This is a genomic window from Pseudomonas sp. RA_35y_Pfl2_P32 (assembly GCF_963970735.1).
Classification (GTDB): Bacteria; Pseudomonadota; Gammaproteobacteria; order Pseudomonadales; family Pseudomonadaceae; genus Aquipseudomonas.
The window spans coordinates 1-113,542 of the sequence record NZ_CAXAQF010000017.1 but is presented as its reverse complement, the minus strand read 5'-3'; the positions used below and the strand labels follow the sequence as shown (position 1 = coordinate 113,542).

Annotated in this window: 107 protein-coding genes, 1 tRNA gene and 8 pseudogenes (1 of these 116 cut by a window edge); 45 read left to right on the top strand and 71 right to left on the bottom strand. The window is 58.3% G+C overall.

All coding sequences use genetic code 11. The annotated features are described in order from the left end of the window. Together AACY45_RS18290 and AACY45_RS18285 are read right to left on the bottom strand one after the other, a co-directional pair. Window positions 1–432 carry the beginning of a branched-chain amino acid ABC transporter permease gene (locus AACY45_RS18290; RefSeq protein ID WP_339546747.1) on the bottom strand. Its footprint begins 510 nt before the window's first position, so 432 of the gene's 942 nt are visible here — the first part of the coding sequence; it begins with the start codon at window positions 430–432; the stop codon falls past the left edge of the window. Between the two features lie 59 nt (window positions 433–491). After that, complete coding sequence (locus tag AACY45_RS18285; RefSeq protein ID WP_339546746.1) at window positions 492–1,733, bottom strand: branched-chain amino acid ABC transporter substrate-binding protein; 1,242 nt, start codon at window positions 1,731–1,733, stop codon at window positions 492–494. 285 nt (window positions 1,734–2,018) lie between these two features. Here AACY45_RS18285 and AACY45_RS18280 point away from each other — a divergent pair, with 285 nt between their 5' ends. From AACY45_RS18280 to AACY45_RS18270, 3 genes are all read left to right on the top strand, one after another. Continuing rightward, window positions 2,019–2,732: a FadR/GntR family transcriptional regulator gene (locus AACY45_RS18280; protein WP_095170122.1), complete on the top strand. Its 714-nt coding sequence runs from the start codon at window positions 2,019–2,021 to the stop codon at window positions 2,730–2,732. Between the two features lie 266 nt (window positions 2,733–2,998). Then, entirely contained in the window at window positions 2,999–3,829 is an 831-nt protein-coding gene (locus AACY45_RS18275; RefSeq protein ID WP_339546745.1) for a shikimate dehydrogenase family protein, read from the top strand. Between the two features lie 29 nt (window positions 3,830–3,858). After that, entirely contained in the window at window positions 3,859–4,599 is a 741-nt protein-coding gene (locus AACY45_RS18270) for an SDR family NAD(P)-dependent oxidoreductase (protein ID WP_339546744.1), read from the top strand. Window positions 4,600–4,756: 157 nt separating this feature from the next. Here AACY45_RS18270 and AACY45_RS18265 read toward each other — a convergent pair whose 3' ends face one another. Both AACY45_RS18265 and AACY45_RS18260 read right to left on the bottom strand, forming a co-directional pair. Then, on the bottom strand, window positions 4,757–5,437 hold the full coding sequence (locus AACY45_RS18265) for a hypothetical protein (protein ID WP_339546743.1): 681 nt from the start codon (window positions 5,435–5,437) through the stop codon (window positions 4,757–4,759). Between the two features lie 152 nt (window positions 5,438–5,589). Beyond that, window positions 5,590–7,872, bottom strand: a complete 2,283-nt coding sequence (locus AACY45_RS18260) for a heavy metal translocating P-type ATPase (protein WP_339546742.1) — start codon at window positions 7,870–7,872, stop codon at window positions 5,590–5,592. 425 nt (window positions 7,873–8,297) lie between these two features. Between AACY45_RS18260 and AACY45_RS18255 the strand changes: the two genes are divergently transcribed. Further along, the gene (locus AACY45_RS18255; RefSeq protein WP_339546741.1) at window positions 8,298–8,840 is read left to right on the top strand and encodes an Hsp20/alpha crystallin family protein; all 543 of its coding nucleotides are present in this window, start codon (window positions 8,298–8,300) and stop codon (window positions 8,838–8,840) included. Between the two features lie 186 nt (window positions 8,841–9,026). On the opposite strand, the gene AACY45_RS18250 is transcribed toward AACY45_RS18255, so the two are convergent. Further along, the gene (locus tag AACY45_RS18250; protein ID WP_445261198.1) at window positions 9,027–9,317 is read right to left on the bottom strand and encodes an Lpp/OprI family alanine-zipper lipoprotein; all 291 of its coding nucleotides are present in this window, start codon (window positions 9,315–9,317) and stop codon (window positions 9,027–9,029) included. A gap of 128 nt (window positions 9,318–9,445) precedes the next feature. Between AACY45_RS18250 and AACY45_RS18245 the strand changes: the two genes are divergently transcribed. Continuing rightward, entirely contained in the window at window positions 9,446–10,093 is a 648-nt protein-coding gene (locus AACY45_RS18245; RefSeq protein WP_339546740.1) for a BON domain-containing protein, read from the top strand. Window positions 10,094–10,179: 86 nt separating this feature from the next. After that, window positions 10,180–10,347: a hypothetical protein gene (locus AACY45_RS18240; RefSeq protein WP_339546798.1), complete on the top strand. Its 168-nt coding sequence runs from the start codon at window positions 10,180–10,182 to the stop codon at window positions 10,345–10,347. 64 nt (window positions 10,348–10,411) lie between these two features. Here the strand turns inward: AACY45_RS18240 and AACY45_RS18235 are convergent, their stop codons facing one another. Beyond that, on the bottom strand, window positions 10,412–12,784 hold the full coding sequence (locus AACY45_RS18235; RefSeq protein WP_339546739.1) for a phosphoketolase family protein: 2,373 nt from the start codon (window positions 12,782–12,784) through the stop codon (window positions 10,412–10,414). A gap of 224 nt (window positions 12,785–13,008) precedes the next feature. Here AACY45_RS18235 and fnr point away from each other — a divergent pair, with 224 nt between their 5' ends. The 3 genes and pseudogenes from fnr to AACY45_RS18220 all read left to right on the top strand — a co-directional run. Further along, the gene (fnr, locus tag AACY45_RS18230) at window positions 13,009–13,755 is read left to right on the top strand and encodes a fumarate/nitrate reduction transcriptional regulator Fnr (protein WP_339546793.1); all 747 of its coding nucleotides are present in this window, start codon (window positions 13,009–13,011) and stop codon (window positions 13,753–13,755) included. 22 nt (window positions 13,756–13,777) lie between these two features. Then, window positions 13,778–14,761 (top strand): zinc-dependent alcohol dehydrogenase family protein, encoded by a 984-nt coding sequence (locus tag AACY45_RS18225; protein ID WP_339546738.1) that lies wholly within the window; start codon window positions 13,778–13,780, stop codon window positions 14,759–14,761. A 167-nt stretch (window positions 14,762–14,928) separates the two neighbouring features. Next, window positions 14,929–15,066: pseudogene (locus AACY45_RS18220) on the top strand (erythromycin esterase family protein); the annotation flags it as partial. Here AACY45_RS18220 and AACY45_RS18215 read toward each other — a convergent pair. The 3 genes from AACY45_RS18215 to AACY45_RS18205 are packed head-to-tail and all read right to left on the bottom strand — an operon-like array spanning window position 15,063 to window position 17,392. Continuing rightward, on the bottom strand, window positions 15,063–15,749 hold the full coding sequence (locus tag AACY45_RS18215; protein ID WP_339546737.1) for a dienelactone hydrolase family protein: 687 nt from the start codon (window positions 15,747–15,749) through the stop codon (window positions 15,063–15,065). The pseudogene AACY45_RS18220 and the gene AACY45_RS18215 overlap by 4 nt on opposite strands. Beyond that, the gene (locus tag AACY45_RS18210) at window positions 15,742–16,446 is read right to left on the bottom strand and encodes a phosphoribosyltransferase (protein ID WP_339546736.1); all 705 of its coding nucleotides are present in this window, start codon (window positions 16,444–16,446) and stop codon (window positions 15,742–15,744) included. Before AACY45_RS18210 ends, AACY45_RS18215 begins: the two co-directional genes overlap by 8 nt. 55 nt (window positions 16,447–16,501) lie before the next feature. After that, window positions 16,502–17,392 (bottom strand): universal stress protein, encoded by an 891-nt coding sequence (locus AACY45_RS18205; protein WP_339546735.1) that lies wholly within the window; start codon window positions 17,390–17,392, stop codon window positions 16,502–16,504. 296 nt (window positions 17,393–17,688) lie between these two features. Here AACY45_RS18205 and AACY45_RS18200 point away from each other — a divergent pair, with 296 nt between their 5' ends. Continuing rightward, complete coding sequence (locus AACY45_RS18200) at window positions 17,689–18,255, top strand: phosphoribosyltransferase family protein (protein ID WP_339546734.1); 567 nt, start codon at window positions 17,689–17,691, stop codon at window positions 18,253–18,255. A gap of 41 nt (window positions 18,256–18,296) precedes the next feature. Further along, a complete protein-coding gene (locus tag AACY45_RS18195; protein ID WP_339546733.1) occupies window positions 18,297–19,262 on the top strand; it encodes a ribose-phosphate diphosphokinase in 966 nt (321 codons plus the stop codon). 40 nt (window positions 19,263–19,302) lie between these two features. On the opposite strand, the gene AACY45_RS18190 is transcribed toward AACY45_RS18195, so the two are convergent. From AACY45_RS18190 to AACY45_RS18180, 3 genes are all read right to left on the bottom strand, one after another. After that, entirely contained in the window at window positions 19,303–19,761 is a 459-nt protein-coding gene (locus tag AACY45_RS18190) for a hypothetical protein (RefSeq protein ID WP_339546732.1), read from the bottom strand. 45 nt (window positions 19,762–19,806) lie between these two features. Beyond that, window positions 19,807–21,195 carry an MBL fold metallo-hydrolase gene (locus tag AACY45_RS18185; protein ID WP_339546731.1) on the bottom strand — a complete coding sequence of 463 codons (1,389 nt, stop codon included), beginning with the start codon at window positions 21,193–21,195 and terminating at the stop codon, window positions 19,807–19,809. A gap of 98 nt (window positions 21,196–21,293) precedes the next feature. Continuing rightward, window positions 21,294–22,214 carry a universal stress protein gene (locus AACY45_RS18180; protein ID WP_339546730.1) on the bottom strand — a complete coding sequence of 307 codons (921 nt, stop codon included), beginning with the start codon at window positions 22,212–22,214 and terminating at the stop codon, window positions 21,294–21,296. Between the two features lie 242 nt (window positions 22,215–22,456). Here AACY45_RS18180 and AACY45_RS18175 point away from each other — a divergent pair, with 242 nt between their 5' ends. Then, the gene (locus tag AACY45_RS18175) at window positions 22,457–22,882 is read left to right on the top strand and encodes a potassium channel family protein (protein WP_339546729.1); all 426 of its coding nucleotides are present in this window, start codon (window positions 22,457–22,459) and stop codon (window positions 22,880–22,882) included. Between the two features lie 124 nt (window positions 22,883–23,006). Here the strand turns inward: AACY45_RS18175 and AACY45_RS18170 are convergent, their stop codons facing one another. Beyond that, window positions 23,007–23,912, bottom strand: coding sequence for a universal stress protein (locus AACY45_RS18170; protein WP_339546728.1), 906 nt, complete (start codon window positions 23,910–23,912; stop codon window positions 23,007–23,009). A 215-nt stretch (window positions 23,913–24,127) separates the two neighbouring features. On the opposite strand from AACY45_RS18170, the gene AACY45_RS18165 reads away from it, so the two are divergent. Beyond that, entirely contained in the window at window positions 24,128–24,691 is a 564-nt protein-coding gene (locus tag AACY45_RS18165; RefSeq protein ID WP_339546727.1) for a GNAT family N-acetyltransferase, read from the top strand. Between the two features lie 53 nt (window positions 24,692–24,744). Here AACY45_RS18165 and AACY45_RS18160 read toward each other — a convergent pair whose 3' ends face one another. The 3 genes from AACY45_RS18160 to AACY45_RS18150 all read right to left on the bottom strand — a co-directional run bounded on the left by AACY45_RS18160 (window position 24,745) and on the right by AACY45_RS18150 (window position 28,412). Continuing rightward, complete coding sequence (locus AACY45_RS18160; RefSeq protein ID WP_339546726.1) at window positions 24,745–25,668, bottom strand: universal stress protein; 924 nt, start codon at window positions 25,666–25,668, stop codon at window positions 24,745–24,747. Between the two features lie 104 nt (window positions 25,669–25,772). Continuing rightward, the gene (locus AACY45_RS18155) at window positions 25,773–27,011 is read right to left on the bottom strand and encodes an MgtC/SapB family protein (RefSeq protein WP_339546725.1); all 1,239 of its coding nucleotides are present in this window, start codon (window positions 27,009–27,011) and stop codon (window positions 25,773–25,775) included. A 327-nt stretch (window positions 27,012–27,338) separates the two neighbouring features. Beyond that, window positions 27,339–28,412 (bottom strand): NAD(P)-dependent alcohol dehydrogenase, encoded by a 1,074-nt coding sequence (locus AACY45_RS18150; protein ID WP_182344225.1) that lies wholly within the window; start codon window positions 28,410–28,412, stop codon window positions 27,339–27,341. A 273-nt stretch (window positions 28,413–28,685) separates the two neighbouring features. On the opposite strand from AACY45_RS18150, the gene AACY45_RS18145 reads away from it, so the two are divergent. The 4 genes from AACY45_RS18145 (at window position 28,686) to AACY45_RS18130 (ending at window position 31,278) form a co-directional block, all read left to right on the top strand. Next, a complete protein-coding gene (locus AACY45_RS18145; protein WP_339546724.1) occupies window positions 28,686–29,606 on the top strand; it encodes a universal stress protein in 921 nt (306 codons plus the stop codon). A 156-nt stretch (window positions 29,607–29,762) separates the two neighbouring features. Next, entirely contained in the window at window positions 29,763–30,197 is a 435-nt protein-coding gene (locus AACY45_RS18140) for a YeeE/YedE family protein (RefSeq protein ID WP_339546723.1), read from the top strand. Window positions 30,198–30,199: 2 nt separating this feature from the next. Further along, window positions 30,200–30,619, top strand: coding sequence for a DUF6691 family protein (locus AACY45_RS18135; RefSeq protein ID WP_339546722.1), 420 nt, complete (start codon window positions 30,200–30,202; stop codon window positions 30,617–30,619). A gap of 191 nt (window positions 30,620–30,810) precedes the next feature. Beyond that, a complete protein-coding gene (locus tag AACY45_RS18130; protein ID WP_339546721.1) occupies window positions 30,811–31,278 on the top strand; it encodes a hypothetical protein in 468 nt (155 codons plus the stop codon). Between the two features lie 133 nt (window positions 31,279–31,411). Here the strand turns inward: AACY45_RS18130 and AACY45_RS18125 are convergent, their stop codons facing one another. From AACY45_RS18125 to AACY45_RS18075, 11 genes are all read right to left on the bottom strand, one after another. Beyond that, entirely contained in the window at window positions 31,412–32,434 is a 1,023-nt protein-coding gene (locus AACY45_RS18125) for an ABC transporter permease (protein ID WP_008063531.1), read from the bottom strand. Between the two features lie 54 nt (window positions 32,435–32,488). Next, window positions 32,489–34,054 carry a sugar ABC transporter ATP-binding protein gene (locus AACY45_RS18120; RefSeq protein WP_339546720.1) on the bottom strand — a complete coding sequence of 522 codons (1,566 nt, stop codon included), beginning with the start codon at window positions 34,052–34,054 and terminating at the stop codon, window positions 32,489–32,491. A 70-nt stretch (window positions 34,055–34,124) separates the two neighbouring features. Continuing rightward, entirely contained in the window at window positions 34,125–35,051 is a 927-nt protein-coding gene (locus AACY45_RS18115) for a sugar ABC transporter substrate-binding protein (protein WP_339546719.1), read from the bottom strand. Window positions 35,052–35,207: 156 nt separating this feature from the next. Next, the gene (locus AACY45_RS18110; RefSeq protein WP_339546718.1) at window positions 35,208–36,260 is read right to left on the bottom strand and encodes a Gfo/Idh/MocA family protein; all 1,053 of its coding nucleotides are present in this window, start codon (window positions 36,258–36,260) and stop codon (window positions 35,208–35,210) included. A 71-nt stretch (window positions 36,261–36,331) separates the two neighbouring features. After that, window positions 36,332–37,357 (bottom strand): Gfo/Idh/MocA family protein, encoded by a 1,026-nt coding sequence (locus AACY45_RS18105; RefSeq protein ID WP_339546717.1) that lies wholly within the window; start codon window positions 37,355–37,357, stop codon window positions 36,332–36,334. Window positions 37,358–37,399: 42 nt separating this feature from the next. Then, window positions 37,400–39,331, bottom strand: a complete 1,932-nt coding sequence (gene iolD / locus AACY45_RS18100; RefSeq protein ID WP_339546716.1) for a 3D-(3,5/4)-trihydroxycyclohexane-1,2-dione acylhydrolase (decyclizing) — start codon at window positions 39,329–39,331, stop codon at window positions 37,400–37,402. Between the two features lie 77 nt (window positions 39,332–39,408). Continuing rightward, window positions 39,409–40,230, bottom strand: a complete 822-nt coding sequence (locus AACY45_RS18095) for a TIM barrel protein (RefSeq protein WP_339546715.1) — start codon at window positions 40,228–40,230, stop codon at window positions 39,409–39,411. Window positions 40,231–40,255: 25 nt separating this feature from the next. Continuing rightward, window positions 40,256–41,758, bottom strand: a complete 1,503-nt coding sequence (locus AACY45_RS18090) for a CoA-acylating methylmalonate-semialdehyde dehydrogenase (protein WP_339546714.1) — start codon at window positions 41,756–41,758, stop codon at window positions 40,256–40,258. Window positions 41,759–41,788: 30 nt separating this feature from the next. Continuing rightward, on the bottom strand, window positions 41,789–42,598 hold the full coding sequence (gene iolB / locus AACY45_RS18085) for a 5-deoxy-glucuronate isomerase (protein ID WP_339546713.1): 810 nt from the start codon (window positions 42,596–42,598) through the stop codon (window positions 41,789–41,791). After that, complete coding sequence (gene iolE, locus AACY45_RS18080) at window positions 42,595–43,488, bottom strand: myo-inosose-2 dehydratase (protein ID WP_339546712.1); 894 nt, start codon at window positions 43,486–43,488, stop codon at window positions 42,595–42,597. Before iolE ends, iolB begins: the two co-directional genes overlap by 4 nt. 96 nt (window positions 43,489–43,584) lie before the next feature. Next, the gene (locus AACY45_RS18075) at window positions 43,585–45,522 is read right to left on the bottom strand and encodes a bifunctional 5-dehydro-2-deoxygluconokinase/5-dehydro-2-deoxyphosphogluconate aldolase (RefSeq protein WP_339546711.1); all 1,938 of its coding nucleotides are present in this window, start codon (window positions 45,520–45,522) and stop codon (window positions 43,585–43,587) included. Window positions 45,523–45,835: 313 nt separating this feature from the next. Between AACY45_RS18075 and AACY45_RS18070 the strand changes: the two genes are divergently transcribed. The 3 genes from AACY45_RS18070 (at window position 45,836) to AACY45_RS18060 (ending at window position 49,316) form a co-directional block, all read left to right on the top strand. Then, window positions 45,836–46,756, top strand: a complete 921-nt coding sequence (locus AACY45_RS18070; protein ID WP_339546710.1) for a MurR/RpiR family transcriptional regulator — start codon at window positions 45,836–45,838, stop codon at window positions 46,754–46,756. 150 nt (window positions 46,757–46,906) lie between these two features. After that, on the top strand, window positions 46,907–48,022 hold the full coding sequence (locus AACY45_RS18065) for a Gfo/Idh/MocA family protein (protein ID WP_339546709.1): 1,116 nt from the start codon (window positions 46,907–46,909) through the stop codon (window positions 48,020–48,022). A gap of 229 nt (window positions 48,023–48,251) precedes the next feature. Continuing rightward, window positions 48,252–49,316 carry an ArsO family NAD(P)H-dependent flavin-containing monooxygenase gene (locus AACY45_RS18060; RefSeq protein WP_339546708.1) on the top strand — a complete coding sequence of 355 codons (1,065 nt, stop codon included), beginning with the start codon at window positions 48,252–48,254 and terminating at the stop codon, window positions 49,314–49,316. Window positions 49,317–49,380: 64 nt separating this feature from the next. On the opposite strand, the gene arsJ is transcribed toward AACY45_RS18060, so the two are convergent. The 7 genes and pseudogenes from arsJ to AACY45_RS18025 form a co-directional block, all read right to left on the bottom strand. Further along, window positions 49,381–50,601 carry an organoarsenical effux MFS transporter ArsJ gene (gene arsJ, locus AACY45_RS18055; protein ID WP_339546707.1) on the bottom strand — a complete coding sequence of 407 codons (1,221 nt, stop codon included), beginning with the start codon at window positions 50,599–50,601 and terminating at the stop codon, window positions 49,381–49,383. 9 nt (window positions 50,602–50,610) lie between these two features. Further along, window positions 50,611–51,615, bottom strand: coding sequence for an ArsJ-associated glyceraldehyde-3-phosphate dehydrogenase (locus AACY45_RS18050; RefSeq protein ID WP_339546706.1), 1,005 nt, complete (start codon window positions 51,613–51,615; stop codon window positions 50,611–50,613). Window positions 51,616–51,690: 75 nt separating this feature from the next. Further along, complete coding sequence (arsH, locus tag AACY45_RS18045; protein ID WP_339546705.1) at window positions 51,691–52,407, bottom strand: arsenical resistance protein ArsH; 717 nt, start codon at window positions 52,405–52,407, stop codon at window positions 51,691–51,693. Next, complete coding sequence (arsB, locus tag AACY45_RS18040) at window positions 52,400–53,473, bottom strand: ACR3 family arsenite efflux transporter (RefSeq protein WP_339546704.1); 1,074 nt, start codon at window positions 53,471–53,473, stop codon at window positions 52,400–52,402. Before arsB ends, arsH begins: the two co-directional genes overlap by 8 nt. A 17-nt stretch (window positions 53,474–53,490) precedes the next feature. Further along, window positions 53,491–53,961, bottom strand: a complete 471-nt coding sequence (locus AACY45_RS18035) for an arsenate reductase ArsC (protein WP_339546703.1) — start codon at window positions 53,959–53,961, stop codon at window positions 53,491–53,493. Window positions 53,962–53,988: 27 nt separating this feature from the next. Continuing rightward, window positions 53,989–54,360 carry a metalloregulator ArsR/SmtB family transcription factor gene (locus AACY45_RS18030; RefSeq protein ID WP_339546702.1) on the bottom strand — a complete coding sequence of 124 codons (372 nt, stop codon included), beginning with the start codon at window positions 54,358–54,360 and terminating at the stop codon, window positions 53,989–53,991. Between the two features lie 9 nt (window positions 54,361–54,369). Continuing rightward, window positions 54,370–54,447 (bottom strand): annotated as a pseudogene (locus tag AACY45_RS18025) (arsenate reductase ArsC); the annotation flags it as partial. A gap of 186 nt (window positions 54,448–54,633) precedes the next feature. On the opposite strand from AACY45_RS18025, the pseudogene AACY45_RS29300 reads away from it, so the two are divergent. From AACY45_RS29300 to dctM, 4 genes and pseudogenes are all read left to right on the top strand, one after another. Further along, window positions 54,634–54,759, top strand: a pseudogene (locus tag AACY45_RS29300) (SulP family inorganic anion transporter); the annotation flags it as partial. Window positions 54,760–55,005: 246 nt separating this feature from the next. Beyond that, window positions 55,006–56,001, top strand: coding sequence for a TRAP transporter substrate-binding protein (locus tag AACY45_RS18015; RefSeq protein WP_445261197.1), 996 nt, complete (start codon window positions 55,006–55,008; stop codon window positions 55,999–56,001). A 66-nt stretch (window positions 56,002–56,067) separates the two neighbouring features. Further along, a complete protein-coding gene (locus AACY45_RS18010) occupies window positions 56,068–56,700 on the top strand; it encodes a TRAP transporter small permease (protein ID WP_339546700.1) in 633 nt (210 codons plus the stop codon). Then, window positions 56,697–57,980, top strand: coding sequence for a C4-dicarboxylate TRAP transporter large permease protein DctM (dctM, locus tag AACY45_RS18005; protein ID WP_339546699.1), 1,284 nt, complete (start codon window positions 56,697–56,699; stop codon window positions 57,978–57,980). Before AACY45_RS18010 ends, dctM begins: the two co-directional genes overlap by 4 nt. 67 nt (window positions 57,981–58,047) lie before the next feature. Here dctM and AACY45_RS18000 read toward each other — a convergent pair whose 3' ends face one another. The 4 genes from AACY45_RS18000 to nhaA form a co-directional block, all read right to left on the bottom strand. Continuing rightward, the gene (locus AACY45_RS18000; RefSeq protein WP_339546698.1) at window positions 58,048–58,446 is read right to left on the bottom strand and encodes a DUF1850 domain-containing protein; all 399 of its coding nucleotides are present in this window, start codon (window positions 58,444–58,446) and stop codon (window positions 58,048–58,050) included. After that, window positions 58,443–60,470, bottom strand: a complete 2,028-nt coding sequence (locus AACY45_RS17995; RefSeq protein WP_339546697.1) for a TRAP transporter permease — start codon at window positions 60,468–60,470, stop codon at window positions 58,443–58,445. The genes AACY45_RS18000 and AACY45_RS17995 overlap by 4 nt, the downstream gene beginning before the upstream one ends. An 82-nt stretch (window positions 60,471–60,552) precedes the next feature. Further along, a complete protein-coding gene (locus AACY45_RS17990) occupies window positions 60,553–61,506 on the bottom strand; it encodes a TAXI family TRAP transporter solute-binding subunit (protein ID WP_339546696.1) in 954 nt (317 codons plus the stop codon). A gap of 293 nt (window positions 61,507–61,799) precedes the next feature. Continuing rightward, window positions 61,800–62,996, bottom strand: a complete 1,197-nt coding sequence (gene nhaA, locus AACY45_RS17985; protein ID WP_339546694.1) for a Na+/H+ antiporter NhaA — start codon at window positions 62,994–62,996, stop codon at window positions 61,800–61,802. A gap of 792 nt (window positions 62,997–63,788) precedes the next feature. On the opposite strand from nhaA, the gene AACY45_RS17980 reads away from it, so the two are divergent. Beyond that, window positions 63,789–66,521, top strand: a complete 2,733-nt coding sequence (locus tag AACY45_RS17980; protein WP_339546693.1) for a cation-transporting P-type ATPase — start codon at window positions 63,789–63,791, stop codon at window positions 66,519–66,521. A gap of 67 nt (window positions 66,522–66,588) precedes the next feature. Further along, the gene (locus AACY45_RS17975; protein WP_339546691.1) at window positions 66,589–67,023 is read left to right on the top strand and encodes a universal stress protein; all 435 of its coding nucleotides are present in this window, start codon (window positions 66,589–66,591) and stop codon (window positions 67,021–67,023) included. A 212-nt stretch (window positions 67,024–67,235) separates the two neighbouring features. Here AACY45_RS17975 and AACY45_RS17970 read toward each other — a convergent pair whose 3' ends face one another. From AACY45_RS17970 to AACY45_RS17960, 3 genes are all read right to left on the bottom strand, one after another. Further along, a complete protein-coding gene (locus AACY45_RS17970) occupies window positions 67,236–68,294 on the bottom strand; it encodes a flavin-containing monooxygenase (RefSeq protein WP_339546690.1) in 1,059 nt (352 codons plus the stop codon). Window positions 68,295–68,330: 36 nt separating this feature from the next. Beyond that, a complete protein-coding gene (locus AACY45_RS17965) occupies window positions 68,331–68,681 on the bottom strand; it encodes an ArsR/SmtB family transcription factor (protein ID WP_339546689.1) in 351 nt (116 codons plus the stop codon). 197 nt (window positions 68,682–68,878) lie between these two features. After that, window positions 68,879–70,267, bottom strand: coding sequence for an aminotransferase-like domain-containing protein (locus AACY45_RS17960; protein ID WP_339546688.1), 1,389 nt, complete (start codon window positions 70,265–70,267; stop codon window positions 68,879–68,881). A gap of 349 nt (window positions 70,268–70,616) precedes the next feature. Between AACY45_RS17960 and AACY45_RS17955 the strand changes: the two genes are divergently transcribed. The 3 genes and pseudogenes from AACY45_RS17955 (at window position 70,617) to glyA (ending at window position 73,541) form a co-directional block, all read left to right on the top strand. Next, window positions 70,617–71,822, top strand: coding sequence for a benzoate/H(+) symporter BenE family transporter (locus tag AACY45_RS17955; protein ID WP_339546687.1), 1,206 nt, complete (start codon window positions 70,617–70,619; stop codon window positions 71,820–71,822). Between the two features lie 89 nt (window positions 71,823–71,911). Then, window positions 71,912–72,291 (top strand): annotated as a pseudogene (locus AACY45_RS17950) (threonine synthase); the annotation flags it as partial. A gap of 11 nt (window positions 72,292–72,302) precedes the next feature. Further along, window positions 72,303–73,541 (top strand): serine hydroxymethyltransferase, encoded by a 1,239-nt coding sequence (glyA, locus tag AACY45_RS17945; RefSeq protein ID WP_339546686.1) that lies wholly within the window; start codon window positions 72,303–72,305, stop codon window positions 73,539–73,541. A gap of 93 nt (window positions 73,542–73,634) precedes the next feature. On the opposite strand, the pseudogene AACY45_RS17940 reads toward glyA, so the two are convergent. Then, window positions 73,635–73,810 (bottom strand): annotated as a pseudogene (locus AACY45_RS17940) (DNA adenine methylase); the annotation flags it as partial. Window positions 73,811–73,821: 11 nt separating this feature from the next. Continuing rightward, window positions 73,822–74,062, bottom strand: a pseudogene (locus AACY45_RS17935) (putative metallopeptidase); the annotation flags it as partial. A 74-nt stretch (window positions 74,063–74,136) separates the two neighbouring features. Here AACY45_RS17935 and AACY45_RS17930 point away from each other — a divergent pair. Both AACY45_RS17930 and AACY45_RS17925 read left to right on the top strand, forming a co-directional pair. After that, window positions 74,137–74,658 carry a GNAT family N-acetyltransferase gene (locus AACY45_RS17930; RefSeq protein WP_339546685.1) on the top strand — a complete coding sequence of 174 codons (522 nt, stop codon included), beginning with the start codon at window positions 74,137–74,139 and terminating at the stop codon, window positions 74,656–74,658. A 730-nt stretch (window positions 74,659–75,388) separates the two neighbouring features. Further along, a pseudogene (locus tag AACY45_RS17925) lies at window positions 75,389–76,057 on the top strand (tyrosine-type recombinase/integrase); the annotation flags it as partial. Between the two features lie 82 nt (window positions 76,058–76,139). Here AACY45_RS17925 and AACY45_RS17920 read toward each other — a convergent pair. From AACY45_RS17920 to thrS, 9 genes are all read right to left on the bottom strand, one after another. Further along, window positions 76,140–76,216, bottom strand: a tRNA-Pro gene (locus AACY45_RS17920). A gap of 88 nt (window positions 76,217–76,304) precedes the next feature. Then, complete coding sequence (locus tag AACY45_RS17915; RefSeq protein ID WP_027620568.1) at window positions 76,305–76,661, bottom strand: MerR family transcriptional regulator; 357 nt, start codon at window positions 76,659–76,661, stop codon at window positions 76,305–76,307. After that, window positions 76,642–76,944: an integration host factor subunit alpha gene (ihfA, locus tag AACY45_RS17910; RefSeq protein WP_002553164.1), complete on the bottom strand. Its 303-nt coding sequence runs from the start codon at window positions 76,942–76,944 to the stop codon at window positions 76,642–76,644. The genes AACY45_RS17915 and ihfA overlap by 20 nt, the downstream gene beginning before the upstream one ends. Before the next feature lie 3 nt (window positions 76,945–76,947). Next, window positions 76,948–79,326 carry a phenylalanine--tRNA ligase subunit beta gene (gene pheT, locus AACY45_RS17905; RefSeq protein ID WP_339546684.1) on the bottom strand — a complete coding sequence of 793 codons (2,379 nt, stop codon included), beginning with the start codon at window positions 79,324–79,326 and terminating at the stop codon, window positions 76,948–76,950. A gap of 26 nt (window positions 79,327–79,352) precedes the next feature. Next, on the bottom strand, window positions 79,353–80,369 hold the full coding sequence (gene pheS, locus AACY45_RS17900; protein ID WP_095143262.1) for a phenylalanine--tRNA ligase subunit alpha: 1,017 nt from the start codon (window positions 80,367–80,369) through the stop codon (window positions 79,353–79,355). Window positions 80,370–80,478: 109 nt separating this feature from the next. After that, a complete protein-coding gene (rplT, locus tag AACY45_RS17895; RefSeq protein WP_007905879.1) occupies window positions 80,479–80,835 on the bottom strand; it encodes a 50S ribosomal protein L20 in 357 nt (118 codons plus the stop codon). 28 nt (window positions 80,836–80,863) lie between these two features. After that, window positions 80,864–81,058 (bottom strand): 50S ribosomal protein L35, encoded by a 195-nt coding sequence (rpmI, locus tag AACY45_RS17890; RefSeq protein WP_002553160.1) that lies wholly within the window; start codon window positions 81,056–81,058, stop codon window positions 80,864–80,866. A 60-nt stretch (window positions 81,059–81,118) separates the two neighbouring features. Next, entirely contained in the window at window positions 81,119–81,670 is a 552-nt protein-coding gene (gene infC, locus AACY45_RS17885; protein WP_172435341.1) for a translation initiation factor IF-3, read from the bottom strand. After that, window positions 81,670–83,592: a threonine--tRNA ligase gene (thrS, locus tag AACY45_RS17880; RefSeq protein WP_339546683.1), complete on the bottom strand. Its 1,923-nt coding sequence runs from the start codon at window positions 83,590–83,592 to the stop codon at window positions 81,670–81,672. Before thrS ends, infC begins: the two co-directional genes overlap by 1 nt. Before the next feature lie 385 nt (window positions 83,593–83,977). Here thrS and AACY45_RS17875 point away from each other — a divergent pair, with 385 nt between their 5' ends. Both AACY45_RS17875 and AACY45_RS17870 read left to right on the top strand, forming a co-directional pair. Continuing rightward, a complete protein-coding gene (locus tag AACY45_RS17875; protein WP_339546682.1) occupies window positions 83,978–84,274 on the top strand; it encodes a hypothetical protein in 297 nt (98 codons plus the stop codon). A gap of 296 nt (window positions 84,275–84,570) precedes the next feature. Further along, window positions 84,571–84,783, top strand: coding sequence for a cold-shock protein (locus AACY45_RS17870; protein WP_003179963.1), 213 nt, complete (start codon window positions 84,571–84,573; stop codon window positions 84,781–84,783). A 73-nt stretch (window positions 84,784–84,856) separates the two neighbouring features. On the opposite strand, the gene AACY45_RS17865 is transcribed toward AACY45_RS17870, so the two are convergent. After that, window positions 84,857–85,171: an I78 family peptidase inhibitor gene (locus AACY45_RS17865; protein WP_339546681.1), complete on the bottom strand. Its 315-nt coding sequence runs from the start codon at window positions 85,169–85,171 to the stop codon at window positions 84,857–84,859. A gap of 170 nt (window positions 85,172–85,341) precedes the next feature. Next, window positions 85,342–85,647 (bottom strand): hypothetical protein, encoded by a 306-nt coding sequence (locus AACY45_RS17860; protein ID WP_166590579.1) that lies wholly within the window; start codon window positions 85,645–85,647, stop codon window positions 85,342–85,344. A 132-nt stretch (window positions 85,648–85,779) separates the two neighbouring features. On the opposite strand from AACY45_RS17860, the gene AACY45_RS17855 reads away from it, so the two are divergent. Beyond that, a complete protein-coding gene (locus tag AACY45_RS17855; RefSeq protein ID WP_095169248.1) occupies window positions 85,780–85,992 on the top strand; it encodes a hypothetical protein in 213 nt (70 codons plus the stop codon). A 36-nt stretch (window positions 85,993–86,028) separates the two neighbouring features. On the opposite strand, the gene AACY45_RS17850 is transcribed toward AACY45_RS17855, so the two are convergent. The 8 genes from AACY45_RS17850 to AACY45_RS17815 form a co-directional block, all read right to left on the bottom strand. Beyond that, window positions 86,029–87,057, bottom strand: a complete 1,029-nt coding sequence (locus AACY45_RS17850) for a nucleoside hydrolase (protein WP_339546680.1) — start codon at window positions 87,055–87,057, stop codon at window positions 86,029–86,031. 36 nt (window positions 87,058–87,093) lie between these two features. Continuing rightward, entirely contained in the window at window positions 87,094–87,498 is a 405-nt protein-coding gene (gene rbsD, locus AACY45_RS17845; protein WP_339546679.1) for a D-ribose pyranase, read from the bottom strand. Continuing rightward, a complete protein-coding gene (gene rbsK / locus AACY45_RS17840; RefSeq protein WP_339546678.1) occupies window positions 87,495–88,412 on the bottom strand; it encodes a ribokinase in 918 nt (305 codons plus the stop codon). The genes rbsD and rbsK overlap by 4 nt, the downstream gene beginning before the upstream one ends. Before the next feature lie 23 nt (window positions 88,413–88,435). Beyond that, window positions 88,436–89,455: a LacI family DNA-binding transcriptional regulator gene (locus tag AACY45_RS17835; RefSeq protein ID WP_339546677.1), complete on the bottom strand. Its 1,020-nt coding sequence runs from the start codon at window positions 89,453–89,455 to the stop codon at window positions 88,436–88,438. 2 nt (window positions 89,456–89,457) lie between these two features. After that, on the bottom strand, window positions 89,458–90,435 hold the full coding sequence (locus AACY45_RS17830) for an ABC transporter permease (protein WP_339546676.1): 978 nt from the start codon (window positions 90,433–90,435) through the stop codon (window positions 89,458–89,460). Next, window positions 90,432–91,985, bottom strand: coding sequence for a sugar ABC transporter ATP-binding protein (locus AACY45_RS17825; protein ID WP_339546675.1), 1,554 nt, complete (start codon window positions 91,983–91,985; stop codon window positions 90,432–90,434). The genes AACY45_RS17830 and AACY45_RS17825 overlap by 4 nt, the downstream gene beginning before the upstream one ends. 57 nt (window positions 91,986–92,042) lie before the next feature. Further along, the gene (locus tag AACY45_RS17820) at window positions 92,043–92,999 is read right to left on the bottom strand and encodes a sugar ABC transporter substrate-binding protein (RefSeq protein WP_339546674.1); all 957 of its coding nucleotides are present in this window, start codon (window positions 92,997–92,999) and stop codon (window positions 92,043–92,045) included. A 161-nt stretch (window positions 93,000–93,160) separates the two neighbouring features. Next, window positions 93,161–93,610: a hypothetical protein gene (locus tag AACY45_RS17815; protein ID WP_339546673.1), complete on the bottom strand. Its 450-nt coding sequence runs from the start codon at window positions 93,608–93,610 to the stop codon at window positions 93,161–93,163. Between the two features lie 343 nt (window positions 93,611–93,953). Here AACY45_RS17815 and AACY45_RS17810 point away from each other — a divergent pair, with 343 nt between their 5' ends. The 3 genes from AACY45_RS17810 (at window position 93,954) to AACY45_RS17800 (ending at window position 96,203) form a co-directional block, all read left to right on the top strand. Then, window positions 93,954–95,042: an asparaginase gene (locus AACY45_RS17810; protein WP_166590569.1), complete on the top strand. Its 1,089-nt coding sequence runs from the start codon at window positions 93,954–93,956 to the stop codon at window positions 95,040–95,042. A 188-nt stretch (window positions 95,043–95,230) separates the two neighbouring features. Next, window positions 95,231–95,509: a DUF1654 domain-containing protein gene (locus tag AACY45_RS17805; protein ID WP_339546792.1), complete on the top strand. Its 279-nt coding sequence runs from the start codon at window positions 95,231–95,233 to the stop codon at window positions 95,507–95,509. 4 nt (window positions 95,510–95,513) lie between these two features. Next, the gene (locus tag AACY45_RS17800; protein WP_339546672.1) at window positions 95,514–96,203 is read left to right on the top strand and encodes an endonuclease I family protein; all 690 of its coding nucleotides are present in this window, start codon (window positions 95,514–95,516) and stop codon (window positions 96,201–96,203) included. Between the two features lie 39 nt (window positions 96,204–96,242). Here the strand turns inward: AACY45_RS17800 and AACY45_RS17795 are convergent, their stop codons facing one another. Both AACY45_RS17795 and AACY45_RS17790 read right to left on the bottom strand, forming a co-directional pair. Further along, window positions 96,243–97,154, bottom strand: a complete 912-nt coding sequence (locus tag AACY45_RS17795) for a siderophore-interacting protein (RefSeq protein ID WP_339546671.1) — start codon at window positions 97,152–97,154, stop codon at window positions 96,243–96,245. A 72-nt stretch (window positions 97,155–97,226) separates the two neighbouring features. Further along, window positions 97,227–97,592, bottom strand: coding sequence for an SPOR domain-containing protein (locus AACY45_RS17790; protein WP_339546669.1), 366 nt, complete (start codon window positions 97,590–97,592; stop codon window positions 97,227–97,229). 247 nt (window positions 97,593–97,839) lie between these two features. On the opposite strand from AACY45_RS17790, the gene csrA reads away from it, so the two are divergent. Further along, window positions 97,840–98,031, top strand: a complete 192-nt coding sequence (csrA, locus tag AACY45_RS17785) for a carbon storage regulator CsrA (RefSeq protein ID WP_008057174.1) — start codon at window positions 97,840–97,842, stop codon at window positions 98,029–98,031. Window positions 98,032–98,225: 194 nt separating this feature from the next. On the opposite strand, the gene AACY45_RS17780 is transcribed toward csrA, so the two are convergent. Next, entirely contained in the window at window positions 98,226–98,681 is a 456-nt protein-coding gene (locus AACY45_RS17780) for a DUF2214 family protein (RefSeq protein WP_339546668.1), read from the bottom strand. 445 nt (window positions 98,682–99,126) lie between these two features. Here AACY45_RS17780 and AACY45_RS17775 point away from each other — a divergent pair, with 445 nt between their 5' ends. Then, window positions 99,127–99,366, top strand: a complete 240-nt coding sequence (locus tag AACY45_RS17775; RefSeq protein ID WP_339546667.1) for a hypothetical protein — start codon at window positions 99,127–99,129, stop codon at window positions 99,364–99,366. 12 nt (window positions 99,367–99,378) lie between these two features. Here the strand turns inward: AACY45_RS17775 and AACY45_RS17770 are convergent, their stop codons facing one another. Beyond that, the gene (locus AACY45_RS17770) at window positions 99,379–100,023 is read right to left on the bottom strand and encodes an FMN-dependent NADH-azoreductase (protein WP_339546791.1); all 645 of its coding nucleotides are present in this window, start codon (window positions 100,021–100,023) and stop codon (window positions 99,379–99,381) included. Window positions 100,024–100,120: 97 nt separating this feature from the next. Here AACY45_RS17770 and AACY45_RS17765 point away from each other — a divergent pair, with 97 nt between their 5' ends. After that, on the top strand, window positions 100,121–100,981 hold the full coding sequence (locus AACY45_RS17765; protein WP_339546666.1) for a LysR substrate-binding domain-containing protein: 861 nt from the start codon (window positions 100,121–100,123) through the stop codon (window positions 100,979–100,981). 15 nt (window positions 100,982–100,996) lie between these two features. Here AACY45_RS17765 and AACY45_RS17760 read toward each other — a convergent pair whose 3' ends face one another. Continuing rightward, on the bottom strand, window positions 100,997–101,401 hold the full coding sequence (locus tag AACY45_RS17760) for a hypothetical protein (RefSeq protein ID WP_339546665.1): 405 nt from the start codon (window positions 101,399–101,401) through the stop codon (window positions 100,997–100,999). 506 nt (window positions 101,402–101,907) lie between these two features. Here AACY45_RS17760 and AACY45_RS17755 point away from each other — a divergent pair. Continuing rightward, window positions 101,908–103,962 carry an acyltransferase family protein gene (locus tag AACY45_RS17755; protein WP_339546664.1) on the top strand — a complete coding sequence of 685 codons (2,055 nt, stop codon included), beginning with the start codon at window positions 101,908–101,910 and terminating at the stop codon, window positions 103,960–103,962. Between the two features lie 320 nt (window positions 103,963–104,282). Here the strand turns inward: AACY45_RS17755 and AACY45_RS17750 are convergent, their stop codons facing one another. Beyond that, window positions 104,283–104,738, bottom strand: coding sequence for a methyltransferase family protein (locus tag AACY45_RS17750; RefSeq protein WP_339546663.1), 456 nt, complete (start codon window positions 104,736–104,738; stop codon window positions 104,283–104,285). 229 nt (window positions 104,739–104,967) lie between these two features. On the opposite strand from AACY45_RS17750, the gene AACY45_RS17745 reads away from it, so the two are divergent. Beyond that, on the top strand, window positions 104,968–106,194 hold the full coding sequence (locus AACY45_RS17745; protein ID WP_339546662.1) for an MFS transporter: 1,227 nt from the start codon (window positions 104,968–104,970) through the stop codon (window positions 106,192–106,194). A 111-nt stretch (window positions 106,195–106,305) separates the two neighbouring features. Here AACY45_RS17745 and AACY45_RS17740 read toward each other — a convergent pair whose 3' ends face one another. Continuing rightward, on the bottom strand, window positions 106,306–107,280 hold the full coding sequence (locus AACY45_RS17740) for a TerC family protein (RefSeq protein ID WP_339546661.1): 975 nt from the start codon (window positions 107,278–107,280) through the stop codon (window positions 106,306–106,308). A 346-nt stretch (window positions 107,281–107,626) separates the two neighbouring features. On the opposite strand from AACY45_RS17740, the gene AACY45_RS17735 reads away from it, so the two are divergent. Then, a complete protein-coding gene (locus tag AACY45_RS17735) occupies window positions 107,627–108,529 on the top strand; it encodes a universal stress protein (protein WP_339546660.1) in 903 nt (300 codons plus the stop codon). A 427-nt stretch (window positions 108,530–108,956) separates the two neighbouring features. Here the strand turns inward: AACY45_RS17735 and AACY45_RS17730 are convergent, their stop codons facing one another. Both AACY45_RS17730 and AACY45_RS17725 read right to left on the bottom strand, forming a co-directional pair. Further along, window positions 108,957–110,411: a TrkH family potassium uptake protein gene (locus AACY45_RS17730; protein WP_339546790.1), complete on the bottom strand. Its 1,455-nt coding sequence runs from the start codon at window positions 110,409–110,411 to the stop codon at window positions 108,957–108,959. 138 nt (window positions 110,412–110,549) lie between these two features. Beyond that, a pseudogene (locus tag AACY45_RS17725) lies at window positions 110,550–111,012 on the bottom strand (DNA adenine methylase); the annotation flags it as partial. A gap of 391 nt (window positions 111,013–111,403) precedes the next feature. Between AACY45_RS17725 and AACY45_RS17720 the strand changes: the two are divergent. Both AACY45_RS17720 and AACY45_RS17715 read left to right on the top strand, forming a co-directional pair. Beyond that, complete coding sequence (locus AACY45_RS17720) at window positions 111,404–112,360, top strand: tyrosine-type recombinase/integrase (protein ID WP_339546659.1); 957 nt, start codon at window positions 111,404–111,406, stop codon at window positions 112,358–112,360. A 567-nt stretch (window positions 112,361–112,927) separates the two neighbouring features. After that, on the top strand, window positions 112,928–113,419 hold the full coding sequence (locus AACY45_RS17715; RefSeq protein WP_339546658.1) for a hypothetical protein: 492 nt from the start codon (window positions 112,928–112,930) through the stop codon (window positions 113,417–113,419). Window positions 113,420–113,542: the final 123 nt, after the last annotated feature.

The following is a 113,542-nucleotide window of genomic DNA, read 5'->3' as shown; positions in this document are numbered from 1 at the left end:
CATCAACAAGCGATAGAACGGATAATCCGTACTGAACACCTGGAAGGCGGCAAAGTTGAGGAACTCCGGCACCCGGTACTCGACGGAAAAGTTGCCGTAGAACAGCTTGATCAGCTCGGCAATGATGAACGTCAGGCCGAAGGTCAGCAGCAGCTCGTGAGCGTGACCGTGCTGGTGTACCCGGCGCAGGAAAAACCGCTCGACGATCACCCCGAGCAGGCCCACCAGCACGGTCGAGAGCAGCACCGCACTGGCAAAGCCGACAAACTTCTGCAGGGTGTAGGCCAGGTAGGCGCCCACCATATAGAAGGAGGCATGGGCAAAGTTGAGCACCCCCATCATGCCGAAGATCAAGGTCAGGCCGGCCGAGACCATGAACAGCAGCAGGCCGTAGATCACGCCGTTAAGCAGTGAAACTGTAAGAAATTCCATAGGCGACTCCAGCGTTCGCGATGGACAGGAAGGCGTGCCGGGCTGGCACGCCACGCAGGTCATTCGGGCCGTTGCATCCGGCAGGCTTGCTGGACAGGCGCAGCGGCCTGATCGGCACTGAACGACTTGATCGGCACAAAGCCCATGTCGGTGCCGTCTACGGTGTAGAGGGCCTCTTTCGACACCACCGACACCACGAACGGCATCAGCAACTGGTGATCCTCGGCGCGCATGCGCACATCACCCAGCGGGTTGCTGTCGCTGGCTTTTTCCAGGGCCAGGGCGAAGCTGCGGGTATTGAGGCGCCCGTCTTCGGCCGGTAGTTTTTTCAGCACATTGCCGACCATCTGCAGGGCGAATACGGTTTGTGGCTCGATATAGGCAGGCAGGTGACCGGTCTTGGCCTGGTACTCGCTGGCAAAGGTTTTGCCCGATTCGCCCGCGGCCTCGATGTTGAAGGGATGGGAAACGTAGTGACCCAGCGCGACATCGCCGGCGTTGGCCAGGTTGCCCGGTTGATCGAGAAAAGCGGTACCGAAGCGTAGTTTCAGGCCCGCGGCGCGACTGGCCTTCATCAGCAGCAACAGGTCGTTGCCCCAGTTGCCCGTCAGCACGGTTTCAGCGCCAGAGGCCTGGATGCGTGCGATGTAGGGAGAGAAGTCCTGCACCTTCTGGGTGTCGTGCAGGCTCTTGCCCACCAGTTGATAACCGCCAGCGGCGGCGTTTTCAGTGATGGCTTGCTCCATGTCCAGGCCCCAGCTGTAGTTCTGGTTCATGGAATAGACTTTGCTGCCCAGGGTGCCCGCCTCTTTCATCGCCGCGACCAGGGTCTTGACCCGGATCGGCGCGTTACCGTTGAAGCGGAAGTGATAGAAGTGGCATTTGCTGCCGGTCAGTTCAAGCGCTTCACCGCCGACATTGAGGAACACCACCTCCTTGCCCTTATTGCGCAGGTTGTACTTGCGCACGTCTTCGGTGATCTGCCCGGCGGCCACTGACGATGCACCTTGAACGATCATTTGGGCGCCGCTGCCAATGGCGGCCTTGAGTTTCTCGGAGGCGCCCGCCGGGGTGCCCTGGCTGTCGAATTCGAGGAGCTGGATGGGTTCGCCGTTCCAGCCGCCCTCGGCATTCAGCCGTTCGATCTGAAAACGCGTGGCGGCGCGGAACATTTGCCCGGTGGCGGCCGACGGCCCCGACAGGGTCTCCACCAACGCCACTTTCAAAGGATCGGCGCAGGCGATACCGGCGAACAGGGTCGTGCCGAGGGTGAGCAGACGCAGCGTGGTCTTGGTGTGCATGGAAACCTCGTTTTTTATTGTTATTTACAATCTGGTAGAACATTAGCCATAGCTTGTCTGACCAGTTGGCAAAAACTACGTCAAGCCTGACCCGAAGTCAAAGCACCCGAGCCAGGAATTAGCATTTTATTTTTTATCGATTGACTCGCAGGCCTTGAAAATAGCCGGTTCTACACAAGATTATTTTTTTCAAACACTTGTAAGACCACAACTCAATCCTTCACTATCAGCAGCTCATCACTTCGATACCCGTACGCGTGCTGCCTCCCGGCAGAGGACTGAACAATGAAAAGCGATAACGTGCCCCCCTACCAGCCCCTGCCCATGGAGATCGTTCACTGGCTCAGTGGCGAAATCCAGTCCGGACGGCTGGCTACCGGCGACCAACTGCCCAGCGAACGGCAACTGTGCGAACAGTTTTCGGTCAGCCGTGCGGTGGTGCGTGAAGCCTTGTCGCAGCTCAAGTTCGAGGAATTGATCACGACTCAGCAAGGCAAGGGCGCGTTCGTCGCCAAGCGCGGCGAGCGCCATGCGTTTCGTTTGAAAGAGGTTTCGCTGGGCGAAGAGGATGCATTGCTGCATATCCTCGAATTCCTGATCACCATTGAAGTAGGCGCCACGCGCCTGGCAGCCTTGCGTCATACCCCCGAAGACTTGAAGAAGATCCGCCAGGCCCTGGTGGGCATGGAGTACGCCATGGTCAATGACCAACTCGGCGACGAAGAGGACTACGCCTTCCACCAGGCGATTGTCGCGGCGACGCACAACCCGCATTTCAAGTCGCTCAACGAGTACCTCGACCACAGTGTCCGCCGGCTGATTCGCGAGGCTCGCAGCAACACCGCGGAAATCTACAACGAGCTGATCCAGGACGTGCAGGACGAACACCAGGCCATCTTCCAGGCCATCCAGGCGCGCGATCCGGTGCTGGCCGGTGAAGCTGCCGAGCGTCATCTGCGCAATGCCGCCAAGCGCATGAACATGTACCTGCAGGCCTGATCCCCCTGCAGCACCTTGACACCGAAAAGCCAAGCCTTCTACCATCCTGTCAGACAACAACAAAATATGTCAGACAGGCCAATAATCATGACCGCCATCAGAGCGCTGTTGCAAGGACTGGCTTCACGGGTCCGCCTCGCTTCCAACAGACCCAATGCACCTGCCCAGCCGCCACCCTTGCTGCTTGCGCTTGATGCCTTTTTCGGCCCCGCCCCGCTTGAACGCGACGGCAGCGCTCGTGCCCAATCCTACCGTTGAGATTTCCTATGCACATCAGTGGCCAGACGCAACTGATCGGCATCGTTGCCGATCCGATCGCCCATGTAAAAACCCCGCAAGTGATCAACCACAGCGCCGCCAACCAGGGCCTGGACCTGGCTTGCGTGCCCCTGCATGTACGCGGCACGAACCTGCACAAAGTGCTGCTCGGGGTGTCCGGCATCGCCAATCTGCGAGGCCTGGTGGTGACCATCCCGTACAAGGAAAGCATCGTTGAATACTGCGACGAACTGACCGACACCGCGCGCCAGGTCGGCTCGGTCAACGCGGTACGGATCGACTCCGAGAGCGGTCGCCTGATCGGCGGTAACTTCGATGGCGAGGGCATGCTCGCCGGCCTACATCAGCAGGGCCACCGGTTGGAAGGCAAGCGGGTGCTGCTGGTGGGTGCCGGCGGGGCCGGCAAGTCGATTGCCTGGGCGATTGCCCAACAGCAACCGGCCCGACTGGCGATCTACAACCGCTCCCCGGCACGCGCCGAAGCCTTGCTCGAACGCCTCAGGGCGCAGTTCCCCCAGGTCGACCTGAGCAGCAGTGACGGCAATGCGCAGGACTTCGACGTGATCATCAACGCGACCGCCCTGGGCCTCAAGGATGACGACGCCCTGCCCCTGGATCCCGCCACCCTACGAGCCGATGCCCTGGTCTGCGAAGCCGTGATGCGCGCTGGCGATACCGCCCTGCTGGCAGCGGCCCGCGAGCGCGGCTGCCGCGTGCACCACGGGCAACACATGATTTACGGCCAGATCGTACAAATCTGCCGCTTTCTCGGTGTTGACCTGCAACACGAGCACCTGGCCCGCATTCTCGGCCCATGAACCCTGACATTCTTTCGGAGACCCCGACCATGTACGACTTTACTCACCGCGTCCTCCTGCTGACAGGCGCCAACGGTGGCATTGGCCGTGAAGTGGCGAAACTGTTCTATCAGTACGGTGCCTCGATGGTGCTCACCGACCTGGACGGCGATGGGCTGGCGGCTTTCGCCCAGCAACTTGATCCCAGCGGCGAGCGCGTCGCCACCTTGCGGATGAACGCGGCCGACCCCGATGACTCGAGCAAGGCCGTGCAACTGGCCGTCGAGCGCTTCGGTGGCATTGACTTCCTGGTGCCGTCGGCCGGCCTGTACCAGTCACAGCCGATTCGCGAAATGACCGATGAACAATGGCGCCAGACTTTGAGCATCAACCTCGACGGGGTGTTTTACCTGTGTCGCCGGGCGATCCCGGCATTGCGCAGCAACAGCGCAATCGTCAACCTGACCTCGGTGGCCGCACACCGTGGCGCGTTTGCCAACGCCCACTACGGCACCTCCAAGGGCGGCCTGCTGAGCCTGACCCGTGCCCTGGCTCGCGAGCTGGGTCCGGACACCCGGGTCAACGCCGTGTCCCCCGGCATCATCGAAACCCCAATGACCCAGGAGCTGATCGCGGCCCGCGGCAGCGACTCGGTGGAACAGACCCCCCTCAGACGCCTGGGTCAACCCAGCGAGATCGCCTCGGTGATCGCCTTTCTGTGCAGCAGCGGGTCAAGCTTCATGACGGGTGAGGTGCTGCATGTGAATGGGGGTTTGTATATTGCGGGGTGAGGTTTGCCGTCATAGCCCAGGTTTACTGCCCGTCAGTAAAACTGGGGTTTCGTTGCGCAGGATTGTTAGGGGGCCACGATTACGATGGGCATTGGCAAGATGAATGACCAGACCATGCCGTAAAGTGGCCTGCCTTTTCCTCACCTGTGCCAAGCCTTCAACAAGCCCGTGTCTGCTCAGGTAATGGGCTTTTTTGAACGCCAGCCCTCGCACTATCCTGCACCGTCTCGGACGCAGGCCTTTCAGGTTCGGCCTGAGCCAAAGCATCATGACAATCCTCGACGGGCGGCATTTTGAGTAAGCGATTAGCTGTATTCATCCCGAACGCTGCCCACGTTGAGAGCGACAAACCTAATACCGCGCCAAGTAGCAGATAGATCGCCTCAAACCGTTGCTGATCTACAAGGTAGAAAAAACTCACCATTAGCCCGGTGTAAAGAAGCAAACCAGACAACGCAACGTAGATCGGCCAATGACCGTAGTTTTTTTCACTACTGCCACGCCCCGACCGCTGGAATCGCCGCCCATCTTCGGAAACGAACACAAAGTTTCGAGCCCGCAGATAGTGCCTCAACGCTTCAAAAGCGTGATCCTGGTAGTTCAGAACAAGGCGCAGTGCACGCGGATCAAGATTGATCCGCTGATTGAAGGCTTCACGTACATCCATCACCAGCACCATTGGGTGGACGGTGCGCCACTCACCGGAACGGACCAGATCGCGCAACCGCTGCGTCCTCTGATGAGAGATGCTGGCAGTGTTGTGCCGCCAGTTAACGAACAGCGTCAGCAACGCAATGACAAGCGGCACGACGATAGCCTGCCATACCTGAAACTCCATTTGAGGCTCCTTGATCAGTTTCGGCGATGAAGTATCAATAACCTTCTCACACCGAATGCGCTTAATCAGCAACCTCAAAGAATTTGCTGCACCCGGTTCAAGGACGGCCGCAGCACAAGTGGTGACTAACCCGTGAGGGATCGGAACATACACTAGCGCCCATCCAGATAACGAAACAGTTCCTCCTCCTGCTCAAAATGCAATTGCACGAGGGTGTCGAGCCGAATCAACTGGTGTTGGACCTCATCAGCCGGCGTCGTTGTGGGGTCGGAACAAAAGTCACGGCTCATGCGCGCCAGCAGATGGATAAGGCGAAAAATCTCCCGGTGAGCGTGGCTCATGGCCGCCATCGGGTCCTCGCCCGGCATGCTTCGCGTCAGCAGCGGGTACAGTGCGTTTTCATCTTCGTGTTCATGCGGCGCCAATGATGTCTGCAGCGTGTCGACCAGTTCCTGCAGGTCGGTCTGTGCTTGCGCAAGCGGACGCTTGGCAAAGTCGCTGGCCAACTGGTGCAGATCGCTTAGCACCGTGGAGAGTTGTTGGTGTTCGTCTTGCAGGCGATCGATGTGCGCTGCGGTCAGCTTTCGTTTCCTGAGCCCCCACGAAGGTCCCAGTGCCCGCAAGGCGTTAAGGATGATCACCACGTCGATGCCCTCCTGCACCACGGCGCCGATCAAGGGCGGCAGGTAACCGAAGGCCGCCACCACCATGGCCAGCAACGACATGCCCATCCCGGCCCGCCCCCCCTGGCGGGCGATGTGGCGAGTGCGTCGGGCAATGTCCAGCGCCTCGACCAGACGATCGAGGCGATCCACCAGCAGGACGACACCCGCGGCTTGTGCCGAAGCCGTGGCGCCCGCGGCCCCCATGGCCACACCGACGTTGGCCGCCGCCAGCGCGGGGGCGTCGTTGATGCCATCGCCGACCATCAGGGTGCTGCTGCGCAGGCAACCTTGCTGCACAGCGCGCACTTTTTCCTCGGGGGTCAACCCGGCACGCAGCTCGTCAATCCCGGCAGACAGCGCAATCATCTGTGCGGTTTCCAGGCGATCCCCGGTGAGCATGACGATCCTTTCGATGCCTCTGTTGCGCAGTCGCCGCAGGGTCTGCGGGGTTTCGCGCCGAACGTTGTCGGAGAACACCAGCAGGCCAGCGAGCGCCCCGTCGACGTCGATGAAGCTGCCACTGCACGCCAGGTAATCCATGTGGCGCAGCATGGCTGAGGCCCACTCGGTCGCAGGGGGTTGCGCATGAGCAAAAGACAACGTACCAAAACGCACCCGCACGCCATCGACCCGCCCACACAGTCCTGCGCCTGGGCTTTCTTCGACGTCCTGCGGCACGCTGAGGGGCAATTGGCGCTGATGCGCCGCGTCGACAATGGCCTGGGAGATGGGGTGAGTCGAAGCCTGCGCCAACGAAGCGGCCAGGCCCAGCAGACGTTGCGGGTCGGTCATCCCGTTGACCTCTATCGACTGCAGACGGGCATGGCCGCTGGTCAGCGTGCCGGTCTTGTCGAGAAACACCTGCTTTACCCCGGCCAATGCCTCCAGCGTCGCGCCATCCTTGACCAGGATCCCGCGCCGTGCCGCCCTTGAAATACCCGACATGATGGAAATGGGTACCGCCAGAATCAACGGGCAAGGCGTCGCCACCACCAGCACCGCCAATGCTCGCAAGGGATCACCACTCACGTGCCAGGCCACGGCGGCAATCAGCAACGTCAGCGGTATGAAATACAACGCATAGCGGTCAGCCAGTCGTACAAAAGGCGCTCGCGAGCGGCGCGCGGCCTCGGCCAGCCGAACGATACCTGCATAGGTGCTTTGTGCTGACGTTCTTGTGGCCGTGAGCAGGAAGGGTGCCCCCACATTGGAAACGCCACTGGGCAGTTGCTCACCCTGACGATGAGTGACAGGCAACGACTCACCGCTGAGCGCCGACTCGTCGAGAATGGCGGCCGTACTGAGCAGACAGCCGTCGACTGGCACGACTTCTCCCAACCGTACCAACACGGTTTGATGCGCCTGGATTTGCTCCACGGGGACCTTGCGTAGGCCGCCCTCCTCCTGCAACCAGGCCGTACGTGGGGCGCGGTCAACGAGGGCTCGCAGTTCGCGCTCGGCGCGTTGCTTGGTAAAAAACTCCAGGGTGCGCCCGGATGCCAGCATCAACGCAATCACCGCAGCCACCAAGGCTTGCTCGAAAACCAGGGCGGCGGTAATCGACAGCAACGCGATCAAGTCGACCCCCGCCTCCCGGCGAGCCAGGCGCTTGGCAATCTCAACGAGCAGGATCAAGGCCATCACCAGACTGCCGGCAGCCCAGCACACCGACGCCCAGTCAGCCTCTTGTGCAAGATACGCAACGCCCCCCGCCAACAGCGTGAGGGCGGTGAGCAACAGCAGCGCGGGGTCCAGCCATTTACTGAGCATCGACGCGAGTCCCTCTAAAACGATTGGCATTCCCCACGCGGAACATGACGCTGAAGGCTTGATCGTGAGGGTGACTCCAACGACTAGTGTCAGCGACGCCCCCGTAGAGCTTAGGTCTCGAATGCTTAACGTGTCCGATGCGGCGCCTTCATTGAAGCCGAGCACAGGCCCAATGAAGGCCGTTTTTGGAAAAAGCCGGTGTGTGCCCTGTTTCTGATCTAAATCAAACAGGCGCGGGACCTTCAGTAGAAATTAGAGACCGTCGTTGCATCATCAGATTCGATGCATGCAGACCTCGCGTTTCGCGCAGATGCCCATGACCACTCACTTGCAAGGTGCCGACGCCATGGCCTTCGCTCTGTTGTTTCAGGTTGGGCCGGCAGGTGGGATGTCGGCAGCCACCTTCATCCAAGAGGCGTGTAAAAATGAGTAATTCCGTGAAAAAAATGCCCGTGACTGACGAGGACAAAGTCAGTGAGCGTTCAGTGGGCACTGATCTTTGGCGCCCCCTGGAAAAACTCCGGCAACAGGTCGATCACCTGTTTGAAGACTTCAGCCACCGCTCAAACCTGTCACCCTTCAGCCGTGGCTTGTTTGATGTCGATCCGCTGTGGCGGCGAGAACTCATCGGTCACAGCCTGCCTGCCGTGGATATCACCGAAAAAGACAAGAGTTTCGAAATCACTGCCGAACTGCCTGGCATGGATCAGAAAAACATCGAGGTCAAACTGTCCAATGGCAACCTGATCATCAAAGGGGAAAAGAAAGACGACAAGGAAGAAAAACGTAACGGCTACTACCTTAGCGAGCGTCACTATGGTTCCTTCGAGCGGGTGTTCAACCTTCCCAAAGGCGTCGATGCCGATAAGATCGAGGCGAGTTTTAGCAAAGGCGTGCTGAGCCTCTCGCTGCCGAAAAAGCCTGAGGCCATGAAAGCGGATAACGTCGTGCCGATCAAAGCCGATTGAATCCCAGGCAAACTGCCTCCAGCAGGGAAACCGGCCGGGGGATTTTTGTTGTCAGCATGATCAGTATCGACGCTGTTCGATACGAATGAGTCAGGGTCTGTCACACCCTATTCCTTTGCGCGCGAGATCAGATTTCCGTCATCGCGTACGGGGTTTCATAGAGGGACTGCGTACTTGCCAAGCGCCTTACTTCATCCGACTGACACGCACATTGGCTTCATCGGCCGTGTGTTGTGCTCGAAGCGCCACTTCCGATGCCAGTTGTGCCTTCAAACATGCCTCGTCAGCCCTGAGTCGCGCCCACGCCGCATTGTTTTCCGCGGACTCCAAGCGAGCGTCGATTGCCTGGGCATGCCTATTACTGCACCCGGCCGTCGCCGCCAAAAGTATGCTCAACAGTGCAACGGTGAAGTACCTGTTGATTTTTTTATACTCAAGTTTCGGTGGGCATTGCCGGGACTCTCTGATTTTTATCAATCAACCAACACCGGGCGATCAACGGAGACGACCACTGGCGCCGACTTGATTTAACTCAATGCCGCGAAGTTGCTCAGGCGTAAAAAAGTGGAACGGGCAACTATCGCCCTTCAACCGAGGACATCGCCATGAACGACTTGAGCCTGCGTAAATCCATACTCGAAGAGCTCGAATTCCTGCCCGACATCGATGCCGCCAACATTGGTGTTGCCGTCGACAAGGGAGTTGTCACCCTGACCGGCCACGTCACCAACTATGCACAGAAAGTACGCGTCGAACGTGCCGTCAAGACGATCAAAGGCGTACGTGCACTGGCGGAAGAAATCCAGGTGAGACTGAACAAGGGGGCCGGCACGGCGGACGACACCATCGCCAATCGCGCCCTCAACATCATTGACTGGAGCGCCGATATTCCCCAGGGCGCAGCCAAGGTCATTGTGGAGAACGGCTGGGTCAGCCTGGAAGGCCAGGTGGACTGGCAGTACCAGAAGGAAACCGTAGAACGGGCCGTGCGCAAGCTATCCGGGGTGGTCGGCGTGGACAACCGACTCACGCTGCGTCCCCAGGTTGATGTGCTCGATATCCAGAAGCGCATCGAAGAAGCACTCAAGCGCAATGCCGAAGTCGATGCCAAAGGGATTCACATCAAGGTTGAAGGCAGTGTGGTCAAACTTGAAGGCCGGGTACATCTGTGGCGTGAACGCAAGATCGCGGAACGGGCCGCCTGGTCAGTACCGGGCGTCAACAAGGTGGAAGATCATTTGCTGCTCGCCTGAAGCAACAGCCCGGAGACGGTTCGGTACCGCCGGGCGCGTTGACCGGTTGCCCTTCCTCCACATCGCCTCCTGCGCGGGCCAAGGCCATGAAGAAACATCAACAATGGAACCTGTCTTACTTCGTGATCGCCTTCTTTGTGGTCGCGCTTGTGCCGTGTCTGTTTCTCGAACGAAATATCGTTCAGCCCCTACCGTACAGCGAGTTTTTACAACTGCTGAGCGAGCAGCCTGCCGGCCATGGATCCGGTCCATAAAGTCTCAATCGTGCCCCGGCCCTGAGGACCTTCACTGACGCCGTCAGCGAATGCCGCGCAGGGCTTAACGATCCACATGCGTCCATTGCCAGTTCAGGACCTCGGGCATGTCCTGCCCGTGCTCGATCAGATACAGCTTGTGGCGCTCCATCGTCGACCAGTATCGCGCCTTGGCGGCCGGGACCTGATCACGCAGACGAGGCACGCGCTCAATGACGTCCAGCGCCAGCTGATAGCGGTCCAGATTGTTGATCACCGCCATGTCGAAGGGGGTGGTCGTGGCGCCCTCCTCCCTGAAGCCTCGCACATGGAAATGCTCATGGTTGGTGCGTTTGTAGATCAAACGGTGAATCAGCGCGGGGTAGCCGTGGAAAGCAAAAATCACCGGTTTGTCCTGGGTAAACAAATCATCGAACTCGCTGTCCGGTATGCCATGGGGATGCTGGTATGACGGCTGCAGCACCATCAGGTCCACGACATTGACCACCCTCACCCGCAAATCCGGCACGTACTCACGCAACAAGGTGACGGCGGCGAGCGTTTCCAGGGTCGGCACATCGCCGGCGCAGGCCATGACCACGTCGGGGTCTTCATCATTGCGACATGCCCAGCCCCATCGACCGATACCCTTCTGGCAATGCCGGGTGGCGGCATCGATGTCCAGCCACTGCCATTCCAGCTGTTTGCCGGCGACGATGACATTGATGTAGTCGCGGCTTCTGAGGCAGTGGTCCGTCACCGACAACAGGCAATTGGCGTCGGGGGGCAAGTAGATCCGCACGACGTCCGACTTTTTGTTGGCCACCAGATCAATGAACCCCGGGTCCTGGTGGGAAAACCCGTTGTGGTCCTGACGCCAGACGTGGGAGGTCAGCAAAAAATTCAGCGAACCAATGGGTTGCCGCCAGGGCACTTGGGCGGCGGTCTTCAGCCATTTGGCATGCTGGTTGACCATCGAATCAACGATATGAATGAACGCTTCGTAACAGGACAACAGCCCATGGCGCCCCGTTAGCAGATAACCCTCAAGCCAGCCCTCGCAGACCTGTTCGCTGAGAATCTCCATCACGCGACCCTCGGCGGCCAGATTGACGTCGTCCGGTTCCAGCGGCTCCATCCAGGTCTTGGCGCTGACCTCATAGACCGCATCGAGGCGGTTCGAGGCGGTTTCATCCGGGCCGAACAGGCGAAAATTACTGGAGCTCAGGTTGTTTTTCATCACATCGCGCAAGTACCTCCCCATCACCCGTGTGGCCTCCGCGCGCAGGCTGCCAGGTGCATCAAATGCCACCGCATACTCGCTGAATCGCGGTAAATCCAGGGGGCGCAGCAACACACCACCGTTGGCATGGGGGTTGGCGCTCATCCGCCGGTGTCCGGTCGGTGCCAGTGCCGTGATCTGGGGCAATAACGCACCGTTTTCATCAAACAGTTCATCCGGGCGGTAGCTGTTGAGCCATTCCTCCAATTGGCGCAAGTGCAACGGTTGCTGGAAATCGGCCAACGGCACTTGATGCGCGCGGCATGTGCCTTCGACGCGATGACCATCGACGAATTTCGGACCGGTCCAGCCTTTGGGGGTACGCAAGACCAACATTGGCCACAGCGGCCGTTGCGGCGGCGTGGAGTGTCCTGAACGACGCACCTCAAGCTGAATGTCCCGGATTTTCAACACGATGGTGTCCAATGTCCGGGCCAGCGCCTGATGCACCTGCATCGGCTCATCGCCTTCCACGAAGTACGGGTCGTAGCCGTAGCCATACAGCAGCGCTGAGAGTTCATCCTCGCTGATTCTGGACAGTACGGTGGGATTGGCGATCTTGTAGCCATTGAGGTGCAGAATGGGCAATACCGCCCCGTCCCGCGCCGGATTGAGAAACTTGTTGGAGTGCCAACTGGCGGCCAGTGTCCCTGTCTCAGCCTCGCCGTCACCGATGACGCAGGCGACGATCAGGTCCGGGTTGTCAAACGCGGCACCGTAGGCATGGGCCAGGCTATAACCCAGCTCACCCCCCTCATGAATGGAGCCCGGTATCTGTGCCGAGACATGGCTGCTGATGCCGTAGGGCCAGGAGAACTGGCGAAACAAGCGCAGCAGGCCGTTTTCATTACATTCCACCGCGGGGCAAAACTCGGTGTAGGTGCCCTCGAGGTAGGTCTGGGCGACCACCGCCGGCCCACCGTGACCGGGGCCGGCGATGAACAGCATGTTCAGGTCGTACTGGTTGATCACACGATTGAGATGGGTATAGATCAGGTTCAGCCCGGGTGTCGTCCCCCAATGGCCCAGCAGGCGTGGCTTGAGGTGCGCCAGGGTCAGGGGCTGTTTGAGCAGCGGGTTGCTGCGCAGGTAAATCTGTCCGACAGCCAGGTAGTTGGAGGCGCGCCAATAAGCATCCAGGCCCTCCAGTTGCTCAGCATTCAAGAAATCGCTCATGAACTTCTCCGCCAAAGGACCGGGCTATTGATAGGCTTTGAACAATTCTGAGTCTCTGGGGCACTCAAGACTTGATTTACATCAAATGCCCAAGCCGGGATTCGGGTAAAAATGCCCAAAGGATGTTCCGCTCGTCGATTACACCGGCATTCCCGAGAATGAGCGGCGTGTCAGACCCCACGCCGCCTATCCTTAGTGAGACTTCCCAAATGGCCTCACGACTCATGCCTGATGTCCGCGCTCTAAATCCCCATTACCTGAAGGCTGCGTGCTCAAGCTGCAGTGTGATGGAGCTGTGCCTGCCCATCGGCATGACCGGCCCGGAAGTCGAGCGTCTGGACACGTTGATCGTGCAACGCTTGAAGGTCAAAAAGGGCGCGGCCCTTTACCGGGCTGGCGATGAGCTGCGTTCGCTGTATGCGGTGCGAATCGGCTCGTTCAAGACCAGCATTCTTACGATCGATGGTCGCGAGCAAGTCACGGGGTTCCAGATTCCCGGCGAAATGCTGGGTCTGGACGCTATCAGCACGGACCTGCATGCCTGCAATGCGGTGGCCCTGGAAGACAGCGAAGTCTGCCCCATCAACTTTGCTCACCTGGAAAAACTCGCCCATGAGCTGCCTTCCCTGCAGCACAACCTGAACAAAATTCTCAGCCGGGAAATCGTGCGCGATCACGATATGTTGATGATGCTGGGCAACATGAACTCGGACGAGCGCCTGGCGGCCTTCTTGCTGAACCTGTCGCAACGTTTGAAAACCCGTGGGTATTCACCGACGGATTTCGTGTTGAAAATGCGCCGCGAGGAAGTCGGCTCCTACCTGGGGCTGCGCCTGGAAACCATTTGCCGGGGCATCGCACATCTGCGGGACCAGGAGCTCGTGAGAATCTCAGGTCGCAACGTCAAAATCCTCAATCTTGAAGGCCTCAAGCAGTTGATTTCCGGCTGCCATCCCCCTCCTGCCTGTTGACCCCGGTCGAGCGGACATCATGATGCGCGCCATGGTTGTTCACACCCCCGGTCAGCCGCTGCAACGGGAATATCGACCCATTCCGACACCCGGGGCCAATCAACTGTTGATCAAAGTCCTGGCCTGCGGTGTCTGCCGCACTGATTTGCACCTGGTGGACGGTGAATTGCCTCAAGCGGTGCTGCCCCGGGTGCCGGGGCATGAAATCGTCGGAGAGGTAATGGCCGTCGGCCTCCATGCAGACCCCGAGCGCATCGGCCAGCGGGTCGGCGTTCCCTGGCTCGGCTGGACGTGCGGGCAGTGCGCATACTGTCAGAGCGGACGGGAAAACCTCTGCGATCAGGCCCTGTTCACCGGCTGCCATCTGGACGGTGGATACGCCGAATACACCGTGGCCGACCAACGCTTCTGTTTTCCTATCCCCCAGGCCCTTTCCGATACGGAGGCCGCACCGTTGCTGTGTGCCGGGCTGATCGGCTTTCGCGCCTTGCAAATGGCACGCAGCGCACACCATCTTGGCTTGTACGGTTTTGGCGCCGCAGCGCATCTGGCCATTCAAGTTGCCCGGGGCCGAGGCCAGCAGGTGTACGCCTTCACTCGACCGGGCGACACTGAAGGTCAGGCATACGCCCGGTCCCTGGGGGCCAAATGGGCCGGCCCCTCGGATCAGCCGCCTGCGCACCTGCTCGATGCCAGCCTGATTTTTGCCCCTGTCGGCGCCCTGGTGCCGCTGGCGCTGGCCGCCACCGTCAAGGGCGGCTGCGTGATTTGCGCCGGCATTCACATGAGTGACATCCCGGCCTTTCCTTATCGGCTGCTCTGGGGCGAACGTAGCGTGCGATCCGTGGCCAATCTGACCCGCGACGACGGCACCGCGTTTTTTGAAGAGCTGCAACACACCCCCGTACACTGCGACACCACCCAGTTTTCCCTCGACGAGGCCAATCAGGCACTGGCGCTGTTGCGCAGTGGTCAGTTCAACGGCGCGATCGTGCTCGTTCCGTGACACACGAGCGGCGCTGATGACGACTGAGACACAGAGCAGGTATTGAGCACGTCTCGACATTCCAGCCAGGCCCGACGGGCCTGGGCGACCCCATAGCGCAAATGGGAAAAGTCGGCGGTTCGATGAGCATCGGAATTGATGCTGATGAGCACGCCTTGTGGTTCGGTCACGACTTCGAGTCAATGCTGGCCGAACAATTCGATGCCATGATCTGGATCGAGCAAACCACCCCGCTCACCGCGCTGCCCCTGCCGAAAAGCCAGCAGGTGGAGCCGGAAGACGAAACCTATCCGTTTGGCGTCTAGGCCAGCGTACCGCCCCCTGCCCTCAGGGGGGCGGGGGGCTGCAGATAACGTTCAAACCAGTCGCCGGCAAGCCTGGCCACGTCCTCGAGTGTTCCGGGCTCTTCGAAAAGATGCGTGGCACCTGCCACCAATTCCAGTCGTTGCTCGCACCGCAGGGCCCGGGTGCTCTGGCAATTCAAGCCGAACACCACCGAGTCCTGTGCCCCGACAATCTGCAGGGTCGGCGCCTTCACCCTGGCCAATGCCGGCCCCGCGAGGTCGGTTCGCCCTCCCCGACTGACTACCGCCGCGACCACATCCGCGCGCTCGGCCGCCGCCACCAGCGCGGCAGCCGCACCGGTACTGGCGCCGAACACGCCGATACGCAGGGTGCTCAACTCAGGGTCCCGGCCGATCCAATCGATCACATCAACCAGTCGTCTGGCCAACAGGGGGATGTCGAATCGCAGTTCCCGGGTCCAGTTATCCAGACGCTGCTCCGATTCCGTGAGCAGGTCGAACAACAGCGAACCCAGCCCCCGCCGAGCCAGGGCATCGGCCACGTATTGATTACGCGGGCTTGAACGACCACTGCCACTGCCGTGCACAAAGATCACCAGGGCGCGGGTGTTCGTCGGCAACCGCACCTCGGCGGATAATTCGACGTCCGGCAGGTTCATGTCTCGCGATTGAGGCTCAATCATGGCCAGTCTGCGCAGCGGCGTCGGCGGCGGATTCGCGCTGCCAGGCTCGCTGCAGGAGGTCGATGACCTCTTCATCCGAGGTCTGGGGAAAATCCATGTACCAGTAGCCGATCGAGATCATCCATTCGGGAACGAGCGGGCAGATCACTTCATCCACTTCGTATTGCATCGCTTCAAGCGTTTCCCGTGGCGCTACCGGCACGGCGATGACGATGCGTGACGGCGCTTGCGCACGGACCGCATGGACCGCCGCCATCATGGACGCCCCTGTCGCCAGACCGTCGTCGATCAGGATCACGACCTGATCCTTGAGGCGCAGGGGTGGGCGCGCGCCGCGATAAGCCTGCTCACGCCGCGACAGCTCTTGGGTTTCCCGGGCGACCACGGCCTCGAAACTGGCTCGATCGAGCGGGTGCGCCCGCAGGGCATCGTCATTGAGGATCTGTATGCCCCCGCTGGCGATGGCGCCCATGGCGAATTCCGGGTTGGAGGGGACGCCGAGCTTGCGCACCAGCATCAGGTCCAGGCGCACCTGCAGGGCCGTGGCGACTTCATAAGCCACCGGCACACCGCCACGGGGCAAGGCCAGAATGATGACTTCAGGTCGATGGGCGTATTTGAGCAAGGGCTCGACCAAGCGCCGACCGGCCTCGATGCGGTTCACCAAGGTGGTTTGCCTTGAGGGACTCTGAGTCATGGAAACCTCCCCAGGCGATCACGCCTGGCGTTTCGTATCAGGTGGCCCGGCCGCTCTAGACGGCCAATACGCTGCACGGCACCTGATAAAGGATATGTTCGGTCGTGCTGCCCAGCAGCTTGTCCAGGCCGTGCGATTGGACTCTGCCCATCACAATCACATCCATGTGCTGCTCATCGGCGAACGTATCGAGCACCGAGACAGGGTGCCCCTCAATGAAATACCGTCGGTCCGCGGGCACGCCATAACGCTCGGCGAGCATGAGGAATGAGTGTTCATGTGCGTTGAGCAACTGCCTGCCGAGGTCTGGAAGCGCCAAGCCTGCGCCGCCCATATCGCCCAGGTACAGGGAGGAAATGTCACAGGCGTAGAGCAAGTGCAACTCGGCCTCACACTGTAGGGCGAAGCCGGACGCCTGCTGGATGATCCGCTCATTGATCTCGCTGTTGGGCGCCTGGGTATTGGAAACATCAACCGCTGCCACGACCTTGCGCGGCAAGGCGAGATGACCTTCTCCAAGCAGATAGACCGGCGTCGGGCAGTGACGCAGCAAGCGCCAGTCCAGGGGGGTGAAAAAGGCACGCCGCAGTGCCGACTCGCGCTGCACTTGCTTGATCAGCAGGTCGGGCTGCAGGTCTGCCACGCGATCGAGGATGTCTTGCTGAATGTCGTCGGCCCAAGTGACCTCTGAAGTCACCTCGATGCCGCTATCGCGCAGATGGCTCACCTGATACTTCAACCAGTCGCGATGGTCTTGCAGGAAACCTTCGCGAGCCTCTTCCCGATCGCCCTCTTCGAGCAGCGACAACAGTTTCCAGGGAGGGATCAAGGCGGCGATGTGCAAGCTTGCACCGCAGGCCTTGGCCAGGTCGCCCGCATGGTTCATGGCTGGGGATTGGCGCAGGGTCGGGTTGATGATCAGCAATAACCGTCGGTACTGGCTCATGATCGGACTCCAGGGGGCTTGCACGCTTGCCACAGCCCGCGGGCCACTGTCGTGTTCGCCGCGGGATCAGGCACCTTGGTTGCCAATTCAGAATCCTCTGTCGACGTGACCCTGGCGTTGATTTATGTCAAATGCGTGCGCAAGACATGCCCATGCCCACCGACAGTGGTCGGGCATACGCACGCCTCAAGCCATCGACGTTTGAATTGATCTTTGATCAATGTCAATCGCGCCCCAGCCTGGCGGTCTACATTGACCGAAAACGCACGCGCAAGGCGCGGTGACAGGAGAAGGCAATGACGACCCTATTGGCCAGTCAGCGGGTGCGCCTGTATGACAGCAAAGAACTCGATGATGTGCTGCAGGCGATGGCGCGCAAGGCCAGTACCCTGCTGCCCCCAGGCCACGCGGCACTGATTGGCATCCAGCGCCGGGGCGAACCGCTGGCTCAACGGTTGCGCCAGTACATGGCGCATCAGACCGACCAGCCGGAACTGCCGCTTTACCCGCTGAAGGTCAAGCGTTACGCCGACGACTTGCAGGTGCTGCATCATTACACGCAACTGACCGAAAACCCGGCGCTGGACCGGGTGGACCTGGCCAATACCACGCTGCTGGTGGTCGATGACGTGCTGTTCGAAGGCCATTCGCTGCTGCGTACGTGCGCGTATCTGGCGCAACTGGGTGCGCGGCGGGTCTACACTGCCGTATTGGTCGACCGGCATACCTGCCAGCAACCGATCCGCGCCGACATTGTCGGCGTGCACCTGCAAGTCGCTGCCGCCGACATCGTCGAATGTAACGTGCCGCCCTTCGAGCAGGCGTTTTGCATTGAAGTTGTGCGCCATGGCGCCGCCCGCTAACGAACAAAGGTCGGCGACCAACGGCCTCCAAGGAGTCCCGCATGCTCACCCTGCCCCCGCTTCTTTTTGCCCTGCAAGGCAGCGAGTCCTATGCCCTGCGGGTGGCGCAGCGGCTTGGCTGCCCATTGGCGCGCCATGAGGAGCGCGACTATGAAGACGGTGAGCATAAATGCCGCCCGCTGGATCCGGTCAACGGCCGCGAGGTCGTGGTGCTCCACGCCTTGTATGGGGATGGCCGACAGAGCGCCAACGATAAGCTGTGTCGTCTGCTGTTTTTCTGCGGCGCACTCAAGGACGCGGGCGCTCGCCACATTCAAGTGGTGACACCCTACCTCTGCTACGGGCGCAAGGATCGCCGCAGTCAGCCTCAGGACCCGACCATTACGCGTTACGTCGCGAACTTTTTTGAAGTCAGTGGCGTGGATCGCCTGATCACCCTGGAAGTGCACAATCCGGCGGCGTTCGACAACGCGTTTCGCCTGCCGGCGTGGAACCTGCCGTGCGCGCAACTGTTCGCCGAGCATTTCGCCAAGGTGGTCGGCGACGCCGACGTGGTTGCGGTTTCCCCGGACTCGGGGGGCATCAAGCGAGCCGAGCAGTTTCGGCAGGCCCTGGAGCAGCAACTGGGCCGCCCGGTCGGCGGCGCCTTGATGGAGAAACACCGGGCCCATACCACGCTGACCGGCAGCCTCCTGGTTGGCGATGTCGCCGGCAAGACGGCCATTGTTTTTGACGACCTGATCAGCACGGGGGAAACGCTCAAGCATGCCGGCCATGCCTGCCAGAAGGCCGGTGCCGGACGCTTGTTCGCCGCCGCCACCCATGGGTTGTTTACGGCGGGTGGCCAACTGTTCGACTCGCCAATCTTCGAACACATCGCGATCACCGACACCGTGCCGCCGTTTCGCCTGCCCCCTGACGTCGTCACGCGTCAGTTGCAGGTACTGGACAGCACCGCCCTGATCGCCACCTTTCTGACAGAAAATGGGGCTTTTGATCACGCCTGAACGGATTGAGCCCGCAGGCAGCGAGGCTTGAGCGCAGGCGCTAGGGCCTCACCTGCCCCTTGGCCAGTTCGATATGGGGCAGCCACAGGGTTTTGATGCAGGCCTCTTCTTCCTGTTGCGTGACGGGTTCAAGGGCCATCGGATCCAGCATGTGCTGGTTGAGCATGGCCAGACGCACCATGCCGTTTTTGTCGAGCACAGAATGTGTCACGCATTCACACAACGACCGAGGCAGGGTTTTGGGCAGGGCATACATCTCGGCATTTTCAAACTCGACCTCTAAACGCACGGTGCACGCGTCGACCAAATCCTGCACCGCGTGAGAGGCAAAGCTGAGCACCATAAGGTAGCCCGCCATCAGTGCCATCGAGACCGACAACAAGAAGGTTGCCTCACCCTTCCAGGACAGGGAACCCATCCAGTGCAGGTATTGGTGCGCAGCTTCCCTGCTCCAGTCCCGAACCGCGTGATACCGGCTCAAAAGCGTGTGGTTTGCCATGACTGGATCTCTCGCCATCTTTTATCAAGACTACGGCGTTCGGGGTTAGCGTGAGGCATCCGCGGGGAGGTCAATGCTGGAGAGTTCGACACTATCGCGATACTCCGGCACCGACACCGACCACCCCAACTCCTGGCTGATTCGCCGGCGCAGCACATCCGACGCATTGGGTTCCCCGTGGACAACGAAGGTATGTTTGGGCGGGCGCTTGAACCCACGCAGCCACTGCATGATTTCATCGGCGTCGGCGTGCGCAGAGAGTGTTTGCATTGATACCACCTCGGCGCGGATCGGCACGTCCTGGCCGTGGATACGCACCGACGGCGCACCGGCAATAATCTGCGCGCCACGGGTGCCCCCGGCCTGGAAGCCTGGCATCAGCAAGGTGTTGACCGGATTCGGTGCCAACGCCTTGATGTGATGGACCACACGTCCTCCCGTCGCCATGCCGCTGGCGGCAATAATCACCGCCGGGGTGCGCTGCTGATCAAGCGCTCTCGATTCGTCGACGGTGTGGACGAATTTCGCCACATGGCACATGCCTTCGCAGTCTTCCATGGATAACCGGTGCTCGTTCCGGAAACGCTGGTACAGCAGCGTGACATCGGTAGCCATCGGGCTGTTGAGGTAGATGGGAATATCCGGGATCGCCCGTTTGCGCTTCAATTGATACAGGTGATACATCAGCAGTTGTGCACGCCCCACCGCGAACGATGGCACCAGGGTAATCCCTCGGCGCAGTGCCGTGCGGGTGACGACGTCGGCCAATTGCGCCTGTGGCGACTCGACCGGATGTTGACGATCACCGTAGGTAGACTCCACCAGCAGAAAATCCGCCTGTTCGACCGTTTCTGGAGCGAACATCACCGGATCGTTCGGGCGCCCCAGATCCCCTGAAAACACCAAGGTCTGGCCGCCAGCAATCACCTCCACCGTCGCGGCGCCCAGGATATGCCCGGCACCACGAAACAGCAGGGTCATGTCCGGGAGGATTTTTACGCAGTGGTGCAGGTCCACCGGCCGCAACAGTTTCAGGGCTCGCTGGGCATCCTGCTCGGTGTAGAGCGGCAACGCCGGGCTGTGCTTGGAGAAGCCATGCCGATTGGCGAACTCGGCCTCCTCTTCCTGCAGGCGGCCACTGTCCAGCAGCAGGATCTTCACCAGCTCACAGGTCGCGGGCGTGGCGTAGACCGGGCCGCGGTAACCATTGCGCACCAGTAAGGGCAGATAGCCGCTGTGATCAAGATGGGCATGGGTCAGGACAATGGCATCGAGGTCGCCGACCGGAAGCTGGAACGGGTCGCGATTGTGCAGTCGCAGTTGCTTGTAGCCCTGGAACAGGCCGCAGTCGACCAGCAGATGTTGGTTGCCATGCTCCAGCAGGTACTTGCTACCCGTGACCGTACCCGCGGCACCTAGAAACGTGATTCGCATGACCATTGCCCTTGAACATTCAGAGGAGCGCTATTGATCGCGCCTTTTGGCCCAAGGGCAGTTGATTTTTATCAACTGCAGGCTCGATGACACCTCGTTCAATCGAATGAGCGCACTGGTTTGACGATCATCAAACTGCACGGGGCCTGGTTCAACAGGCTCTCGACGGTATCCCCCATGAACCGTTCAGGCGCCTGGTGATAAACCGTGCCCAACACCACCATGTCGAAGGCATGCTGCTGCGCGAACACGCCAATGACCTGGTGGGGAATGCCCGTCAGGAGATGTCGATGGGCATCCTTGACGCCATATCGCTCGGCAAGCACATCGAAAGCCTCTTGCTGAGTATCTTCAATCGCGTCCCTCAAGCTGTCATCAAGGCTGCTTGTCGGCACACTCATCGGGACATCGCTTAATTCTGACCACCGACTGACGTTGAGCAAATGCAGCTCGGCCCCGCAGCTGGTCGCCAGGGTAGAGGCCAGATCGACTATTCGGTCATTCAACCCCTGGGTCAGCTCTTCCAGATGGGACAAATCGATCGCCGCCAGGATTTTCAATGGCTTGGGATTTCTGGCATTGGTCACCAGATGCAGGGGCGTCGGACACTCGCGCAGCAGGCGCCAGTCCAGAGGCCGGTGAAAGGCCCGGTCAAGTGCCGCCACGTAATGGGTGTCCTTGATCACCAGGTCCGGATGGAAATCGTTCACGTACTCCAGCAGGTTGCTCAGGCTCGACCGTGCCCAGACCACTTCGGTGCTCACCTGCAGGCCAGCGCACCGGTAAAACCGGGCCTGCTGATCCAGCCAATGACGGTGCACCTGCAAGTAACCTTCCCGTGCCTGGGCCATCGCATCGTGGTCCAGCAGCCCGGCTACCGCCAACGCTTGAACATAATCGAACGCGACAATGTGCAACAACGCCCCGGTTGCACACGCCAAGGCATGCGCACGCTCAAACGCCGGGGTAAGGGCAATTTCGCTGGGGGCTATCAATAGAATGCGTTTGAGCTTGTGCATCACGTACCTCGCCCTGGGTCCTGCCTGCCTGTTGATTATTGGGTGTCATGCCGAGGGGGGACCTGATTTTTATCAACGAATCAGCCGCTGCCGACAATGAAACGACGCGCTCTGGCTTAGTCAATCCATGGTTGATTCAGCTCAACCTTTTTCCGGCGTTGAGGTGTAGAACTACATTGACCGCTGGAGCTCATACGCCCTGCAACGTGCCCCGACTCCCCCCCTCCTCCTGGAGCTTTGCCATGCTGGCAGTCACGCTGATCAATATGCTGGTGGTCATCATTGCCGTCGTGATCCACTACGAGTGCCTGCTGCGACTGAACGATTGGCTACCCCGGCTCAAACTCTGGAGCCGCTTCAGAATTGTCGTCGGGGTCTTCGGCGCTCTGCTGGCCCACGCAACAGAGGTCTGGTGCTTCGCGTTGGTCTACTACCTCATGGTGCGCGCCGGTCGATGGGGCCGTTTGACGGGCAACTTCGACGGTTCACTGATGGACTGCGTGTACTTTTCCTTCACCACGTACACGACGATCGGCTTTGGCGATATTTCACCGGTGGGCGACATCAAGTATTTGACCGGGCTGCAAGCCCTGACCGGGCTGGTACTCATCACCTGGACTGCCTCCTTTCTGTTTCTGGAAATGCAGAAGTACTGGAAACGCAAATAGTCGCTATCGCGTTCGAATCATGGACTGCCCCGCCCCCTTAGACATTTTCCTACCTCAAAGTGAGGCACTTTCGAAGGCCTCAGGGCTGACGCCGCCCAGGTCCCTGCGAAGCGCTGGCGCCAGGTCAGCGATTGGCCCGGACCGCCAGAATGCTGCCGGGCACCGAGTACAACGCGCGCTCTGTGTTGCTACCGATCAGCCGGTCAACACCCGTGCGGTGTACCGTGCCCATAACCACGACATCGGCCAGGTACTGCTGGACAAACGCACTGATCACCGGCACCGGCAGGCCCATGACGAAATGCCGGCGCTCGGGTGGCACGCCATAACGCTGCGCCAATGTAATAAACGCCTGGTGCAGGGATTGACGCAGTTCCTCGATCACGTCCACGCCCCAACCGCCCCCCGCCAGTGGTGCGTCGCCATTGAACGCGGGCGATAAGTCATAGGCGTACAGCAGGTGCAACGGCGCATCGCATTGCAGGGCCAGGGCGTTCGCCGTCTGAATGATGGTGTCGTTCAATCCGCTGATGTGTGTCGAGGGGTCGAACGGGTCCACTGCCGCGACAATCCGGTGGGGCAAGCTGTAGTGGACTTGGTTGACCAGGTGCACAGGGATCGGGCATTCACGCAACAAGTGACAATCAAGTGGGGTAATGAACACCCGCTTGAGCACGGGTTCGAGGGTGACATCCTTGATCAGCAGATCGGGCTTGAGATCCTCGACGGTCTTTAGAATGTCCAGCAGCGGATGGGTCGTGAAGACGGTTTTGACCGTTGCCTGCAGCCCCAGGTCGCTGAGCCGATCCAGTTCTTCGGCCTCCCAGCGACGGTGGCGACGTAAATAACGTTGCTGCGCGGCATCGTCGACTTGCTCTTCCCAATAATGAACCACCGGCGCAGGTTCGACGAAGGCTCGCACCTCCAGTACGGCCCCGGCCTCCAGAGCCAATGCGACGGCGCGCAGCTGTGCAGGCGACTGGTGCAGAGTTTGACCAGCGATCAATAGAAGCCGTTGATATTTACCCATCACACACCTCCGGTCATCGAGTGTCGACAGGGTTCAAGACTGCACGCCTTCATCGGGCGCCGTTTGATTTACATCAAACACAGGCCAACCCGTGCCGTCGTCCCGGTTGTCTGATCCAGATCAGATCCAGCCGTGGGCAAGGGTGTAAAACAACAATCACACGCGGCAGTTGTGTCGCGCTCCCGACTTGCCAACCGCACTGGAGGAGTACTCCCATGCTTAACGTCAAAGAGCACAATGATCGGGCGGCGGCGGCTTACACCGCGGTCACTGGGCAACACTGGATTGAAGCGCTCACGGATGGGCGCCATGTGCTGATCCGGCCACTGGCGCAAAAGGACCGCGACCGTGAATACGCGTTCATCAAGCGGCTGTCCCCCGAATCCCGGCACATGCGCTTTCTCGCGCAGGTCAATGAGCCCAGCGCTGCGATGCTCAATCAGTTGATGGACACGGACAACAAGCAGCGTATGGCCTATATCGCGCTGGTCCATGAAAACGGGCAACTGATCGAGATCGGCGTCAGCCGTTACGCGACCACCCGCGAGCATGAGTGTGAATGCGCCGTGACGGTCGCCGATGAATGGACCCACCTGGGGCTGGGCACCTTACTGATGGGGCATCTGATCAAGGCCGCCCGCAAGAATGGCTTTCACCAGATGTACTCGGTGGACGCCTCCAGCAATGCGCCAATGCGCGACCTGGCCAAGGCGCTGGGTTTCGAGACGCACAATGACCCTGACGACAGCCGTCAGGTCATTCACCGGCTTTACCTGTAAAAAATCGCCCCGCGATGTTCCGGCCAACGATTCATCGCGGGGCGATCCATCGCTCAGGATTGCAGCATTTTCCCCGGTTTGATCGCGAGCACACTGCACGGCGCCCGATGCAGAAGTTGCTCGGCCGTGGTGCCCAATAGTTTGCTCAAGCCCTTGTGCTGCACGGTGCCCATGACAATGACATCGGTGTCGTGCTCACCGACAAATGCACAAATGCTCGGCACGGGGGCTCCCTCTATGAAGTGCCTGCACTGCGGTGGCACGCCGTGGCGTTCGGCAATGGCCGAAAATGCTTCATGCTGGGCCTTTCCCAGCATTTCATAGAGCCCGGTGGCCAACGGCAATGCGCCAAAGCCCATGCCCTGGGCGTACACAGCCGTCCAGTCATAGACATGCAGCAGGTCGAGATTGGCTTCACAGATGGCCGCCAGTTTGGCGGCTGCATCGATAATCTGGTCGTTGAACACCGTGTCTTGTTCCTCGTCGCGCAGCACATCAATGATGGCCACTACGTTGCGCGGCCGGGCATTCAGCGGTGTGGTCACCAGGTGCACCGGCACAGGACAGTCACGCAGCAACTGCCAATCCAGCGGTGTGAAAAACACCCGCTTGAACCCCGACTCTTCCTGAGCGTCCTTGATGATCAGTGCCAGCGGCATTTCATTGATGAAGTTGAGGACTTCCTCGTAGGGATGCTGAACCCACACCACCTCGCTGGTCGCCTCCACGCCATGTTTGCTCATTAATGCGGCCTGATCGGCGAGCCATTGGCGATGGGTTTGCAGGTAGCCATCCCGAGCCAGGGCGAATTGCTCCGGGGCGAACAATCCCGACACCGCCAGGGCCTGTGAATAGTCGAACGCCACGATGTGCACGGGCATTTGCATCGCCAGCGCCAACGCCGTGGCCCGGTCGAAGGCCGGGGTGCGCGTCATGGCTGGAGGGGCGATCAAGAGTAAACGTTGAGTCTGCGACATGGGGCACCTCGGCACGCGGCCATTTCAATCCAGTAATCGAGTTACAGATTGATCGCTGCCAGCGTTGGGCATTTGATTTTTGTCAGTGACGTGTGCGATGTCCGTCAGGAAATCCACAGACCTGCCCACATCGCCAGTGTCAGCAACACTTGGCCCGGTATCACATGAGCGGCGAAGCCTCGTCCGCCGCTGACCCACGCCACCACGCACTTGCTGATGGAGTTGCTGCTGATCACAATCAGCACGGGAACGGCAACGGCATCGAAGGATAACTGGCCGGACTTGGCCAGCGTGGCGATCGAGGCCGTGGAGGCATGCGCATCGGCAAAACCGCTGAACGTGGCGGTCAGCATCACGCCTACCTGGCCGAAATAGCTCAGCATCATGGAGGACACAAAGGCGATGCCGGTCATGGTCAACGTGACAATCAGGGCCAGTTTGAGATTGAACGCACCCCCGACCTGAATCGGCTGGCTGGCACCGGACGCCGGCTTGGGGAAGATCAGGCACAAGCCATACAGGACTGTTGCGCCAGCGCCGCCGGTCAGGGGTCCCCACATGTGACGCAGCAGACCGGGGTCGACCGCCCCCAGAATCAGGCCGACCTGAGTGACGGTGGCGATATTGGACAGGATCGCGGCGGCGCTCAGAACCTTCATGTTTTCCGGTTGCCGGGCGACAAGATGGCCCATGGCGGCGATCGTCACGATGCTGGAGGCAAATCCGGAGGCAATGGCGCTGATTGCATAGCCATAACGGGTTCCCAGGGTTCGAACGGCGATGTGCCCAACCGCTCCCACCGCCATGAGCAATACAGTCAGGCTGCAAATAGTGCGCAGATTGATCGCAGCATAGGGACCGATAAAACGGTCAGGCGCCAACGGCAGCACAACCAGTGCAGCCGTCAGGAGGATGAGGCCGTCGCCCAGCTCCGCATCCGTCAATTGGCTGCGGGCAAAGTGGTGAAGCTTCTCTCGATACGTCAGCAGTCCGGCCAGCACCACGCCGATAGCGATCGCCAGCTCCGGGCTCCTGCCGCACAACGCTCCCAGCACCAGCACCGTCAACAACGCCACTTCGCTGGTCACCCCGGGGTCGTCGCTCAGGCTTCGCCAATAAGCCACTGTGACGAGTAGTCCCAGGGTGATGGCCACGATGCCTACCAGCAAGCCGCCCCCGACTTGCATCGCCCCATACCCCAGCAACGCCGTAATGGCGAATGTCCGCAAACCCGCACAGGCGTGGGTCTCGCCCTGCCCCTTGTGCCGTTCGCGCTCAAGACCGATGAGCATGCCAATCCCCAGCGCTGCAGCTGCACCGGTCAGCCCAACGGCCCCGTTCATTGGGTTGTCATCTGGCTGAGCGGCGCCCTGCACTGGACCACATCGTTACTCCACGGGGTCGGCGCAAACGCGCTTGCCATTGGCGTAAGCCGTTTGCCGGCCTGGTTTGCGTGGTGTGTCATGTGCCAGGCCAGCGCTACTTGGCCAGACATGGGGCGCCACGATACGGGCCTTGAGCAGGCCAACAAATGCCTGTGCTCCCCCAGACTGTTGAAGTTCACTTTAAAGTCATCCATGCACACGACCCAGCAATGGCTTGCCCGTTGCTCCTCGATATCAATGATCATAGCGACCTCCGTATTACGTCGAGAATCCGCGCGCACCGCCTCACGGCGTAATCGCGACCTTCATGACACCGTCCCGTTGGTGAGCAAACAATTCATAGGCCGCTTCAATATCATCGAGTTTGAAGCGGTGGGTCACCAGCGGCGACAGGTCCACACCACCGCTCTGCACCACCGCCATCAAGCGGCGCATGCGCTCCTTCCCGCCCGGGCACAGGGTCGTGACAATGCTGTAATCGCCCAACCCTGCAGCAAAGGCGTCCAGGGGAATGCGCAGATCGCTGGAGTAGACGCCCAGGCTCGAGAGTCGTCCCCCCGGACGCAGCACCCGCAACGCTGATTCGAATGTGCCCTGGGTACCCAGGGCCTCGATGGCAACATCGACACCCCGGCCATCGGTCAGGGCCATGATCTGCTCGACCACGTTGCCATCCTTGAAATTGACGACATGGGTCGCACCCAATTTTCGTGCGACGCTCATGCGCTCGGCCACGGCATCCACGCCAATGATCGTCGTCGCGCCTTTGAGCCGTGCACCGGCGACCGCGCAGAGCCCGATGGGCCCTAGAGCAAACACCGCAACGGTATCGCCAATATTCACCTCACCCCGCTCAGCCCCGGAAAATCCGGTGGACATGATGTCCGGGCACATCAGCACCTGCTCGTCACTGAGCCCGTCGGGAATGGGGCATAAATTGGCAAGTGCGTCCGGTACCAGTACGTACTCGGCCTGGCAGCCGTCGATGGTGTTGCCGAACTTCCAGCCGCCGATAGCCCGAAAGCCATGACGGGTGTCCGGCCCGTCCTGGGAACCGCAGCCACACAGGCAGGCGTAACTTTGGCCGCTGGGCGTGATGGCACCGGCGATTACCCGCTGCCCTTCGACAAACCCGCGCACCTGTGAGCCCAGCCGCTCAATGACGCCAACCGGTTCATGGCCCACGGTCAGCCCTTTGGCCACCGGGTACTCACCACGCAGGATATGCACATCGGTGCCGCAAATGGTCGTGGTGGTGATACGCACCAATGCGTCCAGTGGGCCGACCTCAGGGACGGGCTTGTCTTCCAGCACGATCCGGTTCTTTTCAACGAAAACCGCTGCTCTCATGGTTGCCACGGGGATGCCTCCTTAACGTATGAGCCAACGTTCTGCACAAGCCCAAAGACTGCGCCGGGGCGCCAGGCGAAAGATTGATAATGGTCAACAATGTCGACACTGGACCAGGCCCGGACAACCGTGCGTCGGGCAACACCCTCCTTTGCCCTCCCTTTGACAAAGATCAATCCCGATGCCCTGAACAGCGGCAGGCTAAAGGCAAGACTGCACGGCCCCAAAACACCGCAACCATTGGGGCGAGCGATTGCACGATCACCTCACCGGAGAGTTGTCATGACTGATCAATCACGTTTCATGCTGGTCGTCTCGCCGCTGATGGAGCACAGCCCCGCCTTCGACCGGGCCGCTGCCTTGGCCAAAGCTGCGGGCGCCGCCCTGCATATCGTGGCGTTCGATTACCTTGAAGGGCTGGCAACCGCCAGCTTGGTCAACGAGCAGGCGATGGAGCAGATGCGACTGGGCTATGTCGAGCGGCACCGTCAGTGGCTCGAAGACCAGGCGCGTCCCTTGCGCAAGATCGGTGTGCAGGTGACCACGGAAGTCGTCTGGGTAGAGAGGCCGCTGCAGGAGATCCTCATTCACCTCAAAGAGCAGCCGATGAGCGTATTGATCAAGGCCCTGGAGCACGAGTCGCTGCTGTCACGCCTGATGTTTACGCCACTGGATATCCATCTGCTGCGCGAATGCCCGGTGCCCCTGCATTTCGTCAGTCAATTGCACAATATCTTGCCGCGCAGGATCGTCGCCGCCGTCGATCCGTTTCATTCCGATGACCAATACAAGGGCCTCAACGACCGGATTCTGCGTGAGGCCTCCAAACTGGCGAGCACCTGTGATGCAGAACTGGACGTGATCTACGCCCATGACCTTTCCGGCATCAGCGCGGACGAATTCGGTTTCAGCAATGGCTCGGCGTTTTTCTCCTCGGCAAAAGCCAAGGTCCTGTTCGACGCGCAGGCGGATGCGTTTCGCGACCTTGCCGAGCGCAACGGTATCGCGCCTGAGCGCCAGCACATGATCATGGGCAATCCTGCCAAGGTGCTTTCCAGCTATGCGGACGCCTATGACATCGATGTGATTGTCATGGGACGTGTGGGTCACCGCGGTATGGGACGGTTGATCGGCAGCACGGTGGAGCATCTGCTGTATAAGATGCCCTGCAGCGTGTGGGTGGTGTCTCCAGAAAACATCTGACGGTCGATGGCACCCGCCGCGCTCATCCGCGCTGGCTTCAGATTTCCAGCCACGTGGGTGGCCATACCACCCACGTGACTGCCATGAGCCGCATTGCTCAGCGCGGCATTGGCCGTGACCCAAACCCTGTCTGAACCTGTGTGCCGGAGAAGCTTCGTGAATATCGATTGGCTCACTTTCACTCCCTGGTCGTCCCTTGCCGGTGGCGCATTGATTGGCCTGGCGGCCAGTCTGTTCGTCGTTGCCAACGGACGCATCGCAGGCATCAGCGGTCTGATGGGCAGTCTGTTACAGCGCCGCAGCGAAGGGGCAATCGAGAAAGCGCTGTTTCTCCTGGGCCTGCTCATCGCGCCGCTGGTATGGGGACTGTTTGCCACCCTGCCCCACCTTGAGTTCCAGAGTGGCTGGCTCGGACTCACGGCTGCGGGCTTACTGGTGGGCATCGGCACCCGTTACGGCTCGGGTTGCACCAGTGGACATGGGGTGTGCGGCATATCGCGCCTTTCGCCGCGATCGATGGTCGCCACGGCGTGCTTCATGTTCAGTGGTTTCGCCACGGTGTTCGTCTTGCGTCATCTGCTGGGGGGCTGAACATGATCAAGCTGAGTGCGTTCATTTCTGGCCTGCTGTTCGGCCTGGGTCTGCTTCTGGCAGGCATGGCCAACCCGACAAAAGTATTGGCTTTCCTGGATTTGGCCGGTGCCTGGGACCCTTCCTTGGCGTTGGTCATGGTCGCCGCCATTGGCGTAGCCGTTGGCCCGCTCACCTGGGCGCGGCAACACTCCAGCTCGCTGCTGGGAAGGCCAATGCAGCTACCGAGCAAACGTGAGCTGGACCCGCGTTTGGTGGGCGGCAGCCTGTTGTTCGGCATCGGCTGGGGGATAGCGGGCATCTGTCCTGGCCCCGCCGTGGCCATTGTGCTGACCGGACACTGGCAAGCGATCGTGTTCATGTTGGCCATGCTGGCCGGCATGTTGTTGTTTACTGCGCTGGAGACTCGGCGAACTCATTGAAAGGCAGAGCGCCGGGAAAACGAACACGCGGTGGTCGGTAGCACCTGCGAAGTGCGGACAATCACTTCAGTATCTGATGTATGTCAAAGGCGCTTGCGACGGCTCTGCTATTTGTTCAAGGGTCATGCTGAGGCTTTCAATTTTGGCAACTCGGCATTTGCTTCAGCTCACCCCTACCCAGGCAGCCAGACATGAAAAACAGCAGATTGGCCGTGCTCTTCCTCACCGCCTCGTTAGCCCCCCTATGGGCATTGGCAGCAGAACAACCTCAAGTGCCGCAGGCGCAACAACAGGCCCCGAATGTGGCCGAGTTCGATAAGCAGATGGTTCAGGCGCAAGACATCTTCAAGAAGATGCAGGCTCAGATGGAGCAAATTCAGCAAACCCAGGATCCCCAGCAGCGCCAGAAGCTCCTTCAGGAGCATTGGAACACCATGCAAAATGGAATGAGCATGATGAACGGTATGCGGGGGCCGGGAATGATGGGCAAAGGGCACATGATGGGGTGGCAGGATTACTCGAACATGACCCCGGAGCAGAAGAATCAACACCAGTACATGATGGACAGGTACACGGGGATGCAACAGATGATGATGGACAACATGATGCGCCATCAACACTTCATGCAGGGGCCGCCACCGGCCAAGCCTGGGCAGTAGGCCAGCGCCGAGTCTGACCAGACGGGAAAGCCGCTCACGTAACGCCGTCGAGAACGCGGCAACCCATTTCAATACGTGATGGGAGTATGGGCAAGCGAGGGCCAGAACAGGCCCTCGCTGTTTACAGTCACACTCAGCGCTTGAGTTTGCGCTTGTTGCGGTATTGGTCGATGACCACCGCGACCACGATGATCAAGCCTTTGATGATGTCCTGGATGTAGGCGTCGACCCCGACGAAGGTGAATCCGCTGGCCATCACCCCAAGGATCAGGGCACCGATGACGGTGCCGGTGATGCGCCCCACCCCGCCCGCCAGGCTCGTGCCGCCGATGACCGCGGCGGCAATCGCATCCAGTTCATAGGACATGCCCATCCCGGCCTGCCCGGTGGCGGCACGGGCCGAAGCGACCACACCCGCCAGTCCCGCGAGCAACCCGGCGATGCTGTAGACGATGACCAGATGGCGTTTGACGTTGATACCGGACGTGCGCGCCGCCTGCATGTTGCCGCCGATGGCGTAGGTGTATTTACCGTACTTGGTGTAGCGCAGTGCGATGTGAAAGATCACCGCCACCACCAGAAAAATGATCACCGGCATCGCACCGTGACCAATGGCCGTGTAGGAGTCCGAGAGCATGCTCACCGGCTGGCCTTCGGTGTAGTACCGCGCCAGGCCACGGGCCGAGACCATCATGCCCAGCGTGGCAATGAACGGTGGTATCCCGGTGATTGCAATGATGCTGCCGTTGATTGCCCCCGCCAGCAGCCCGACACCGAGCCCGACAATCACTGGAATCCACACCGGCAAGTCAGTCAGCGACGGGAATACCGCCCGTGCGAAGTCCGAGGTCTGCGCCAGGCTGGCGGCAATCATCGCCGACAACGCCAGCACTGAGCCTGATGAGAGGTCAATGCCGGTGGTGATGATGACCTGGGTCACGCCAATGGCCAGCAGACCAATGATCGACACTTGCAGGATCATCAGCACCAGGCGTTGGGAGTTCATCAGGAAGCTCTGGTCGCGCACGATCCAGCCAAACACCTCGAACACCAGGCCGATGCCAATCAGCACCAGGAAGATGCTCAGTTCCGTCGGAAAGCGTCGGCGACTCTTGACCGGTACCGTTGCTGGTTTGTTTTCCAGTATCGCATTCATAACCACTCACCCTTCTATCGCGTCGTCGACGCTGGCCGAGCCAGCGCCGGCCCATTAGTGAACCGCGGACATGCCCGAGGCCAGTTGCATCACTCGCTCCTGAGTCGCTTCGCTGCGCTCGAGAGTGCCCATCAGGTCGCCCTCGTGCATAACCATGACCCGATCGCTCATGCCGAGCACTTCCGGCAGCTCCGAGGAAATCATGATCACCGCCATGCCTTCGCTGGCAAGGTAGGAGATATGCCGGTAGATCTCGGCCTTGGCGCCGACATCGATGCCGCGGGTCGGCTCGTCGAGAATCAGGACTCGTGGATTGGTCATCAGCCAGCGCGCCAGCAAGGCCTTCTGCTGATTACCGCCGGACAAGGTGTCAATGCATTGCTCGAGCGACGGGGTCTTCACCCGCAGCTTCTTGCACATGTCTTCGCACAGGGCGCGCAGGGCTTTTTGCTGGATAAAACCGTGGCCGGCGAAGTGCGGCAACACCGCCATTTCCATGTTTTCCAGGACTGACAGGCACGGGAACAGGCCGCTGAGCTTGCGATCCTCGGTCAGCAGGGCGAAGCCCTTCTCGATGGCCATGTGCGGATCGGTAATGCGCACCACTTCCCCGTCGAGGCGAATCTCGCCACCGTCGCTTGGGGTGATGCCAAAGATCGCCTCGGCGACGTTGGTCCGCCCCGAGCCCATCAGCCCGGCAATGCCGAGGATCTCACCGGCATGCAGATCGAAGGACACCTCCTTGAAAACGCCATCGAGCTTGAGGTCGCGCACCGACAACAACAGATTGCCAATCGGCTTTTCGCGCACCGGGAACAACTGGCCCAGTTCACGCCCGACCATCATCGAAATCAGGCTGTCGCCGTCCATGCTGTCGGCCCGCTGCAGGCCGATGTAGGTGCCGTCGCGAAACACGGCCACTTCGTCGGCGATGCTGAACACTTCATTCATTTTGTGGGTGATATAGATGATGCCTTTGCCCTGGCTCTTGAGGTCGGCAATGATCGAAAACAGGTGGGCGACTTCCTTGTCGGTGATGGCCGAAGTCGGTTCGTCCATGATCAGGATGTCGGAATCGTAGGACACCGCCTTGGCGATCTCGACCATCTGCCGTTCGGCGATGCTCAGGTTGCCGACCTGTTCTTCCGGATCAAGGTTGATGCGCAGGCGCTCCAGCAGCTTCGCCGTGCAACGGTGCATTTCCCGGTGGTCGATCATGTGGAAACCGTTGAGCTGCTCACGGCCGATCCAGATGTTCTCGGCGATGCTCATGTGCGGCATCAGATTGAGCTCCTGATGGATCATCGCAATCCCGGCCTGCAGTGCCGCCAGGGGCGTTTCGAAGACCACCGGCTTGCCCCGCAGGCGCAGTTCGCCGGCGTCTGGCTGGTAGATGCCGGCGATGATTTTCATCAAGGTCGATTTGCCCGCGCCGTTCTCGCCCATCAGGGCCAACACGGAACCGGGGCGTACCCGCAACTGGACGTCGGACAAGGCCACCACCCCGGGAAAACCCTTGCTGACGTTGACGATCTCCAACAGGTACGGCTCATCGACCGGTATTGCGGTTGGCTGGACACCCGGCAACGGGGTGCTCGAAGCAGTCGCTGAAGCGAACATGATCAGGTACTCCATCAGCAAGGTCGCGGTTGCCACCTTGCGTGCTTATTGTTGTTATTGAACGGACGGACTATTTGAACTGGTCAACGTTCTGCAGGGTGATCAGGCGATACGGCACCCATACGGCCGGCTCTACCGGCTCGTTTTTGGCCATTTTCACGGCCGTCTCGATCGACCCGTCTGCCTGCCCCTTGGCGTCCTGAAACACCGACACGACCAGAGAGCCCTTCTTCACGGCGTTCAAACCGTCAGGCGTACCGTCGACACCGGCAATCAGGATGCTGCCCTTTTCAACTCCGGCCTGTTGCAGGGCCATCGCGGCACCAATGGCCATCTCGTCGTTGTTGGAGACGACCGCGTCGAACTTGCGGCCCTGGGTCAGCCAGTCATTGACCAGGGTCATGCCCTTGTCCCGCAACCAGATGCCGGTTTGCTCTTGCTCGATCTTGATGTTCGGGTACTTGGCCAACACCTCTTTGACCCCCTTGGTACGGTTGGTGGTGGAGTTGTTCGCCAGGTCGCCCAGCAGAATCACGATGTCACCCTTGCCGCCCAATTTGTCGGCCAGGTATTGCATCTGCATCTGCCCGGCCTCCAGATCGTTGGAGGCGACAGTGACCACCCCTTGGGGCAGGTTCAGGTCATCGGGACGGCGGTTGACATAGACCAGCGGAATGCCGGCTTTCACCGCAGCTTCAGTGATTTTTTTGGTGGCGGCGGTATCCACCGGGTTGACCACGATGGCATCGACCTTCTGACTGATGAAGCTTTCTACCTGGCTCAACTGCCTGACCACGTCGCTGCGCGCGTCTTCGAACTGCAGCTTGACGTCATCGGGATAGGATTTGGCTTTTGCGTCCATGGATTCACGCAGATAGGTCAGCCAGGTGTCATCGAACTGCGACATGCTGACACCGATCTTCATGTCGGCAAGTGCAGCGCCGCTGGCGAACATCAGCGACAAGGCAAGTGAGGCGAAACGGATCTTGGTCTTCATGAAAGGTCTTTCTCCACATTCTTGTTGGTTTTATGGATAAGGCGTGACGATTTCAGTAAGCGGGCAAGCGGGAAAAGAGTTGGAGCCGGGTGCGAGGCAGTTCGCTGGAAATGACTTTATTGGAAAATATTTTCCATATCAACTCATTTAAGAATTTTATTCTAATTTTGCCCGATGACGCTCGAAGGGGCTCAATTGCACCACCTGATGGCGCTCGAAACTCAGCCGCGCAGCGTCTAGCACACGGGTGGTCGCCAGTGCATCGCGGGCGTCCACAGGCAGTGGGCCACCGCTCTGCAATGCGGCTTGCAGTTGTAAATAGAACTGATTCCAGCAACCACGTTCGGAGGGAACCCTTTCGCGCACTTCGCCCTGTTCGAACCAGCCCCAGCGCCGGTGCTCCTCCACGCCCCAGCGCTCGCCTTCGGATTTGGGCGTGAGCCCGGCAAGGGCCGACGCCTCCTGCCCATCCAGACCGTCGACGCTGTAGCAGCCCTGAGTGCCGGTCACGCGAAAGCGCGGGCCGGGGGTGTTTTGCAAGCAACTGCCGCCCAGGTGCGAGATCACACCGCTAGCGTGAGTCAGGGACATAAAGAAGCCGTTATCGAACGTCTGGTCCTTCTCCAGATAATCCAGCTCGGCATAAACCTGGGTGACGGGGCCGAACAGCAGCAGCGCCTGATCCACCAGATGACTGCCCAGATCACGCAACAAACCACCACCGCTGCCGTTGTTCACCGACTGCGGCGAGTAACGCTCTATCCGCGATTCAAAACGGGTGACTTGGCCCAGCGCACCGGAATCCATGAGTTTGCGCACGGTCAGAAAGTCCGAGTCCCAGCGCCGATTCTGGTAGACGCTCAGTTGCACGCCTTGCCGCTCGGCCATGGTGATCAGGGTTTGCGCCTGTTGCGCATCAGCGGCGAACGGCTTGTCGCTGACCACCGCCACGTTGTGTTCGATGGCGTCGAGTACCAGTGCCGGGCGGCCTTTGAGCGGTGTGGACACGACCAGCACATCGACCCCGATTTCGACCAGTTGACTGATGCTGTCGAAGGCCGGCACGCCGGGGTGTTCGGTCTCCAGCAACTGGCGCCGTTGCGTTGAGCGGGTTACCACGCCGACGAAGGTTGCACCCGGCAAACTGCTGATCAGTGGAGCATGGAAAAACCGGCCGCCATGGCCGTATCCGACAAGTCCGATGCGCATGAAAATGTTCTCCTTGTAAATGAGCGCAACCCCTGTGGGAGCCAGCCTGCCGCGCTCACCTTCGTGGGGGGTTAACCGTAGAAATGGGGGCGGTCCGGGAGGGTGACGTTTACGATCTGCCCGCTGTTCTGCGCCTCGATGCACGCATCCGCCGCCACCGCCGCGGCGAAGCCATCCCACGCCGAAGGCCCACCGACCTGCCCGACGCGCACGCCATCGATGAACGCCTGCAACTCAACGTCGTAAGCGGCGATGAACCGGTCTTTCCAGTCCATCAGAATCGCATTGGACAGCTTGGCCCCGCTGCGCAACTGCACTTGGGACGGTTCCGGCAGTTTGGCGATGCCGCTCTCCCCCACCACTTCACACTGGATGTCGTAGCCGTACTGGCAGTTGACGAATACTTCCACATCAATGCGTGTGCCTTTGGCGGTTTCCAGCAGCACGATCTGCGGGTCTTTCAAATGGGCGTGGGCCTTGCTGGTCTTGCGCGGGAATACCACCTGTACTGACACGTAGTCGTCGTCGAGCAACCAGCGCAGCACATCCAGCTCATGGATCAGGGTGTCGGTGATCGCCATGTCAGTCTTGTAGTTCTCGCCCACGGTCGGGTTGCGGTGGGCGCAATGCAACATCAGTGGCTCGCCGATCTGGCCGCTGTCGATCACTGATTTCAGCGCTCGATACCCTTCGTCGTATGGACGCATGAATCCGACCTGTACCCGCCGCTTGCCGTGAGCCACTTCAGCCTCGACGATCTTGCGGCAGCCTTGGGCTGTGACGGCCAGCGGCTTCTCACAGAACACTGGCTTACCGGCGGCAATCGCTGCCAGCACGAACTCTTCGTGGCTCGGGCCCCAGGAGGTCACGAGGATCGCCTCGACTTCCGGCGCCTTGATCAGGGCATGGCCGTCGGGATAGACCTCGGCGGTCAGCTTCAGATCGGAAACGACCTTGGCCGCTTGCGGCAAATTGATGTCGGTGACCGCCACGACCTGACTGTTGAGCAAGGTCTGACTGCAACGCCGGATATGGTCCTGACCGATAGCCCCGGTGCCGATGACGCCAATGCGCAGTGAATTCGAGAGCAATGACATGGAGATTCTCCTTCGAAAATGTGGTGTGGGTTTCAGGGGCAATCAGTATTGACGGACCTTGGCCAGCCGTTCGTTCAGGGTCTTGGCCACCGCATCGGTACGGGCGCTGGTGGAAACCTGCGCCACGCCGACCCGCCACCAGGACAGATAGCCGTGAATCATGGTCTTGGGCAGGACCTTGATATCGATCAGCGTCGAAACCGTCTGCAAGCGCGCATCCGCCAGTGCAGTTTTCAGCGCTTCAACGGTGTTCACGGTGTAAGTCTTGCAGCCATAGGCCGCCGCGCTCATGGCGAAATCCACCGGCACAAAGCCACCATCGAGCTTGCCGGATTGCGGGTTGCGGAAGCGGAATTCGGTGCCGAAGCTGTCCATGCCATGCCCCATCTGCAGGTTGTTGATGCAGCCAAAGGTCATGTTGTCCAGCAACACCACGTTGATCTTGCGCCGCTCCTGAATCGAGGTCGCCAGCTCCGAGTGCAGCATCATGTAAGAGCCGTCGCCCACCAGCGCATAGACCTCACGATCAGGCTCGGCGAGTTTCACACCCAACGCAGCATTCACCTCGTAACCCATGCAGGAATAGCCGTACTCGACGTGGTAGGTGTTCACGCCCTTGCTGCGCCAACTGCGCTGCAAGTCGCCAGGCAGGCTACCGGCGGCGGCGACGATCACTGCGTCGTCCGCCAGGGTTTCGTTGAGCACGCCGAGCACACGGCTCTGGGTCAGGCAGGAGCCGGTCAGCTCGATGAATTCGCGCAGTACCGCCGGGTCCATGTGGTCGTTGATTTCCGGGACGAAATCCTTGGACTGGTATTGCACCTGATTGAGGCGATCGATTTCCTCATCCAGTTGCGCCTTGACCTGACGGGGTTGATCGCCCCAACTCGAGCGATATTCACCCAGCGCTTGGGCCAACGCCAACAAACTGGTTCTGGCGTCCGCCAGCAATTGCACGCCATCGAGTTTCAGGGCGTCGCAGGGGCAGATATTGAGGTTGAGAAACTGCACCTGCGGGTGCTGAAACAACGACTTCGACGCGGTGGTGAAGTCGCTGTAGCGGGTGCCGATGCCAATGATCAGATCAGCGTCCCTGGCCAGCAGGTTCGCCGCCAGGCAACCGGTTTCTCCGATGCCTCCGACGTTCAGCGGATGGCTGGACACCACCGCGCTCTTGCCGGCCTGGGTTTCGGCGAAAGGAATGTCGAAGCGCTCGGCAAATGCCTGCAACGCGGCGTTGGCACCGGAATAACGAACCCCGCCCCCGCAAATGATCAACGGTTTACGCTTGCCTTTGAACAGCGCCAGTGCATCGCCGAGCATGGCTTCGGTGGCTGGGCGACGCTCAATGCGGTGCACGCGTTTTTGCAGGAAGTCATCGGGATAATCGTAAGCCTCGGCCTGTACGTCTTGCGGCAAGGCCAGGGTCACGGCGCCGGTTTGCGCAGGATCAGTGAGCACACGCATGGCGTGGATCGCCGCTGTCATCAACTGCTCGGGACGGTTGATGCGGTCCCAGTACTTGCTGACCGCCTTGAACGCATCGTTGGTGCTGATGCTCAGGTCGTGGAACTGCTCGATCTGTTGCAGCACCGGGTCGGGCTGGCGGCAGGCATAGACATCACCGGGCAATAGCAGCAATGGAATGCGGTTGGCTGTCGCGGTGGCGGCAGCGGTCAGCATGTTTGCCGCGCCTGGCCCCACCGATGAAGTACAGGCGTAGATCCTGCGCCGCAGATGCTGCTTGGCGAAACCGATGGCGGCGTGAGCCATGCCTTGCTCGTTGCGGCCCTGATGGACGATCAGGTCGCCACTGTCTTGTTCCAGCGCCTGCCCCAGCCCCAGCACATTGCCATGGCCGAAAATGGTAAAGACACCGGCGACGAATTTGCTCTGGACACCGTCGACTTCGATGTACTGGTTGTCGAGGAATTTCACCAGGGCCTGGGCCATGGTCAGTCTTGTTGTGGTCATATCTGATCCTTCACTACACGAAGAAACCCTTGTGGGAGCGAGCAGGCTAGCTCCCACATTTTTGATTTGTGTTGGCCTCAGGCCAGGGATTTGTGCAGATGGTCCATGCTCGCGCCGATCGCCTGCCGGATATCCGTCAGGCCATGAATACTGTCGGCAAACGGCTCGAACGACAGGTAGCCGCTGTAGCCGCTACTGAGCAAAGTGTCGATCTGCGCTGCATTGCCGAGAATGTCGCCTTCGCCCACCAGCACCCGATGGCCGTCGCGCAGGGTCGCCAACGGCGCTTCGGCATCCTCGACCCCAGAGATGTGCACCAGCCCGGTCAGCGCCGGGAAGCACTCATGCTCGCCGGCCAGGTGATGGTGAAAGGTGTCGTGGACCAACCGGAACACATCCAGCCCGCCGATGGACTTGATTGCCTCCACCGCCGTGCGCTTATGGCGCAGCGAGCATGCTTCGAAACCCAGCGGTTCGATGAAGCCGAGAACCCCGTGATCGCGCAGAATCGGCGCCAGCTGACTCAACGCCGTGCGCAGGCCTGAAGCGCGTTCGGCTTCGGTACGCGGATCGGCACAGTCGTTCAATGGACACATGACCAGCCCTTGGGCACCGCAATCCCGGGCATAGGCAGTGAGCTGCAAGGCGTGCTCCCGACGCTCGTCATTCCACACATCAAACGGATACAGCGCGTTGATCGACAGCACGCTGATGCCGTTGGCCGCACACAACTCACGCACGCGTTCGGGTGCGCTGCCGTCTTCGATCTCGACACCGTTGAGGTCGTTGCGGATCTCGATGGCGTCGGCCTTGAGGGAAACCGCCAATTCAATGAACGCGGGCAAGGACAAATGTGGGGCGACCATACGGTTCAAGGCGAAACGCAGGGGCATGCTCATTATTGTTGTTCTCCACACAGGTGCATTATTTAGCGGTCGGCATGCTGAATTCGGGGCCTTTGGCGATGCTGTCGGGCCAGCGCTGCATCACGCTTTTGTAGCGGCTGTAGAAGCGCAGACCTTCTTCGCCGTAGGCATGGTGGTCGCCGAACAGCGAGCGTTTCCAGCCACCGAACGAATGCCAGGCCATGGGCACCGGAATTGGCACGTTGATACCGACCATGCCGACCTTGATGCTGCGGGCGAAGGCACGGGCAATCCCACCGTCGCGGGTGAAACACGACACACCGTTGCCGAACTCATGGGCGTTGATCAACGCAACGGCGCTGGCGAAGTCCGGAACACGGACGATACCCAGCACCGGGCCGAAGATTTCCTGCTGATAAATGCTCATCTGCGTCGTGACGTTATCGAACAGTGTCGCGCCGACAAAGAAGCCATTCTCGGCCCCCGGCACCTTGAAATTGCGACCGTCGACAATCAGCTGTGCGCCCTGCATGACGCCTTCGTCGATAAAGCCTTCAACCTTGGCCTTGTGCTGCGCAGTGACCAACGGCCCCATGTCGGTGTCGTCCTGCAGGCCGTTTCCGACTTTCAGTTGATCAATGCGCGGCAGCAGTTTGGCAATCAGTTGATCACCGACGTCACCGACCGCCACGGCAATCGAGATTGCCATGCAACGCTCGCCAGCCGAGCCGTAGGCGGCGCCAATCAGGGCATCTGCCGCTTGATCCAGATCGGCATCGGGCATGACGATCATGTGGTTCTTCGCCCCGCCCAGGGCCTGAACCCGCTTGCCGCGCGAGGTGGCCTGCTGGTGGATGTACTCGGCAATCGGCGTCGAACCGACAAAGGAAATCGCCTCGATGTCCGGGTGTTGCAGCAAGGCGTCGACCGCTGTCTTGTCACCCTGGACCACGTTGAACACACCGTCCGGCAAGCCGGCTTCGGTCAGCAGGCGAGCCATCAGCAAACTGGCGGACGGATCGCGTTCGGACGGCTTGAGGATGAAGCAGTTACCGGTGACCAGCGCCAGCGGGATCATCCACAGCGGCACCATCACAGGAAAGTTGAACGGCGTAACCCCGGCGCACACGCCGAGTGGCTGGCGCAGGTTCCAGTTGTCGATACCGCCGCCGATGTTGTCGCTGAATTCGGTTTTCAACAGGTTCGGCGCGCCGCAGGCGTATTCGACGATTTCGATGCCTCGGGTGACTTCGCCCTTGGCGTCGGAGAACACCTTGCCGTGTTCGCGGCTGATGATTCGTGCCAGTTCATCGTGATGGCGGTCGAGTAACTCCTTGAATTTGAACATCACCCGCGAACGCCGTAGGGACGATTGCTCGGACCAGGCCGGGAAGGCTTTGAGGGCCGATGCCACAGCCTCGTCGACTGTCTTCTCGCTGGCCAGCCCGACCCGTGCCTGCACGCAGCCGGTCGCCGGGTTAAAGACATTGCTGAACCGCTCACTGCCGCTGTCTTGCACCTGACCGTCTATGTAATGGCCTACAACCTGGGCGTCGCTCATCGTTATTGTTCTCCGTGCAGAGAGTGGAATTCAGAGATCCAGCAGCCAGCTGTGCTGCGGATCGTTATGGAACTGCCAGACGCGTTTCGGGCCAGCCATCACGTTCAGGTAATACGACTCGTAGCCGTACGGCACACTGACCGGGTGGTACCCCTTGGGCACGACCACCAGGTCGCTGTTTTCCACGGCCATGGCCTGATCGATGCTGCGATCGTCGGTGTACACCCGCTGGAATACGAAGCCCTGGGGCGGGTTGATCTGGTGGTAATAGGTTTCTTCGAGAAAGCTCTGGTGTGGCAGGTCGTCCGTGTCGTGCTTGTGCGGTGGATAGCTGGAGGAGTGTCCGGACGGCGTGCGCACTTCGACCACCAGCAGTGAATGGGCAGGCTCGGTGTCCGGCAGGATGTCGCAGACGTAACGGGTGTTGGCGCCCTTGCCGCGCACACTGCGCTTCATCGTGTCGGGGGTGATCAGGCGTGGGCCGAACGATTCGCTGGGCGAACCAGGCGCAGCGCACACGGCAATTTGTACCTCACTCAGGGCGACCACCTGGGCTTGACTGCCAGGCGGCAAGTACGCGGCGAACGGAGATTTGTCTTCGAACACCGACTGCCGATCGCCAATGTTGTCCCAGTCGAACGCGCCCTGCCCCGGCGCTTCGCCCTTGAGGCTGACCCGGCCGCTGAGCAGCACCAGGCACAGTTCTTTATCACCCGCCGAGACCGGCAGTGTTTCGCCCAGGCTCAAGCGGTAGGCGGCGAAGCCAACGTATTCCAGCTCGCCGTTGCCCAGCTCGACCATGGTGCGGCCACAGGCGTTGCTTTTGACCAGCAGGCTCATGACGCGGTCCTCTCGTCGAGCAACGCACGCAAGGTGTCGTAGCCTTTTTTCGCGTAGACATAACTTGGCGCCACCGCCGGGTCCTGCTCGGCTTCGACCACCAGCCAGCCGTGGTAGTCGGCGGCCAACAGCACGTCGAGCAGGGCGCTGAAGTCGATATCGCCATCGCCGGGCACGGTGAAGGTGCCATTGATGATGCAGTCCGGGAAGCTCCACAGGTTGTTGCGCGCCAGTTGCACCACCGGTTTGCGCACGTCCTTGAAATGCACGTGGCAGATGCGTTCGATGTGCTTGCGCAGCACCTGCAAGGGGTCACCGCCGCCCATGTAGCAATGACCCGAATCGAACAGCAGGCCGACTTCGCTGCCGGTCAACGCCATCAGCTTGTCGATGTCCGCCGGGGATTCGATGTAAGCGCCCATGTGGTGGTGATAGGCCAGACGCACGCCCTGGGACAGGGTGAAACGCGCCAGTTCGGTGAGCTTGTCGGCGTATTCCTGCCAGGCCTGTTCGGTGTGAAAGCGCGGGCGTTCGATCAGTGGAATGCATTGGCCCTGGATCGAGTCAGCCACTTCTCCGTAAACCAGCACCTTGGCGCCGTTCTTGGCCAGCAGTTCGACATGGCTTGCGATGGCGTCGATTTCCTCAGCCACCGAGCGGCGAGCCAGGCGACTGGAGTACCAGCCAGAGACCAGCGCCAGGTCATAAGGTCGCAACACGTCGCCGACGCCCTTGGCGTCCTTGGGGAATTTGCCGTTGAGTTCAAACCCTTCGTAACCGATTTCCTTTCCTTCGCTCAGGGCGGTGCTCAATGGCGTCTCGCCACCGAGGGACGGCAGGTCGTCGTTGCTCCAGGAGATCGGGTTGATGCCAATTCGAATTGCGGGCATGGCTGCACCTTTTATTTTTTTTACATTACCGGTAAGAGCGGCACAAAACCCTGTGGAGCAGGCTTGCCGGCTCCACAGGGGTGTAGTGGTGTTTCGTCAGGTGCGGGACGCACGCCAGGCATCGATCAGTTCGACAAAGGTGCCTTGCACCTGCTCAATCAGCGCCTCATCGTCGATTTCCCCGGCCAACCATGCACGGCTCGGCTCCTGGAAAATCGTTCGCCCCACGGCGAACCCGCGGCAGGTCTGGCTCTTGCTGGCCTGTTTAAAGCCTTCGGCCAATGCGGACGCCGGAGCATTCAAGCCCAGCAGCACCACCCCTCGGCAGTACGGGTCGCGTTCCTGGATCAGTTCGTCGAGTTGCTGCCACTGCTCGGCGCTTTGCGCTTCGATCTTCCACCACGCCGGGTAGATGCCCAGGTTGTAGAGACGTTTGAGGGCGCGATACAGAACGTCCGGATGGGCCGAGGGGTGATCCTTGGGCGGGATGATTTCCAGCAACAGTTCATGACCGCTGACCTGGGACGCCTGATACACACTCTTGATCTGCGCTTCCTGTTCCAGGCGCAGCAGAGGCTCGTCATCGGGATGAAACTGCACCAGGCACTTGATGATCTGTTCCTTTGGCCAAGCCATCAGGTTGCTGCCGATGGAGCGGCCGTGTTCGAAGGCCAATGGCCGCGAACCCTGGACTTCCACTGGCCTGGCCACCCACCAGCCGCGACCCGTGCCGGCGTTCAGTGAGTCCTGGCCGAAACGTTGATCGGCCAGCAGCCCGACATCGGCGTCGATGCCCTGCTCGCGCAAATCGGCTTCGACCCGCTCCACGGCCTGGATAAACAGTTGCTTGAGTTCGCGGATGGCGTTGAGGTCACGGCCGCCCTTTTGCGCCAGTTCCACCAGTTGCCAGCGATGGTCGAAGGCAAAGATGAACAGTTGCCTCCACTGTTTGCGCGGCACACTGACTTGATGCAGGCGCTGCAACACCGCGTCCTGGTCCGGACGGGTAATCGGCACCGGGCTGTTGAACAGGTAATCCAGTTCGGCGCGGGTCGGCATCGCCGGGGCGCAGGCATGGCGCGACACCACCAGGGCGCCGCAGGCATTGGCCAACTGGCAGCAACGCTCATCGCTGGCGTCCTCCAACCAACCACTGAGGAAGCCCGACATAAAAGCATCGCCGGCACCCAAGACATTGAGCACTTCCACGCGCACGCCCGGATAAATCGCACCGTCTTCAAGTCGCGCCGGAATCACGCCGTGAATCACCGTGCAACCTTGCGGGCCGAGCTTGACCACCAGCGTTGCAGTACTGAGCCGCCGGACGTTACGTAGCGCGGTGAGCAAATCCTCGGCGCCACCGGCAATCAGAAACTCTTCTTCAGTACCGACGATCAGGTCGAAACGCGAAAGGAGTTTCTGCACATGCTGGCTGACGTCCTGGTTGGCAACGAAACGGGTTTCACCGTCCGCCTTGCCGGCCAACCCCCAGAGCACCGGGCGGTAGTCGATGTCCAGCACCCGTCTGACATTGTGTTTCTCGGCATAGTCCAGTGCCTGGATGCTCGCCTTGTACACGCCATCGGTAGAGAAATGCGTTCCAGTGATCAACAAGGCTTTGCTGGAGGCAATAAACGCTTCGCTGATGTCGTCGGCCCGTAATGCCATGTCGGCGCAGTTTTCGCGGTAGAAGACCAAGGGAAAGGTTTCGCGGTCCTTGAGGCCCAGCAGCACCATGGCGGTCAGGCGCTCAGGATCGACCTTGATGCCCCTGACATCACAGCCTTCACGGGCCAGGGATTCCACGAGGAAGCGGCCCATGTGGTCGTCCCCTACCCGGCTCAGCATCGACGACTTGAGCCCCAACCGGGCGGTGCCGAACGCGATGTTGGCGGACGAACCGCCCAGGTATTTGGCGAAGCTGCTCACATCCTCCAGCCGCGCCCCGACTTGCTGTGCATAGAGGTCGACGCCAAGGCGCCCGAGGCAAATCAGATCCAATTGACGCCCACTGGCAAAACGAGTCTGGCCCATGCTGGCTCCTGTTATTTTTATCAGCCTGCGTTCGAGGCCATGAAGGCGCCGAACACTCTTGGTGGGATGCAGACTAAAACGACCGGGACCGAACAATCAATAATTATTCCAATTATTTTTCTCGTGGAATAATTTTTCCAATATGCTTTGGTGCAGGCGCTCCAGACTCAGTCCAGCGCTCCAGCAAGCATCGCACCGCTACACGGTTCAAGATTTTATTCAGGCCGACCCTGTAGACTGCGCACAGCCAACCTATTGTTAGGGGGCGAAGTGAAAAATCGTCCCTGTCAGAACAAGCCAGAAGGATTCCCCAATGTCCCGCACCGATCAGCCGGCCATGACCGAGAGCACGCCCGAGAGCGATCTTGTCAGCCCCCCGATCAACGCCGAGCGTCTGCTGCAGCTGATCACCCATGAATACGAAAGTCTGCCGCGCCAGCTCAAACGCATCGCCAGTTACATGAGCCAGCAAAGCGATCGGATCATGGTCGACCGCATCAGTGACATCGCTCGCGAGTGCGAGGTGCATCCGTCGGCCATCGTGCGGTTTTCCCAGCGTTTTGGCTTCACTGGCTTCAGCGAAATGCAGGCACTTTTCCGCGAGGCGTATACCCACAAGACCACGCCGGTGCAAAACTACCAGCAGCGCATTCGCAGCATGATCGCCAACAAGTCGCAGAAGGCCAGCGGCGGCGACCTGGCGCGCGAGTGCATCAACGCAACCCTGTCGGGCATCGAACGACTGGGCCTGGAACTCGATGACCAGGCCTTCGACAAGGCCGTGGACCTGGTGGTGAATGCCGACAATATCTATGTCGTCGGTGTGCGCCGTTCGTTCGCAGTGGCCGACTACCTGGTCTACAACCTGCAACACACCAACAAACGTATCCACCTGGTCTCGGGGCTCGGCGGCAGCTACCGCGAGCAGATGCGCAGCGTGCGCGCCAATGACCTGGTGATCGCCATCAGCTTCACGCCGTACGGCAAGGAAACCCAGCACTGCCTGCGCATTGCCCAGCATCATCAGGCGAAAACCCTGATCATCACCGACAGTAACCTTTCGCCTTTGGCCAAGCGCGCCAATACGGTGCTGCTGGTCAACGAAGGCAGCTCGTTTGCCTTCCGCTCGTTGAGTGCGACCTTGTGCCTGTGTCAGGCGTTGTTTATCGCCGTGGCTTATCGACTGGAGTTGAAAGTCGATGAGATTCACGAGCAGGTCGGGTTCGAAGACTGACCCAGACACTGGCAGTACGGCGCCACACGCAGCGAAGAACGTCCACGCGAGCGCTCAGCGGCCACATTTAAATATTTATTCTAAAATTGATTAAAGCGAATATTTATTCTATATACAGGTTTCCTAAAAACAAAACCAAAGGATCCTGTCATGCGCGAACTCGGAATCGGACTGATCGGCACGGGTTTCATGGGGCGTGCCCATGCCCTGGCCTTTCGCAACGTCAGCGCAGCATTCGAACTGCCCTTCACGCTTCGCCTGGCCGCCCTGGCCGACGCCGATCCCGGTCGCGCCCAGGCATGCGCCACTGCCTGGGGCTTTGAGCAGGCCTATGGCGACTGGCAGCAATTGATCGACGATTCCAAGGTCAACCTGATCGCCATCACCACCCCCAACCACCTGCATTACCCGATGGCCATGGCCGCGCTTGCCGCTGGCAAACCGGTGTACTGCGAAAAACCGCTGGCGGTGAACCTTGAACAGGCCAATGCCATGCACCTGGCAGCCAAGAGTGCGGGCGTGGTCACCCGTGTTGGCTACAACTACCAGCACAACCCGATCATCGGCCTGGCGCGGGAGTTGATTCAAAGCGGCAGACTCGGTGAGATCATCAGCTTTGAAGGCGAATTCAGCGAAGATTTCATGGCCGATCCAACATCCCCCTGGTCGTGGCGCTGTGAGGCCGAACATGCCGGTGGCGCACTGGCGGACCTGGGCAGCCACTTGCTGGGCATGGCGCGCTATCTGCTCGGCAATGTCGAAGCGGTATGTGCCGATACCCAGACCGTACACCGCCAGCGCCCGGCCACCGCCGGTAGCCAGGAACAACGCACCATTGCCGTCGACGATCAGGCCCATGCGTTACTGCGCTTTGCCAGCGGCGCACGTGGCACTTTCAGCAGCAGCTGGCTCAAGCACGGCTACAAGAATCACCTGAGTTTCGAGATCAGTGGCACCCAAGGGACCCTGTCATTCGATCAGGAGCGCTTGAATGAGTTGCGCCTGTGCCGTGTCGGCCAGGACGGCTTCCAGCGTTTACTGGCCGGGCCGAACCTGCCCGGCTATGCAGCGTTCAGCCCAGCACCAGGGCATCAACTGGGCTACAACGAGTTGAAGACGCTGGAAGTGCATGAGCTGATCATGGCCTTGACCGGGCACGGACACGCCGGCACCGATTTCGAGCAGGCCCTGGAAGTGGAGCGACTGGCGACAGCCATTCGATTGGCGGCACGGGAACAGCGCTGGGTCAATATCAGCGAGGTCTGATCGCGGTCAAGGCTGCCGCCAATGGTCGGTAGGTCGACGTTGCCTCGGTGTTGATCGGTCTATCGGAACGCTGCCCAGCGCGCTTGCTGTTTATTGTTGTGACGGTTGGTGCTGGGCGGTTTTAACCCAGGCTGCTGACTTCAGAAGCTGGCCCTCATGAGCTGGATCAGTTGGCGTCAACATTAAATCGCTATACTCGACCCTCTTGCATCGACCCAAGGTTCGTCCGATGACTGATTCGCTCAACGCTCAACTGGACGTAGTCATTATCGGCGGAGGGCAATCCGCCTTGGCGGTAGCGTATTTCCTGCGCCGTACAGCTCTTTCGTTCGTCATCCTGGACTCAGAGGAAGAACCCGGTGGTGCCTGGCGACATGGCTGGAACTCGCTGCGTCTATTCTCGCCCGCCACCTGGAGTTCGATACCCGGCTGGATGATGCCCCCCACGCAAGATGGCTATCCTTCACGAAATCATGTGATCGAATACCTCAGCCAATACGAACAGCGCTACCAGTTCCCGATCGAGCGCCCGGTTCGGGTCACCTCTGTTGAGCGAACGGCATCTGGCCTGCGTGTACGTTCTGACGACCAGCATTGGGAGGCCAAGGTTGTTGTCAGCGCGACAGGTACCTGGAGCAATCCCTACGTCCCTCACTACCCCAATGCCGAGCTATTCGCCGGTCTGCAGTTGCATTCTGCTGACTATGTTGAAGCACAGGCATTCGCGGGCAAGAAGGTGCTTGTGGTAGGCGGAGGTAATTCAGGGGCACAGATTCTGGCCGAAGTATCAAAGGTCGCCGAGACCACGTGGGTCACCCCCGTTGAACCGATATTCTTGCCTGACGATGTGGATGGACGGGTACTGTTCGAGCGTGCAACCGAGCGTTGGAAAGCCCAGCTGGAGGGGCGTGTCATTGAGCAGCCGGTGGGTGGGCTGGGCGATATCGTCATGGTTGCGCCCGTTGTCGAAGCCCGCGAGCGCAACGTGCTCAAGTCGGTACGACCTTTCGAAAGTTTTACGCCTAATGGGGTTGTGTGGGTCGATGGTTCCGAGTCTGCGGTGGACGCAGTGATTTGGTGCACCGGATTTCGGCCCGCCCTTGAGCCTCTGGATTCACTAGGAGTGGTCAACTCCGAGGGCCGCGTCGAGGTCGAGGGCACGCACTCCACCCAAGAGCCAAGGCTGTGGCTGGTCGGTTACGGCGAGTGGACAGGTTCAGCGTCCGCCACATTGATCGGTGTGACACGAACTGCACGGAGCACAGTCAATGAGATTGTGGCGTTTGTTGCCTGACATCCTGCGCACAAGCGTAAAGCTCGACTCTGGCGATGCACGCGTTTAGGCACTGACGACGGTTTCATAGCGCCTCGGCATGCCTGGGCAAGGCGATGGAAATCAGGGCCGCGAGCACCACGAATATGCTCGATATCCACAAGCATGCTTGCAGCCCATACACCTGATAAACCCAGCCGGACAGCACCGTGCCTATCAGTCGCCCCATGGCGTTGGACATGTAATAAAAGCCCACATCCAGCGACACGCCATCTTCCTTGGCGTACGACACGATCAAGTAGCTGTGCAGCGACGAATTCACTGCGAACAACGCACCAAAAACCATCAGTCCGCCGAGTAGCACCACCTGTTGCGACAGCCCGGTGTTCAGACCAAGCGCGATTGCCGCGGGCAGGCCCGCCAGTGCAAGTGCCCACAGAAACGCCGCACGACCATCCGGTACCTGTCCTCGTTTCTTTCCAGTGATGTTGGGCGCGAAGGACTGCACGATGCCGTAGCCAATCACCCAGGCCGCCAGGAAGCCACCCACTTTCCAGAAGTCCCAGCCGAACACACTACTCAAGTACACCGGCAAGGCCACCACAAACCACACATCGCGGGCGCCGAACAGAAACATGCGCGCCGCCGAGAGGATATTGATCGCCCGGCTCTTGGACAGGATGTCGCGAAACTTCGGTTTGGCGTTGGCCTTGCCCAGGTCCTTCTTCAACAGGATCAGGCTGCTGATCCAGATCAGCGCCAGGACAGCCGCCATGGCCAGCAAGGCGCCTTGGAAGCCGATCAAGGCCAACAAGGCGCCGCCAAGAAAGAAGCCGACCCCCTTGAGCGCGTTCTTCGAGCCGGTGAGGATCGCCACCCACTGGTAGAGCTTGCCCTGCTGACCATCCGGAACCAGCAGTTTGATGGCGCTTTTGGCGCTCATCTTGTTCAGGTCTTTGGCGACTCCCGACAGAGCCTGTGCCCCCATCACCCAAGGGATGGTCAGCCAAGCCACAGGAACGGTCAGCATCAGCAGCGCCGCGACCTGCAGGCCCAGACCGATGTTCATGGTTCGGTTCAGACCCAGCCGGGCGCCGAGGTAGCCACCCACCAGGTTAGTGATCACGCCAAAGAGTTCGTAGAACAGAAACAACGCCGCGATTTGCAGTGGGCTGTAGCCCAACGCGTGAAAGTGCAGCACCACCAACAGGCGCAAAGCGCCGTCGGTGAGGGTGAAGGCCCAGTAATTGCCCGTCACGAGCAAGTACTGCCGCACGTCTGGCGCGAGGGCTGACAACGCTTTCATGACCGCTCCTCAGTCTGCCAGACCGACCATTTTGGCCAGCTCGACGGTGCGGTTGGCATAGCCCCACTCATTGTCGTACCAGGCGTAAAGTTTGACCTGAGTGCCATGGATGACCATGGTCGATAACGCATCGATGATCGATGAGCGCGGGTCGGTACGGTAGTCGATGGACACCAGTGGACGCGTCTCGAAACCCAGGATGTCTTTCAGCTCGTTCTCGGAGGCGTCCTTGAGGAACTGATTCACCTCTTCGACCGTGGTGGCGCGCTCGACTTCAAACACACAGTCCGTCAGCGAAGCGTTGGCCAACGGCACGCGCACGGCGTGACCATTGAGGCGTCCGCGCAGCTCTGGGAATATTTCCGCAATCGCGGTGGCCGAGCCGGTGCTGGTGGGAATCAAACTCATGCCGCAAGCACGCGCACGACGCAGATCCTTGTGCGGCTGATCGAGAATGCTCTGGGTGTTGGTCAGGTCGTGGATGGTGGTGATCGAACCGTGGCGAATGCCCAGCTTTTCGTGGATCACTTTGACGACAGGGGCCAGGCAATTGGTGGTGCAGGAGGCGGCGGTGACGATACGGTGCTGCGCCGGGTCGAACAGGTGCTGGTTAACGCCCATCACCACGTTCAAGGCGCCCTGCTCCTTGACCGGCGCACAGACCACTACACGCTTAACGCCCTGATCTAGGTAGGCCTGCAACACCGCCACGGTTTTCATCTTGCCGCTGGCCTCGATCACCAGATCGCAGCCCGACCAGTCGGTGTCGGCAATCGCTTTGTTCGCGGTGACCTTGATGCGCTTGCCGCCAATCACTACATGATCACCTTCTGCGCCGGCGTCGTTGTGCCAACGGCCATGCACCGAGTCGAAGTTGATCAGGTGCGCATGCGTCGCCGCATCACCTGCTGGATCGTTGATCTGCACGAACTCGAACTCTGGCCAGCTCCAGGCTGCTCGCAGCGCGAGGCGACCGATCCGACCGAAACCATTGATGCCAACTTTGATAGTCATGTTGTTGTGCTCTGTCTCTGTTGTCAGTGCCAGGGGCTGTACGGAACAAGGGTGTTGTAGCACGGTGAAAAATCCTCAGATGGCGCGCTGATTGACACGCTTCATGAGTGCTTGCGCTGACTCTTTGCGCTCGGAATAACGATCTACCAGATAATCCTGACGGTCACGAAGCAGCAGCGTGAATTTCACCAACTCTTCCATCACATCCACGACACGGTCGTAGAACGGGGAAGGTTTCATCCGGCCGTTGTCGTCGAATTCCATATAGGCCTTCGGCACGGAGGATTGGTTGGGGATGGTGAACATGCGCATCCAACGTCCCAGCACTCGCAGTTGATTGACCACGTTAAACGACTGCGAGCCACCGCACACCTGCATGACGGCGAGGGTTTTGCCCTGGGTCGGGCGGACCGCACCCATCGCCAGTGGCACCCAATCAATCTGCGCTTTAAACACTGCGCTCATGTTTCCGTGACGCTCTGGAGAGCACCAGACCTGCCCCTCGGACCACAGCACCAGATCACGCAGTTCCTTCACCCGCGGATGATCGTCGGGTGCGTCATCCGGCAGCGGTAAACCTGACGGATTGAAGATCCGCGCCTCAGCACCGAAGTGCTCCAGCAGTCGAGCGGCCTCCTCTACCATCAGCCGACTGAAGGAGCGCTCGCGGGTCGATCCGTACAGCAGCAAAATGCGCGGCTTGTGAATGGAGGTCTTTTCGATACCGAGTTTGTCTGCCGATGGGAGATCAATCAGTTCGGTATTGAGTTGGGGGATAGGGTCATCAAACATAGTCTTTGTCCTGCGCAATGGCGCTCTTGGGTTCATCGAACCAGCGGCGTTTCAACCAGAGGGCCACGCCGACCAGAGCAATCAGTACCGGCACTTCCACCAACGGGCCAATCACCGTAGCGAAGGCGACCGGGGAAGCCAGGCCGAAGGTGGCAATGGCCACGGCAATCGCCAGTTCGAAGTTGTTGCTCGCGGCGGTGAAAGCCAGTGCCGTGGTGCGTGGGTAATCAGCCTTGAGCAGCTTGCCCATCCAGAAGCTTATGAAGAACATCACCACGAAATAGATCGCCAGGGGGATCGCAATACGCAATACATCCAATGGCAATTGCAGCACCACGTCGCCCTTGAGGCTGAACATGGCCACGATGGTCAACAGCAGTGCCACCAGCGTCAGCGGGCTGATCTTGGGAAGGAAGCGCTCCTCAAACCAGGCTTCGCCCTTACGAGCAATGAGGATCTTGCGGGTCAGGAATCCCGCGAGGAACGGCACACCCAGGTAGATCAGGACCGACTCGGCAATGCTGAAGAAGTTGGTTTCGATCACACTGCCTTCCAGCCCGAACAACGGCGGCAACAGCCCCAGAAAGACCCAGGCATAGAGACTGAAAAACAGGATCTGGAAGATGCTGTTGAACGCCACCAGTCCGGCGACGTATTGGTTGTTGCCACCCGCAATCTGGTTCCAGACCAGTACCATCGCGATGCAACGAGCCAAGCCGATCAAGATCAGCCCGGTCATGTACTCCGGATGGTCGCGCAGGAAGATGATCGCCAGCGCGAACATCAGTACCGGTCCGATGACCCAATTCTGGACCAGAGACAACACGAGGATGCGCTTGTCCTTGAAGACTTCGGGCAGTTCCTCATAACGCACCTTGGCCAGAGGCGGATACATCATCACGATCAAGCCGATCGCGATGGGGATGTTGGTGGTGCCCACAGAAAGACTGTTGAGCCACTGCGGCCAGCCTTCGAACAGGCTCCCCAAACCGATTCCCAGGGCCATGGCGAGAAAAATCCACAGCGTCAGGTATCGGTCCAGGAAGGAAAGGCGGCTTTTACTCATGATCGTTGCTCCTGTGGTTACAGCGTGCCAATCAGGGCCAGCTCAGCCTTGAGCTGCTCGGCACTCAGTTGGGACAGCGGTAAAGCCAGGAAGGCTTCAATACGGGTTTTGATCTGCTCCACGGTGGCTTCAAAAGCCGCCTCGATCTCGTCTTGCGTGCCGTGGTACTCCGAAGGATCAGCCAGCCCCCAGTGGGCTTTGGTGGCCGGTCCGAAAAATACCGGACAGGCTTCACCAGCTGCCTTGTCGCACACCGTGATAACGAAGTCAGGTGCCAAGTTCACATGGACATCGCTGGACTTACTGAACAGACCGAGCGTCGAAATACCAGCATTCCCCAATGTTTTTAGGCTCAGCGGATGCACTTCGCCTTTGGGTTGACTGCCCGCGCTGTAGGCTTTCATGCCTTGCGGTGCCAAGTGATTGAAGATCGCTTCACAGAGGATGCTGCGGCAGCTGTTGGCAGTGCAGAGGAACAGGATTTTCATCGAGCGGTCTCGTAGTCGAAGGCGGAATCAGGCGATTTTGCTTTCACAGCACACGGCTGCTCGTTCAGGACGGTTACCCATTTCATCAAGGCGTTTGGCATCAGTGCTTAACCAGTGCTTGTTACTTTGGAGCGTTGTGGTCAGCACTTGATGAACCCAATCAGGGAGATTCGGGTGCAGTCGGTAATACACCCATTGGCCTTGTCGGCGGTCCGACAACAGGCCGCAAGTTCGCAGTTGTGCGAGATGCCTGGAGATTTTTGGCTGACTCTCGTTCAACGCGCAGGTCAGCTCGCACACACAAAGCTCTCCTTCACGGGTGATGAGCATCATCGTGCGCACCCGAGTGTCGTCAGCCAGGCATTTGAAAACAGCGGTCGGTGTCAGATGGTCAGCCATATCATTTTCTCAGTGTTTGTTTTTGACCAAGACGAACATCTTGATGCGCTCATGAATTTCGTGAAGCGTGTGGCGCAATGCGTCGGGTTTGGTGAGCGGATCGACCTGAGCTGGGGCGGCGCCGGCGCTGAACGCCTCAACTCAGCCTATATGCGGTTTATCGAATATATGATTTTACGCATGCAAGGTAAAGCCCATGCACCGCAAAAGTTCGAAAAGGACCGCCCCCTGTCGAGCCCCACAGCGCTACGCCCCCTCGCGACGCCCCGGCGGCTTCCCTCGCCACTGGTTTGCATCTTGGTGCTCACCGCGACTGCGGTGTACATGGGGCTTCATATCGGTACTGTTGGGGATATGGGCTCACTGCCTGATAGGTTGCCTATCTTCATGTGGCCTGACGACGCGGGGTCTGGGGAGACAAGAGGAGACTTACCGCAACACTGCATTCACTTCTAGTCGTCATCACTGTCGGCGCATCGTTGGTGTTGCCGGAGGCAAAAATCACATTACCTGCGGGATTTCTAACTACATTCAGTCATCACCCTCCAAATGGCCGTTTTCTGCCTAGACTTGCTCTTGTCCGCCGTGCAGATGCTTTCGGAGCATGGAACTGTACGAAAAACCAAAACAAGAGGAATCCCCCCAATGTTCAAACCTATGTGGAAAGCCGTCGCCTGCGCCCTTGCCCTTGGCACCCTGAGCACGGCCATGGCTGCAGATCCGGTGATTATAAAGTTCTCCCACGTCGTTGCAGAGCAGACACCCAAAGGCCAAGGCGCGCTGTTGTTCAAGAAGCTGGCGGAAGAACGCTTGCCCGGCAAGGTCAAAGTAGAGGTCTACCCCAACTCCTCGTTGTTTGGCGATGGCAAAGAGATGGAGGCCTTACTGCTCGGGGACGTCCAGATGATTGCACCGTCACTGGCCAAGTTTGAGCATTACACCAAGACCGTTCAACTGTTCGACCTGCCTTTCCTGTTTGATGACATCAGCGCTGTTGACCGTTTCCAGCTGAGCCCGCAGGGCCAGGGGCTGCTCAAGTCCATGGAAGACAAAAACATCACTGGACTGGGCTATTGGCACAACGGGATGAAACAACTGTCCGCGAACAAAGCGCTGCGAGTGCCCGGTGATGCCCGTGGCCTGAAGTTCCGGGTGCAGGCCTCTGCCGTGCTTGAGGAGCAGTTCAAGGTCATACGCGCCAATCCGCGCAAGATGAGCTTCGCCGAGGTGTATCAGGGCTTGCAGACCGGAGTGGTGAACGGGGCGGAGAACCCTTACTCCAACATTTACAGCCAGAAGATGCATGAAGTGCAGAAGTACATTACCGAATCCAATCACGGCGTGCTGGACTACATGCTGATTACCAACACCAAGTTCTGGAACGGTTTGTCGCCAGAGCTTCGCAGCGAGCTGGACAAAATCCTCGTCGAAGTCACCACTCATGTGAACAAAGAGGCCGAGCAACTGAACCAGGACGCCAAGCAGAACATCATCGCGGCCAAGACCACCGAGATCATTACCCTGACGCCTGAGCAACGCGAGCAATGGCGTGTCGCGATGAAGCCGGTGTGGAAGAAGTTCGAAGGCGATATCGGCGCCGAGCTGATCACTGCCGCTGAAGCTGCCAACCAGGCCCAATGATCGGTCGCCGGCAAGTGTTGCCGCCCTGGCAGCACCTGCCGTCGTTCGCTACAGGAGATGCCATCCATGAATGCTCTTCGGCGCATCTGGGAACACTTCGAGGAAGGCTTCATCGTCTTCCTGCTGGCCGCCATGACGTTGGTAACATTCGTCTACGTTGTCCTCAACAACCTCTACACCCTGTTCTATCGCCTCGCTGAGAATTGGGAAGGCGCCAGCGAATCGCTGTTCGCCATCGGCGACGGGGTCATGGGAATGGCCCAGGCGATGACCTGGAGCACTTCGTTGACCAAGGCCTTGTTTGGCTGGCTGATTTTTTTCGGGCTGTCGTACGGCGTGCGCACGGCCGGCCATATCGGCGTTGATGCGCTGGTCAGAATGGCCAGCAAACCGGTGCAACGGTTCATTGGCATCATCGCCTGCCTTTTCTGCCTGACGTATGCCGGTCTGCTCAGCATTGCCAGTTTCGGGTGGATCCAGACCCTGATGATTGCGCACATAGGGGCCGAAGACCTGGGCCAGTACGGGATCATGCAATGGCACATCGGGTTGATCGTCCCCGTAGGGTTCGCCTTGGTCTTCATCCGTTTCGCGGAAATTCTCGTGCGCATCCTCCAGAACAGGCAGACCGGCCTGGGCTTGGCCGATGAAGCCGCAGATGCGATGAAGCTGACTGAACACGAGGATGACAAGTCATGACCATTGCCTTCCTGTTTGCATCACTGTTCGTGCTGATGTTGATCGGCGTTCCCATTGCTATCTCCCTGGGGTTGGCGGGCTCACTGACCATCGTTTTTTTCAGCCCGGACTCCGTGCGCTCACTGGCGATCAAACTGTTCGAGACGTCGGAGCACTACACGCTGCTGGCCATCCCGTTCTTTCTGCTCGCGGGGGCCTTCATGACCACCGGTGGCGTCGCTCGGCGGCTGATTGACTTTGCCAATGCCTGTGTCGGCCATATCCGTGGTGGTCTGGCCATTGCTGCCGTGTTGGCGTGCATGTTGTTCGCTGCCCTCTCCGGATCGAGCCCAGCCACTGTCGCCGCGGTGGGTTCGATTGCCATTGCCGGTATGGTCCGCTCCGGTTATCCGCAGGCCTTCGGCGCGGGGATCGTCTGCAACGCGGGGACCCTGGGCATCCTGATACCACCCTCGATCGTGATGGTGGTCTACGCGGCCGCGACCGAAACGTCTGTCGGCAAACTGTTTATGGCGGGCGTGGTACCGGGCTTGCTGCTGGGGCTGGCGTTGATGGTGGCGATCTACATCGTCGCCGTGAAGAAAAACCTGCCCGCCATGCCGCGCGCGACGTTCCGTGAGTGGCTTGGCACTGCACGCAAGGCGATCTGGGGCTTATTGCTGATGCTCATCATCCTGGGAGGTATCTACTCCGGGATGTTTACCCCCACCGAAGCGGCGGCGGTGGCGGCCGTGTACTCGGCCTTCATCGCCTTGTTCGTCTACAAAGACTTGACGTTTCGCGATACGCCCAAAGTCCTGCTGGACTCGGCCAAGCTGAGCATCATGCTGATGTTCATTATTGCCAACGCCATGCTCTTCGCCCATGTGCTGACGACCGAACAGCTACCGCAACAGATCACCGCGTGGGTGATTGAAGCGGGCCTGACGCCGGTGATGTTCCTGCTGGTGGTGAACATTGTGCTGTTGATTGCAGGGGCCTTTATGGAACCCTCGGCCATCATCCTGATCCTGGCACCGATCCTCTTCCCCATCGCCATGAAGCTGGGTATCGATCCGATTCACCTGGGCATCATTATGGTGGTGAATCTGGAGATCGGCTTGATCACGCCGCCCGTGGGTCTGAACCTGTTCGTGACCTCTGCTGTGACGGGCATGACACTGCCGGCAACCATCAGAGCCGCCATGCCGTGGCTAATGATTCTGCTCCTGTTCCTGATTCTGATTACCTACGTGCCTTGGATTTCCCTGGCGTTGCCAAACTGGCTGGGCATGAGTTGATGCCTGCTTGTCCGGGTACTGGGCGTTCGTATCCGGACAGGGCTTTCACATTTGTGCTTCTGGCCACTTATTGTTGTCCTGCGTCCGTCCAGCAACTCCATAGCGCCACGGAGGACGGATTGCTGACAGGTGGCCCCAGCCACTTGCTCATCTCATGACATTGCTGATCGAAGCATATCTGGTAGTCACCTGCTTGCGGGATACGGCCAAGGTTCAGCGGTTGCAAGGGCGGCAGTTGGCGTTGATAGTGCCAACTGCCTTTTACCAACCTGGCCGCAGGGGGAATTTCCATGCCTGCGCCATTCCCCTTGACCCTGGCCTCAGTGAGCACCAGCCCCTGTTCCGAGACGCGGTAGTCTTCTTCCCAACGAATTTTTTCAATGGTGTGATTCCAAGCCAGGGTAAAGCTTGAAACAGGGAGTTGGGCCCAGGCGACGCCGGCCAAACCCAGGCACAGGCCAATCATGCTATGGCCGGTCCGACACGACGAGACCGCCAGACATGCTGAAGTATTATCAACACCCCCAGCACAAAACCGATTTCGTCAGTCAACGGCAGCGCAACGACCAACAAAGCACCGGCCGCGAAACTCAATAAACGCTCCCAAATCGGCATCTTCTGTTGCAGATAGCCCGTGGACGTCATTCCCCAAAGGCCAACGGCCAACATCGTCTTCACCAACATGTAGGCCGTCATCCACAAATTCTCGCCTTGCATCATGAGCGCAGGGTTGTAGACCGCCATGAAAGGAATGACAAAGCCAGCCAGAGCAATACGCACCGCCCACAGACTGATCTTGAATCCTGTTTCCTTGGCGATGGGCGCTGCGGCAAAGCATGCCAAAGCGACCGGTGGAGTAAGGTCTGCAAGAATTCCGAAATAGAAAACGAACATGTGCGACACAATCAGCGGCACACCCAACTCCAGTAAGGCGGGTGCTGCAATCGAACTGGTGATGATGTAGTTGGGAATCGTCGGGATACCCATACCCAACACCAGGCAGGTAACCATCGTCAGTATGAGTGACAACAACAGGTTATCCCTGCCGATGGCCAGTATGTAACCGGCAAAGGTCGAGGCTATGCCCGTCAATGACACTACGCCGATGATGATGCCCACCAGCGCGCAAGCAATCCCTACCGGCACCGCATGACGAGCACCTTCTACCAAGGCATGCAGGCAAATACTCAGGGTTTCTCGGCCTCCCTGAATGAACCAGCAGATGACCACCAATGTGGCGATCACCGCGAAGATCACGCTGATACCCAACTGGAAAAAACCGACGCAGAGGACACCCAGCGCGATCCAGAACGCACACCGCAACGCGAAACTGGATACCCGAAGAATGATTGCCGAACCAAGAATAACGATGGCTGTTAGCGCCAGCCCCACCATTCCGGAGAATAGCGGGGTACGTCCCGAAAACAGCAGGTAGACCAGGACAAAAAGCGGAATCAGCAAATACCAGCTTTCCTTTACTGCTCCCCATGCACTGGGACATTGGTCTTTGGGTAAACCCTTGAGGTCGGAGCGTTTTGCCTCAAGGTGAACCATCCAGAACACCGAACCGAAATACAGGATGGCTGGAATCAACGCAGCTTTGGCGATCTCTACAAACGGGACATTAATGGTTTCCGCCATAATGAAGGCGACAGCCCCCATCACAGGCGGCATCAGTTGGCTGCCCATGCTTGAAGTTGCCTCTACGCCGCCAGCAAATGCTGCCTTGTAGCCGAAGCGCTTCATCAATGGAATCGTGAACTGTCCGGTCGTGACAACGTTTGCAATGCCTGAGCCTGTGATCGTTCCCATCAAAGCCGATGACGCGACCGATACTTTTGCCGGCCCTCCGAGTTTGTGGCCAAACAATCCCATTGCGAAGTCAGTGAACAATTTGATCATTCCCGCCTGTTCGAGAAAGGAACCGAACAAAATGAACAGGAAAATATAGGTCGCGGAAACGTAGGTTGGTGTTCCGTAGAGCCCCTCGGTGCCGAATGACAACTGGTTGACGATTTGATCGAGTCCGTAGCCTCGATGTGCCAGGTCGCCTGGCAGGTATTCCCCCAATAGACCGTATGCCAAAAACAGTCCACAGATGACAGGCAACGCGATACCCATCACCCGACGAGCCGCCTCAAACACCAATGCAATCAATACCAGTCCAACCACCATGTCGGCCGATGTCAGGTCACCTGAGCGCTGGATCAAATCCGCCTCGAAGAACCATTGATACACGGCAGTGGTAATCCCGGCGAGGCTCAATATCCAGGCCAACGGCTGCCAAGGACGTGCTCTGCCATACGCCGGGTAACTCAGAAATACCACCCACAGCAGGAAACCAACGTGCACCGCGCGCAGCACCTGGCTGGAAACAGGCGCAAACGCGGCGGTGACAATCTGGAAAACTGAAAACAACAACGCCACGTAGAACAGCGTCTTAGGCCAGTCGCGTAGGTTGGCGGCGATGCCATGATGATCTTCGCTCATTGGGTACCTGCCTCAAAAACTGGATAGGAGGGTACGAACCGCTCTATCGCTCAAGCGACCATCCCCGTGGCGCATTTTTGGATTACAGCGCTCCTGCTTCTTTGTAGTAGCGCTCGGCACCGGGATGAAGTGGGATAGGCAGATTCTTGGCAGCGCTCTGCAACTTGATGTCCTTGGCGGCTGAGTGAGAATTACCTAAGCGAGTCAGGTTTTCGAACATCAGCTTGGTCATCTGGTAGGCAACGTCATCCGAAACGTCCTCACGTGTCACCAAAATATTGGTGATCGCCACCGTAGGCACTGATTCGGGCTGTCCGTCGTAAGTATTGGCCGGAATTTGTGCTGGCTGATAGGCGGCATTGCCGATTTTCGCAACCACATCAGGAGGGATGGAGACGTAGTTCAATGCCATGGTTGAGGAGAGATCGCGGATGGCCGCCATTCCTAACCCCGAGGACTGAAGCGTGGCATCTAACTGACGGTTTTTGATCAGCTCGACCGACTCCGCAAAGGGTAGGTATTGGACTTTGCTCATGTCTTCGTACGTCAATCCCGCTGCTTTGAAGATTGCACGCGCGTTCAGCTCGGTACCGGATTTTGGGGCGCCGACGGAGATGGTTTTCCCTTTCAGATCCGCCAAGGTTTTAATGCCGGACTGTTTGTTCGCGACAATTTGAATGTAGTTCGGATAGGCGCCTGCAATTGCTCGCAACTTTGTCAGCGGGGCCTTGAATCCCGCATCTTCCACACCGTTTTTTGCATCAGCCACAGAGTCCCCAAGTGCCAGAGCGAGCTCCCCACGACCAGCTTGTAAAAGGTTGAGGTTTTCCACCGAGGCTTTGGTCGCCTGGACAGACGTCTTCACCCCCGCTATCCCATCGCTGTATATCTGTGACAGCCCAACCCCAATCGGGTAATAAACCCCACTCGTACCACCGGTGAGGATGTTGATGAACACAGGCGCGGCGTTAGCTGCGCTCGAGACTGTCAACGTAGCGATGGCCGCAAAGAGACTAAAGCGTTTGTTTACTCGCATGGAAATTCTCCGTCTTGTTATGGCTTTATGCAGAGTCTTTCTACTGTAGTCGAAACCAACGCCTTGGGAGGGAAGATGAGTTAGCCTAATCATTTAGGGCTTCTCGAACGGTCGCTGGGATATCGGGATTCCCTCCGAAAAAAATGCCAGTCAGCTTAGCTGACTGGCATTATTCTCACAGGGTCCTTTGCACTGAAGTGTGTAATCACCAACCGCAACTGCTGTAGTCGTAACGACAGAGAAACCGCAGTATTTCTTTGCCTCGAGAAATACTGCGCTCATCTCAAGCGAGATTACTTGGCTGCGGCCGCACTCACTTGGGCGCTGCAGCGGCGCAGAACGGTGACGCCAGCAATCGCAGCGAGAATCGAACCAATCAATACCCCGACTTTGACTTCATCGACCAAATGAGGCGATCCGGGGAACGCCAGATTGCCAATGAACAAGCTCATGGTAAAGCCAATGCCACACAAGAGCGCTACGCCATACAGCTGTACCCAGCTACTCCCTTGCGGCAACTTGGCCAGGCCAAAACGAATAGCCAGCCCCGCCAACAGGAAAATACCGACCTGCTTGCCCACCAACAGCCCCAGCGCGACACCCAGCGGAACGGGGTCAACCAGGTTTTCCAGGGAAATACCGGCCAATGAAACACCGGCGTTGGCGAAGCCGAATATCGGCACCACCGCAAATGCTACCCATGAGTGCAGCTTCTCTTCGAGGAACATCAAGGGGGAACGTGCTTCTTCTTCCGGCTTGCCCATGGGAATGCACATTGCCAGTGCGACGCCCGCCAAGGTGGCGTGCACTCCCGATTGCAGCACGAAGTACCACAGCACGCCCCCAAGCAGGAGATACGGGAGCAGCCGTCTTACGCCCAATCGATTCATTGCGATGAGAATGACCAGCGTCGCGAGTGATGCCAGCAACATCGGCATGGAAAGACCCGATGTATAGAAAAAGGCAATGATCACGACCGCGCCGAGATCGTCAATTATCGCCAACGCGGCGAGGAATACCTTCAGTGAAATCGGAACTCGCTTGCCCAGCAGGGACAAGACACCCAAGGCAAATGCGATGTCGGTAGCAGCAGGTATGGCCCACCCACTCAAGGTCTCAGGGTGGCCCCAGTTGATTGCGATGTAGATCAGCGCAGGGACAACCATGCCGCCCAAGGCACCAAATCCCGGCAAAGCGCGCTGGCCCCAGGTGGAAAGCCCGCCCGCCAGCACTTCTCTTTTAATCTCGAGGCCGACCATCAGAAAGAAAATCGCCATCAACCCGTCATTCACCCAATGCGCAACAGACATGCCCAACCAAGCCGTGTGCAAGACTGCAAAGTAACCTTGGGATAGAGGGGAGTTAGCGACAATCAGGGCAGCCAGCGCTGCGCCCATCAGCACAAGACCTCCCGCAGATTCCGACGAAAGGAAGCGGGCCAGAATTGCGGCAGCTCTAGGGGTTTCGACTGTAGTTTGCTGCTTGCTCATCAACGTCCTTGGGATCACTTAAAAGGCAATATATTAACAGCTGGCCTAGATAAACATGGCTACATTCCACAGCAAAACAAAAACACTCTCGGCGCTCTGGATGAGGGCTAACACAGCTGCGCGAGTAACGATATCGATACCATCACCCTCCTTCAAGTCGAAAGAGCTGGGGCCGATGAGCGATTGGACGGGCCGTAAGAGAGGGTTGTCACTGCAGAGCACTGGAGATGGACGTCCGTTCGACAATCCACAGTCGTGCTGCTCTAGCTCCATCTGCCGAGCGACGGTTGGGTTTGATTTCCCGGTTACCAAAAGCACCAGAGGTGCTGGACGAGACCTCGGTCGATAGCAGTAATCAATCAAGCCAAGGAGCTCGTATCATTGATCTATTATTTTGAGCACACCCATATACAGACTAATAAGTAATTAAAAATCAAAGCATTGAAGCTACTCCGGCTCATGTTTTGATGGATGAGACTGACGCAAATTACAGCTTTCGATATTTCATACATCGCCACGCCTACCCTGAACAATATTAGGCGCCGGCGTCATCAATCCTGCGAGAACGGATTACCAAATAAATATCTTGTCACACTACCGACCGCTAAAAACCTGACCTGAGTCAATAATCATAAAACTGTTGTTTGCACGCCCCCCTTAGTTCATATCAACTGGATAATAGAGAGCACGCAATAACATCCAACGACTTTTTAGCATTCTGCTATAACCAGACTCGCCCTTGAACACCTCAGCCCCTTTCAGTCGAACTGTGCGCACAGGAGATACTCATTGATGAAGGCGGTGGCCGACGCAACAACCGAGCAAACACCCACTTCCTCGAATTCCGTGGCCTGGCACACCCTTCCCGCAGAGCGGGTGACGAACCTGCTGGACGTCAATGAACACGTCGGACTGGAGGCTGCCGAGGTTCAAACAAGACTTACCCGCACGGGCTTAAACCGCCTCCCAGAAGCAGTACGGCGACCTGCATGGCTGAAGTTTTTGCTGCAATTTCACAACATTCTGATTTACGTGCTCCTTGGTTCCGCTGCAATTACCGCGATGCTGCAACACCTGTGGGATACCGTGGTGATTCTGGCAGTGGTTATTGCAAACGCAATCATTGGCTACGTCCAGGAAGGCAAAGCGGAAAAAGCCATGGACGCTATCCGGCAGATGCTGGCACCGCACGCCGCCGTGATTCGCGCAGGCCAACGCTTAAGTATTGTGGGCGAGGAACTGGTACCGGGCGATATCGTATTGTTGGAGGCGGGAGACAAAGTCCCTGCTGATTTACGCCTGCTGCACGCGAACAGACTACAGATTCAGGAAGCCATTCTTACCGGTGAATCCGTCCCCGTAGAAAAACATACCGAACCCGTAGGCCTTGAAGCAGCCCTGGGTGATCGGACCTGCATGGCGTTCAGCGGCACACTCGTGACTTGCGGGCAAGCAACAGGGGTTGTCGTTGCTACCGCAGCAGCTGCTGAAATCGGACGCATCAGTACACTGCTTGCCGGAGTAGAAACGTTGACCACTCCGCTGGTGCAGCAAATGAACGTATTTGCGCGTTGGCTGACGATCTTGATCTTGTTAGTCGGCGGCCTTCTGCTCGTGTTCGGCCATTATGTCGGGCACTACGCGTTCACCGATATCTTCATGGTCGTGGTCGGGATGTCAGTAGCGGCGATACCTGAAGGGCTGCCCGCCGTCCTCACCATCACGCTGGCTGTCGGCGTTCGGGCAATGGCTCGCCGCAACGCCATCGTGCGTCGCCTGCCGGCCATCGAAACGCTCGGCTCGGTATCTGTCATCTGCACTGACAAGACCGGCACACTTACCCGCAACGAAATGATGGTGGCATCGGTAGTGACGAACGATCTCATCTTCACGGTCGATGGCGCTGGTTATCAGCCAGCGGGAAGCATCAGCCTTGCAAATCAGCTAGTCGACATATCGACTCACCCTGCGCTGGCAGAACTGGGGAGAGCAGCCGGCCTGTGCAACGATGCTGTACTGCGCCTGCATGATGACTTATGGAAGGTAGAGGGTGACCCAATGGAGGGTGCCTTGCTGGCATTTGCCGCAAAGACCGGTATCGATAGTGGTGAAGATCATCGGGCCTGGCCCCGCACCGATGCCATTCCGTTTGACGCGAAACACCGTTTCATGGCGACCCTGCATCATAACCATGATCGAAAGGCTTCTATCTATGTGAAGGGCGCGCCAGAGCAAATACTGGCCATGAGCACGCAGCAGCTCGTAAACGCTGGCGGGACTGAACCGCTCAACGCGGACTACTGGCACGAACAGGCAAACGCCATTGCTGCCAAGGGGCAGCGTGTATTGGCGTTTGCAGTTAGATCAGTTCCTCCCGACCACACCGTGTTGGAGTTTGGGGACGTACAAGGAAGGTTAACCCTGCTAGGCATGGTCGGACTGATTGACCCGCCTAGACCCGAGACGATAAAAGCAGTTCAACAATGCCAAGCAGCAGGCATTGTCGTAAAAATGATCACTGGCGATCACGGCGGTACCGCCGCCGCTATCGGTCGCCAGATTGGCTTGCAAAATCCCGACAGTGTGCTGACTGGCGTTGACCTGGACGTAATGAACGATGCCGCCCTTAAGGAAGCGGTAAAGCACGTCAATATTTTTGCGCGCACCAGCCCAGAACATAAGCTCAGACTGGTAATGCTGCTGCAATCGAATGGCATGACAGTGGCCATGACCGGCGATGGCGTCAACGATGCACCAGCACTAAAGCGAGCCGATGCCGGTATCGCCATGGGTGGAAAAGGCAGTGAAGCCGCCAAGGAAGCCGCAGACCTGGTGCTGGCCGATGACAACTTCGCGTCCATCGTTGCTGCGGTGCGCGAAGGCCGGACGGTCTACGACAACATCAAGAAAGTGCTGAGCTGGACACTGCCTACCAACGCGGGCGAGACCATGACCATCATCGTGGCCCTGCTACTCGGCCTTACGCTGCCGGTGACGCCAATACAGATTCTGTGGATCAATCTGATTACCGCCGTGACACTCGGCATCGCGCTGGCATTCGAGCCTACCGAAGAAAACACCATGCGCAGACCGCCCCGTTCACGCAAGGAGCCACTCATAAGTGCTGCATTAGTCTGGCACATGGTGCTTGTTTCTATTCTGTTCCTCTGTGGTGTTTACGGCATTTTTTCGTATGCGCTCGACCGTGGCTACTCCGTGGAGTTGGCCCGAACCATCGCGGTGAACACGCTAGTCGTGATGGAAATATTCCATCTGTTCTTCATTCGTAATCTCTACAGCACATCGCTTACCTGGAAAGGCATTCGCGGCACCAAGGTCGTGTGGATGACCGTCGCCGTGGTGACCTTAGCTCAGTTCGCCATCACGTATGCGCCACCGCTGCAAAAGGTGTTTGCAACGCAGGCAATCCCCTTCGTTGATGGCTTGCTGATCATCGCGGTTGGCGTTGCGCTCTTTGCCATCATCGAGATTGAAAAACAGATTCGAATCCGTTTGTCCGAGTAGAACGGGTTGCAAGCTGGCCATACACTAACGACAAGCATCTTCATGCCACTGAAAGAGGATCCGGAAAATGTATAAAATACTTGTAGCTGTCGATGGTTCCGAGCATTCGGAACGGGCGGTGCGTTACCTTATTGGACTGATCCAAGATGGCGGATTACTGGGCGGTAGTGTTGAGGTACATCTGGTGAATGTGCAACCACTTTTACCCACTCGAATCGCGCACGACATGAGCGAGGATGAGCGTGATCTTTACTATGGGGATAATAGTGCTGAGGACTCACAAAAAGCAGAGGCGCTTCTGAAGCAAGAAGGAATTGCATTCGCACTTCATACCTTACAAGGCGATGCCGCCAGCCAAATTGTCGCGTGCTCGCATTCCCTAGGATGTGACAGCATCATCCTAGGTTCACATGGCAACGGTTTTCTGGCGGGGATCTTTCTCGGTTCTGTCGCGGCCAAGGTGATTCAACTTTCGGATGTACCCATAACCTTAGTCAAATAATAGATCGTGAATTGCTCGTTGCTGGCACGACCCAAGCTGCATAGAGCATCCTGCACTCGCTGGCGCTGGTTGTATCCGGTATCTCGGTACACCTGCTCAATGTCCTCAAGCAACTGGGAATCGCGACCGCTGTGGCCTTGGCAGGTGCTGTCTGGCCTGTAAAACTACGAAATGTTGTTGTGGCTGAGATACGTCAACCGCCAAGTTGTCTTCTAAACAGGCACATCGCGAACAAATCGCATCAAGCTGGGCATGATGTAAGACGCATCCTGACCGACACCTCTGAGTGTCGCTGAAGCAAAGTTCCGTTGCTTCGGCAGACCGACAAAATACAACCCAGGCACGTGCTCGGCCTGGCCGTTACGATGAGCCCAATATTCTTTGCCTGGGCATTCCAACCCGCTCAAAAATTCCAGATTCCGGCGAAATCCTGTCGCGAACACCAAGCTATCGACTTCAGTGTGCTGTCCATCTGCCCAGATCACACCGGTTGGTGTTATCGCCTCGAACATCGGCTTACGCTCGAAAAACCCTTGCTTCAGGGCTCGACGATAGATCCCGTCATCAAGCACCGGCGTACTTTGGTCGTTCAACCAACGGGTCTTTTCCAACCCCGTCCAATTCAGCCACGCATGAAAATCCACACCCAGTAACTTTTGCGGAAAAAACCGAACTGGCTCCTTGCTGGCCAGCACAACGTTACTCACGTGGGCCAGTTCATAAGCAATTTGAACAGCCGAGTTTGCAGCACCGACCACCACCACCCGTTGATCACCAAAGCCATCGGTATTTCGATACTCCGCGCTGTGCAAACTGCGCCCGAGAAAGCCCTGAAGCCCTTGAATATCGGGAATGAAAGGCTGATTGAATCCGCCCGTGCACACGACTAGTGCCCTGGAGCAGAAAATGTGTCCATCGTCTGTTTGAATCTGAAACACCTCGTGCTCTCTTCGTACATGCTGCACACGGGTGGACTGACGAACTGGCAATTTGAATGCCTTTGCATAGTCTTCCAGGTAACGTACGACATCATCACGAAGCGGGTAATGATCAGGATCGGCCGGGAAGCACATGCCTGGCAATGATGAGTAAGCAGCGGGAGAAAACAGCTTCAGACTGTCGTAGTAATTGCGCCAATTCCCGCCCGGAGACCGCTCAGCATCCAAAATCAGGAACCTGAGGTTTTGCTGCTGTAAGTGCCAACCACACGCTAATCCTGCCTGGCCTGCGCCGATCACAATAACATCCAGGACTTCATTCATTACATTCATATATGCACACCTATGCACACTACAGAGTAAAAAAAACTATTCGGACGCACCTGGACAGCAAAATGGGGCAAAGCTTCTCATATGCTGAAGAATGGCTTCGAGGCGTGTCACCACTGCCGGACCATCCACCTCATAGAACATCTGCCTACTGACCTTGGTGCCGCGGACGATACCTGCCTCCAACAGCACTTGCAGATGCCGGGAAACAACTGAACGCTCCTGGGGCAATCCTTGCGCAATCTCTCCAATATCGGCGCGCCCGAGTTGCATCACGCGCTTGAGCACAGCTACACGCGAAGGCTCGCAAAGCGCCTTGAAGAAAGCGCCATCGAGTGACTCGATTGCAGCGTCAATTGCGCGGGATCGGTTAAGGATTCGATTGGTCATGCCGCCGACTATATGTGCACAACCATGCACACGTCAACACTCTGCAATTGCACCTCTCCTAGGGCTAAAGGCTGTCGGCCATTGGCAATCACCGAGAGCGACGACGAGCGCTGTGGCGATCGCTACGCTACAAAAAAGGACCGGAAGGTCCTTTTTTCTATCTCCTGGAAACGAGAAATATCGCAGCCTGCGGCGACTCAATAATAACGTCGCGGATCGGAATCGATCAGGCTGGCCAGTTTGGTCAGGGCAAAGCGCAGTTCGTCCTGGCTGGTGGGCGACATCAACACCAGTCGCACACAACGGGTGCTCCCGGACCGTTCAGCCTGGAACTGGGTGCCACTGAGCACCAGCACACCGTTGGCCCGAGCGAGCATGCTGAATTCGTCACTGGTCCAGGGTTCGGGCAGCGTCAACCAGACGTGGTACGAATAGGGCTGGGTCTTGAGTTCGAAATTGGCAAAGATTTCCCGGGCAATCGCTTGCCGCCCGGCGGCTTCGTTGCGCTGGATGCGGATCAGCTTTCTGTCCAGGCCGTCGATGATCACATTGCTGGCCAGTTGCGCAGTCAACGGCGACGGCATCCAGACGCTGCTGCGCACCATCGAGGTCAGGCGCGACAACAGTTTCGGCGGACTATAGATATAGCCGATGCGAAGCGCCGGCATGACCGACTTCGACAAGCTGGTCAGGTACACCGAACGCTCCGGCGCAAACGCCGACAACGGTTTGATCGACGGGTCGGTGGCGAGGAAGCCGTAGATGTCATCATCCAGGATGATGAAGTCAAACTCTTCGGCCAGTGCCGCGATTTGTGCTCGGCGTTTTTGCGACATGATCGCCGCCGTCGGATTCTGGCAGGTCGCGACGCAAACCAGCATCGCCGGCTTCTCCCGCAGGCACACTTCGCGCAGCGCTTCGGGAATGATTCCTTCATCGTCCATCGGCACGCCCCGCAGGCGGCGCTCAAGGCCATGGGCCAGGGAAATGATGCCGGGGTAGCAAAGCTCTTCACAGAGCACCAGGTCGCCGGCGCTGGTCAGGGCGCTCATCGCGACCATCAAGCCATGCTGGGCGCCGGCGGTGATCACCACTTGCTGCCATTGTGCATCGGGCAACGAATGGCGCAACCACTGCGCACCCGCCTCGCGATGAGCCGGGTGACCGCCGTCCGGGGCGTAATCCAGGGTACGGGCAAAATCGGTGCTCTGGGCCATGCCCACCAACGCGTCGCGCAACCAGTATTCCAGGGTTTCGCTGTTGGGCTTGATGATCGACAGATCGAGTAATTCAGATTGCCCCAGGTTAAGCGGCGCGACGCTGTTGCTGGCTGGCAGTTCCAACTGCTTCTGATTGAGCACATAGGTGCCCCGCCCTACTTCCCCCTGCACCAGACGACGTCGATGGGCTTCGCTGTAGGCCCGGCTGATGGTGCCCGGCGTGACATTCAGGGTGGTGGCCAGCTCCCGCAGGGTCGGCAGGCGATCACCTTCGTTCAATACGCCGTTGCTGATATCGCGCGCCAACGCATCAGCAATCGATAAATACATCGGCTGGCTGAACTCGCTTAGCTGGGGAACCCACATGAATGATTACTGCCCATCGTAGAAATGATCAATATCGGAGCATATCACATAGAAACCACGCAACAAATCAATCGACTCAACCAATAAATTGAGTCGATTGTCTTGGCAAATTAACCGATATAGACACAAACAATAAGATACTTTCAGAATAATTAATAAGCTTATAAATCAGTTATTTAAATGACTAAAAGCTAAAAATACGGCGCAGATAGCAAAAAAACATCACACAGCAACCTCGCCACCCATTGAATCAACTCAATTCATTCGAATACACTCATTTGGAATCGAGCCAATCGACTCAATCACCCCCTGATCACTGCGCGACTCTGCCGCGCCAAGTCGAGACATCATGGAAACACTCAGAAAGGATCTATCCCTGTCAGCGGTCATTGCTGGCTTCATCGCCGTGATCATTTCCTATGCCGGCCCCCTAATCATCGTGTTTCAGGCAGCCAAGGAAGCGCATCTGCCCAATGATGTGGTGTCTTCGTGGATTTGGGCCATTTCCATCGGCAGCGGCATTACCGGCCTGTTCCTGAGCTGGCGCCTGCGGATTCCGGTGATCACTGCCTGGTCGACGCCGGGCGCGGCATTGCTGGTGTCGATGTTGCCCACCGTTACCCTGCCCCAGGCCATCGGCGCCTATCTAGTGGCGTCGGTGATCATCGCCGTAGTCGGTTTGTCCGGGGCGTTCGACAAACTGATGAGTCGCCTGCCCAAAGCCATCGCTGCCGCCATGCTCGCGGGCATACTGTTTCGCTTCGGCGCTGAGCTGTTCACCTCGATCAAGCTGCAACCGGTACTGGTGTTCTCGATGATCGCGGCCTACCTGATCTTCAAACGCTTATCGCCGCGCTACGCCATTCTCTCGGTGCTGATTGTCGGTTGCGCCGTGGCCGCCTCGTTCGGTGAGCTCAACAGCAGCTCGATCATCATCGCGGTGGCCCACCCGGTCTTCATCGCCCCCGAGTGGAGCTGGCACGCCATCATCAACATTGGCCTGCCCCTGGCCCTGGTGACGCTGACCGGCCAGTACGTCCCCGGCATGGCGGTGTTGCGTACCTCAGGCTACAACACACCGGCGCGCTCGATCATTTCGGCCACCGCGATTGGCTCGATTCTGATGGCCCCGTTCGGCTCCCACGGCTTTAACCTGGCAGCGATTACGGCGGCGATCTGCACCGGCCCCGAAGCCCACGAATACCGTGACAAACGCTACATCGCCGGGATTGCCTGCGGGGTGTTCTACATTCTGATAGGCACCTTTGGCGCAACCCTGGCCTCGGTGTTTTCCGCCCTGCCTAAAGAGTTGATTGCCTCCCTCGCGGGCCTGGCCTTGTTCGGTGCAATCAGCGCCGGGCTGACTGGCGCCATGACGGACGAGAGACAACGTGAAGCGGCGTTGATCACCTTCTTGGTCACCGCCTCGGGCATGAGCTTCCTCGGTTTGGCCGCTGCATTCTGGGGGTTGATCTTCGGCCTCGTGGCGCACTTCGTGCTGACTTACACCAGGGAAGGCAAAGCCGCCGCCATCGCCGAGGGCGGCCGACCATGACCATTCGTTACAACTTCATTGTGGTCGCCGGCGTGTCGGCGGCAGCCCACGGCAGCGCCTGCCTGCTCGAACAGGAGCAGCAACTGGCCGAGCAAATCGAACGTATTGCCCTCACCAGCCTGGCCAACAGCATCAAGGTCGCGTTGCCGCGTGACCGCCTCAAACCATGCGTGCAGTGACCGCCAGCGGTGGCGAGTTCACCTGTGCCAGTGACCCGAGCATTGTCGCGGCAGCGCTCCGATTGGCCGCCAGTACCGGCGTGCCTCCTGAAGCTGCCGCCCGTGCCTTCGCTGACCTGCTCAAGCATGCCCAGGAACACCCCGACAGCCCGCGACCGTCGACCGCCGTAATCCTGATCACCGGACGCGGCCTGAAAGATACCTCCATTTTTCTATCCAACTCGACCAGAGGCCAGTCACGAGGGGAGCTGCGTCACGTGCCTACGCCGCTGGCCGAAGTGCTTACCTAAGGAGTCACACCATGAGCCTGCAGAATTTAGACCCGGCCATCGCCCACCTGATCGACCGCGAACGCAATCGCCAGGAAACCCACCTGGAGCTGATCGCGTCAGAAAACTATGTCAGCGCAGAAGTGCTCCAAGCCCAGGGCTCGGTGCTCACCAACAAATATGCCGAAGGCTATCCGGGCAAGCGCTACTACGGCGGATGCAAGGTCGTGGACGAGATCGAAAACCTGGCCATCGAGCGCGCCCGCAAACTGTTCAACTGCGAATACGTCAACGTCCAGCCACACTCCGGGTCCCAGGCCAACCAAGCGGTGTTTTTGGCGGTGCTCGAACCCGGCGACACGATTCTGGGGATGTCCCTGGCTCATGGCGGGCACCTGACCCATGGCGCCTCAGTGAATTTTTCCGGCAAGTTCTACAAGGCATTTTCCTATGGCCTGGAGAAGGAAACCGAGACCCTCGACTACGCTGAGATGGAAGCACTGGCCCGGGAGCACCGCCCGAAGATGATCATTGCCGGGGCCTCGGCATATTCCCGAACCATTGATTTCCAGCGCTTTCGCAACATATGCGATGAAATCGGCGCTTACCTGATGGTCGACATGGCGCACTATGCCGGGCTGATTGCGGCGGGCGTGTACCCGTCGCCGGTCGGCATCGCCGACTTCATCACCTCCACCACCCACAAAACCTTACGTGGTCCGCGCGGCGGTCTGATCCTGGCCAAAGCACAATACGCTGCGCTGCTGGACAAGACGATTTTCCCGGTTTATCAGGGCGGGCCGCTGATGCACGTCATCGCAGCCAAGGCCGTGGCGTTCAACGAAGCCCTTGGCGATGGGTTCAAGCATTACCAGCAACGGGTGATCAACAACGCCCGAACCATGGCCAACACCCTGACCCGTCGTGGTTTGCGCGTGGTGTCCGGCGGCACCGACTGCCACATGTTCCTACTTGATCTGCGCTCGATGAACATCACCGGCAAAGATGCCGAAGCGCTGCTGGAAAGCACCCACATCACGCTAAACAAAAACGCGATTCCAGACGACCCGCAGAAACCGGCGATCACCAGCGGCATCCGCATTGGAACGCCAGCACTGACGACCCGTGGCTTTGGCGAGGCAGAGTGTGCTGAAGTGGCGAATCTGATCGCCGACCTGCTGGAACAACCGAACAACGCGGCACTGCTGGATAACACCCGGCGCAGGGTGATGCACTTGTGTGAATGTTTTCCTGTGTATCTGCTGAGTTGATTGCTGGAGGAGCCTACCGGGCACCTATGGGCTGCCCGTCAAGTTTGTGATCACCGGTGGTGAGGGGTGAATCGCCCCGGATTCTCTAGACACCTTGCAACTTCTCATGAAGTTGGCCATCTGCTCATAGTACTCGCCAGAAAGTCCAGCCCGTGGCCGGCGGTCTGCCAGTAAGGTGGATCCATGGAGTGGAAGGCGTGGTCACGGTTATAGCCTTCGGCAAATTCGAGCCGCGGAAGGTTTTCGACGTAGGAGCCGGACAGGCGCTGTCAGGCGGCAATGCCACCTGCCCGGCCTGACCCAGGACTGTGCGGCCCTGCTTCTCGAAGCTCGACACACCCACATGACTCGGATGTCTGCATCCAGTAGGTGAGCGTGGTCTCGTTGTGAATGCTACCGGTGTCGGCGAGGATCTCAACTTGGAGCCATTCCCACACCTCAGGTGTAGGCGTCAGGCGGATACCGAAGTCAGACCGTTCGGATAGTTCAAGCAGTGACGCAGGAGGGTATGGCCTGTCCATGGATCACCTCGCGCTTGAATTAGTGTGGCGTTACCGGTATTGGTCAGGGGCAACCAAATGCAGGAAGCACGGCAGTGATCAGCATTCGAGAAGCAACCATGGAAGACATCCACATACTTCGTGACCTCGGCATAGAGACGTACCGAGACCATTTCTCTGAAATCTGGACCGCCGCAGGAATGCAGAACTTCCTAAACGAGGACTTCTCAATCTGCGAACTTCAGAAATCAATCGAATCGCCTGCCCACCATTGCTGGCTCATAGCATTCGACGAGAAAAGTCGAGCGGTAGGCTTTTCAAAGGTCAACTGGTCCAAATTGATCCCAGTGTCTGGTGAGGTTGGTGCTGAGCTTCAGAAAATTTACGTCCTCAAGTCTCAGGCGGGTAAAGGCTACGGGAAGCAGCTTCTGCAGTTCATTCGTCAGTCAGCAGAAAACCGTTGTGAAAGCTCCATTTGGCTGGATGTACTGAAGTCCAACTCCAATGCGCAGCGTTTTTATGAAAGCCTCGGATTTGAGGTACTAGGCGAAATACCTTTTAGTACTGACAAGACTGACATTGGGATGGTTGTGATGTGCTGCGCCCTTTCCCGGTAGGCTCGTTCGATCGCCTCTCAGTCGGGTTGCTTGGTTGTCATAAATTGTCTCAGGTAAGCCTAGAAGCAGAATTGAGAGAGTGGCCCGTTCCCGGTATTGGTAAGAGCCCACACCCTCCAAAGATGGCGAAAATGATCGAATCAAGCTATGTGGTAATTCACTCACATGTCAGCGAATTTCCTGAACCTATGATCCTCCGAACTGGGGATGGGGTTTTGGTTGGGGAGCGATATGAGGGGCCCGAAGGCTGGCCTGACTGGTATTTATGCACTGTCCCTGGGCAAGAACCTGGCTTTGTACCCGAGCAACTCCTTGACCGCCAAGTGGATGGCTCCGCAAAGATGCTGGAGGACTTCACCAACAGAGAGTTGAATGTTGTCGAGGGACAAATACTGCAAGGTAATCGTCAACTGAACGGCTGGTTATGGGCAGTACGGGTTTCAGACGGTGCGACTGGGTGGGTTCCCTTAGACAACATAAGGCTGCAAGGTTGAATCACCTCTGGTTTCGCAGAAACCGTGGAATGAGTAGTGGCAGTCAACGTCATGACTCTTCTCCAGATTTGTTCGCGCCACGATTTGGAGCATTCGAAAACGTGGCGCGGATTACTTGCTCCGGTGCTCGATACCACCAGGCGCCTTGTCACAGTGCAGGCAGTGGCCGGAGCGCTGCCCCAGGCGTTCGTTGAACAGACCATGGCTGCGCGGTGGCGGCATGAATCAGCGCGAACAGTTCGAAGCCCTACCCACTTTCGTGGGAAGAGCAGTCGATTCTGTTCGCCGAGCTTCCGGCGCACCTTCAGACCATGGCCATGTTCAAGGTCAACACCGAGTACCGGGAGCAGGAATTCTGCAAACTTCAGTGGAGGTGGGAGATTGCGGTACCGGAACTGGGAACGAGCGTATTCCTGATCCCGGCAGGTTTTGGAGGAAGGAGCGCCAGGTCCGGCGTGAAAAACCGAGACGAGCGTCTGGTCGTGATGAATGACGCTGCCAAGTCAGTGATCGAGAAGCAGCGCGGCAAGCATCCGCTACGTGTTTCCGTTTGGCAAGCCAGATGGTGAGGGGGATGAAACGACTGTGCACCGCATGAATGACTCGGCCTGGAAGAAGGCGCGGATTCGAGCGGCAAAGAAATGGCAGGAAACGTTCTTGCGGCCGGCACATGACGGCTTTACCAAGATCCGCATTCACGACTTGAAGCACACCGTTGGGAGAAGGCTGCGTGAGGCAGGTGTGACAGAGGAAGATCGGAAAGCGCTGCTCGGCCACAAGAGTGGAAGCATCACTAGCCACTACTCGGCGGCAGAACTGGATCAACTGATTGCGACGGAAAAAAGGTATCAGCAACTGACTCGCGCGCACCAGCGCTGACGATTCTGAAAAGGAGGGAAGCATGAACAAAAACGCCAGGGTCACTCGGAAAGTCACTATGGCAGAAGCAACAAAGCCGCTCGAAAGCGGCTAAGTCATTGAATAATATGGTCGGGACGGAGTGATTCGAACACTCGACCCCTAGCACCCCATGCTAGTGCGCTACCGGACTGCGCTACGCCCCGACTAGGCGTGTTACCTGTTGCTGTTCTCGACGAACGCTCAAGAATATATCGCAAGCTTCTGAAAACTGGAAGTATTTAAAGCAGATATTTATTTCTTGAGGACTACCAGCACATCTTCGAGCTCGGAGATCATCTGGCGGATCATTTGTTTGTATTGGGTGGTGTCGTCTTTGGCTTCGTCGCCGGACAAACGCAAGCGTGCGCCGCCGATGGTGAACCCCTGATCATAAAGCAACGCGCGGATCTGCCGGATCATCAGCACGTCCTGGCGCTGATAATACCGGCGGTTACCGCGGCGTTTGACGGGGTTGAGTTGAGGAAACTCCTGCTCCCAATAACGCAGTACATGCGGTTTTACCGCACATAGTTCGCTGACTTCACCGATGGTGAAGTAGCGTTTGCCTGGGATGACGGGAAGCTCGTCGTTATGACTTGGTTCCAGCATAAGCCTCAACTCGGGCCTTCAACTTCTGCCCTGGACGAAAGGTGACCACACGGCGAGCCGTGATCGGGATTTCTTCTCCCGTTTTCGGATTGCGGCCAGGCCGCTGGCGTTTGTCCCGAAGGTCGAAGTTGCCGAAACCGGACAACTTCACCTGTTCGTTGTCTTCAAGAGCGTGCCTGATTTCTTCAAAAAACAGTTCGACCAATTCCTTGGCCTCCCGTTTGTTCAGGCCCAGCTCTTCATACAGACGTTCCGCCATTTCAGCTTTCGTCAGAGCCCCCATACGTCACTTCCTTAACGTGGCGTTCAACCTTTGTTCGAGCGAGGTGAGGATGTTTTGCGTCGTGGTATTCACCTCATCGTCATTAAGAGTGCGCGATGGATGCTGCCAGGTCAAGCCAACTGCAAGGCTTTTTCTATGAGGATCAATGCCTTTACCCTGATAAACGTCAAAGAGCCTGAGGTCTGTCAGCCATTCGCCTGCATTTTCACGGATTACATCCATGACGGCACTGGCGGCAACGCCTGCATCAGCCAGCAACGCGAGGTCACGGCGTACTTCAGGAAAGCGCGATAACTCGTGGAATTTAGGCATTTTGCCCAAGGCCACTTCACCCAATACCAGCTCGAAGACGAACACCGGACGGTCGAGACCGAGGATTTTCGACAACTCCGGGTGCAGCGCGCCGATGAAACCGACTTCACGGCCTTCTCGCTCAATGCGCGCGGTTTGACCCGGGTGCAATGCCGGGTGGCTGCCCGGGGAGAAGGTGAATGAGTCCAGTGCACCGGCGAAGCCCAGCACTGCTTCCACGTCAGCCTTGACGTCGAAGAAATCCACCCCATCACGGCCCTGCGCCCAGCCTTCCGGCAGACGGCTGCCGCAGACTACACCGGCGAGCATCGGCTCTTGCTTCAGGCCTTCGAGCTGGCCGACAAAACGCAGCCCGCTTTCGAACAGACGCACGCGATCCTGCTGACGGTTCAGGTTGTGCTGCAAGGCCTTGACCAGACCAGGCCACAAGGACGAGCGCATGGCTGCCATGTCGTTGGAGATCGGGTTGGCCAGCAGCAGCGGTTCAACGCCCGGATTGAACAGTTCGAACTGTTTCGGATCGATGAAGCTGTAGGTGATCGCTTCCTGGTAACCACGGGCTACCAGCAGACGACGCAACTCAGGCAGGTCGCTACGGGCTTCGGCCTTGGCTTGTGGTGCCAGGCGCGCTTGCGGGTAACGGACCGGCAGACGGTTGTAACCGTACAGGCGGGCCAGCTCCTCGATCAGGTCGACTTCCAGGCTGATATCGAAGCGATGGCTTGGCACTTCAACGCGCCACTGCCCTGCACCGTCCGCCGAGATGGTCAGGCCCAAGGCGCTGAGCAACCGCTCAACCTCGACTGGATCCATTTCCATGCCCAGCATCTGGGTGATGCGCTGGGCACGCAGGGTGATCGGCGCGATCGACGGCAGGTACTGCTCGTTAACGGTCTCGATAATCGGGCCGGCTTCGCCGCCGGTGATGTCCAGCAGCAGGCCAGTGGCGCGCTCCATGGCTTCACGGGCCAATTGCCAGTCCACGCCACGCTCGTAGCGGTGCGAGGCATCGGTGTGCAGGCCGTAGGAACGGGCCTTGCCAGCGACCGCGATTTGGTCGAAAAAGGCGCTTTCGAGGAAAATGTCCCGCGTCGTGGCGGATACGCCACTGTGCTCGCCCCCCATGACACCGGCAATCGCCAGGGCACGGGTATGGTCAGCGATGACCAGGGTGTCGGCGCGCAGGCCGACTTCCTGACCGTCGAGCAGGACCAGCTTTTCGCCTTCTTCAGCCATGCGAACGCGGATCCCGCCGTTGATTTCGGCAAGGTCGAAGGCGTGCAGCGGCTGGCCCAGCTCAAGCATCACATAGTTGGTGATGTCGACGGCAGCATCGATACTGCGTACATCGGCGCGGCGCAGACGCTCGACCATCCACAGCGGCGTTGGCTTGGACAGGTCGACGTTACGGATGACCCGGCCCAGGTAACGTGGGCAGGCGGCGGGTGCCAGCACTTCTACCGAACGCACTTCGTCGTGCACTGCAGGCACGACAGCCACGACCGGTCGGGTGACAGGAGCGGCGTACAGCGCGCCCACTTCACGAGCCAGGCCAGCCAGGGACAGGCAGTCACCGCGGTTCGGGGTCAGGTCGACCTCGATGCTGGCGTCTTCCAGGTCCAGGTAGACACGGAAGTCCTCGCCCACCGGCGCATCGGCTGGCAGCTCCATCAGGCCGTCATTGCCCTCGCCCACCTGCAGTTCGACTTGCGAGCACAACATGCCGTTGGACTCGACGCCACGCAGCTTGGCTTTCTTGATCTTGAAGTCGCCTGGCAGTTCGGCACCGATCATGGCGAACGGGATCTTCAGGCCCGGGCGCACGTTGGGCGCTCCGCACACGACCTGGAAGGTTTCGGCACCATTGCTGACCTGGCACACGCGCAGCTTGTCAGCGTCCGGGTGCTGCTCGGTGCTCAGCACCTCGCCCACCACGACGCCATTAAACACACCGGCGGCCGGGGTAACGCTATCGACCTCAAGACCGGCCATCGACAGACGAGCAACCAGCTCGTCGCGACTTACCTGCGGGCTTACCCAGCCGCGCAGCCATTGTTCACTGAATTTCATCCTGCTCTCCTAAAAATTCGTTACGACTAGCGAAATTGCGCGAGGAACCGCAAGTCGTTGTCGAAGAACAGACGCAAGTCGTTCACGCCGTAACGCAGCATGGCCAGACGCTCCACGCCCATGCCGAAGGCAAAGCCGGAGAACTCTTCCGGGTCGATGCCGGACATGCGCAACACGTTCGGGTGCACCATGCCGCAGCCCATCACTTCCAGCCAGCCGGTCTGCTTGCAGACGCGGCAACCTTTACCGCTGCACATCACGCATTCCATGTCGACTTCAGCGGATGGCTCGGTGAACGGAAAGTACGAAGGGCGGAAACGCACGGCCAGTTCTTTTTCGAAGAACACCCGCAGGAACTCTTCGATAGTCCCTTTCAGGTCGGCGAAGTTGATATCGCGATCGACCAGCAGGCCTTCGACCTGGTGGAACATCGGCGAGTGGGTGATATCCGAGTCGCTACGGTACACACGGCCTGGGCAGACGATGCGGATCGGCGGCTGTTTCGACTCCATCGTGCGGACCTGAACCGGCGAGGTATGGGTGCGCAGCAGCATGTTGGCGTTGAAATAGAAGGTGTCGTGCATCGACCGGGCCGGGTGGTGGCCTGGGATGTTGAGCGCCTCGAAGTTGTGATAGTCGTCTTCGACCTCAGGGCCTTCGGCAATGCCGTAGCCAATATGGGTGAAGAACTGTTCGATACGTTCCAGAGTCCGGGTAACCGGATGCAGACCGCCTGAGGTCTGACCGCGGCCAGGCAGGGTCACGTCAATGGACTCGGCGGACAGTTTGGCAGCCAGGTCGGCGGCTTCAAACAGCGCCTTGCGCGCATTGAGAACCTCTGTGACACGCTCCTTGGCAACGTTGATCAGGGCGCCGACTTGCGGACGCTCTTCTGCCGGCAAATTCCCCAGGGTCTTCATCACCTGCGTCAATTCGCCCTTTTTACCAAGGTAGTGAACCCGGATTTGCTCCAGGGCATTGATATCTTCAGCGCTTTGCACAGCCTCTAGTGCTTGAGAGACCAGCGCATCCAGGTTTTCCATGTACAGACTCCAGATACAAAATAGGGGAAGAGCTTGAAGGCTCTTCCCCTATTTATGACGTTTAACACCTGGCCCCACAGAGGTGAGGCCGGGTGACTGTCGGGGGTACTTAAGCCAAGGTGGCTTTAGCTTTCTCGACAATCGCAGCAAACGCCGCTTTTTCGTTCACTGCCAGATCAGCCAGAACCTTACGGTCGATCTCGATGGACGCTTTTTTCAGGCCGGCGATGAAGCGGCTGTAGGACAGACCGTTGATACGAGCACCAGCGTTGATACGAGCGATCCACAGAGCGCGGAACTGACGTTTTTTCTGACGACGGTCACGGTAGGCGTATTGGCCTGCCTTGATTACCGCTTGCTTGGCTACACGGAATACGCGCGAGCGAGCGCCGTAGTAGCCTTTAGCAAGTTTCAGAATTTTTTTGTGACGTTTACGGGCAATGACGCCACGCTTTACACGAGCCATGAGTTACTTCCTCTATTCTTGACTAAAATTAACGAAGGCGCAGCATGCGCTCGACTTTTGCCACGTCAGACGGATGCAGCAAGCTGCTACCGCGCAGTTGACGCTTACGCTTGGTCGACATTTTAGTCAGGATGTGGCTCTTGAAAGCGTGCTTGTGCTTGATACCGTTAGCAGTTTTCAGAAACCGCTTAGCAGCACCACTTTTCGTTTTCATTTTTGGCATGTTCGGATACTCCGCATTCAGTTGATAAACATAATCAGAAGGCCTGCCGTGCCCTGATGATTACTTCTTCTTTTTCGGGGCGATGACCATGATCAGTTGGCGTCCTTCCATCTTAGGATGCTGTTCGACCGAACCGTACTCGAGCAAGTCACCTTCAACTCGCTTGAGGAGTTCCATCCCCAGCTCCTGGTGGGCCATCTCACGGCCGCGGAATCGCAAGGATACCTTGGCCCTGTCCCCATCACTCAGGAAACGTACCAGGTTGCGCAGTTTTACCTGGTAATCCCCTTCCTCCGTCCCTGGACGAAACTTGATTTCTTTAACCTGGATCTGCTTCTGGTTTTTCTTGGCCGCAGCAATCTGCTTCTTCTTTTCGAAGATCGATTTGCCGTAGTCCATCAGCTTGCAGACAGGAGGTACTGCATCGGCGGAAATTTCCACCAAATCGAGCTTGGCTTCTTCAGCCTTAAGAAGCGCGTCTTCAATTGACACAATCCCAAGCTGCTCGCCTTCAGCCCCAATTAACCGAACCTCGCGTGCCGAGATATTCTCGTTGATCGGGGCTTTCGGTGCAGCTCGTTTATCTTGTCTCATTTCACGCTTAATAATAATTACTCCGAATCTGGGCGACCACGCCGGGAAACCGCTTGCGCGAGAAACTCAGCGAACTGGGCGACGGGCATCGAGCCCAGGTCAGCACCTTCACGAGTACGCACAGCGACAGTCTGCATCTCGACTTCCCGATCTCCGATAACCAAGAGATAGGGAACCTTGAGCAAAGTATGCTCGCGGATTTTAAAGCCGATCTTTTCATTTCTCAAGTCGGACTTGGCACGAAAACCGCTTTGATTGAGAGTTTTTTCAACTTCAGCGGCAAAATCTGCCTGTTTATCAGTGATATTCATGATCACTGCCTGGGTCGGAGCCAGCCACGCAGGGAACGCGCCCTCGTAATGCTCGATCAGAATCCCGACAAAACGCTCGAAGGAACCCAGGATCGCCCGGTGCAGCATGACCGGGTGCTTGCGACTGTTGTCTTCGGAGACGTATTCGGCTCCCAGACGGATCGGCAGGTTAAAATCGAGCTGCAAGGTACCACATTGCCAGACGCGACCGAGGCAATCTTTTAGCGAGAACTCGATTTTCGGACCATAGAATGCACCCTCACCCGGCTGCAGATCATACGCAAGGCCCGCACTGTCTAGCGCTGCGGCCAGTGCGGATTCGGCGCGATCCCACAGCTCGTCGGAACCGACGCGTTTTTCCGGACGAGTGGACAGCTTCATCTCAACTTCGGTGAAGCCGAAATCGCGATAAACGTCCATGGTCAGCTTGATGAACGCTGCGGATTCGGCCTGCATCTGCTCTTCGGTGCAGAAGATGTGGGCGTCGTCCTGAGTGAAGCCGCGCACACGCATGATGCCGTGCAGCGCACCCGATGGCTCGTTACGGTGGCAGGCACCGAACTCGGCCAGACGCATCGGCAACTCGCGGTAGCTCTTCAGGCCCTGGTTGAACACCTGCACGTGGCATGGGCAGTTCATGGGCTTGATGGCGTAGTCGCGATTTTCCGACTGGGTGGTGAACATGTTGTCGGCGTAGTTGGCCCAGTGCCCGGATTTCTCCCACAGGCTGCGGTCAACGACCTGCGGAGTCTTGATCTCCAGGTAGCCGTTTTCGCGCTGCACCTGGCGCATGTACTGCTCGAGCACCTGGTACAGGGTCCAGCCGTTCGGGTGCCAGAACACCATGCCCGGCGCTTCTTCCTGGAGATGGAACAGGTTCAGACGCTTGCCGATCTTGCGGTGGTCGCGCTTCTCGGCTTCTTCGATGCGCTGGATGTAGGCCGCCAGTTGCTTCTTGTCGGCCCAGGCGGTGCCGTAGACACGCTGCAATTGCTCGTTCTTGGCATCACCGCGCCAGTAGGCGCCAGACAACTTGGTCAGCTTGAAGGACTTCAGGAAGCGGGTGTTCGGCACGTGCGGACCGCGGCACATGTCGACGTATTCTTCGTGATAGTACAGGCCCATGGCCTGTTCGTTCGGCATGTCCTCGACCAGGCGCAGCTTGTAGTCTTCGCCACGCTGGGTGAATACATCGATCACACCGGCGCGCGGAGTGACTTTCTTGATCACGTCGTAATCTTTCTCGATCAACTGGTGCATGCGCTGTTCGATGGCGGCCAGGTCGTCCGGTGTAAAAGGACGCTCGTAGGCGATGTCGTAATAGAAGCCTTCGTCGATGACCGGGCCGATCACCATTTTCGCCGTTGGGTACAGCTGCTTGACCGCGTGGCCAATCAGGTGCGCGCAAGAGTGGCGAATGATCTCCAGCCCCTCTTCGTCTTTGGGCGTGATGATTTGCAGGGTGGCGTCGCTGTCGATGACATCGCAGGCGTCGACCAGCTTGCCGTTGACCTTGCCGGCCAGGGTGGCCTTGGCCAGGCCAGCACCAATGGATGCGGCGACTTCGGCTACGGAGACCGGATGATCGAACGAACGTTGACTGCCGTCGGGAAGAGTAATAGTGGGCATGGCGCCTCCTCTCCTAGTGGTGACCCCTACCAAAGGTCACGTGGGTTGGGATGAGCAGCCAGTACGCGATTCAGTCCAGGCCATCCAATGATGAACGCCTGCCTTACAGCGGCAGGAGCCTTGCGGCCAACCGGGAACCAAACCAGAGTGACTGGAGATCAAATCAGGGTTATTCGGGTATCAACCGCGCCTGGCGAATACATCGTCCAGGGCCTGAAAATCCCCAAGCGTGGGATGCTAGCACAGATGAACGGTCATCGCCGCGCGCGTGTTGCGTTGCCGCGAATTTGTACGGATTTGCCACCTCAAGTGAACTTGAGATGTACGCCTCCCCTCAAATGCCCTGAGAATCGCGACACCTTACTGACCCACAGGAGTTCCCGTCATGCGCCTAATCCGCCTTTTTACCCTTGCCGCGCCATTGGTCATGCTGCTTCCGCTGAGCGCCCAAGCAGCCTGGCCTGCAGGCGAGCGTAATGCCTTCATGAAGGATTGCACTGAGGCTGCCAAGAAGACTATCGGCGAGGCAAACGCCAAGAAACACTGCGCCTGCGGAGCCGACGAGTTGAACAAGAAGTTCACCACCCAGGAAATCACCCAACTGATGAGCAAGCAGACCCCGCCGTCACCTGAACTGGTGAAAAAGGCGCAAGCCGCGATTGCCGTCTGCAAAGCCCAGTAAGCAGCGTTTTGAGCGGGTGTTTTTACCCCAAAAAGCGGCTTGAAACCGCGAAAAAACTGCCAGAACCAACAATTTATGCAGTTTTTACAGCTTTTTTTATCGCTTTTATTTTTGGCTAAAACCCTTGTAAACCGGGGCTTCCAGGCATTTCCAGGGAGAAAGAAAGCGCGACAGCAGGGCAAACCGTGCTGCTGGGGGGGTTCCAAGTCGAACATTTCGACTATGATACCCCGGTGTGCCCAGTTGGCCTGAGCAGCACAGTACTACTGAAAATATATGTTTCTTGGAGATACACCATGTCTAATCGCCAAACCGGCACCGTTAAATGGTTCAACGATGAAAAAGGCTTCGGCTTCATCACTCCTCAAGGTGGCGGTGACGACCTGTTCGTACACTTCAAAGCTATCGAAAGCGACGGTTTCAAAAGCCTGAAAGAAGGCCAAACCGTTTCCTTCGTGGCTGAGAAAGGCCAAAAGGGTATGCAAGCTGCACAAGTTCGCCCAGAGTAATTTCCAGGCGCACTAAAAAAACCCCGTCCATGTGACGGGGTTTTTTATGGGCGTTACTTTAGCCGCTACGCTGTCAGCCGCAGTTGACCCGAGTAATTACCAGGCCAGCATCGGTGTTCAGGTTCAAGCGATCGGAACGGTACTCCAGGGTGATCATGTCGTTCGGCCGCAAAATCCGTGCACTCTGCGAGCCGGAGCGGGTGCGAGCCTCTTCCAGCAGTTGTGGCGAAGCTTTCTTGCCGATGGTGAATTCGGCGGCTTTGGCATCACAGCGACCGCTGCCCGCCTCTGCCACTGCGGGGTCTTTTGCCGACTCGGAGGTGCTGCTGCAACCGGCCAACATGACCGCGGCCAGCACAGTACCCAATGACGCGAGCTTCCAAGGCATGAAGCCTCCTTACAATAATTAAGCTGAATTCGTGCGACAACCGACCACCATTGAGGCGTTTGGTTCAGGGTCGCGGCCATCACCTTGCCCTCAAACGCGTCGAGCACGCAAGTTTGCCTGAGCCATCGCGCCCTGTTCAGCGCTCAATCGTCACTGAATATGAACAGGCCTCAATAGACATCAATGTAATCGTAGGGAGGATTGGGCCAGTTCTCCTTCAGCGCATTGAAGATCTGCATGACCCACACTTCATCGCTGGCGGCGATTCGTCCGACGTAACCAGAGCCCTTGGCCCACGTCTCCAGGCGAAACAGCAGGCCGTCGATTTCGCTGCCACCGACAACGCCCGAGGAAATGTAGGCAATACCGCCCTTGGTCACCCGCAATTGGGTGTGTTCATCGTCGCTGGCTGCTGCGAGCAACTGGCGTACCGCCTCCAGGCTCAAGCCGTCTGGGGTGTTCAAATCAATCTGCACAGCAGGGTCCTTGGACAGTGATCAAAGACCAAGTGTCGCATAGCCCTCCTTTGATGCCTAAGTCGGAGTGCCAAATGCGTGACAAAATGGTTAACTCCTCCCTCAGACTTTTCCGACTTCACGAGCGCCATCATGACCACCGTAAGTATCGACGCCGACATCAAAGCCAAATGGCCACAGGGCCATAGCTCCTACAGCCCTGGCAGTCCGGAAGAGCTTGCAATCATCAGTATCGACCTACTGGTCAAGGAACTGGGAGCCGATGCAGCCCACACCTTCATCGCGCAGATTTTCGAGAAGTACCCTTCCGAGCACAAAGGCAGCAGCGCTTTGGAGCGCGAGTAACCCCCGCAGTCTGGCCCCTGCGGGGACAAGCGCTACTTACTTAAGGCGCGCCAGGCGCTCGGTCAGCAGGTCGAAGAAGCCCTGGGCATCGCCGCTTTCCACCCAGAATGCATTTTTCGGGGCCTTGAGGCCGTCATACCAGTCGACGATCGTCTGGCCGAAGGTCGGACCTTCGCGACTGTCGACCACGACGTTCACGTCACGACCACTGAACAGCTCAGGCTTGAGCAGGTAGGCAATCACGGTAGCGTCGTGCACCGGACCGCCCGTCATGCCGTAGTGCTCCATGTCGCCCTTGACGTATTCATTGAGAATATCGCCCACCAGTTTGCTGGCCTTGTTGTTCAGCGTGGCAATCTGCTGCAGGCACGCCTCGCTGGTGAGGATCTTGTGGGTCACGTCCAACGGCAGGTACGTCAGCTTCACGCCACTCTTTTGCACCACCTCGGCCGCCTGCGGATCGGCGAACAGATTGAACTCGGCCACCGGGGTGATGTTGCCGCCATTGAAGTGGGCACCGCCCATCACCACCACTTCCTTGATGCCCTGCGTGATGTCCGGGGCCTGGATCAACGCCAGCGCCAGGTTGGTCTGAGGCCCCAGCATGGCGATGGTAATGCTGTGGGGCTTAGCTGCACGCAGGGTGTCGATCAGGTAGTTGACCGCATTGCCTTCGGCCAGCCCGGCCTTGGGCTCATGCACCGCCACCCCGGACAAGCCTTCCTTGCCATGAATGTCCTCGGCATAGATCGGCGTGCGCAGCAGCGGCTTCGGCGCACCGGCATACACCGGCACCTCTTCACGCCCTGCCCACTCCCGGGCCAGCCGCGCGTTACGCGAGGTCTTGTCCAGGCGCACGTTGCCAGCCACGGTGGTCAGGGCGCGAATGTTCAGCTCCTCGGACGATGCCAGGGCAAACAGCAGCGCCACCACGTCGTCGGCACCCGGGTCGGTGTCGATGATCAGGTCAATCCTGGGCGCCGCGTGCGCGCCTGTAGCGGTAAGCAAGGACAAAAGCAGCAGGTTCCTGAGCAAATGATGGATCTGTTGAGCATAGCGGTGCATGGCGCACTCCTTGTGCGTGAATGAAACGGATCAGGTTTAGAACGTCACCCCGGCCACCAGAACGATATTGCAGTAGGGCTGGCATTCGCCGGTGCGCACAATCGCCCGCGCCTGGCGGCTGAGTTGCTTGAAATCGTCATGACTGAGCACGCGCCGCTCGCCGATCGCCCCCTGCCCCGCCAACGCGTCGAGTACCGGCAGTGCCGGCGGCTGCTTGAGCAGGAGCTCTTCGGCCAGCACGTGGCTTTCCACCTGCATCTCGCTGAGCACCACCTGCAAGGTGCTGACAAAGTCAGGGATACCCTGGGTTAGGGCCAGGTCGATCAATTCGACGCCGGGCGGCACCGGCAGGCCGGCATCGCCGATCACCAGCATGTCGCCATGCCCCAGTGAGGCGATCAGGCGCGACAGGGCGACGTTGAGCAGTGGGGTCTTTTTCATGGGGCGCTGAATCCTTGAACGTCGGACAGGCGAGGAATCGAAGGTTGCGCACCGGCACGGGTCACCGACAGCGCAGCCGCCACCTGACCAAAACGAATGGCCTCGGCTTCGCTTTTGCCGCCGGCCAATGCCGCGGCAAAACCACCGACAAAGGTGTCGCCGGCTGCCGTGGTATCGACCGCCTTCACCCGGGGTGCCGGGAAGTGCTGAAAACCCTGGCCATTGGCAAACAACGAACCCTCCGCACCAAGGGTGATGATCACCTTGCCAGCCCCCATGGCGATCAACTGGCTCGCCGCGGCCTTGGCCGTCTGCAGAGAGTCCACGGGCAGCCCGCTCAGCGCCGCGGCTTCGCTTTCGTTGGGAATCAGGTAGTCGATGCCGCCGTACCACTGCGCCGGTAACGCACCACTGGCCGGCGCCGGGTTGAGGATCACGGTCTTGCCCAGCTCGCGCCCCCGACGCAGCACGTGCCCCACCGTGTCGTATGGCACTTCCAGCTGACAGATCAGCACATCGGCCGCCTGCAGGATGGCGTCGAACTGATCGACCACGGGCGGGGTCAACGCGCCATTGGCACCGGCCACTATCACGATCGAGTTCTGGCTGTGATCATCGACCACAATCAGCGCCACGCCACTACTGCCCTCGACAGTGCTGAGCGCCTGGCAATCAATCTGTTCGGCCAGCAGCGCCTCGCGCAGCTGCGTGCCATAGGCATCGCTGCCGACACAACCGACCATTGCCACCTGCGCGCCCAGGCGCGCCGCAGCCACCGCCTGGTTGGCCCCCTTGCCGCCCGAAACCGTGGTGAACGACTGGCCGATCAAGGTTTCGCCGCCCCGGGGCAAGCGCGGCGCGCGGGTTACCAGGTCCATGTTCAAACTGCCTACAACCACTACTTTCGCTGGCATGTATCGATACTCATCAAGTCACTTCAGCGCAAAGAGTCGAAGACGCCGGACAACGGCGCAGTCGACTCCCGCAGGACAATGCTGGGCGTCACGATCTGCTGATCGGTCGCCAAGTGGGGAGCCGCGATCCGGCGCAACAGCACCTGCGCCGCCATCTCTCCCAGTTGCAGGATCGACTGGCCGACCGTAGTCAGCGCCGGGTAGACGTAGCGGCTCATTTGAATGTCGTCAAAACCGATCACCGACAGCTCGCTCGGCACCCGGATGTTACGTTCAGCGGCCGCGCGCAGCACGCCGATGCCCATCATGTCGTTGCCGGCGAAAATCGCCGTGGGCGGGTTGCTCGCCAGCAATGTGGCCGCCGCGTTGTAACCGCCGGTGCTGGTGAAATCGCTTTCGAGCATGCGCTCGGTCGGCACTTGCACCCCCGCCTCTTTCAGCGCCCGGCAGAAACCGGCCAGGCGCATCTGGGCCACACTGGTGTGCGCCGGACCGCCGATGCTGGCGATGTCACGATGCCCCAGCTGCAGCAAGTGCCGGGTCGCCAGGTAGGCACCGTATTCGTGATCGATGCGCACCAGGTCCGCATCCAGCCCTTCCAGCCCGCGGTCGACAATCACCATCGGCGTGCGCACGCCCGCCAGGCCCTGGGCCAGCCCGCTATCGCCACCGGCGGAGGCGACGATCAGGCCATCGATGCGTTTTTCCAGAAGCACCCGCAGGTAGCTGCGCTGCTTGTCCGGGTTATCGTCGGAGTTGCACAGAATCACGCAATAGCCATTACGCTCGCAGTAGTCCTCAATGCCCCGGGCCAATTCCGCGAAGTACGGGTTGAGGCTGTTGGGCACCAGCAGGCCGATGGTCGCGGTGGTCTTGGCCTTGAGCGAGCGAGCCACAGCGCTGGGCACGTAGTCCAGGCGCTGGATCGCCGCCTCGACTTTCAGCCGCACCTCTTCACTCACCGGCCGGGTCTTGTTCAGCACATGCGACACCGTGGTATAGGAAATCCCCGCCAGCGCCGCTACATCCTTGATCGTTGCCATGCTTAGCTCCGGCGCTGGGCGCGTTGGCTGCGATAGGTGTCTAGCACCACCGCAATCACAATCACGGCACCGGTAATGATGCGCTTGGTCGGCTCACTGGCGCCAATTTGCGCGAGCCCGGCGGCCAACACGGAAATGATCAGCACGCCGAAGAAAGTGCTGATCACCGAACCGCGCCCACCCATCAGGCTGGTGCCACCAATCACCACGGCCGCGATGACTTGCAACTCAAGGCCGGAGCCGGCATTCGGGTCCGCTGCCTCCAGGCGCGAGATCTGGAACAGCGCCGCGACTCCCGCCAGCAAGCCCATCAGGCTGAACACCAGAATCTTATAGGGTTTGGGATTGATCCCCGCCAGGCGCACCGCCTCTTCGTTGGTGCCAATGCCGATCAAGTAGCGACCAAACACGGTGCGGGTCAATACCGCCTGGGCGATGAAGATGATCAGCAACGCGATGATGAACGACGGCGAGATCCCGAAGGCAATCGGGTTGGACAGCCAGGCAAAGGCATCGCCGATGTAGGCAGTGCGCGAGCCGGTCATCTGGTAGGCCACGCCGCGGGCCATTTCCAGCACCCCCAGGGACACGATGAACGAGGGAATGCGCCAGGCCACGGTGATCGAGCCGGTAATGGTCCCGGCCAGTGCCGCAGCGGCCATGCCCAGCAGCGCTGCCGGCAGGACACTCCAGCCCCAGCCGAGGATTGCCACGCTGACCGTGGACGCCGCCAGGGCCAGCACAGAACCCACCGACAGGTCGATTCCGCCGATGATCAGCACGAACGTCATGCCGACCGCCAGCACCATCAGGTCGGGAATCTGGTTGGCCAGGGTGCTGAAGGTGTCGTACGACAGGAAATGACTGCTCAGCACCGAGAACAGCGCAATCATCGCCAGCAAGGCCCCCGCCAGGCCCAGGTAAGTACCCAGGCCGTAAAAGTTGCCACTACGTTTGCCAGCGGACACTGCAGTTTTCATGGAAGATCCCTAGGCGCTGCTTCGTTGAGCAACGCATCACGTTTTTGGTAGCCGGCAAAAGCGGCAGCAAGCAAATCATCCTGGGTCCAGCTGTCGCGCTCAAAGGTCTCCACCAGGCGCCCCGCCGACAACACGCCGATACGGTCACAAATCAGCATCAGCTCACGCAGGTCACTGGACACCACCACCAGCGCCTTGCCTTGGCGCGTCAGGTCGCCGAGCAAGGTGTAGATATCGAACTTGGCCCCCACGTCGATGCCGCGAGTCGGTTCGTCGAACATCAGCACCGAACACTCACGCTCGAGCCAGCGGCCGATCACCACCTTCTGCTGGTTACCACCGGACAACTCGCCCACCAACTGGCTCGGGCTGGAACTGCGAATGCGCATAGCATCGATCTGCCGTTGCGCCAGTGCGGTCTCCGCACCCGGATTGACGACCCCGCCCCTGGAAATCTCCGGCATGTTGCCCAAGGCAATATTGGCGCTGATCGACTGCGTCAGCAGCAAGCCCTCGCCCTTGCGGTCCTCGGTGATCAGCGCGATTCCGTGACCCACCGCATCGGCCGGCGAGCGGATACTTACTACCTGCGCAGGGGAACCCAGGGCCACGGTACCGCTGTCCGCTGCGTCGGCGCCGAAAATCAGGCGCAACAGCTCGGTACGCCCAGCCCCGATCAAGCCGGAAATGCCGAAGATTTCTCCTGCGCGCACCGTGAAGGACACATCCAGCACCTTGTCCGCCCGGCTCAATCCCTGGACCGTGAGTGCCGGCGCACCGATCTGCCGCGACCCCAGGTCAATGTGCTCGCCCAGCTCGCGGCCGACCATCAGGTTGACCAGTTGCTCGCTGTTGTAGTTGGCCATTGGCTCGACGCAGACCAATTGGCCGTCGCGCAATACCGCAATGCGCTGGGCCACACGGGCCAGTTCTTCGAGGCGATGGGAGATATAAATGATCGCTACGCCCCGGGCTTGCAGGCGACTGATCTGTTCGAACAGCATCTCGACTTCACGGGCCGTCAGCATGGCTGTCGGCTCGTCGAGAATCAGCACGTGGCAGTCACCAATCAGGTTGCGGGCGATTTCAACCATTTGTTGATGACCGATGCCCAACTCCCCCACCAGCGTGTCCGGGTCGATCGCGTCAAGGCCGACTTGCGCCATGGCCTCAATCGCTGCACTGCGCAGGCGCTTGTGACTGATCCAGCCGCCGTTGCTAGGCAGGTTGTCGAGGAACAGATTCTCCGCCACCGACAAGGTCGGCAGCAGGTTGAGTTCTTGCATGACCATGCGGATCCCCAGGGCTTCGGCCTGAGCACGACTGCCCGGGCGGTACTCCTGGCCCTGGAACTGCATATGCCCGGTCGTCGGGGTGACCAGGCCACCGATGATCTTCGACAACGTGCTTTTGCCGGCACCGTTCTCACCGGTCAGCGCCAGCACTTCGCCACGCATCAGCGTCAGGTCGATGCCGCTCAACACCGGTTGCGCATACGTCTTGCCGATACCGCTGACCGCAAGAACCGCGTTCGAGGCACTCACTGACATAACAAACTCCCCATGCGCCCGCCCGCACGGGCGAGCGTCATTGTGATGCCAGATGGGTTATTGGGTGACCAGTTCAACCGGCGTTTCGATCACGCCCAAGGGGCCACTGTCGATTTTTTCGCCCTTGAGGATTTTCAACGCGGTTTCGATGCCAAACACTGCCTGCTTCGCCGCGAACTGGTCGGCGGTGGCCAGGACACGACCGTCCTTGAGCATCGGCTTGATGGCATTGATGTTGTCATAGCCCACCACTTGCACCTTGCCTGCCTTGCCAGCGGCTCGCACCGCGGAAACGGCGCCTACCGCCATGCTGTCGTTACCGGCCAGCAGGGCCTTGATCTGTGGGTATTCGCTGAGCATCGAGGAGGCAACCTGATTGCCCTTGTTGATCTCCCAGTCACCGGACTGCAGCGACACAACCTTGATCTGCGCCGCCTCCATCGCGTCCTTGAAGCCCGCGGTACGTGCCTGGGCATTGGTGGTGGTGGAAACCCCCTCGATGATGCCGACTTCGTCACCGGCCTTCAGTTGCTTGGCCAGGTACTCCCCGACCAGACGCGCGCCCTTGCGGTTGTCCGGGCCGACAAAAGGCACGCTGATGTTCTTGCTCTTGAGCACATCCGGGTCGAGCTGGTTATCAATGTTGATCACCGTGATACCGGCGTCCACGGCCTTCTTGATCACCGGCACCATGGCCTTGGAGTCGGCGGGTGCGATCACTAGCGCGTTGACCTTGGAAACGATCATCTGCTCGACGATGCGAATCTGGTTGGCGGTGTCGGTTTCGTCCTTGATCCCGTTGGAGACCAGTTCAAAATCACCCGAGTGTTCTTTCTGGTAGGCCTTGGCGCCATCTTCCATGGTCAGGAAGAACTCGTTGGCCAGGGATTTCATGACCAGGGCGACTTTGGGTTTTTCGGGGGTGTCGGCAAAAGCCGAAGAGAGGGGCAAAGCGGTGGAGGCGGCAGCCAGCATAGCGACAGCAAGAAGACGTCCAGCGAATGGCAGCTTCATGGGTTCACTCCGATCTTATGATTATTGTGAGCAACGCGTGCATCGCCAGCAGCGCCACAGCCATCGCTGCTGTTCACAGGCACCACTGCGCAAACGTTTGCGTAGACCGAACTATGGGAAACCTGCTGCCATTTGTCAACGACTCACCAATGCCTGAACACTCAAGCCGTGGTGTTGACCAGTCCACCCGAAGTCGAACCTTTGCCCAGCTCCTTGGCGAGGGCCGCCGCGGTCTCCATCAGCGCTGCGCTGGTCGAGGCGATCTGCCCTTGAATGCCCGCCACCACGGTGGCCTTGGTTTCGGGCGCCGGATAAGACGCAGCCTGGGCAGCGGCCAACTGTTCCTGTTGTTTTTGCAACAATGCCTGCAGTTCCTTCATGCGCTTTTGCAGGGTTTGCACCAGGGTATTGCCGCCGGACTCTTGCGAAGACGGACTTGACTCGGCCTGCAGCCTGGAACTGACCACCGGTTTGCCTGCGCCCTGCTCCTCGACAGCCAACACGTCGCCCGGGGCATCTGCCAGCGCTTTGTCCGACGCCTGGACAACCACCAAAGGTCTTTCGTTGATACGAACCGTAAGGCCAGGGGTTGAACCGATTGATGTGGTCATCTGAGCTCCTTGGAAAAATGATCCTTCACGGAGCATCGGCTAGCACCGGGTTTTCTTGAATGCCGTGGTCGAGCAAAGAAGTGGCGCACACGCGCAAGCCGTAGGAATTTTCGGACAACCGAACACTTCTTCCACTCCTGGTCGGGATTCCGGACACGCCTCGTTACATCAAAGCTCAACAAATCAATTAATACCTTATAAATCAATTACTTATAAGTAATCGAATTCTCGCACAAGGCTGGTACAAATCCTGCTCTAACCCGCTACCCCCGGCATACAGATCGGCCTGGGGGAATCTAGATGAACCTGCATCAGCACCGTCATCACTATTAGAGAGAAAATAATGAAATCTGCCTTCAACACCCTTGTTCCGGGCGCCTTGGCCCTCCTGCTGCTTCTGCCGACAGCCCTGCAGGCAAAAGAAGTCGCCAACCAGCAAAAACTGGCGAATGTGGTGATCCTCGCTACCGGCGGCACCATTGCCGGCGCTGGCGCCAGTGCCGCCAACAGCGCGACCTACCAGGCCGCCAAAGTCGGGATCGAGCAACTGATCGCCGGCGTGCCCGAACTGAGCCAGGTGGCCAATGTTCGCGGTGAGCAAGTGATGCAAATTGCCTCCGAGAGCATCACCAACGAAAACCTCCTGCAACTGGGCCGCCGCGTGGCCGAACTGGCCGACAGCAAGGACGTCGACGGCATCGTCATCACCCACGGCACCGACACCCTGGAAGAGACCGCCTACTTCCTCAATCTGGTGGAAAAAACCGACAAGCCTATCGTCGTGGTTGGCTCAATGCGCCCCGGCACTGCCATGTCGGCAGACGGCATGCTCAACCTGTACAACGCCGTTGCAGTAGCCGGCAGCAAGGACGCACGCGGCAAAGGCGTGCTGGTGACCATGAACGACGAGATCCAGTCGGGTCGTGATGTCAGCAAAATGGTCAACATCAAGACTGAAGCGTTCAAGAGCCCATGGGGCCCGATGGGCATGGTCGTCGAAGGCAAATCCTACTGGTTCCGCCTGCCGGCCAAGCGTCACACCATGGATTCGGAATTCGATATCAAAACCATCAAGAGCCTGCCTGACGTAGAGATCGCCTACTCCTACGGCAACGTCAGCGACACCGCGTACAAAGCCCTGGCCCAGTCCGGCGCCAAGGCGATCATCCACGCTGGCACCGGCAATGGCTCGGTGTCTTCGCGCGTCGTGCCGTCCCTGCAAGCTCTGCGCAAGGATGGCGTGCAGATCATTCGCTCTTCCCATGTCAATGCCGGCGGTTTTGTCCTGCGCAACGCAGAACAGCCAGACGACAAGTACGACTGGGTCGTGGCGCATGACCTGAACCCGCAAAAAGCTCGGATTCTAGCCATGGTTGCCCTGACCAAGACATCGGACAGCAAAGAGCTGCAACGGATGTTCTGGGAATACTGATTGAGTGCGTGCGGCCCGCCCGGGTTGCACGCTTACCCTCCTGACTCGCCCGTCCGGGCGAGTCAGCGCCAGCCCTGGCGCAAGCACTGCAAAAAAACCAGCCAACGTACACCAAAACACAAAACCTGCGGTCTGAGGATTTTCTTGAATTTTAAGCAGTTGCGAAAATGCTTACAGTTAAATACTGTATGCACGTACAGCTTAATAAGGACTCTCCCGTGGCCACTTCCCAAGCAAACAGCAACCCACCCGGTTCTTACGAAAGAATGGGTTTACGCATTCAAAAAATCATCAACTCGCCGAACGCGCAAAAAGCCAAAGCCGCACTGATCTTCCGCCTCCCCGATGAGCCGGTCGATGAGTGGGAACGACTGCTCGAAGAAATCGCCGAGAACGACAATGTCACCCTCGCCCATCGCGACGACGGTGGCGTGCAGATTTTCTGGGTCGTGCCGAAGGAAGATTGAGTCGATGATGGTTCGTTGTTTTGCTTTGCTGCTGCTCCTGGTGGCGGCCGGCGCACACGCGCAGGCGCCACGTACATTTAACGAAGCGAAAAAGATCGCCTGGACGCTCTACGCACCGCAGTCCACCGAGTTCTACTGCGGCTGCAAGTACACCGGTAATCGGGTCGACCTGGCGGCCTGTGGCTACGTACCCCGGAAAAACGCCAACCGCGCAGCACGCATTGAATGGGAACACATAGTGCCGGCCTGGCAGATCGGCCACCAGCGCCAGTGCTGGCAGGAAGGTGGACGGCAGAACTGCACCCGCCATGATCCAACTTACCAGCGCGCCGAGGCCGACTTGCACAACCTGGTACCCAGCATCGGCGAGGTGAATGGCGACCGCAGCAATTTCAGCTTCGGCTGGCTGCCGGTCCAAAGCGGGCAATATGGTTCATGCTTGACCCAGGTCGACTTCAAGGCCAAGAAAGTCATGCCACGCCCATCCATCCGCGGCATGATTGCCCGCACTTACTTCTACATGAGCAAGCAGTACGGCCTGCGCCTGTCCAAGCAGGATCGGCAATTGTACGAAGCCTGGAACAAGACCTACCCGGTGCAAGTCTGGGAGCGCCAGCGCAACCAGAAGGTGGCTTGCGTCATGGGTCGCGCCAATGAGTTTGTCGGTCCGGTCGACATGAAGCGCTGTAGTTAAGACCAGGCCCGGGGTCCCCCACCCCGGGCCCCAGACAGGCTAGCTTCCGGCTTTGTTGTGACGCCAGTACCCCATGAGGTTGAGCATTTGCCGAGGAACCTGCCGCTCACTGACCAGATACTTGCGCAGACTCATGACGGCAGCACTCTCCCCGGCGATCCAGGCATAAAAAACCGTGCCCTGTGCGGAACCGGTTTCCCAGAGAATCTCCTGGTCGACATCAATGTCGGGCAATGCCCTGTGGTCGCCGGCTGCAAGGTTGAAATCCGGTAATTGGGCGTGCTGCACGGCCTCAACCATCAGCATGCCCGCAGCGACAGGCGCACACTCATCACGGATCAGCCATTGCACATCCAGCCCCGGCCACTGGGGCACCGGCAATCGATCGGCAGCCGTTTGCACTTCGAAAAACGCCTGAGTCGCTGGCTGCGCCTGCTGCCCAGCCAACGCTTCAAGTATGCCCAGTGCGGCCGGCAGCGCGGTGGCGTCGGCCATCAGCAGCAGTTGCCCCAGCCCCACGGGTGGCTTCCATTCAAAACCACCGGTTTGCTCGGCACTGAAACGTCGGTCAGGTGCAACGATCTGTAGACTCGCACCCGGCTGGGCATGCAGCGCCCAGCGTGAAGCCGGCCCCGTTTCGCCGTGCAAGACAAAGTCGATATCCACCTCGCCTTGGGTAGGGCGAAGGTGGCGAATGGTGTAGGTGCGCATTGCCGGGCGCTGCGCCAGGGGGAGGGAACGGTAGCCGGTGTGCCAGTCCGCATCATGGACCAGCCTGGCAAGACTGCCATCGGCGGCCGGGAAAAACAGCTTTACCCGCTGATCCGGTGCCCAAGTGGCCATGCCGGTCACCATGGGCCCGGCCAGCGTCACTCGCATCAGATGCGGGCTCAGCACCTGCTTTTGTTGCAGGACGGCGTCGAACACGGTGTAAGGGGCAGCGCGGGCCATGGGAACCTCCCTTGAAGGTGATGAGTCGTTATCCCTATAGACGGATAACACTGCTCACTCTTTAGGCAGGCATTACTTGGCGCTGTTGTGCTCGATGACCAGGGTCTCGATATTCTGCTTCTTTGCCTTGACCAGGGCGGCGGCCACCTGAGCCTGGCGACTTTCGGCATCAGCCTTGGAATTGAAGGGCCCTACCAGCACACGTTGTTTGCCGTCTTGCGTGACGACGTAGGAAACAAAGCTATGCTCGATCAACCACCCGGTCAGGTCACTGACGGCCTGCGGAGTCGAACCTTGCACCAACACATCCCACTGCGGCACAGCGACCTCTGCCGGGCTGGCAACCACCGGCGCCTGAGGCTTCTTCGCCCCCTGCCCGACCTGCTCACCGCACCCGGTCAGCGCCAATACCGCGATCACCCACATCAATTTGCGCACAGCTTTTCCCTCTGAATGCCAAAGGCGCAGATCTTATCACTCAAAAATGCCTCTCAACCCAAGCAAACAGGGGATAAAACAACGAGAATGATGATTGCAGGCTCTGTATAGTCGCACCCCGGGAATTAATGCAGCGTCTACGCGTCAGAAAGAAGCACCCAAACCGTGACACTTCGCACTAATCTATACGTATTACCGACATCTGTACGTGAGTCAGGTGCCCTACAAAGCTATCAAGGAGAAGATCATGCTGATACTCACCCGCAAAGTCGGTGAAAGCATAAACATCGGTGACGACATTACCATCACCATTCTGGGCGTTAGCGGCCAGCAGGTCAGAATTGGTATCAATGCCCCGAAAGACGTTGCGGTGCATCGAGAAGAAATCTACCAGCGCATCCAGGCAGGCCTGACTGCACCGGAAAAACCGCAAACCTGAGCCTGAACAGCAATCAGAAGCCAGCCTGCTTGTTTGAGTAATGGCTGGCTAAAGATTCTGTGCACTGCATAGGTTCTGGCCGCGCCCTATCCGACCTCATGCCCCCCAACAACGTCGATACTAACGGGACAACCCCAGGCGACGCTGTCAGCCGATTCTCTTTTCTCCCGTCGGAACCGTCGTCAGAGCAACCCTCAGCCGAATGTCACTGCGCGCGCCACGCCCGTGGCCGCGATGACCATCAACACGATCAACAACGCCTCGACATGACAGATCCTGGCAAACAGCGCAGTGCGCCCGGCGTCGATCGGAGCCTGCCGCCCCAATGCAATACGCCACTTGATCAACGCCAGCATGGGCGCAATTTCCAGCAGCACAATGATGATGAACAACGTCATTTTCAGGTGGAACAATGGCTGGTGCAGATAGTAGTCCGTCCCTTTTTCGTATCCGCCAAAGGCCCGCAGCCCTCCCGTCAGCAACAAGATGATCGCCGAAACACCCCAGACGTTATCGGCCAGCAAAACACTGCGGGCCCCGTTGCCATCCGGCATCACTCGGCGAAAAGCCGCGGCACGTGCCAGCACGGCCCACAACGCGAGGGCATAGGCCAGCAGGTGAACCGCCGCCAGCAACCAGTGAACAGCCATAGCCTGGACTCCCCTTCTGAACGGAAAAACGCTCCGTCAGTAGTAGCCCATTGCGCTGGACTTCGCCTGCCAGGCGCTGATCGCTGCGCCATTGAAAACAGCACGCTCGATCATTCCCCCAGAACAAAAAGACTTGTCCTACATCCTGATAGCCGTAACGGACCTATGATTACCTGATCACCGCCGCAAGGATTTGCAACACTTGTGATCACCTACGCTGCCATCGCATTTTCCACCTTGGTCGTCATCACACTCGGCATGGCTTTCTGTGGCTGGTACCGCCATCTAAGTCATGAGGAGAACGACCGGTTGTCTTCCCGCAGCGAACAGGCAAAACCTTCGTTAAAAACGGTTGCCCATCGGAATTCCAATCCACGACCTTGAGCTGATGGCAGTTTGCCGCTATTGCTTAGACTCACCATCACGCGGGTCAGAGGAGGCGAGCATGGTTCCAAGATATGTTGTAGTGCCGGCGATTCCGGTCGAGACCCAATCCGTGCGCGGAGGGAAACACTCCTACTGCCAGACATCCCCCACCGGATTCAACCTCTACGACAACCAGGACAAGCTGCGCTTGCAACAGGCCTACCCGAGCCGCCTGGAGGCTGAGGCCGAATGCGCCAGACTCAATACCGAACGCCTGCGAACCTCGCTCGACACGCACCTTCAAGTCGGCGGCGCCTGAAACCGGGGTTCCTCAACGGCGACAAAGGCTGTCCGCTAAACACCTGACCTGCTGAGTAGCGGCCTCGCGAGCAGGCAAATCCTGCACCTCACCCAGGATAGTTTTCTCGATAATCACCGCGTGGGAATCACTGATCCCGATAAATTGCAGCCAGGCCGCCACGTAAGGCTCCTGGAAGTCGAAATACTGTGCCGGCGTGCTCGACCGCGGCGAAAAATCCAGTCCGCGGGCGTAGACCACCACGGCCTTCTTGTTGTGCAGCAAGCCATACAAGCCACGCTCAGGATCGAACCCGAACAACAGGTCTTTCTGCGACACCAGATCGATGAAGTGCTTGAGCTTGTAGGGGATACTGAAATTCCAAAGCGGCACGGACAGCACCAGCAGGTCCGCGCGATGCAGCGGTTCGGCCAACGCCCTCAAGGTGCTCCAGGCGGCTTGCTGCGCGGGCGTCAAGGCTGTGCCTGCGAGCCCGGCATACTTGGCGTCCATGGCATGCTGATCAAACTCCGGGAGCGCCATAGCCCACAGATCGAGGGTGACGATCTCGGTGTCCGGGTGATGCTCCTGATAACGGCTGATGAAGCTGCGGGCAACCTGCAGGGAGGCCGAACGCTGTTTACGGGGAGAACATTCAATATGCACGAGCCTAGCCATGGATGACCTCAAGAGTGGGAATCTGGAGGCCATTGCAACATAGCGCCAATTAAAATATAAATCGTGATTAACTACCGTATTGATCACGAATTTAACTATGTTCGACATTCTGCTACTCAAAACCTTTGTCACCGTGGTCGATGAAGCCGGCTTCAGCCGCGCCGCCGAGAAACTGAGCCTGACCCAGTCCGCAGTCAGCGGGCATTTACGCCGCCTGGAAGACCAGGTCGGCAAACCGCTGCTCAAGCGCACGACCCGCTCACAACAATTGACGCCCGACGGCGAACGCCTGATCGCCTATGCCCGCACGATCCTCGCGCTCAACCGGGATGCCTGGGCGGAACTGACTCGCGCCCCCTTTCACGGGCGACTGCGAATCGGGCTGTCCGAGGATTTTGTCGAAGCACGGCTATTGCGCACGCTGCAAGCTTTCGCCGCGCAGTACCCAGGCCTGGAGATCGATGTACAAGTGGGCATTCCCGGCACCTTGCTCAACCAGATGAAACAAGGCCATCTGGAACTGGTGATAGGTTCGGTGTGCGAAACCCACGAACCGGGTCAACTGCTCTGGCAAGAACCCCTGGTGTGGGCCGGGCCCGCACACCCCCTAACCTCGCTACCGACCCCCCTGCCCCTGGCGCTCTTCCCGGAACCATGCCCGTATCGCGAGGTGGCGCTGACCCGTCTGGCCCAGGCGGGAATCCCTCAGCGCACGGCCATGTCCTGCACCAGCACTGCCGGGTTGCGGGCCGCGGCACTGTCCGGTTTTGCAGTGGCACCGATGGCGACCAGTCAATTGGGCCAGGGGCTGGCGGCACTAGGTGTGGAGCACGGCTTGCCGGACCTGCCAGATGCACAGTTCCGGCTGTTTGCCGCACCTGGAGCGGATCAGTTGATTGTCGCGGCGATTTCGGGACTGATTGTGGAGTATTGCGCGACGCGCAGGGGACTGGAATAGACCAGGCTTGCCCCCCTACAAGGTGATGGACGTAGCCGGATAAAACAGCGTATTAAGCGCCAACAGGACCATCCAGAAGCCGATCTCCAGGGTTTCCGTAATCGGCTGGATACGCTTCACCGCGCCATACACATGCACCACGAACATCAGCGTGAACACCACAAACAGGATGTCGAAGGCGTAGCTAAAACTGGTACCCGTGGTTGCAGAACGCAACATCGCCACTTCCACCACCAGGATGAACGCCCCCAGGCACCGGCCAAAATAGATCGCCAGATGTTGATGCTCGGGAACAGTCCAGCGCATCGCCCGGGCCCAGGCAATGGGTGCAATAAAGATCGGCAGGGCAAAAAACAGCGTGGTGACGATCATCAAGGTGGTGATGTAGTGCTGACTGTATTGCGCGTAGTGACCGAGCATGGCGGACTCCTTTTCCTTGAAGGCAGCCTCTGCGGGCTGAAGCTCAGAATTGCAGCCCCCAAGACTGGCGCCCAATGTCAAGAGGTCGCTAAAGACCAAAGAGAATGGGCTTGGGTAGAAGGGATTAGTACCGAAGACGGCAGGGACGCGAGCACACGAAAAAAGACGCTCGCCCAGCCTCCTCTATTGCCACTAGCAGCTCTGTGCAACCGCTATACCGGGCGAACACGACAATCCTAAGCATTTAAATCGACCATAGCTGTAGGAAACTTCTCAAACCCTTGCCCTACCCATTCAGCCACTGCTATAGCTGCAAGAGTTGCAAGCCCGAAGTCACTGCTTTGCCGCTTGTATCGACGCCTCGACTACGCCGACTTTCGGAACGGCGAAGGCTGAACCACTAACGGGTGCCAGAACCTGTCGCCCGGAGTGGTTTCAAGCTAGCGAGAATAATACCGAGATACATTTGCAACACGATGACATCACGCAGGGAGCTTGATGCAGTAATGACTTCATTTTCGGAGCAGGAAAATACCGCAACCACGCCACACCTTGTCCACCCCAAATATCGCCCGGATATTGACGGACTCCGTGCCATAGCGGTTTTAGCTGTCGTTTTTTTCCATGCGTTTCCAGCGTGGCTCAAAGGCGGATTCATTGGCGTCGATGTATTTTTTGTTATTTCTGGCTACCTGATTTCCACCATCATATTTAACAGCCTTGATAAAAACTCCTTTAACTTCCTGGCGTTTTACGGGCGTCGGATAAAACGAATTTTCCCAGCGCTGATCACCGTACTGGTATCGTGCAGCATGTTCGGATGGTTCGTCCTTTATCCAGATGAATATTCTCAGCTAGGAAAACACCTGCTCGGTGGATCGACGTTTATTTCCAACTTCGTACTCTGGAACGAAAGTGGCTACTTCGACACCTCCGCCGAGATAAAACCGCTGCTGCACTTATGGTCCCTGGGTATTGAGGAACAATTCTACATCCTATGGCCACTGGCTTTATGGCTTGCCTGGAAAAAACACTTTAACGCCCTCCTCATAATTACAACAATAAGCTTGATTTCGTTTTTCCTGAACATTGCAAACATCCACAGCGACCCCTCAGCCACATTCTATCTACCTCAGACAAGAGCATGGGAATTGCTCGCTGGCTCGCTACTCGCCTACATCAACATTTACCGGCATCCACTAGCAGACCCGCAGGGACTATCGACCGGCGGCACTTTACGCAGAGTTCTTTTAAACCCTGCAGCAAAACCCAACGAAAAGATAATCAGAAACACCCTATCAACGGCAGGCACATGCCTAATCGGGTTTGGAATACTATTTATAACCAAAGAACATTCTTTCCCCGGGTGGTGGGCCATCCTTCCCGTTTCAGGGGCGTTTTTTATTATCGCAGCCGGGCCTGATGCATGGATCAACAAAAACATTCTCTCAAGCAAACTGTTCGTCTGGTTCGGGCTGATCAGTTTTCCTCTGTACCTATGGCATTGGCCCCTCCTGGCATTCGCCCGAATTATCCAGAGCGATGTTCCGAGCCGAGAAGCCAGAGTGGCCGCCGTGCTTGCTGCGATCGCTCTGGCGTGGCTGACATATCGCTTTCTAGAGCGCCCGCTACGAAACAATCAAAGTAAACTCCAAACGCCTATTCTTGTCGTACTCATGGCGAGCATCGGTGTAGCGGGCTTTACAATTTTCAATCTTGCTGGGCTGCCGAACCGGAACGCCGTCAAAAGCGCAGAACAGTTCAATAGCCAGTTTGTAGGGCCACTGTGGAAATTCAGCCAAAACAATACCTGCGTCGATCGGTATAAATTCAAAGAGGCAGAGTCATATGGCTGGTGGTTCTGCATCACAAATAAAGATGAAAAGCCAACCCTGCTGTTGCTGGGCAATAGCTACGCAAATCATTTGTACCCTGGGTTGGCTGCGAACAAAAAAATAAACAACCACACTCTCCTCTCCATTGGTGCCTGCCCCCCTAACATGGGGATTCCATCTGATGAAAACACGGAAACCAACACAACCCCCTGCTCTGGCTATCGGGCATACCACCAGAAACTCTTGATCAATAGCATCATCGAAGAAGAAAAAACAATAAAGTACGCGATTCTAGACGGCCTCGACTCCCAACCAACCGATGACGCCATCAAAACGATTGAAGAACGCATCAGCTATCTCGAGAGCCACGGCATTCAAGTCATCGTTTTTGCACCTCACATCAGAATAAAAAAAGACCTGAAAGGTTGTTTTTCTCGCCCACTGAAAAGTGGACCCGCGTCGTGCGATATCACCCAGCAAACAAGAGAAAAAATATTCAATGACTTCAAACCATTGATCGATGAAATCTCAAAAACACACCCCACGGTGAAGTTCTTCGACCAGAACGAATTATTCTGTGACTTCCTTGGTTGCTCGCTAGTGAGGAATGGCATGCCTTTGTTCAGAGATGAATATGGCCATTACTCAGAATACGCCAGCGCACAACTTGCCACCCTTTTTGTAAAGTGGGCTGAGCAACATGCACCGGAAATTCTGGAAGAATGATTTATGGATCGCATGGGTAAAGTGGATTGAGTCAATGCCCCTAATCCTACGCAAGCAATTGATCCATACTTCGCGCTTGCTGGAACCCTGAGCCACTCGGAGGCGCGCCAGAGCAATCCATGATGAAACACTCAGCCAGTACATTCAAAGAAAGTCCGTCATCAACCGGGTAGCACCTCAAGATCCAAGTGCCAAACCGCGCGTACAGAACCCGTTAATGCGATTTCGGGTACAACGTAGCCATTGGTGCCAGTCCGTAGTCGACCCAAAGCTGGCGGTGGTGACAGGCAGAAATCGGCCAACAACAGGCGCCCTCCTCTCTAGAGCCAACGTCTAACCTGGCTGCAGTATTGCGTGAATGCTCTGCCGAAAAGGCGGGCAAGGGCCCGCTCCTCCGGCCCGATCTGGAAGCGGTTCATGTACATCACGAAGCCCAGCACGCCCAGGAGTGCCAGCGGCCAGGCGAGGAAGATTGACCAGGCTATCAGGACTGTGGCGAAGCCTAAGTACATGGGGTTGCGTGTATATCTGTAGACGCCCGAAGTGACTAGAGCAGAAGCCGTTTCCGGCCTCAGCGGGTTGACCGTAGTGCGGGCACGGCGGAAGGACAGCACGCCTGCTAGACAAATAGCTACACCTGCTAGCAACACCATCAGCGCCAGGCCTGCGCGCCACTCTATAGTCAGCTCCAGGGCTCCCGGTGAGTGTCGAGCAGCGAACCACATCAACAGGCCGAACAGGGTAGCAACCAGCGGTGGAGGGATGCGGTTGTCCATGATGAACGCCTACTAGTTTCGAACTTGCTACCAGAGTGAGGGTTATAGCCACTATAGGGTCAAGCCCCATGAACACGATGATGGCCGCCACCCCAAGCACGCCGCATTGATTGCGCTGATGATTACTATCGAAAGGCACGCCTGTTGAATTGGCAAATCTGATTCCTATAATCGCCCCCCATTTCTCCCCCGCCTGGCTTCAGGCGACATTCCCCCGGAATCCAACACCATGCCAAGCGCCAGCCAGGCCCCTCGCGACATCCCCGAACATAGCCAGCAGAGTGTCAAACAGCAGTGGTTGGCGATTATCTCCGTCGCCGTGGGGGCATTCGCTTTGGTTACCAGTGAGTTTCTCCCGGTGGGCGTGCTCAACGATGTCGCCAGTGACCTTGGCATCAGCGCCGGCCACGCCGGCCTGATGGTTACCCTGCCCGGCATAATGGCTGCCCTGGCCGCCCCCTTGCTGTCTGTCGGGATTGGCGCCATGGACCGTCGCTATCTCCTGATCGGCCTGACGCTGATCATGATCATCGCCAACTCGGTCGTGGCCTTCGCCAGCGACTTCAGCCTGCTACTGTTCGGTCGTGTGCTACTGGGTATTAGTATCGGCGGCTTCTGGGCGACTGCCATCGCCCTGAGCGGCAGGCTGGCACCCAAGGGGGTTGGCGTAGCCCAGGCTACCTCGATCATCATGGTCGGCGTGACCTTGGCCACCGTACTTGGCGTCCCCGTAGGCACCTGGCTCAGCGGATTGATGGGCTGGCGCATGACCTTCCTGATCACCGCGCTGATGGGCATTCCGGTACTGCTGGCGCAGATCTTCCTGCTACCGCGCCTGACCCCGGAAAAGGCCATTCGCATCAGTGACCTGCCAGCCCTGTTTATCAATCCACAAGCTCGAGTCGGATTGATTGCGGTATTGCTGATCGGCCTGGCGCACTTTGCCGCGTACACCTACGTCGCCCCCTTCTTCAAACACAGTGCCGGCTTCGACGGACCGACTATTGGCTCGTTGCTCCTACTCTTTGGCGTGGCCGGAGTATTGGGTAATATTTTTGCCGGTTTCGCGGCCAACCGCAGCGTGCGCCATACCCTGTTGCTGGTGGCACTGATGATCGGCACCAGCACCGCCCTATTCCCTCACTTCGCCATTGGCATGACTGGCGCTGCGATGCTGATCGCGCTCTGGGGCTTCGCCTTCGGCGCGTTCCCGGCCTGCGCCAGTATCTGGATGTTTGTCGTAGCCCCCAAGGATGTCGAACGCGGGATGCCGCTATTTGTTGCTCTGTTCCAGGTGATCATTGCGCTGGGCTCGTTCTTTGGCGGGCAGATCGTCGACCAACTGGGCAGCTCGGTGCTGCTGAGTCTCGCCACGGCGCTGGTAGGTTGCGGTTTTGTTACCGTGCTGGTGCTGGGGCGCAACATCACCAATAGCCTCGCGGCCCAGCCCTGCTAACAGCTGATACTAATCTTGGCTATTCGTGGGTTTTCGCGAACTCAAGGTGCTGGAGCCCTTGCCCATCAGGGGCTCGCAGCGAAATCAGCGTATTCCTGTCCCGCGCATTCATCATTGCTCTCGCGTAACCCGTGTTTTGCTCTTCGTCAAAGTCAGGCTCAACAGTACCGACATCAATATGATGCCGCCGACGATGGTCAGTGACCATTGGACCGGCATGTGCCACCACGGCGCGACCAGCATCTTGCCGCCGATGAACACCAGTACGATGGCCAGGCCAAATTTGAGCAAGTGGAACCGGTAGGCCATGTCGGCAAGCAAAAAATACAGTGCGCGCAGGCCCATGATGGCGAATATGTTGGAGGTGAACACGATGAAGGGATCGGTGGTGACAGCGAAGATAGCCGGGATGCTGTCAACCGCGAACACCAGGTCACTGGCCTCGATCAGTACCAGCACCAGGAACATCGGCGTCGCCCAGCGCAGGCCGTTCTTGCGCACGAAGAAGTGCTCGCCGTGAAAGCCGTCGGTGATACGAAGATGGCCACGCAGCCAGCGCAGCAAAGGATTCTTTTCGAGGTCTGGCTGCTGATTGGCGAAGATCAGCATCTTGATGCCGGTGATGACAAGGAACGCACCAAAGACATAGAGCAACCAGGCAAACTCCTGCACCAGCCAGACACCGGCGAATATCATACCCGCGCGCATGATGATGGCGCCGAGCACCCCATAGAGTAGGACACGGCGCTGCAACTCTGGCGGCACGGCGAAGTAGCCGAAGATCATCACGAAAACGAACATGTTGTCGATCGACAGCGACTGTTCGATCAGGTAGCCCGTCAGGAATTCGAGCGTTGTACGCTGCGCCACTTCGGCGCCGAACATGCCGCGCAGATACCACCAGAGCAGGAGGGCGAAGACCAACGCCAAACTGGTCCAGGTGGTGACCCAGGCCAGCGCTTCGCGCACCGAAACACGATGCGCCTTGCGCCCGCCGAAGACAAAAAGATCCAGCGCCAGCATGGCGAGAACGAACCCGAGAAAGGCAGCCCACATCCAAGGTTGGCCAACGCTCATGGCAGTCATGTATCTATCTACCCAAGGTTGGCCGCTTGCGGAAGTAATCGTGCAACCCCTCGGATTGCTCGAAACCGCGGCATTGGATGACCATCTGCATGACTGTCTCCGCATAAAGCAGCAATGGGCTGGAAGAAGTCATGCTAACGGGCATGTTGCATCAGTAAAAATCGTTTATTCGCTGCGAACTGTTCGTTTTTTTCGAAGTATTGATACAAATGCTCAACGCCGGTAATGCTGGCGTATATTGATAGTGTCAACCTAGGTAGTTGAGGCGATAAGAGATCGCCCATGGTGGGACAAACGCCAGTGTTGGGGACACTAGCGGACAATCCAGAACGTTTGGAGGTGCCACATGAGTGACTATCAACGACTCTTTCTAATCGCAGGTCCAACCATGCGTCACTCGCCGGCAATGGAGCGGGCAATTGCACTTGCCGATGCCACAGGCGCAGCGCTGCATATCGCGGTGTTCATCGAAGACTTCGACCTTATGCGGTTGATGAGCAACAGTGAACAACTTCGTGAGAGTTGCCGGCAAGCGAACCAGCAATGGTTGATGGACGAGGCCGAACTCATGCGCAGGAAGGGCATCAATGTGACCACCGAAGTTGCTTTGACCCGTGACCCGCTGCAAGAAATCCTTGTGCATGTGGCTGCAATGCAGCCGGACCTCATTATCAAGGACATACGTCACGAATCAGCGCTCAAACGAGTATTCGTCACGCCGTTTGATTGGCAGTTGTTGCGCGATTGTCCGACCCCTATACACCTGGTCAGCGACGTCAGGTGCCCGCTTCCTCGGGTGATAGTGGCGGCAGTTGATCCATCGCATCCAGAGGGCCAGATCAGCGGAATCAACGACAGCGTCATCCAGGCGGCGAAGGAAATGGCGGCGCAATGTGATGCTGAGTTGCACATGCTCTATGCCTATGAACTGACACACACACATTTCTCTGATGCGGGCGCTGGCGCCGTGACGATGCCAGGCTTCAGCAACGACGTGCGCCGCTCACTTGAAAAGTGCTTCGTTACCTTGGCGAAACGCTACGGCGTGCCACCTGAGCGACAACACTTCATTGCAGGGCCGCCAACCAAAGCGATGGTCGACTTTGCGACTCATACTCGAGCGGATGTCTTCGTAATGGGAAATACCCATCACAAAGGGGTGGACAAGCTGATTGGCAGTACCACGGAGCATATTCTGTATCAGGTACCCTGCAGTATTTTGGCCATCAAGGGAGCAGCGGATCAATGAATGAAAAACCCGCCATGATCGCAACCAGTTGTTGGTGCTGAGGCGGTTTTAACCCAAGCTGCCGACTTCGACTGCCCGCTAGGTGGCCTGTGAAGAGCCGTGCAAGACCATCGATTACCGAGTATTCAGATAGGTCGACGATTTCCGGCAGCCTGGGTTAAAACCGCAACGGCGCCAAGCTGTGTCGTTCAAATTGACGCTCTAACACGATTTAGCCTGTTGAGGGCACCGCACATTGCTCAGCCTCCCTCACGACGCTGCCCTAGTAGGCTGAACTTTTTACCAAGTCATCTCCTTTTGACATCGCCGACCTACGTCTGAGCAAACTGCAATGGAATACCACTCAAACGTTGCGCGGCGGCTGAGGATTTCGAACGTTCGAAGAGAGAGTTGGGAGAGCCACCCCTCTCAATCCCGGCAAAGCGGGTCAATATCTCCAGAAAACTGGAGTTACCAGTACCAATACAGTCAGGATCTCCAGCCTTCCTAGTAGCATTCCAACGGTCAGTAGCCATTTGGCGGCATCCGGTAATGATGAGAAATTACCTGCCGGCCCAATGATCGTGCCAAGCCCGGGTCCGACGTTACATACCGCAGTAGCTGCGCCGCTCAATGCGGTTGTCCAATCAAGTCCAATGAGTGCCAAGCCCAAGGCGATGGTGGCAATCGTGATAGTAAAGAAAAACGAGAAGGTCAAAAGCGAACGCAAGATATCCTCGTCGATGGGATGACCGTTGTACTTCTTCTGGATCACGGCCCGAGGATGAATCAACTGCTTCAAACTACTGACCAATAGGGCAGCAGCTACCTGAAAACGGAAGATTTTAAGACCCCCTGCCGTTGAGCCTGAACATCCACCGACAAAGGTCAGATAGAAAAAGAGCAAGACAGCGAAACTGCCCCATAACGTGTAGTCGCCAACCGCAACTCCGGTGGTCGTGACGACCGAGGTCACATTGACTGCCACGATACGAAACGCATCCCACCATCCGTAATCGCTGTGAAAACAAAGCCACGTCCCCACAGCCAACCATGTGACGAGCAAGAATCCAATGAACCCGCGTACTTGGTGGTCCTTGATCAGTGCACGCCGATCGCCTCGCATTGACGCGACGTACAAGGTGAATGGCAGGCTACCCAGAATCATAATGGCCACTGCCACCCAATGAATCGCGGGTTGCGTCCAATGCCCAAGTGAGGCGTCCGACGTTGAGAACCCCCCGGTCGAGATCAACGACATTGCGTGGTTGACCGCGTCAAATGGCGTCATTCCAGCGAGCCAGAGCGCCAGAGCGCCGACACCAGTAAGCCCCAGATAGAGCAAAAGAATGTACTTGGCTGCCAAATGGGAGCGCGGTGTCACTTTCTCCGACCAATCTGAGGACTCTGTCTGGAACAGTCGCATGCCGCCCACTCGCAGCAGAGGAAGGATCGCCACCGCCATGCCGATAAAACCGATCCCTCCCAACCAATGCAGCATGGAGCGCCATATCAACAAACCGGGAGATGAGCTATCTAGCCCGGTGAGCACAGTCGAGCCCGTGGTTGTGATGCCAGACATCGTTTCAAAGAATGCGTCGGTGTAGCTGATATCGCTGATGAACACCATGGGCAACGCTGCAAAGGTGCAGACAACCACCCAGCTTCCGGTGGTCAGCAGGTACATATCCCTGGGACGAAGCTGGCCAGTATCAGGCCGCCCCCGCACGATCAACAGGAGACCACAGATCAATGTAATCAAACTCGACCAGAGAAATGCCGACAGATCGTCGCTACGCTCATAGACCACCAGTGTGATCATGGGAATCGCCATGCTTACGGCCAGCGTGATCAGAAAGATGCCTAAGATGAAGCCGATAAGCCGAATGGCTGCGAGGGACATAACAGTAGCGTTCCAAATTTGCACCGCGCAGTATCGGATGCCCAACCTAAACGCTCCATAAATTTTTCGTAAAATTTCTACAACCAACCAGTCGGGCTCCGTGCGTCAAAGGGCCGCTGTGGGTTGAAGGCCGTCGTTCTAAAAAAGCCCGCCTGGTGCTGTGGACTCCCCATTCATGATCACCCACTCGCCACTGACCTCGGCCTTATCCTGGCGTTGGTTGGTCGTGATCTAGCGAATAACCAGCGCCTCAAAGCGCAAGCCTTCAAACACCCGGCGAATGTCCAGATGGTCGTTGACACTGACCATCACCCTGCCCCTGCAGCCGCGCATGAAGTCATGCCATGCACTCGTAGTGCTCGAAGGAAAATCTACGCCATAGCCTGCGGTCTGCCAGTAAGACGGAGCCATGCAGTGAAAGGTAGGCGCTCGGCACATTGCAGCCAGGGCAGATTCTCGACGGAAGTACCCAAGGTCTGCCCGGAGACCTTGCCGGCGAAGGCATGATGCTGCAGGTCGAAAAATCGGGCGGCGCGCGGGATGTCGCTAAGAGTTACGTGCGGGTCATCTTCTGCCACTCGAACACTTGGCGCGATCCAAGCACTTGGCGCTTGGCTGTGCGAGCAGCAGGGCATCAAACAGGCATGCATTCAGGGCTTGATGGGGTGCGCGGACGTGAAGATGACTGAGCACTACCAGGCTGGCATGGTGACAACGCGCAGGTTTACATGACGGTAAAAGCCGGGCTGTCGGTGTAGCGCGGTGGTCGTTTACCCAAAACAGTCTCAACGTTCTGAAGAAATCGACAACAAAAAAGGGCCCACCTTTCGGTGAGCCCTTCTAGACCGCCCAGCAGAGCGGATTTTGTTTGGTAGGCGCGATTGGACTCGAACCAACGACCCCCACCATGTCAATGTCTGCTTGCGCAAGCTGCAAGCCTTGCTGCTCTTGGATTTCACAGAACGCCCATTCACATCATGAGGCGTCAAAAAATGGCCACTTTCCGCTTACTTCCGTCCGGCAACTGGAATGCTCAGGTACGGATTCAAGGTAAATCTCCCCAGTCGAAAACCTTCACCACCAAAGCCGAAGCTCAGTCATGGGCCAATCAGCTTGAAGCCGTGACGATGGATCGCAAGTACCACACCATCTATACGTTGGGCATGACGTACTGCGAAACCATGCTCAAAGGGAAAGGCAGCTACGACCACGCACTTAAAATCGTGGAGCATCTGGGCAGGCATTTCACGCAGCCCATTCAAGACATCACCCCACAGATGATCAACGACTTCAAGATTATGCGACTGAAGAAAGTGAAGCCGTCCACGTGCAGGACGCAGCTTGCATTCATGTCCCGCTTCTATAGGTTCGCCAAGCGCGGCCTACTGATCGACATCCACAACCCAGTCAGTGATATCGCACTCCCCAAGCCTGATCGGTCTTCAGACAAGGTGATCAGTGCAAGCGAGCTTGAGCAGTTACTGGCGAAGCTGTCACCCATCATGAAGCCCATTGTCGAACTGGCATATGAGACTGCCATGAGGCGCTCTGAAATCCTGAAGCTGACCAAAGACTGCCTGCACCTAAAGGATCGCATTGCCGATGTGATCGATGGAAAGAACGGTACACGGTCAGTTCCCCTCACCCACCGTGCAGTGGAAATTCTTCAGATGGCCCAACTGTGCGCAACCGTAGAACGTCACCCGAGCAACTTGATTTTCCCGGTCACTCCACACGCCGTATCTCAGGCAGTGCGATTGGCACGAGTCAAGGCTGGCTTAGACAGTAGTGTCCGACTGCACCAGCTCAGGCACACCAGAATCACCAACGTCGCCAAGAAGGGCTTCAACAACGCACAGATCATGATCGTCTCAGGGCACCGGGATACACGATCTGTTGCCCGGTACTCCCATTTGAATGTCAGGGATGTTCTGCACCTTATTGATTGACCAACCGGATGGGCCGCCAGCCTCGATTAACTGAAAGGTTGGTCGCTCCGAAAACTCGCTAGAAACCATCGATAAACTCGAGCATAACCTGCACTGTATTCGTCATGTCCTGAGGGATAACCGTCGTTAAGTCCAGTGTTTACGGGCTTACATGGCTGTCTGGACTAAGCAGGATGCTTTCTCTCCGCTGAAAAGGAGTTTTCCAAACTCTGGCAATCGTAAATGTCAACCCCTAGGGGGTTGCTTTTTTAAGGGGATCGTGTATAGTGTTCCTCCTGCCTAGTGGGCAGAACAGATCGCCGAAAAACCTCTACGTGGCAAGTGCTGAAAATGCACGAAACCACAGGAGGTTTTTTAACGCCTGAATTTTGGCTGACTACCGCCTGACAGTCATAGCAGATCATGAGAAGCCCCATGACAAACGCAATCGAAGCAACACCAACATTGAGGTCAACGACATCGAATAGCTGAGTTCCTGCTCCTCCGTAGTGAGAAGAATGACGAGCCCGATGCCGACCAATGTGTCGGTTTTTTTATGCCCATTTTTTAACTGAACGGAGGTACACCATGCAACAACACAGCATCTATGACGTCACCCGAACCATTTACGTAATACCCAGCGTCGCTGGAATCCACCTTGATTACAGTCTTGGTGAAGAGCTGCCGCTGTTCGCACCGTTGCCGACCGACACTCTGGTGTTTGGCGTTGGCTATAACTCGGCAGCAAGACGCAAGGCGCTCGGTTTGCCAGTCCACGAGGCAACAGGACGCCCGCACAGCAAATGGAAAGACATGCTCGCCCGGTGCTACAAGTCTGGGGCTGCCGCTTATGCGGGATGCACAGTCTGCCGAAAGTGGCACGATTTCCAAGAATTCGCTGACTGGTTCGTTGCTCAGCCATATGCACATGAGGCCGACACGGAGCTGGACAAAGATATTCTTGACCCACTCAACACAGTCTACTCGCAGGAGTTCTGCTCGCTGGTTCCAAGAGTGATCAATCAGATGTTTCGAAACACCCGGAGTCAGCGAGGAACGCTACCCATTGGGGTAACCTGAATCGCCCCGGGTTTCGTAGACACCTCCATGCCTTAAAATGAGGCCAATCAGGAGGTGCCATGAGCAACCCGCGTTATCCCGAAGAATTCAAAATCCAAGCAGTCAATCAAGTGACCGAAAAGA

Coding starts and splice junctions, on each gene's coding strand:
- AACY45_RS18145 (WP_339546724.1), top strand. CDS start 28,686: ATGACTGATCAATCACGTTTCATGCTGGTCGTCTCGCCGCTGATGGAG.
- AACY45_RS18010 (WP_339546700.1), top strand. CDS start 56,068: ATGAATGCTCTTCGGCGCATCTGGGAACACTTCGAGGAAGGCTTCATC.
- AACY45_RS18245 (WP_339546740.1), top strand. CDS start 9,446: ATGAACGACTTGAGCCTGCGTAAATCCATACTCGAAGAGCTCGAATTC.
- AACY45_RS17965 (WP_339546689.1), bottom strand. CDS start 68,681: ATGACCAATCGAATCCTTAACCGATCCCGCGCAATTGACGCTGCAATC.
- AACY45_RS18285 (WP_339546746.1), bottom strand. CDS start 1,733: ATGCACACCAAGACCACGCTGCGTCTGCTCACCCTCGGCACGACCCTG.
- fnr (WP_339546793.1), top strand. CDS start 13,009: ATGCCTGATGTCCGCGCTCTAAATCCCCATTACCTGAAGGCTGCGTGC.
- AACY45_RS18015 (WP_445261197.1), top strand. CDS start 55,006: ATGTTCAAACCTATGTGGAAAGCCGTCGCCTGCGCCCTTGCCCTTGGC.
- AACY45_RS17825 (WP_339546675.1), bottom strand. CDS start 91,985: ATGTCAGTGAGTGCCTCGAACGCGGTTCTTGCGGTCAGCGGTATCGGC.
- rplT (WP_007905879.1), bottom strand. CDS start 80,835: ATGGCTCGTGTAAAGCGTGGCGTCATTGCCCGTAAACGTCACAAAAAA.
- arsJ (WP_339546707.1), bottom strand. CDS start 50,601: ATGAAAGCGTTGTCAGCCCTCGCGCCAGACGTGCGGCAGTACTTGCTC.
- AACY45_RS18000 (WP_339546698.1), bottom strand. CDS start 58,446: ATGATTGGCCTGTGCCTGGGTTTGGCCGGCGTCGCCTGGGCCCAACTC.
- AACY45_RS17870 (WP_003179963.1), top strand. CDS start 84,571: ATGTCTAATCGCCAAACCGGCACCGTTAAATGGTTCAACGATGAAAAA.
- AACY45_RS17975 (WP_339546691.1), top strand. CDS start 66,589: ATGTATAAAATACTTGTAGCTGTCGATGGTTCCGAGCATTCGGAACGG.
- AACY45_RS17960 (WP_339546688.1), bottom strand. CDS start 70,267: ATGTGGGTTCCCCAGCTAAGCGAGTTCAGCCAGCCGATGTATTTATCG.
- AACY45_RS18195 (WP_339546733.1), top strand. CDS start 18,297: ATGCTCACCCTGCCCCCGCTTCTTTTTGCCCTGCAAGGCAGCGAGTCC.
- AACY45_RS17810 (WP_166590569.1), top strand. CDS start 93,954: ATGAAATCTGCCTTCAACACCCTTGTTCCGGGCGCCTTGGCCCTCCTG.
- AACY45_RS18185 (WP_339546731.1), bottom strand. CDS start 21,195: ATGCGAATCACGTTTCTAGGTGCCGCGGGTACGGTCACGGGTAGCAAG.
- AACY45_RS17850 (WP_339546680.1), bottom strand. CDS start 87,057: ATGCACCGCTATGCTCAACAGATCCATCATTTGCTCAGGAACCTGCTG.
- AACY45_RS17995 (WP_339546697.1), bottom strand. CDS start 60,470: ATGAGCGAAGATCATCATGGCATCGCCGCCAACCTACGCGACTGGCCT.
- AACY45_RS17730 (WP_339546790.1), bottom strand. CDS start 110,411: ATGTCCCTCGCAGCCATTCGGCTTATCGGCTTCATCTTAGGCATCTTT.
- AACY45_RS18270 (WP_339546744.1), top strand. CDS start 3,859: ATGTACGACTTTACTCACCGCGTCCTCCTGCTGACAGGCGCCAACGGT.
- AACY45_RS18265 (WP_339546743.1), bottom strand. CDS start 5,437: ATGGAGTTTCAGGTATGGCAGGCTATCGTCGTGCCGCTTGTCATTGCG.
- iolE (WP_339546712.1), bottom strand. CDS start 43,488: ATGCCCGCAATTCGAATTGGCATCAACCCGATCTCCTGGAGCAACGAC.
- rbsK (WP_339546678.1), bottom strand. CDS start 88,412: ATGCCAGCGAAAGTAGTGGTTGTAGGCAGTTTGAACATGGACCTGGTA.
- csrA (WP_008057174.1), top strand. CDS start 97,840: ATGCTGATACTCACCCGCAAAGTCGGTGAAAGCATAAACATCGGTGAC.
- AACY45_RS17990 (WP_339546696.1), bottom strand. CDS start 61,506: ATGCGAGTAAACAAACGCTTTAGTCTCTTTGCGGCCATCGCTACGTTG.
- AACY45_RS18210 (WP_339546736.1), bottom strand. CDS start 16,446: ATGACTCAGAGTCCCTCAAGGCAAACCACCTTGGTGAACCGCATCGAG.
- AACY45_RS17765 (WP_339546666.1), top strand. CDS start 100,121: ATGTTCGACATTCTGCTACTCAAAACCTTTGTCACCGTGGTCGATGAA.
- iolB (WP_339546713.1), bottom strand. CDS start 42,598: ATGAGCCTGCTGGTCAAAAGCAACGCCTGTGGCCGCACCATGGTCGAG.
- AACY45_RS18225 (WP_339546738.1), top strand. CDS start 13,778: ATGCGCGCCATGGTTGTTCACACCCCCGGTCAGCCGCTGCAACGGGAA.
- AACY45_RS18035 (WP_339546703.1), bottom strand. CDS start 53,961: ATGAAAATCCTGTTCCTCTGCACTGCCAACAGCTGCCGCAGCATCCTC.
- pheT (WP_339546684.1), bottom strand. CDS start 79,326: ATGAAATTCAGTGAACAATGGCTGCGCGGCTGGGTAAGCCCGCAGGTA.
- AACY45_RS18110 (WP_339546718.1), bottom strand. CDS start 36,260: ATGCGCATCGGACTTGTCGGATACGGCCATGGCGGCCGGTTTTTCCAT.
- AACY45_RS17800 (WP_339546672.1), top strand. CDS start 95,514: ATGATGGTTCGTTGTTTTGCTTTGCTGCTGCTCCTGGTGGCGGCCGGC.
- AACY45_RS17855 (WP_095169248.1), top strand. CDS start 85,780: ATGACCACCGTAAGTATCGACGCCGACATCAAAGCCAAATGGCCACAG.
- AACY45_RS17745 (WP_339546662.1), top strand. CDS start 104,968: ATGCCAAGCGCCAGCCAGGCCCCTCGCGACATCCCCGAACATAGCCAG.
- AACY45_RS17830 (WP_339546676.1), bottom strand. CDS start 90,435: ATGAAAACTGCAGTGTCCGCTGGCAAACGTAGTGGCAACTTTTACGGC.
- AACY45_RS17815 (WP_339546673.1), bottom strand. CDS start 93,610: ATGACCACATCAATCGGTTCAACCCCTGGCCTTACGGTTCGTATCAAC.
- AACY45_RS17770 (WP_339546791.1), bottom strand. CDS start 100,023: ATGGCTAGGCTCGTGCATATTGAATGTTCTCCCCGTAAACAGCGTTCG.
- AACY45_RS18095 (WP_339546715.1), bottom strand. CDS start 40,230: ATGAGCATGCCCCTGCGTTTCGCCTTGAACCGTATGGTCGCCCCACAT.
- AACY45_RS18255 (WP_339546741.1), top strand. CDS start 8,298: ATGAGTAATTCCGTGAAAAAAATGCCCGTGACTGACGAGGACAAAGTC.
- AACY45_RS17820 (WP_339546674.1), bottom strand. CDS start 92,999: ATGAAGCTGCCATTCGCTGGACGTCTTCTTGCTGTCGCTATGCTGGCT.
- AACY45_RS17875 (WP_339546682.1), top strand. CDS start 83,978: ATGCGCCTAATCCGCCTTTTTACCCTTGCCGCGCCATTGGTCATGCTG.
- AACY45_RS18070 (WP_339546710.1), top strand. CDS start 45,836: ATGTCCCGCACCGATCAGCCGGCCATGACCGAGAGCACGCCCGAGAGC.
- AACY45_RS18065 (WP_339546709.1), top strand. CDS start 46,907: ATGCGCGAACTCGGAATCGGACTGATCGGCACGGGTTTCATGGGGCGT.
- AACY45_RS18280 (WP_095170122.1), top strand. CDS start 2,019: ATGAAAAGCGATAACGTGCCCCCCTACCAGCCCCTGCCCATGGAGATC.
- AACY45_RS18125 (WP_008063531.1), bottom strand. CDS start 32,434: ATGAATGCGATACTGGAAAACAAACCAGCAACGGTACCGGTCAAGAGT.
- AACY45_RS17805 (WP_339546792.1), top strand. CDS start 95,231: ATGCACGTACAGCTTAATAAGGACTCTCCCGTGGCCACTTCCCAAGCA.
- AACY45_RS18160 (WP_339546726.1), bottom strand. CDS start 25,668: ATGTCGCAGACTCAACGTTTACTCTTGATCGCCCCTCCAGCCATGACG.
- iolD (WP_339546716.1), bottom strand. CDS start 39,331: ATGACCACAACAAGACTGACCATGGCCCAGGCCCTGGTGAAATTCCTC.
- AACY45_RS18155 (WP_339546725.1), bottom strand. CDS start 27,011: ATGAACGGGGCCGTTGGGCTGACCGGTGCAGCTGCAGCGCTGGGGATT.
- AACY45_RS17760 (WP_339546665.1), bottom strand. CDS start 101,401: ATGCTCGGTCACTACGCGCAATACAGTCAGCACTACATCACCACCTTG.
- AACY45_RS17750 (WP_339546663.1), bottom strand. CDS start 104,738: ATGGACAACCGCATCCCTCCACCGCTGGTTGCTACCCTGTTCGGCCTG.
- arsH (WP_339546705.1), bottom strand. CDS start 52,407: ATGTTTGATGACCCTATCCCCCAACTCAATACCGAACTGATTGATCTC.
- AACY45_RS18205 (WP_339546735.1), bottom strand. CDS start 17,392: ATGAGCCAGTACCGACGGTTATTGCTGATCATCAACCCGACCCTGCGC.
- AACY45_RS18180 (WP_339546730.1), bottom strand. CDS start 22,214: ATGCACAAGCTCAAACGCATTCTATTGATAGCCCCCAGCGAAATTGCC.
- AACY45_RS18120 (WP_339546720.1), bottom strand. CDS start 34,054: ATGTTCGCTTCAGCGACTGCTTCGAGCACCCCGTTGCCGGGTGTCCAG.
- AACY45_RS17955 (WP_339546687.1), top strand. CDS start 70,617: ATGGAAACACTCAGAAAGGATCTATCCCTGTCAGCGGTCATTGCTGGC.
- nhaA (WP_339546694.1), bottom strand. CDS start 62,996: ATGAGCAAGCAGCAAACTACAGTCGAAACCCCTAGAGCTGCCGCAATT.
- AACY45_RS18275 (WP_339546745.1), top strand. CDS start 2,999: ATGCACATCAGTGGCCAGACGCAACTGATCGGCATCGTTGCCGATCCG.
- AACY45_RS18215 (WP_339546737.1), bottom strand. CDS start 15,749: ATGATTGAGCCTCAATCGCGAGACATGAACCTGCCGGACGTCGAATTA.
- ihfA (WP_002553164.1), bottom strand. CDS start 76,944: ATGGGGGCTCTGACGAAAGCTGAAATGGCGGAACGTCTGTATGAAGAG.
- AACY45_RS18050 (WP_339546706.1), bottom strand. CDS start 51,615: ATGACTATCAAAGTTGGCATCAATGGTTTCGGTCGGATCGGTCGCCTC.
- AACY45_RS17720 (WP_339546659.1), top strand. CDS start 111,404: ATGGCCACTTTCCGCTTACTTCCGTCCGGCAACTGGAATGCTCAGGTA.
- AACY45_RS18190 (WP_339546732.1), bottom strand. CDS start 19,761: ATGGCAAACCACACGCTTTTGAGCCGGTATCACGCGGTTCGGGACTGG.
- AACY45_RS18175 (WP_339546729.1), top strand. CDS start 22,457: ATGCTGGCAGTCACGCTGATCAATATGCTGGTGGTCATCATTGCCGTC.
- AACY45_RS18105 (WP_339546717.1), bottom strand. CDS start 37,357: ATGTCATTGCTCTCGAATTCACTGCGCATTGGCGTCATCGGCACCGGG.
- AACY45_RS17780 (WP_339546668.1), bottom strand. CDS start 98,681: ATGGCTGTTCACTGGTTGCTGGCGGCGGTTCACCTGCTGGCCTATGCC.
- AACY45_RS17740 (WP_339546661.1), bottom strand. CDS start 107,280: ATGACTGCCATGAGCGTTGGCCAACCTTGGATGTGGGCTGCCTTTCTC.
- thrS (WP_339546683.1), bottom strand. CDS start 83,592: ATGCCCACTATTACTCTTCCCGACGGCAGTCAACGTTCGTTCGATCAT.
- AACY45_RS17835 (WP_339546677.1), bottom strand. CDS start 89,455: ATGGCAACGATCAAGGATGTAGCGGCGCTGGCGGGGATTTCCTATACC.
- AACY45_RS17775 (WP_339546667.1), top strand. CDS start 99,127: ATGGTTCCAAGATATGTTGTAGTGCCGGCGATTCCGGTCGAGACCCAA.
- AACY45_RS17795 (WP_339546671.1), bottom strand. CDS start 97,154: ATGGCCCGCGCTGCCCCTTACACCGTGTTCGACGCCGTCCTGCAACAA.
- AACY45_RS18075 (WP_339546711.1), bottom strand. CDS start 45,522: ATGGGCCAGACTCGTTTTGCCAGTGGGCGTCAATTGGATCTGATTTGC.
- AACY45_RS18090 (WP_339546714.1), bottom strand. CDS start 41,758: ATGAGCGACGCCCAGGTTGTAGGCCATTACATAGACGGTCAGGTGCAA.
- rbsD (WP_339546679.1), bottom strand. CDS start 87,498: ATGAAAAAGACCCCACTGCTCAACGTCGCCCTGTCGCGCCTGATCGCC.
- AACY45_RS18165 (WP_339546727.1), top strand. CDS start 24,128: ATGCTTAACGTCAAAGAGCACAATGATCGGGCGGCGGCGGCTTACACC.
- AACY45_RS18060 (WP_339546708.1), top strand. CDS start 48,252: ATGACTGATTCGCTCAACGCTCAACTGGACGTAGTCATTATCGGCGGA.
- rpmI (WP_002553160.1), bottom strand. CDS start 81,058: ATGCCAAAAATGAAAACGAAAAGTGGTGCTGCTAAGCGGTTTCTGAAA.
- AACY45_RS18130 (WP_339546721.1), top strand. CDS start 30,811: ATGAAAAACAGCAGATTGGCCGTGCTCTTCCTCACCGCCTCGTTAGCC.
- AACY45_RS18200 (WP_339546734.1), top strand. CDS start 17,689: ATGACGACCCTATTGGCCAGTCAGCGGGTGCGCCTGTATGACAGCAAA.
- AACY45_RS17715 (WP_339546658.1), top strand. CDS start 112,928: ATGCAACAACACAGCATCTATGACGTCACCCGAACCATTTACGTAATA.
- arsB (WP_339546704.1), bottom strand. CDS start 53,473: ATGAGTAAAAGCCGCCTTTCCTTCCTGGACCGATACCTGACGCTGTGG.
- AACY45_RS17735 (WP_339546660.1), top strand. CDS start 107,627: ATGAGTGACTATCAACGACTCTTTCTAATCGCAGGTCCAACCATGCGT.
- AACY45_RS18030 (WP_339546702.1), bottom strand. CDS start 54,360: ATGGCTGACCATCTGACACCGACCGCTGTTTTCAAATGCCTGGCTGAC.
- AACY45_RS17865 (WP_339546681.1), bottom strand. CDS start 85,171: ATGCCTTGGAAGCTCGCGTCATTGGGTACTGTGCTGGCCGCGGTCATG.
- AACY45_RS18235 (WP_339546739.1), bottom strand. CDS start 12,784: ATGAGCGATTTCTTGAATGCTGAGCAACTGGAGGGCCTGGATGCTTAT.
- AACY45_RS18260 (WP_339546742.1), bottom strand. CDS start 7,872: ATGCTCAGTAAATGGCTGGACCCCGCGCTGCTGTTGCTCACCGCCCTC.
- AACY45_RS18135 (WP_339546722.1), top strand. CDS start 30,200: ATGATCAAGCTGAGTGCGTTCATTTCTGGCCTGCTGTTCGGCCTGGGT.
- AACY45_RS17980 (WP_339546693.1), top strand. CDS start 63,789: ATGAAGGCGGTGGCCGACGCAACAACCGAGCAAACACCCACTTCCTCG.
- pheS (WP_095143262.1), bottom strand. CDS start 80,369: ATGGAAAACCTGGATGCGCTGGTCTCTCAAGCACTAGAGGCTGTGCAA.
- AACY45_RS18240 (WP_339546798.1), top strand. CDS start 10,180: ATGAAGAAACATCAACAATGGAACCTGTCTTACTTCGTGATCGCCTTC.
- glyA (WP_339546686.1), top strand. CDS start 72,303: ATGAGCCTGCAGAATTTAGACCCGGCCATCGCCCACCTGATCGACCGC.
- AACY45_RS18115 (WP_339546719.1), bottom strand. CDS start 35,051: ATGAAGACCAAGATCCGTTTCGCCTCACTTGCCTTGTCGCTGATGTTC.
- AACY45_RS17970 (WP_339546690.1), bottom strand. CDS start 68,294: ATGAATGTAATGAATGAAGTCCTGGATGTTATTGTGATCGGCGCAGGC.
- AACY45_RS17915 (WP_027620568.1), bottom strand. CDS start 76,661: ATGCTGGAACCAAGTCATAACGACGAGCTTCCCGTCATCCCAGGCAAA.
- AACY45_RS18170 (WP_339546728.1), bottom strand. CDS start 23,912: ATGGGTAAATATCAACGGCTTCTATTGATCGCTGGTCAAACTCTGCAC.
- dctM (WP_339546699.1), top strand. CDS start 56,697: ATGACCATTGCCTTCCTGTTTGCATCACTGTTCGTGCTGATGTTGATC.
- AACY45_RS17755 (WP_339546664.1), top strand. CDS start 101,908: ATGACTTCATTTTCGGAGCAGGAAAATACCGCAACCACGCCACACCTT.